At 71.5% G+C, this 88,743-nt stretch carries 77 protein-coding genes; 38 read left to right on the forward strand and 39 right to left on the reverse strand.

Translation table 11 applies throughout. The features are described from left to right. Window positions 1-741 precede the first annotated feature (741 nt). Window positions 742-1,245, reverse strand: a complete 504-nt coding sequence (locus tag ACIBQZ_RS01520; protein WP_396086483.1) for a metallophosphoesterase family protein — start codon at window positions 1,243-1,245, stop codon at window positions 742-744. A 489-nt stretch (window positions 1,246-1,734) separates the two neighbouring features. On the opposite strand from ACIBQZ_RS01520, the gene ACIBQZ_RS01525 reads away from it, so the two are divergent. Continuing rightward, window positions 1,735-3,954 carry a discoidin domain-containing protein gene (locus ACIBQZ_RS01525; protein ID WP_396086484.1) on the forward strand — a complete coding sequence of 740 codons (2,220 nt, stop codon included), beginning with the start codon at window positions 1,735-1,737 and terminating at the stop codon, window positions 3,952-3,954. Here ACIBQZ_RS01525 and ACIBQZ_RS01530 read toward each other — a convergent pair. Then, window positions 3,938-4,954, reverse strand: a complete 1,017-nt coding sequence (locus ACIBQZ_RS01530) for a LacI family DNA-binding transcriptional regulator (protein WP_396086485.1) — start codon at window positions 4,952-4,954, stop codon at window positions 3,938-3,940. The genes ACIBQZ_RS01525 and ACIBQZ_RS01530 overlap by 17 nt on opposite strands. Window positions 4,955-5,097: 143 nt before the next feature. On the opposite strand from ACIBQZ_RS01530, the gene ACIBQZ_RS01535 reads away from it, so the two are divergent. The 4 genes from ACIBQZ_RS01535 (at window position 5,098) to ACIBQZ_RS01550 (ending at window position 8,563) form a co-directional block, all read left to right on the forward strand. Then, on the forward strand, window positions 5,098-6,153 hold the full coding sequence (locus tag ACIBQZ_RS01535) for a sugar ABC transporter substrate-binding protein (protein ID WP_396086486.1): 1,056 nt from the start codon (window positions 5,098-5,100) through the stop codon (window positions 6,151-6,153). A gap of 2 nt (window positions 6,154-6,155) precedes the next feature. After that, a complete protein-coding gene (locus ACIBQZ_RS01540; RefSeq protein WP_396086487.1) occupies window positions 6,156-7,187 on the forward strand; it encodes an ABC transporter permease in 1,032 nt (343 codons plus the stop codon). Beyond that, entirely contained in the window at window positions 7,184-7,957 is a 774-nt protein-coding gene (locus ACIBQZ_RS01545; protein WP_396086488.1) for an ATP-binding cassette domain-containing protein, read from the forward strand. Before ACIBQZ_RS01540 ends, ACIBQZ_RS01545 begins: the two co-directional genes overlap by 4 nt. 78 nt (window positions 7,958-8,035) lie before the next feature. Beyond that, on the forward strand, window positions 8,036-8,563 hold the full coding sequence (locus tag ACIBQZ_RS01550) for a DM13 domain-containing protein (RefSeq protein WP_396086489.1): 528 nt from the start codon (window positions 8,036-8,038) through the stop codon (window positions 8,561-8,563). A gap of 15 nt (window positions 8,564-8,578) precedes the next feature. On the opposite strand, the gene ACIBQZ_RS01555 is transcribed toward ACIBQZ_RS01550, so the two are convergent. The 9 genes from ACIBQZ_RS01555 to ACIBQZ_RS01595 form a co-directional block, all read right to left on the reverse strand. Continuing rightward, a complete protein-coding gene (locus tag ACIBQZ_RS01555; protein WP_396086490.1) occupies window positions 8,579-9,550 on the reverse strand; it encodes an NAD(P)-dependent alcohol dehydrogenase in 972 nt (323 codons plus the stop codon). A gap of 2 nt (window positions 9,551-9,552) precedes the next feature. After that, on the reverse strand, window positions 9,553-9,780 hold the full coding sequence (locus tag ACIBQZ_RS01560; protein ID WP_396086491.1) for a helix-turn-helix transcriptional regulator: 228 nt from the start codon (window positions 9,778-9,780) through the stop codon (window positions 9,553-9,555). After that, window positions 9,774-10,202 carry a hypothetical protein gene (locus ACIBQZ_RS01565; protein ID WP_396086492.1) on the reverse strand — a complete coding sequence of 143 codons (429 nt, stop codon included), beginning with the start codon at window positions 10,200-10,202 and terminating at the stop codon, window positions 9,774-9,776. Before ACIBQZ_RS01565 ends, ACIBQZ_RS01560 begins: the two co-directional genes overlap by 7 nt. Window positions 10,203-10,339: 137 nt before the next feature. Beyond that, complete coding sequence (rhaI, locus tag ACIBQZ_RS01570; protein ID WP_396086493.1) at window positions 10,340-11,506, reverse strand: L-rhamnose isomerase; 1,167 nt, start codon at window positions 11,504-11,506, stop codon at window positions 10,340-10,342. Next, window positions 11,503-11,829: an L-rhamnose mutarotase gene (locus tag ACIBQZ_RS01575; RefSeq protein WP_396086494.1), complete on the reverse strand. Its 327-nt coding sequence runs from the start codon at window positions 11,827-11,829 to the stop codon at window positions 11,503-11,505. Before ACIBQZ_RS01575 ends, rhaI begins: the two co-directional genes overlap by 4 nt. 13 nt (window positions 11,830-11,842) lie before the next feature. Beyond that, a complete protein-coding gene (gene rhaS, locus ACIBQZ_RS01580) occupies window positions 11,843-12,916 on the reverse strand; it encodes a rhamnose ABC transporter substrate-binding protein (protein ID WP_396086495.1) in 1,074 nt (357 codons plus the stop codon). A gap of 25 nt (window positions 12,917-12,941) precedes the next feature. Further along, window positions 12,942-13,931, reverse strand: coding sequence for an ABC transporter permease (locus ACIBQZ_RS01585; RefSeq protein ID WP_396086496.1), 990 nt, complete (start codon window positions 13,929-13,931; stop codon window positions 12,942-12,944). Next, a complete protein-coding gene (locus ACIBQZ_RS01590) occupies window positions 13,924-14,934 on the reverse strand; it encodes an ABC transporter permease (protein ID WP_396086497.1) in 1,011 nt (336 codons plus the stop codon). Before ACIBQZ_RS01590 ends, ACIBQZ_RS01585 begins: the two co-directional genes overlap by 8 nt. Then, on the reverse strand, window positions 14,931-16,400 hold the full coding sequence (locus ACIBQZ_RS01595) for a sugar ABC transporter ATP-binding protein (protein WP_396086498.1): 1,470 nt from the start codon (window positions 16,398-16,400) through the stop codon (window positions 14,931-14,933). Before ACIBQZ_RS01595 ends, ACIBQZ_RS01590 begins: the two co-directional genes overlap by 4 nt. Window positions 16,401-16,596: 196 nt before the next feature. Between ACIBQZ_RS01595 and ACIBQZ_RS01600 the strand changes: the two genes are divergently transcribed. The 16 genes from ACIBQZ_RS01600 (at window position 16,597) to ACIBQZ_RS01675 (ending at window position 34,921) form a co-directional block, all read left to right on the forward strand. After that, the gene (locus ACIBQZ_RS01600) at window positions 16,597-17,634 is read left to right on the forward strand and encodes a LacI family DNA-binding transcriptional regulator (RefSeq protein WP_396086499.1); all 1,038 of its coding nucleotides are present in this window, start codon (window positions 16,597-16,599) and stop codon (window positions 17,632-17,634) included. 332 nt (window positions 17,635-17,966) lie between these two features. Continuing rightward, window positions 17,967-18,188, forward strand: a complete 222-nt coding sequence (locus ACIBQZ_RS01605; RefSeq protein ID WP_396086500.1) for a hypothetical protein — start codon at window positions 17,967-17,969, stop codon at window positions 18,186-18,188. A gap of 1,182 nt (window positions 18,189-19,370) precedes the next feature. Continuing rightward, window positions 19,371-21,401, forward strand: coding sequence for a bifunctional aldolase/short-chain dehydrogenase (locus tag ACIBQZ_RS01610; protein WP_396086501.1), 2,031 nt, complete (start codon window positions 19,371-19,373; stop codon window positions 21,399-21,401). Next, window positions 21,398-22,807 (forward strand): rhamnulokinase family protein, encoded by a 1,410-nt coding sequence (locus ACIBQZ_RS01615; protein ID WP_396086502.1) that lies wholly within the window; start codon window positions 21,398-21,400, stop codon window positions 22,805-22,807. Before ACIBQZ_RS01610 ends, ACIBQZ_RS01615 begins: the two co-directional genes overlap by 4 nt. A gap of 1 nt (window position 22,808) precedes the next feature. Next, window positions 22,809-23,546 (forward strand): (Fe-S)-binding protein, encoded by a 738-nt coding sequence (locus tag ACIBQZ_RS01620; protein ID WP_396086503.1) that lies wholly within the window; start codon window positions 22,809-22,811, stop codon window positions 23,544-23,546. Further along, window positions 23,543-24,961: a LutB/LldF family L-lactate oxidation iron-sulfur protein gene (locus tag ACIBQZ_RS01625; RefSeq protein ID WP_396086504.1), complete on the forward strand. Its 1,419-nt coding sequence runs from the start codon at window positions 23,543-23,545 to the stop codon at window positions 24,959-24,961. Before ACIBQZ_RS01620 ends, ACIBQZ_RS01625 begins: the two co-directional genes overlap by 4 nt. Continuing rightward, window positions 24,958-25,551, forward strand: coding sequence for a lactate utilization protein C (locus tag ACIBQZ_RS01630; RefSeq protein ID WP_396086505.1), 594 nt, complete (start codon window positions 24,958-24,960; stop codon window positions 25,549-25,551). The genes ACIBQZ_RS01625 and ACIBQZ_RS01630 overlap by 4 nt, the downstream gene beginning before the upstream one ends. Then, window positions 25,548-26,948 (forward strand): arabinose isomerase, encoded by a 1,401-nt coding sequence (locus ACIBQZ_RS01635; RefSeq protein ID WP_396086506.1) that lies wholly within the window; start codon window positions 25,548-25,550, stop codon window positions 26,946-26,948. The genes ACIBQZ_RS01630 and ACIBQZ_RS01635 overlap by 4 nt, the downstream gene beginning before the upstream one ends. A 162-nt stretch (window positions 26,949-27,110) precedes the next feature. Next, window positions 27,111-28,106: a hypothetical protein gene (locus ACIBQZ_RS01640; protein ID WP_396086507.1), complete on the forward strand. Its 996-nt coding sequence runs from the start codon at window positions 27,111-27,113 to the stop codon at window positions 28,104-28,106. Window positions 28,107-28,266: 160 nt separating this feature from the next. After that, window positions 28,267-28,443, forward strand: coding sequence for a hypothetical protein (locus ACIBQZ_RS01645; protein WP_396086508.1), 177 nt, complete (start codon window positions 28,267-28,269; stop codon window positions 28,441-28,443). Then, complete coding sequence (locus ACIBQZ_RS01650) at window positions 28,440-29,675, forward strand: FxsB family cyclophane-forming radical SAM/SPASM peptide maturase (RefSeq protein ID WP_396086509.1); 1,236 nt, start codon at window positions 28,440-28,442, stop codon at window positions 29,673-29,675. The genes ACIBQZ_RS01645 and ACIBQZ_RS01650 overlap by 4 nt, the downstream gene beginning before the upstream one ends. Beyond that, window positions 29,672-30,991 carry an HEXXH motif domain-containing protein gene (locus ACIBQZ_RS01655; RefSeq protein ID WP_396086510.1) on the forward strand — a complete coding sequence of 440 codons (1,320 nt, stop codon included), beginning with the start codon at window positions 29,672-29,674 and terminating at the stop codon, window positions 30,989-30,991. Before ACIBQZ_RS01650 ends, ACIBQZ_RS01655 begins: the two co-directional genes overlap by 4 nt. 134 nt (window positions 30,992-31,125) lie before the next feature. Continuing rightward, window positions 31,126-31,755, forward strand: a complete 630-nt coding sequence (locus ACIBQZ_RS01660) for an aspartate/glutamate racemase family protein (RefSeq protein WP_396086511.1) — start codon at window positions 31,126-31,128, stop codon at window positions 31,753-31,755. A gap of 53 nt (window positions 31,756-31,808) precedes the next feature. Next, entirely contained in the window at window positions 31,809-32,435 is a 627-nt protein-coding gene (locus tag ACIBQZ_RS01665) for a TetR/AcrR family transcriptional regulator (RefSeq protein WP_396086512.1), read from the forward strand. After that, window positions 32,436-33,329 carry an ATP-binding cassette domain-containing protein gene (locus tag ACIBQZ_RS01670; protein WP_396086513.1) on the forward strand — a complete coding sequence of 298 codons (894 nt, stop codon included), beginning with the start codon at window positions 32,436-32,438 and terminating at the stop codon, window positions 33,327-33,329. Further along, entirely contained in the window at window positions 33,326-34,921 is a 1,596-nt protein-coding gene (locus ACIBQZ_RS01675; protein WP_396086514.1) for an ABC transporter permease, read from the forward strand. Before ACIBQZ_RS01670 ends, ACIBQZ_RS01675 begins: the two co-directional genes overlap by 4 nt. An 87-nt stretch (window positions 34,922-35,008) precedes the next feature. Here ACIBQZ_RS01675 and ACIBQZ_RS01680 read toward each other — a convergent pair whose 3' ends face one another. The 3 genes from ACIBQZ_RS01680 to ACIBQZ_RS01690 all read right to left on the reverse strand — a co-directional run bounded on the left by ACIBQZ_RS01680 (window position 35,009) and on the right by ACIBQZ_RS01690 (window position 39,509). Next, window positions 35,009-36,700 carry a Na+/H+ antiporter gene (locus tag ACIBQZ_RS01680; protein ID WP_396086515.1) on the reverse strand — a complete coding sequence of 564 codons (1,692 nt, stop codon included), beginning with the start codon at window positions 36,698-36,700 and terminating at the stop codon, window positions 35,009-35,011. Between the two features lie 52 nt (window positions 36,701-36,752). Beyond that, complete coding sequence (gene ahcY, locus ACIBQZ_RS01685) at window positions 36,753-38,213, reverse strand: adenosylhomocysteinase (protein ID WP_396086516.1); 1,461 nt, start codon at window positions 38,211-38,213, stop codon at window positions 36,753-36,755. A 180-nt stretch (window positions 38,214-38,393) separates the two neighbouring features. Beyond that, window positions 38,394-39,509, reverse strand: a complete 1,116-nt coding sequence (locus ACIBQZ_RS01690; protein WP_396086517.1) for a phytanoyl-CoA dioxygenase family protein — start codon at window positions 39,507-39,509, stop codon at window positions 38,394-38,396. A 72-nt stretch (window positions 39,510-39,581) separates the two neighbouring features. On the opposite strand from ACIBQZ_RS01690, the gene ACIBQZ_RS01695 reads away from it, so the two are divergent. The 4 genes from ACIBQZ_RS01695 (at window position 39,582) to ACIBQZ_RS01710 (ending at window position 42,549) form a co-directional block, all read left to right on the forward strand. Further along, a complete protein-coding gene (locus ACIBQZ_RS01695) occupies window positions 39,582-40,619 on the forward strand; it encodes a LacI family DNA-binding transcriptional regulator (protein ID WP_396086518.1) in 1,038 nt (345 codons plus the stop codon). A gap of 79 nt (window positions 40,620-40,698) precedes the next feature. After that, complete coding sequence (locus ACIBQZ_RS01700; protein ID WP_396086519.1) at window positions 40,699-41,034, forward strand: YciI family protein; 336 nt, start codon at window positions 40,699-40,701, stop codon at window positions 41,032-41,034. After that, window positions 41,035-42,222, forward strand: coding sequence for an RNA polymerase sigma factor (locus ACIBQZ_RS01705; RefSeq protein ID WP_396086520.1), 1,188 nt, complete (start codon window positions 41,035-41,037; stop codon window positions 42,220-42,222). A gap of 6 nt (window positions 42,223-42,228) precedes the next feature. Further along, entirely contained in the window at window positions 42,229-42,549 is a 321-nt protein-coding gene (locus ACIBQZ_RS01710) for a hypothetical protein (protein ID WP_396086521.1), read from the forward strand. On the opposite strand, the gene ACIBQZ_RS01715 is transcribed toward ACIBQZ_RS01710, so the two are convergent. Then, window positions 42,546-43,553, reverse strand: coding sequence for a Gfo/Idh/MocA family oxidoreductase (locus ACIBQZ_RS01715; RefSeq protein ID WP_396086522.1), 1,008 nt, complete (start codon window positions 43,551-43,553; stop codon window positions 42,546-42,548). The two genes, ACIBQZ_RS01710 and ACIBQZ_RS01715, sit on opposite strands and share 4 nt — an antisense overlap. Window positions 43,554-43,764: 211 nt before the next feature. On the opposite strand from ACIBQZ_RS01715, the gene ACIBQZ_RS01720 reads away from it, so the two are divergent. Both ACIBQZ_RS01720 and def read left to right on the forward strand, forming a co-directional pair. After that, window positions 43,765-44,907 carry a M48 family metallopeptidase gene (locus ACIBQZ_RS01720; RefSeq protein WP_396086523.1) on the forward strand — a complete coding sequence of 381 codons (1,143 nt, stop codon included), beginning with the start codon at window positions 43,765-43,767 and terminating at the stop codon, window positions 44,905-44,907. A 77-nt stretch (window positions 44,908-44,984) separates the two neighbouring features. Next, window positions 44,985-45,521 (forward strand): peptide deformylase, encoded by a 537-nt coding sequence (gene def / locus ACIBQZ_RS01725; RefSeq protein WP_396086524.1) that lies wholly within the window; start codon window positions 44,985-44,987, stop codon window positions 45,519-45,521. Window positions 45,522-46,317: 796 nt separating this feature from the next. On the opposite strand, the gene ACIBQZ_RS01730 is transcribed toward def, so the two are convergent. Beyond that, window positions 46,318-47,520, reverse strand: coding sequence for a cytochrome P450 (locus ACIBQZ_RS01730; protein ID WP_396086793.1), 1,203 nt, complete (start codon window positions 47,518-47,520; stop codon window positions 46,318-46,320). A gap of 216 nt (window positions 47,521-47,736) precedes the next feature. Between ACIBQZ_RS01730 and ACIBQZ_RS01735 the strand changes: the two genes are divergently transcribed. Further along, complete coding sequence (locus ACIBQZ_RS01735) at window positions 47,737-48,186, forward strand: helix-turn-helix domain-containing protein (protein ID WP_396086525.1); 450 nt, start codon at window positions 47,737-47,739, stop codon at window positions 48,184-48,186. 1 nt (window position 48,187) lies between these two features. Here the strand turns inward: ACIBQZ_RS01735 and ACIBQZ_RS01740 are convergent, their stop codons facing one another. From ACIBQZ_RS01740 to ACIBQZ_RS01780, 9 genes are all read right to left on the reverse strand, one after another. Continuing rightward, complete coding sequence (locus tag ACIBQZ_RS01740) at window positions 48,188-49,354, reverse strand: MAB_1171c family putative transporter (RefSeq protein ID WP_396086526.1); 1,167 nt, start codon at window positions 49,352-49,354, stop codon at window positions 48,188-48,190. Further along, window positions 49,351-49,776, reverse strand: a complete 426-nt coding sequence (locus tag ACIBQZ_RS01745) for a hypothetical protein (RefSeq protein ID WP_396086527.1) — start codon at window positions 49,774-49,776, stop codon at window positions 49,351-49,353. Before ACIBQZ_RS01745 ends, ACIBQZ_RS01740 begins: the two co-directional genes overlap by 4 nt. A 101-nt stretch (window positions 49,777-49,877) precedes the next feature. Beyond that, the gene (locus ACIBQZ_RS01750; protein WP_396086528.1) at window positions 49,878-50,927 is read right to left on the reverse strand and encodes a sensor histidine kinase; all 1,050 of its coding nucleotides are present in this window, start codon (window positions 50,925-50,927) and stop codon (window positions 49,878-49,880) included. Further along, window positions 50,920-51,639, reverse strand: a complete 720-nt coding sequence (locus ACIBQZ_RS01755) for a response regulator transcription factor (RefSeq protein WP_396086529.1) — start codon at window positions 51,637-51,639, stop codon at window positions 50,920-50,922. Before ACIBQZ_RS01755 ends, ACIBQZ_RS01750 begins: the two co-directional genes overlap by 8 nt. 58 nt (window positions 51,640-51,697) lie before the next feature. Beyond that, window positions 51,698-52,162, reverse strand: coding sequence for a hypothetical protein (locus tag ACIBQZ_RS01760; RefSeq protein ID WP_396086530.1), 465 nt, complete (start codon window positions 52,160-52,162; stop codon window positions 51,698-51,700). Next, window positions 52,159-53,406, reverse strand: a complete 1,248-nt coding sequence (locus ACIBQZ_RS01765) for a molybdopterin-dependent oxidoreductase (RefSeq protein WP_396086531.1) — start codon at window positions 53,404-53,406, stop codon at window positions 52,159-52,161. Before ACIBQZ_RS01765 ends, ACIBQZ_RS01760 begins: the two co-directional genes overlap by 4 nt. After that, window positions 53,403-54,071 (reverse strand): methyltransferase domain-containing protein, encoded by a 669-nt coding sequence (locus ACIBQZ_RS01770; protein ID WP_396086532.1) that lies wholly within the window; start codon window positions 54,069-54,071, stop codon window positions 53,403-53,405. Before ACIBQZ_RS01770 ends, ACIBQZ_RS01765 begins: the two co-directional genes overlap by 4 nt. Next, window positions 54,068-54,682: a DUF2064 domain-containing protein gene (locus tag ACIBQZ_RS01775; RefSeq protein ID WP_396086533.1), complete on the reverse strand. Its 615-nt coding sequence runs from the start codon at window positions 54,680-54,682 to the stop codon at window positions 54,068-54,070. The genes ACIBQZ_RS01770 and ACIBQZ_RS01775 overlap by 4 nt, the downstream gene beginning before the upstream one ends. Then, a complete protein-coding gene (locus ACIBQZ_RS01780; protein ID WP_396086534.1) occupies window positions 54,679-55,338 on the reverse strand; it encodes a glycosyltransferase family 2 protein in 660 nt (219 codons plus the stop codon). Before ACIBQZ_RS01780 ends, ACIBQZ_RS01775 begins: the two co-directional genes overlap by 4 nt. Window positions 55,339-55,470: 132 nt before the next feature. On the opposite strand from ACIBQZ_RS01780, the gene ACIBQZ_RS01785 reads away from it, so the two are divergent. After that, complete coding sequence (locus ACIBQZ_RS01785) at window positions 55,471-56,517, forward strand: NAD-dependent epimerase/dehydratase family protein (protein WP_396086535.1); 1,047 nt, start codon at window positions 55,471-55,473, stop codon at window positions 56,515-56,517. Beyond that, complete coding sequence (locus ACIBQZ_RS01790) at window positions 56,514-57,884, forward strand: hypothetical protein (protein WP_396086536.1); 1,371 nt, start codon at window positions 56,514-56,516, stop codon at window positions 57,882-57,884. Before ACIBQZ_RS01785 ends, ACIBQZ_RS01790 begins: the two co-directional genes overlap by 4 nt. Window positions 57,885-57,989: 105 nt before the next feature. On the opposite strand, the gene ACIBQZ_RS01795 is transcribed toward ACIBQZ_RS01790, so the two are convergent. From ACIBQZ_RS01795 to ACIBQZ_RS01830, 8 genes are all read right to left on the reverse strand, one after another. After that, complete coding sequence (locus tag ACIBQZ_RS01795) at window positions 57,990-59,816, reverse strand: alpha/beta hydrolase (protein ID WP_396086537.1); 1,827 nt, start codon at window positions 59,814-59,816, stop codon at window positions 57,990-57,992. Window positions 59,817-59,975: 159 nt separating this feature from the next. After that, on the reverse strand, window positions 59,976-61,757 hold the full coding sequence (locus ACIBQZ_RS01800) for a carbohydrate-binding domain-containing protein (protein WP_396086538.1): 1,782 nt from the start codon (window positions 61,755-61,757) through the stop codon (window positions 59,976-59,978). After that, window positions 61,754-62,809, reverse strand: a complete 1,056-nt coding sequence (locus ACIBQZ_RS01805) for a polyphosphate polymerase domain-containing protein (protein ID WP_396086539.1) — start codon at window positions 62,807-62,809, stop codon at window positions 61,754-61,756. Before ACIBQZ_RS01805 ends, ACIBQZ_RS01800 begins: the two co-directional genes overlap by 4 nt. Beyond that, entirely contained in the window at window positions 62,806-63,432 is a 627-nt protein-coding gene (locus ACIBQZ_RS01810; RefSeq protein WP_396086540.1) for a DUF4956 domain-containing protein, read from the reverse strand. The genes ACIBQZ_RS01805 and ACIBQZ_RS01810 overlap by 4 nt, the downstream gene beginning before the upstream one ends. A gap of 440 nt (window positions 63,433-63,872) precedes the next feature. Then, window positions 63,873-65,099, reverse strand: a complete 1,227-nt coding sequence (gene nhaA / locus ACIBQZ_RS01815) for a Na+/H+ antiporter NhaA (protein ID WP_396086541.1) — start codon at window positions 65,097-65,099, stop codon at window positions 63,873-63,875. Window positions 65,100-65,196: 97 nt separating this feature from the next. Next, complete coding sequence (locus ACIBQZ_RS01820) at window positions 65,197-65,943, reverse strand: alanyl-tRNA editing protein (RefSeq protein WP_396086542.1); 747 nt, start codon at window positions 65,941-65,943, stop codon at window positions 65,197-65,199. 127 nt (window positions 65,944-66,070) lie between these two features. Then, window positions 66,071-66,886, reverse strand: a complete 816-nt coding sequence (locus ACIBQZ_RS01825) for an ABC transporter permease (RefSeq protein WP_396086543.1) — start codon at window positions 66,884-66,886, stop codon at window positions 66,071-66,073. Next, window positions 66,883-67,797, reverse strand: a complete 915-nt coding sequence (locus ACIBQZ_RS01830; protein ID WP_396086544.1) for an ATP-binding cassette domain-containing protein — start codon at window positions 67,795-67,797, stop codon at window positions 66,883-66,885. The genes ACIBQZ_RS01825 and ACIBQZ_RS01830 overlap by 4 nt, the downstream gene beginning before the upstream one ends. A gap of 145 nt (window positions 67,798-67,942) precedes the next feature. On the opposite strand from ACIBQZ_RS01830, the gene ACIBQZ_RS01835 reads away from it, so the two are divergent. From ACIBQZ_RS01835 to ACIBQZ_RS01850, 4 genes are all read left to right on the forward strand, one after another. Further along, the gene (locus ACIBQZ_RS01835) at window positions 67,943-69,160 is read left to right on the forward strand and encodes a sensor histidine kinase (protein ID WP_396086545.1); all 1,218 of its coding nucleotides are present in this window, start codon (window positions 67,943-67,945) and stop codon (window positions 69,158-69,160) included. Beyond that, window positions 69,157-69,831 (forward strand): response regulator, encoded by a 675-nt coding sequence (locus tag ACIBQZ_RS01840; RefSeq protein ID WP_396086546.1) that lies wholly within the window; start codon window positions 69,157-69,159, stop codon window positions 69,829-69,831. The genes ACIBQZ_RS01835 and ACIBQZ_RS01840 overlap by 4 nt, the downstream gene beginning before the upstream one ends. Next, complete coding sequence (locus ACIBQZ_RS01845; RefSeq protein ID WP_396086547.1) at window positions 69,828-70,730, forward strand: hypothetical protein; 903 nt, start codon at window positions 69,828-69,830, stop codon at window positions 70,728-70,730. The genes ACIBQZ_RS01840 and ACIBQZ_RS01845 overlap by 4 nt, the downstream gene beginning before the upstream one ends. A gap of 78 nt (window positions 70,731-70,808) precedes the next feature. After that, entirely contained in the window at window positions 70,809-72,389 is a 1,581-nt protein-coding gene (locus ACIBQZ_RS01850; RefSeq protein WP_396086548.1) for a methyl-accepting chemotaxis protein, read from the forward strand. A gap of 4 nt (window positions 72,390-72,393) precedes the next feature. On the opposite strand, the gene ACIBQZ_RS01855 is transcribed toward ACIBQZ_RS01850, so the two are convergent. The 5 genes from ACIBQZ_RS01855 to ACIBQZ_RS01875 all read right to left on the reverse strand — a co-directional run bounded on the left by ACIBQZ_RS01855 (window position 72,394) and on the right by ACIBQZ_RS01875 (window position 79,258). Beyond that, window positions 72,394-73,203 (reverse strand): sulfotransferase family protein, encoded by an 810-nt coding sequence (locus ACIBQZ_RS01855; RefSeq protein WP_396086549.1) that lies wholly within the window; start codon window positions 73,201-73,203, stop codon window positions 72,394-72,396. 64 nt (window positions 73,204-73,267) lie between these two features. Further along, the gene (locus ACIBQZ_RS01860) at window positions 73,268-74,392 is read right to left on the reverse strand and encodes a citrate synthase 2 (RefSeq protein WP_396086550.1); all 1,125 of its coding nucleotides are present in this window, start codon (window positions 74,390-74,392) and stop codon (window positions 73,268-73,270) included. A 73-nt stretch (window positions 74,393-74,465) separates the two neighbouring features. Then, window positions 74,466-75,491: a hypothetical protein gene (locus ACIBQZ_RS01865; protein WP_396086551.1), complete on the reverse strand. Its 1,026-nt coding sequence runs from the start codon at window positions 75,489-75,491 to the stop codon at window positions 74,466-74,468. A 1-nt stretch (window position 75,492) separates the two neighbouring features. Next, on the reverse strand, window positions 75,493-78,612 hold the full coding sequence (gene ileS, locus ACIBQZ_RS01870) for an isoleucine--tRNA ligase (RefSeq protein WP_396086552.1): 3,120 nt from the start codon (window positions 78,610-78,612) through the stop codon (window positions 75,493-75,495). 25 nt (window positions 78,613-78,637) lie between these two features. Then, window positions 78,638-79,258 (reverse strand): L-threonylcarbamoyladenylate synthase, encoded by a 621-nt coding sequence (locus ACIBQZ_RS01875; protein WP_396086553.1) that lies wholly within the window; start codon window positions 79,256-79,258, stop codon window positions 78,638-78,640. Window positions 79,259-79,385: 127 nt separating this feature from the next. Here ACIBQZ_RS01875 and ACIBQZ_RS01880 point away from each other — a divergent pair, with 127 nt between their 5' ends. Beyond that, window positions 79,386-81,308, forward strand: a complete 1,923-nt coding sequence (locus ACIBQZ_RS01880) for a hypothetical protein (RefSeq protein WP_396086554.1) — start codon at window positions 79,386-79,388, stop codon at window positions 81,306-81,308. An 80-nt stretch (window positions 81,309-81,388) separates the two neighbouring features. On the opposite strand, the gene ACIBQZ_RS01885 is transcribed toward ACIBQZ_RS01880, so the two are convergent. After that, on the reverse strand, window positions 81,389-81,814 hold the full coding sequence (locus tag ACIBQZ_RS01885; protein WP_396086555.1) for an NUDIX domain-containing protein: 426 nt from the start codon (window positions 81,812-81,814) through the stop codon (window positions 81,389-81,391). A 40-nt stretch (window positions 81,815-81,854) separates the two neighbouring features. On the opposite strand from ACIBQZ_RS01885, the gene ACIBQZ_RS01890 reads away from it, so the two are divergent. From ACIBQZ_RS01890 to ACIBQZ_RS01900, 3 genes are all read left to right on the forward strand, one after another. Next, window positions 81,855-85,466: a DUF4132 domain-containing protein gene (locus ACIBQZ_RS01890; RefSeq protein ID WP_396086556.1), complete on the forward strand. Its 3,612-nt coding sequence runs from the start codon at window positions 81,855-81,857 to the stop codon at window positions 85,464-85,466. Then, window positions 85,463-86,584 (forward strand): AAA family ATPase, encoded by a 1,122-nt coding sequence (locus ACIBQZ_RS01895; protein ID WP_396086557.1) that lies wholly within the window; start codon window positions 85,463-85,465, stop codon window positions 86,582-86,584. Before ACIBQZ_RS01890 ends, ACIBQZ_RS01895 begins: the two co-directional genes overlap by 4 nt. Before the next feature lie 3 nt (window positions 86,585-86,587). Beyond that, window positions 86,588-88,743: DUF5682 family protein (locus tag ACIBQZ_RS01900; protein WP_396086558.1), on the forward strand; the 2,156-nt coding region annotated here is incomplete at its 3' end.

The raw sequence follows: 88,743 nt of genomic DNA on the forward strand, positions 1-88,743 counted from the left end.
TGGTGCGGAGCTGACCCGAATTCCACAAGTTCGCCAGCAAACCGGCCGCGCTGGCGTTGCCTGGTCGATGTTGTAGCGCTGCGGCGCGGAGCGAGCCCGACCGCTACAAGGTCCGCCGGGACGCCGCCCCGCCCCGCCCCGCCTCGCCCCGCCTCGCCTCGCCTTTGTCTCGCGCCTCTGCCTCGCGCCTCGCGGCCCCTTGCCGGGGCGCCGGGCTGGATTCCAGGTAGATCTTGGATAGTGGTGGTGCGGAGCTGACCCGAACTCTTCAGAGTCCGCCGCCGAGCTGACGTCGCCTGGTCGATGCTGTGGCGCTGCGGCACGGAGTGAGCCCCACCACCACAAGGTCCATCGCAAGAAGGCCGCCCACAATGCCCCGAACCGACGCCGTCTCGCCACGCGGCTCCCGGCGGATCTTGACGCGAGGCCCCAGACCTCATCGCTCCAAGATCCACCAGCCGCATGCCACCTGAAGCACGGAACCGGCGACCGAGCCAACCTCGACTCTCCAAGATTGCCACTGTGGAGGATGCCCCTCGAGGCGATCAGCCCGGCCACAGCCCGGACCCAGGCGACCCGCCCACTTACGGACCGCTACCCGCGCACCCTGTCGCCATCAGCAACCCCACCTGACCCCGACAGCAACCCCGCCCGACCCCGACAGCAACCCCGCCCGACCCCGACAGCAACCCCGCCCGACCCCGACAGCAACCCCGCCCGACCCCGACAGCAAACCCACCCTCACCCTCGCCCGGCAACCCGATGCAACTCCACCTCCACAAGAACCCCCTCCAGCACCACAGCGGTCTGAAAAGTCGCATAAGGCTGCCGCCGTCGATCCGTAGGCGACCCCGGATTCAGCAACCGCAACCCAGTCTCGGCAGTGGTATTCCACGGAATATGAGAGTGCCCGAAAACCAGCACATCCGTCTCCGGAAACCGATCAGCGCAACGCCGCTCCCGCCCCGCAGCCGGCCCCGTCTCATGCACCACGGCCAGCCGCAACCCGTCAATCTCCACCCGCCCGATCTCCGGCAACCGGGCCCGTAATGCCGGCCCGTCGTTGTTGCCGTAGCAGCCGACCAGCCGTTTCGACCGGGCCGTCAGCTCGTCCAGCAGCGGTACGTCCACCCAGTCGCCGGCGTGCACCACCAGGTCGGCCGCCGCGACCGCCGACCACAGCTCGGCCGGGAGGTCGCGGGCCCGCTTCGGAAGGTGGGTGTCCGCCATCAGTACCAACCGCATGACGCCACCCTAGAGCCTCAGATTTGAGGAAGCGCTTCCTGCAAGAAGCACCACACCGTCCCCTTTGGGGTCTCTGCGGCTTTCGAGCCTCTTTCAAGAGCGGGCCCATTCGGGCACGGCGAGCCGCGCCGAAGAACCGTTATCGAGGCCGGTCCCGGCCGTCGTGGGCGGTGCTCGTGCCGACGGCCGCGGGGACCTGTCGCGGCGGCATCGGCGCACGTCGGAACCGGTTCCGGAACCGGTACAGGGGATTCTGGGTCGATCTTGCCGTCCCGCTCCGGCGCAGCTAGGGGCGCAAGTTCCGGGAAATCCGCGCGGCGAAACCTTTCCGCCGATCCTTTGACACATGGCCGTAACGAACTTAGCGTCCAGGAAGCGGTGGAGCGCTCTCTTCGATCGCTCCGCCAGCCATCCCCATCGGGCGCTTTCCCCGGCTCCCGCCCTCGGACGCGTACCCCCGCGCCCGTACCGCTGTGTCTAGGAGAAGCAATGGTCATCCCCGCTCCCTCCGTCGCCCCCGAAGGGCGATCGCGTCGCCGCTGGCGGCTCGCCGCCGGCGGCGCCCTGGTCGCCACCGTCGTCGCCGGCTTCGGCGCGATCACCGCGCTGAGCGCCGAGGCCGCCGAGACCCTGCTCTCGCAGGGCAAGCCGGTCACCGTCTCGTCCTCGGAGAACGCCGGCGCCTTCCCGCCGGCCGCCGCCGTCGACGGCAACACCGGCACCCGCTGGGCGTCCGCGTTCAGCGACCCGCAGTGGTTGCAGGTCGACCTCGGTGCCAGCTCGGCCATCACCCGGGTCGAGCTGAACTGGGAGGCCGCGTACGCCAAGACCTTCCGGATCCAGACCTCGGCGAACGGCTCCACCTGGGCCGACGCCACCGCGGCGACCGCCGGCAACGTCGGCGTGCAGAGCCTGCCGGTGACCGCCACCGCCCGCTACGTCCGGATGTACGGCACCGAGCGCGCCACCCAGTACGGCTACTCGCTCTGGGAGTTCAAGGTCTTCGGTGGCACCCCGACCACGCCGCCGACCACGACCCCGCCGACCGGGCCGACGCTGCCGGGCGGTGGCAGCCTCGGCGCCAACGTGACGGTCTTCGACCCGGGCATGTCGATGGCGTCCATCCAGGCCACCGCCGACACCATCTTCAAGCAGCAGGAGACGAACCAGTTCGGCCTGCAGCGCAACCTGCTGGCGTTCAAGCCGGGCACCTACAACGGCCTGAACATCCAGGTCGGCTTCAACACCTCGGTGATCGGCCTCGGCCAGAACCCGCAGGACGTGCGGATCAACGGTGACATCACCGTCGACGCCGGCTGGTTCCAGGGCAACGCGACCCAGAACTTCTGGCGGTCGGTGGAGAACATGTCGGTCTACCCGGTCTCGGGGGCGAACCGGTGGGCCGTCTCGCAGGCCGCGCCGTTCCGGCGGATGGACATCCACGGTGACCTGAACCTCGCCCCGAACGGCTACGGCTGGGCGTCCGGCGGCTACATCGCCGACTCGCGGATCAGCGGCGTCGAGGGTCAGTACTCGCAGCAGCAGTGGTTCACCCGCAACAGCACGATCGGCTCGAACTCCAACGCGGTGTGGAACCAGACCTTCGTCGGGGTGCAGGGCGCGCCGGCGGCCAGCTACCCGACCCCGCCGTACACGGTGATCGGCCAGACCCCGGTGATCCGGGAGAAGCCGTACCTGTACCAGGCCGGCGGCGCCTACCAGGTGTTCGTGCCGAACCTGCAGACCAACGCCGCGGGCGTGACCTGGGCGAACGGCAACACCCCGGGCACCAGCATCCCGCTGACCCAGTTCTACGTCGCCAAGCCGGGCGACTCCGCCGCGACGATCAACCAGGCACTGGCGCAGGGCCTGAACCTGATCTTCCAGCCCGGCGTCTATCACGTGAACCAGACCATCAACGTGACCCGGGCCAACACCGTGGTCATGGGCCTGGGCTACGCGACGATCATCCCGGACAACGGCGTCACCGCGATGCAGGTGGCGGACGTCGACGGGGTCAAGCTGGCCGGCCTGTTCTTCGACGCGGGCACCACCAACTCGGCGAACCTGCTGGTCGTCGGCCCGAACGGGTCCTCGGCGAGCCACGCCGGCAACCCGACCACGGTCCAGGACGTGTTCTTCCGGATCGGCGGCTCGATCGCCGGCAAGGCCACCAACAGCCTGCTGGTCAACAGCAACAACGTGATCATCGACCACATCTGGGCGTGGCGCGCCGACCACGGCAACGCCGGCACCTACGGCTGGACGGTCAACACCGCGGACCACGGCCTGATCGTCAACGGCCAGAACGTGACCGCGTACGGGCTGTTCGTCGAGCACTACCAGAAGACCGAGGTCATCTGGAACGGCAACGGCGGCCGCACGTACTTCCTGCAGAACGAGCAGCCGTACGACCCGCCGTCGAACGCGGCCTGGCGCAGTGACGGGGTCGGCTACCCGGCGTACAAGGTGGCCGACAGCGTCTCCACCCACGAGGCCTGGGCCATGGGCAGCTACGCCTTCTTCCAGAACAACCCGGCGGTGCACTCGGCGAACGGCTTCCAGGCGCCGGTCAACGGTGGCGTGAAGCTGCACAACATCTTCACCATCTCGCTGGCCTCCGGCACCATCGACCACGTCGTCAACAACATCGGCGAGGCGGCCACGGCCGACGCGGTCGTGCCGCGTACGGTCACGAACTTCCCGTAGGTCCACCGGATATCTCTCCGCTGCCGCGCGGGATCAGGGCCGTCGGAATCCTGATCTCGCGGGGCGGGTCGTCCCGGCCGTCGATACGCTCGAAGAGCGCGTCGGCGGCCGTTCGGCCGATCCGGGCCGGGTCCTGGGCGACCGCCGTGACCGCCGGGTCGAGCAGGTCGGCGAGCGGCAGATCATCGAGGCCGACCAGCGCCACCGACCGGTGCCGGCCGAGCCCGCGCAGCGCCCGGATCACGCCCACGGTGATCGGGCGCCGGCCGGTGACGATCGCCGTCGGGGGATCGGGCCCGTGCAGCAGCAGGATTGCCGCCCGTTCGGCCGCCGGCGGATCGGGCAGGTCGTGCACCACCGGGCCGGGCCGGTCGGCGAGCGCGCGCAGAAAACCGCGCTGCCGGTCGCGGCCGGTTGCCGACCGCCGGTCGCCGCCCAGGTACGCGATCCGCCGGTGGCCGTGCCGCAGGAGGTGCCGGACCGCCTCACCCGCCCCGGCCTCGTCGCCGGCCAGCACGGTGTCGCCGGCGAAGCCGCGGGCGGGCCGGTCCACGAAGACCACCGGGATGTCCGGCGGCAGGTCCAGCGCCAGGTAACCCTGGTCGGGGCCGACCGGCGCGAGGATCAGCCCGTCGGTGTGCCGGCGGGCGAAGGCCCGGGCCTGTTCCCGCTCCCGGTCGGCGTCCTCGTCCAGGCTGCCGGTGAGCAGGAGCAGCCCGCGTGATCGGGCCGCGTCCTCGACCGCCCGGTGCAGCACCGCGGAGAACGGGTCGCCGACGTCCTGGAGCAGCAGGCCGATGGTCCCGGTCCGGCGGTCGTTGCGGCGCAGCAGGCTGGCGCCGAGGTGCGGCCGGTAGTGCAGCGTGGCGACCGCGGCGCGGACCCGGGCGACCAGTTCGGGATCCACGGTGGTCTCGCCGTTGACCACCCGGGAGACGGTCTTCAGGCTGACGCCCGCGTGGCGGGCGACGTCGTTCATGGTGGGCCGCCCCTCCGTCATGGTCCCCCCATCGATCGGGTGTCGCCGATGTTGATCACGGAGCGCAACACTGTCGAAACTTATTGTTGACACCCGATGCGCCGAGTCGTCTACTGCAAGACAACGTTGTCTCTCGATTTCTGCTAAATCGATTTGGAGGGGACATGCGCCAATCAATGCTGATGCAGCGCGGGCGCCTCGGGCCGGCCCTGATCGCCGCGACGCTGGTGCTCGGCGCCGCGGCCTGCGGTGGCGACTCCGGGTCCGACGGCGACGCGATCGTCGGGCTCATCACCAAGACGGACACCAACCCCTTCTTCGTCAAGATGAAGGAGGGCGCGCAGCAGGCGGCCGACAAGGCCGGGCTGAAGCTGCAGAGCTTCGCCGGCAAGCAGGACGGGGACAACGAGGCCCAGGTGCAGGCGATCGAGAGCCTGATCTCGGCGGGCGCCAAGGGCATCCTGATCACCCCGAGCGACTCCAAGGCGATCGTCCCGTCGATCGACAAGGCCAAGCAGCAGGGCATGCTGGTCATCGCGTTGGACACCCCGACGGACCCGGCCAACGCCGTCGATGCGACGTTCGCGACCGACAACTACCAGGCCGGCAAGCTCATCGGGCAGTGGGCCAAGGCGAAGTTCGACAAGGAGAGCAAGCAGGCGAAGATCGCCATGCTAGACCTCAATGCCAACCAGGTCTCCGTGGACGTCAAGCGGGACCAGGGCTTCCTCGACGGCTTCGGCATCCCGGTGGGCGACGCCAACAAGATCGGTGACGAGTCCGACCCGCGCATCGTGGGGCACGACGTGACCGACGGCGCCGAGGACGGCGGCCGGACGGCGATGGAGAACCTGCTGCAGAAGGACCCGTCGATCAACCTGGTCTACACGATCAACGAGCCCGCGGCGGCCGGCGCGTACCAGGCGCTGAAGGCGGCGGGCAAGGACAAGGCGGTCACGATCGTCTCGATCGACGGCGGCTGCCCCGGCGTCGACAACGTCAAGGCCGGCGTCATCGGTGCCACCTCGATGCAGTTTCCGCTGAAGATGGCCTCGCTGGGCGTCGAGGCCGTCGCGGCCTTCGTCGACAACGGCACGAAGCCGCAGGCGACCCAGGGCAAGGACTTCGTGGACACCGGCGTCACCCTCATCACCGACCAGCCGCAGACCGGCATCCAGGCCGAGGACTCGGCCTGGGGCAAACAGAACTGCTGGGGCTGATCATGACGACCGTCACCAAGGAAACACCGCCGCCGCCGGACTTCGAGGTCCGCCGGCACGACTCCCTGGGGCTGCGGCTGCAGCACCTGCTGCACGGCAATCCGACGCTCGGCCCGCTGGCGGTGCTGATCGTCGCGATCATCGCCTTTTCCTTCGCGAACACCCGGTTCTTCTCCGCCGCGAACCTGTCGCTGGTGCTGGCCCAGGTCACCGTCATCGCGGTGCTGGCGCTGGGCCAGACGCTGATCATCCTGACCGCGGGCATCGACCTGTCGGTCGGCGCGGTGGCCGTCTTCTCGTCGATCCTGATGGCCAGCTTCGCCACCAAGATGGGCATGCCGGGCCTGCTGGCGCTGCTGCTCGGGCTCGTCGCGGGCACGGCGATGGGAGCGCTCAACGGCTTCCTGGTCACCCGGATCAAACTGCCGCCGTTCATCGTCACGCTGGGCACGCTGAGCATCTTCTTCTCGCTGAACTCGGTGGTGTCCAAGAGCGAGACGGTCCGCGGCTCGGACATGCCCGACCTGATGACCTGGACCGGCACCACGATCCCGATCGGCGGCTTCCGGCTCACCTACGGCTCGATCATCATGCTGCTGCTGTTCGCCGGGTTCTTCTACGCGCTGAGCTCCACCGCGTGGGGCAAGCACGTGTACGCGACCGGCGACGACATCGAATCGGCCCGGCTGGCCGGCATCAGGACCAACCGCGTGCTGTTCTCCGTCTACACGGTCGCGGGCCTGCTGTACGCGGTCGGCGCCTGGATCCTCATCGGCCGGCTGGCGTCGGCCAGCCCCAACGTCGGCGTCGACTACAACCTCGACTCCATCACGGCCGTGGTGCTCGGCGGCACCAGCCTCTTCGGCGGCCGCGGCGGGGTGCTCGGCACCCTCATCGGCGCCCTGATCGTCGGCGTCTTCCGCAACGGCCTGCAACTGGCCGGCGTGGAGGTCGTCTGGCAGGGCTTCGCCATCGGCCTGCTGGTGCTGGTGGCGGTCTCGCTCGACCAGTGGATCAGGAAGGTGAGGACGTGACCACGCCGGTACTGCAAGCCCGCGGCATCACCAAGCGGTACGGCCGAGTCACCGCGATCGAGAACAGCGACCTGGAGCTCTACCCGGGCGAGATCCTCGCGGTCATCGGCGACAACGGCGCCGGAAAATCGAGTCTGATCAAGGCGCTCTCGGGCGCGGTGGTACCGGACAGCGGCGAGATCTATCTCGACGGCACGCGGGTCCACTTCCGCACCCCGATGGACGCACGGGCCGCCGGGATCGAGACGGTGTACCAGACGCTGGCGGTCGCGCCGGGGCTGGACATCGCCGACAACCTGTTCCTGGGCCGCGAGGAACGCAAGCCGGGCATCCTCGGCTCGGTGTTCCGGATGCTCGACAAGGCGCACATGCGCTCGGAGGCCAAGCGCCACATGAACGAGCTGGGCGTGGCGACGCTGCAGAACATCGGCCAGGCGGTGGAGTCGCTCTCCGGCGGCCAGCGCCAGGCCGTGGCGGTGGCCCGGTCGGCGGCGTTCGGCAGCAAGGTGGTGATCCTGGACGAGCCGACGGCGGCGCTGGGCGTCAAGGAGGGCAACCGCGTCCTGCAACTCATCCGGGACGTCCGGGACAAGGGCCTGCCGGTGATCCTGATCAGCCACAACATGCCGCACGTCTTCGAGGTGGCGGACCGGATCCACATCCAGCGGCTGGGCCGGCGGGCGACCGTCATCACCCCGAAGAGCCACTCGATGTCCGAGGCCGTCGCCATCATGACGGGCGCGGCCGAGCCACCACCGCACGCGGCCTGACCGCAGGGCGGGGCCGTAAGGAACCGGTAATGAGCTGGATGGTTCCGCCGGCTCCGCCCGCGGTGTTGACTCGGGAACGTGCTGAAACGCGTGTTGTCCAAGCCCGTGACCTGGGTCGTGGTCGTCCTGCTCGGGGTGGCCGGCCTCTACTGGTTCCAGCCCTGGCGGCTGTTCACCGACACCACCGTCACCGAGACGCTGTCCACGGTTGCCACCCCGAGCCCCGGTGAGTCGTCCGCCGCCGGTCCGCCGGCCGAGGCGGTGGTCGTTCGCTCCGGCTCGTTCATCACCCACGAGCATGCGACGGCGGGCACCGCGCGGCTCGTCCGCAATCCCGACGGCAGTCACCAGGTGGAGCTGGTCGGCCTCGACACCTCGAACGGGCCGGATCTGCGGGTGTGGCTCACCGACCAGGAGGTCCGGGAGGGTTCGGCGGGCTGGCGCGTCTTCGACGACGGCAAGTGGTCCGAGCTGGGCCGCCTCAAGGGCAACCGCGGCGATCAGGTCTATCCGGTGCCGGCCTCGGTCGCGGTCGACGACTACCGCAGCATCAGCATCTGGTGCAAGCGCTTCGCCGTCTCCTTCGGAGCCGCGACTCTGCGGTAGGGCGGGCGGGTGCCGTCACACGGTGATGACGATCTTGCCGGCCGAGCGGCTCGCGGCGAGGTCGCGGATGGCCTCGGCCGCGTCGGCGAGGGCGTAGGTGTTCCCGACGTGCGGGGTGACCCGGCCCGACTCGATCAGGCCGGTCAGCTCTTCGAGCTCCGGGGTGCGCACGAGGGCGGTCACGCCGCACAGGCGCTGGCTCAGGAAGGGCGAGATCACCGGTGCGGCCATCTGGCGCTGGAAGCCACCCATGATCCGGCCCTTGGCGTGCCCACCGCCGACCAGCGCGATGGTCCCCTTGGGCGTGGCGGCGCGGCGCAGCAGCGACAGCGGCCGGTTTCCCGCCAGGTCGAGGATGACGTCGTACCGGCCGCCGTCGCGGTCGATCTCGTCCCGGGTGTAGTCGATGACCTCGTCGGCGCCGAGCGAGCGGACCAGCTCGACCTTCGAGGTGCTGCACACGCCGGTCACGCTCGCCCCGTGAGCCTTGGCGAGCTGGACGGCGAACGATCCGATGCCGCCGCCCGCGCCGGTGATCAGCACCCGCTGCCCCGCGCGCACCCGCCCGTCCCGGATGCTCTTGAGCGCCGTGACGCCGGAGACCGGGGTCGCCGCGGCCTGGACGAAGGAGATGTTCGCCGGCTTGACGGCGAGCCGGGTCTCCTTCGCCGCCGCATACTCGGCGAACGAGCCTGACTCGCAGACGCCGTACACCTCGTCGCCGGGCCGGAACCGGGTGACGCGGGTGCCCACCGCCGACACCACGCCGGCGACGTCCATCCCGCGCACCGGCACCCGGGGCCGGCGCAGCCCGAAGGCGAGGCGGGCGGCGTACGGCCGGCCGGTCATGACGATCCACACGCCGGGGTCGACCCCCGCGGCGCGGACCTCGACGAGCACCTCGTCGTCGCCGATCGACGGCCGGTCCATGGTGCGCGGCTTCAGCACTTCGGCCGGGCCGTAGGCGTTCTGAGCGATGACTTGCACGGTCACTCCTGGGAGGTGTCGGGATACTGGAACACGTCGTCGAGGGGGACGCCGAAGACCCGGGCGATCCGGAAGGCCACCTCCAGGGACGGCGAGTAGCGGCCCTGCTCGATCGCGATGAGGGTCTGCCGGGTCACGCCGACGCGTGCGGCGAGGTCGGCCTGGGTCATCTCGCCGTGCGCGAAACGCAGTGCTCGGATGCTGTTGGTGACCTGCGTCGCCTTCACCATTGCGGCAGGCTCCGGCGGTAGACGACGACCTTGGTGACGCCGGCGAGAATCGCGGACAGGACGAAGCAGAGGTAGACCACGTTGGCGATCCAGAAGTGGTCCCAGTCCGCCATCGCCATGAGCATCGCCGCGACCGCGCCGATCACCACGAACGACTGGCCGACGTGCTCACCGAGCCGGCCGATCTCGCGATCACGGTCGTCGGTCACCCGGGAGGCGCGCGGGTTGCCGGCCGCCATCGCGGCCTCGGCCAGGATCGCGGCGACGATGGCCGCACCGACCGTCCACAGCAGGATGCCCGCGTAGGGCACCGACGCCAGCGGGCGCCCGTTCCGCCCGGCCAGGATGACGGTCACGTACGCGGCGTAGCCGAGGACGGCGACCACCAGCCGGATCCAGGCGCGTTTCTCCTCGTGTGTCACGGTCGCCCCTCGCTGCGATGTACAGAATCTTTGACATCACGAAGGTAGCGAATTCTTGACACAATGTCTAGAAAATTTGACATGCCCCACCGGATGGGCGGGCGGGAGCCGCCTTCGGGCCGCCCCCGCCCGATGCGTCAGGCGCCCCAGCCGGCCTGTTCGCCGCCGACCCGGTCCTCGACGATCTTTTCCTGGTAGCCGCTGCGCCGGTACGCCTTCACCGGGTCCGGGTCCAGGCCCGCGTCCGCGCGCACCTCGGCCAGCAGTGGCCGGACGTCGGTGTTGTACGCGTCCATCAGCACCGCGTTCGCCTCCAGCACGTCGCCGTCGGTCTGTGCCTTGCTCAGCGCGTCCCGGTCGACCAGCAGGGCCTTGGCCGTGGCTTCCTGGATGTTGAGCACCGAGCGGATGATCGCCGGGATCTTCGCCTCGATGTTGTGGCACTGGTCCAGCATGAAGTTGATGCCGTAGGCCGGGTCCAGCGCGTCGCCACGGACGATCTCGTACATGATCCGGAAGAGCTGGAACGGGTCCGCGGCGCCGGCCATCAGGTCGTCGTCGGCGTAGAAGCGGCTGTTGAAGTCGAAGGCGCCGAGCTTCCGCTGCCGCAGCAGGAACGCCACGATGAACTCGATGTTGGTGCCGGGAGCGTGGTGGCCGGTGTCGATGCACACCGTCGCCTTCTCGCCCAGCTCGATGCAGTGCGCGTACGAGGTGCCCCAGTCCGGGATGTCGGTGGCGTAGAAGGCCGGCTCGAAGAGCTTGTACTCCAGCAGGATGCGCTGGTCGGGGCCGAGCCGGTCGTACGTCTCGCGCAGCGCCGCGGCCAGCCGGTCCTGGCGGTGGCGCAGGTCGTCCTGGCCCGGGTAGTTGAGGCCGTCGGCGAACCACAGCTTCAGGTCGCGCGAGCCGGTGGCGTCCATGATGCCGATCGCCTCGAGCAGGTGATCGGTGGCCTTGCGCCGTACCCCCGGATCGGGGTTGGTGACCGAGCCCAGCTTGTAGTCGTCGTCCTGGAAGACGTTGGTGTTGATGGCCCCGATCCCGACGCCGAGCGATGCGGCATAGGAACCGAGCGCGGCGTAGTCGTCCACCTTGTCCCACGGGATGTGCAGCGCGACGGTCGGCGCCACCCCGGTGAACTTGTGCACGACGGCCGCGTCGGCGATCTTCTCCCGCGGGTTGCGGGGGACGCCGGCCTGGGCGAAGACCTTGAACCGGGTGCCGGAGTTGCCGAAGGCCCACGACGGGGTCTCGATGCGCTGCGCGGTGAGGGCGCGTTTGACGGCGGCGAGGTCGATCATGGGTTCTCCCAAGGATCCGATAGGTGGAACACCTCGGTGAGCAGCGGGAACCCCTCGGTCGGCGCGGTGCCGACGAAGAAGGGCGCCATTTCCGCCTGCCACCGGGTGTTGACGTCCAGCGCTTCCATGGCCGCCCGGGACGCCTCGAGGTCGTCCGCCTCGACGTAGCCGATCAGCAGGCCGTCGGCGCGCAGGAAGAGCGAGTAGTTGCGCCAGCCGGTGGCCCGCAATGCGTCCTGCATCTCGGGCCACACGGCCTGGTGCCGCTCCACGTACTCCGCGATCCGGTCCGGGCGGACCTGGAGGTTGAAGCAGTAGCGCATCTCTGCCTCAGATCTAGAAGTTGAACTGGTCGATGTTCTCGGCGGTGAACTCGGTCGGCGGGCCGAGGACGATCTCACCGGCCGCGCCGACGGTGTACTCGCCGAGCTTGCCGGCCTTGAACTTCTCGCCTTCCTTACCGGTGATCTGGTTCGAGGCCAGCGCCGCACCCGCGTACGCGGCCAGGTAGCCGATGTCGGCCGGGTTCCACAGCGCGAACTTCTTCACGGTGCCGTCCTTGACGTACTCGCGCATCTGGTTCGGCAGGCCCAGGCCGGTGATCGCCACCTTGCCCTTGTAGTTCGAGGAGCTGACGTACCGCGAGGCCGCGGCGATGCCCACGGTGGTCGGCGAGACGATGACCTTCAGGTTCGGGTACGACTGGAGCAGACCCTGCGCCTCCTGGAAGGACTTCTGGTCGTCGTCGTTGCCGTACGCGGTCTTGACCAGCTTGAGCTTGGCGTTCTCCGGCTTGGCCAGCTCGGTCTTCATGACCTCGATCCAGGCGTTCTGGTTGGTCGCGTTCGGGGTCGCCGAGAGGATCGCGATCTCGCCCGCGCCGCCGGCCAGCTCGTTGGCCATCTTCACCAGGCTCTCGCCGATGCCCTGCGTGGTGGCCTGGTTGATGAAGACGTCGCGGCAGTCCTTGGACGCGTCCGAGTCGAACGCGACGATCTTGATGCCGGCCTGGCGGGCCTGGTTCAGCGACGGGCAGACCGCGTTGGGGTCGTTGGCCGCGATGCCGATCACGTCCTGCTGCTGCTGGATCAGCGTGTTGATGTAGCTGACCTGCGAGGAGGCGCTGGCGTCGTTCGGCCCGACGAGCTTGTACTCGCCCTTGAGCTCGCCCGCCGCGACCTTGCCGCCACCCACCTCGACGTCGGTGTACGGGTTGTTCAGCTGCTTCGGCAGGAAGGCGATCTTGAGGCCCTCCTTGAGCTTGGCGTTCGGGTCGGCGGCGCCGGACTGCGCGGCGGCCGGGCCGGAGTTGTCGGCGCTGTCCTTGGTGGTGCCGCCGCAGGCGGCGATGCCCAGGACAAGGAGTGAGGTGGCACCCGCGGAGAGTAGGCGTTGGTGGGAACGAAGCATGGCGGACTCCTAGGAAAGGGGGAGGTTAAACGGTGGCGGCGCGGCGGAGCTTCCGCCGTTGCCAGGTGGTGCGGATCGAGGTCGCGAGGTTGGGCAGCAGCACGGAGAGCACGAGCAGGGCGCCGGTGACGATGTTCAGCGCCTGCCCCGAGACGTCCTGCAGGCGCAGCGCGTTCTGCAGGGCGGCGAGCAGGACCACGCCGGCCAGGACCCCGGGAAGGCTGCCCTTGCCGCCGAAGATGGAGACGCCGCCGAGCAGGACCGCGGCGACCACGGCCAGCTCGAGGCCGGCGCCGTTGTCGGCCCGGGCGCTGGAGTACCGCAGCGTCCACAGCACGCCGACCAGGCCGGCGACCGCGCCGCTGACCACGTACAGCCAGAACTTGGTGCGGGCCACCCGGATGCCGGAGAAGTGCGCGGCCTGGGCGTTCGCGCCGATCGCGTACAGGGAACGGCCGAACGGGGTCGCGTGCAGGACCACCCCGAAGATCACCGCGAGCACGGCGATCAGGATGAGCACGTTGGGGATCGCGCCGCCGCCGATCGTCCCGGTGACCCAGCCGGTGTAGCTGAACGGGAAGTCGGCGACCGCGCCGTCGCCGAGCACCACGAGCGCGAGGCCGCGGTACAGGGCGAGCGTGCCGATCGTGACCGCCAGCGACGGCAGTCCCAGCCCGGTGACCAGGAAGCCGTTGACCGCCCCGAGGATCGCGCCGGCGACGACGCAGATCGGGATGATCGACTCGATGGACAGGCCCTGGTTCCACAGGTAACCCATGATCGAGCTGGCCAGGCCGAGCGTGCTCGCCACCGACAGGTCGATCTCGCCGGTGATGATGATGAACGTCATCGGCAGCGCGACCAGCATGATCGGCAGCAGGTCCAGGATCAGGAAGGTGAAGTTCCGGCTGGTGCCGAAGTTGGTCACCGAGAACGACGCCACGACCAGCACGAAGACGGTCAGGATTCCGATGATGCTGTCCCAGCTGGACAGTCTGCGCTTCAGCTCAGACATGGCTGTCCTTCTTCCGCAGCGACCGGGCGATCCGCACCGCGACCAGGCGGTCCGCGCAGATGGCCAGGATGATCAGGGCGCCGATGATGGCCTGCTGCCAGAACTGGTTGATGTCCAGGACGGTCAGCGCGCTGCCGATCACGGTCAGCAGCAGCGCGCCGAGGCCCGCGCCCCAGACCGTGCCGCTGCCGCCGAAGACCGCCACGCCGCCGACCACCACGGCCGCGACGACGTTCAGCTCCTGACCGGTGCCGGCGGCGGCGTCGACCGTGCCGAACCGGGCGGCGAAGAGCACGCCGGCCAGCCCGGCCAGCGCGCCGCTGAGGATGAACGCGCCGAGCAGGTTGCGGGCCACCTTGATGCCGGCCAGCTCGGCGGCCTGCGGGCTGGAGCCCATCGCGTACAGCTCGCGGCCGACCCGGTAGTTGCGCATCAGCAGCGAGACGCCGCCGACCACCACCAGCGCGATCAGCACCAGCCACGGGATGCCCAGGATCGAGTCGTTGGCGAAGGTCAGGAAGTGCCGCGGCAGCTCGTCGGCGTTGACCTGCTGGCCGCCGGCCCAGGAGTAGGTGATGCCGCGGAACATGTAGAGCGTGCCGAGCGTGACCACCAGCGCCGGCACCCGGCCGTACCGGACCAGAATGCCGTTGAGCAGGCCCGCCGCGCCGCCCACGGCGAGGCCCACCAGGATCGCGACCACCATCGGCAGGCCGGGGTTGTCGCTCATCAGGGTGGCCACGGTGAAGGCGCTCAGGCCCAGCACCGAGCCGACCGAGAGGTCGATGTTGCGGGTGATCACCACGACCGCCTGGCCGGCGGCCATCACCGCCAGGATCGCCGTGTTCAGCAGGATGTCGCGGATGCTCTGGCCGGACAGGAAGCGCGGGTTGCTCGCGGCCGTATAGCCGATCAGCAGCGCCAGAGCCAGGATGATGCCCAGCTCACGGGTCTTGACCAGGCCGGCGAAGATCCGCCCGGGCTGTGGCAGCGCGGCCGTCATGTGGTCACCTGCTGGCCCATTGCCGCGTACATGACGCTCTCCTCGGTGGCTTCGGCGCGGGTGAGCTGGGCGGCCACGTGGCCCTCGCGCAGGACGACGATCCGGTCCGCCATGCCCAGCACCTCGGGCAGCTCGGACGAGACCATGACGACGGCCAGCCCGCGGGCCGCCAGCGACGACATCAGCCGGTGCACCTCGGCCTTGGTGCCGACGTCGATGCCGCGGGTGGGCTCGTCGACGATGAGCAGCTTCGGGTTGGTGGCCAGCCACTTGGCCAGCACCACCTTCTGCTGGTTGCCGCCGGACAGCGTGCCCACCGGGTCGGAGAGCCGGCCCAGCTTGGTCTGCAGCTGACCGGTCCAGCTGGTCGCCTCGCGCCGCTCGGCGCCGCCGAACAGCAGGCCGAGCTTGGCCAGCGCCCGGCTGCGCGGCAGCGTCACGTTGCGCTCCACCGAGAGGTCCATGATCAGGCCCTGCTGGCGGCGGTCCTCGGGGACCAGCGCCATGCCGGCCGCCATCGCCGCCTGCGGTGAGCCCGCCTTGAGCGGCTTGCCGAGGAACCGGACCGAGCCGGTGTCGTACCGGTCGACGCCGAAGACCGCCTGCATGACCTCGGACCGGCCGGCGCCGACGAGGCCGGCCAGCGCCACGATCTCGCCCGCCCGGACGGTGAAACTGATGTCGCGGAAGACGCCCTCCCGGCCCAGCCCCTCGACCTCGAGCACGGTCTCGCCGATCTCGGTGTCCTGCTTGGGGAAGAGCGTGCTCAGATCGCGCCCGACCATCCGGCGGATCATGTCGTCGACGCTCAGGTCGGCGACCGGCTCGGTGCAGACGTGCTTGCCGTCGCGCATGATCGTGACCCGCTGGCAGAGCGCGGTGATCTCCTCGAAGCGGTGCGAGATGAACATGATCGCGGCGCCCTCGTCGCGCAGCGCCCGGGTCACCGCGAAGAGCCGGTCGACCTCGACGCCGCTGAGGGCGGCGGTCGGCTCATCCATGATCAGGACGCGGGCCTCGCTCGAGAGCGCCTTGGCGATCTCGACGAGCTGCTGGTCGGCGATCGACAGGCCGCGGGCCGGCCGGTCCGGGTCGATGTGCACGCCGAGCCGGGTGAAGAGCCTGGCGGCGTTGCTGTGCATCGCCTTGCGGTCGATCTGCCGCAGCCGGGTCAGCGGCTGGTTGCCCATCGCGATGTTCTCCGCGACGGACAGGTCCGGGAAGAGCGTCGGCTCCTGGTAGATCACCGCGATGCCGGCGGCCTTGGCGTCGGCCGGGCCGGTGAACTCGATCTCGGCGCCGTTGACGGCGAGTGTGCCGGTGTCCGGCCGGTGCACCCCGGCGAGCATCTTGACGATGGTGGACTTGCCCGCGCCGTTCTCGCCGACCAGGGCGTGCGCCTCGCCTCCGTGCAGCGCGAAGCTGACGCCCTGCACCGCCGCCACGGCACCGAAGGACTTGGTCACGTCACGCACTTCGAGCAATGCCGGGGGCGTTGCCGCCATGGGGCTACCTCCGCAGGTACGTTTGAAATGTTTCATAAGGCGTGTGACGAAGGTAGGTGGCCCCGATCACACGTGTCAAGCGTCTGGGTGAAACGTTCCGGAAACAGTGATACGAGTGGTGCCGTACGATGTCGCTTCTACGTTTCAAGGGGGCCCCGTGGTCAACGGCAGGACACCGTCCGTCAAGGACGTCGCCCGCTCAGCCGGCGTCTCCCTGGGCACCGTCTCGAACGTGATGAACCGGCCCGAGGTGGTCAGCCCCAGCACCCGCGAGCGGGTCGAGCGGGCGATGGCGGAGCTGGGCTTCGTCCGCAACGAGTCCGCCCGTCAGCTGCGCGCCGGCACCAGCCGCACGCTGGCGTACGTGATGCTGGACGGCAGCAACCCGTTCTTCCACGACGTCGCGCAGGGCATCGAGCTGGCCGCCGAGGACGCCGACCTGTCGCTGTTCATCTGCAACAGCAACGGCCGGGCCGAGCGCGAGGAGGTCCACCTCGACCGGCTCATGCAGCAGCGGGTGCAGGGCATCCTGATCACCCCGGTGAACCCGGAGGCGGCGTACCTGACCGAGATCGGCCGGCGCGGCGGCGTACCGATGGTCTTCGTGGACCGGGTCGGCGTCGGCGGGGTGTTCTGCTCGGTGGCCGTGGACGACGTGCTGGGCGGCCGGATCGCGGTCGAGCACCTGGCCGAGCAGGGCCACACCCGGGTCGCCGTGGTCGGCGGCCCGGAGTCGATCGGTCAGGTCCGCGAGCGACTGGAGGGCGCCCGGCAGATCTGGGCCGAACTGGGCCTGCCGCCGGAAGACCTGATCTACCTGCCGACGGCGGCGCTGACCGTCGCCGAGGGGCGCTCGGCGGGAGAGCGGCTGGCCGGCATCCCGGCCCGGCGCCGGCCGACCGCCGCGTTCTGCGCGAACGACCTGCTGGCGCTCGGCCTGCTACAACAGAGCATCGGCGCGGGCCTGCGGGTGCCGGAGGAACTGGCCATCGTGGGTTTCGACGACATCGAGTTCGCGGCGGCGGCCGCGGTGCCGCTGACCTCGGTGCGCCAGCCGCGGCAGGAACTGGGCCGGGCCGCGGCGGCGCTGGTGATCGACGAGGCGACCAACCCGGACCACGTCCACCAGCAGCCGCTGTTCGTCCCGGAGCTGGTCGCGCGGGCGTCGACGGTGGTCCGCTCCCGCGCCTACTGACCAACCATCCGGCAGCCGCCCCGCCGCTGCCCGCCCGCCAGGCTGCTGCCCGCCCGCTCGCCACGCTGCTGCCCTGCCCTGCCCGCTCGCTCGCTCGTTCGCCACGCTGCTGCCTGCCTGCCCGCCAGGCTGCTGCCCGCCCGCCCGCCCGCCCGCCCGCTCGCCACGCTGCTGCCCTGCCCTGCCCGCTCGCTCGCCACGCTGCTGCCTGCCCGCCCGGCTGCTGCCCGCCCGCCCGCTCGCCACGCTGCTGCCCGGCCCGGCCCGCTGCGGCTGATCCCTGACCCGATCGGCAAGATCAACTTCAAGAGCATGGTGTCGTGCCTGGTTGCATGGTGCTGACCGTCGCTCCCGCCGAACGCAGGCTGATTGCAGGGTTCTCCGCGCGCCTGCTTGCGGTGAGTGCTCCACGCACGTGGTTGGAACAAGCGGTCGTCGTGACGGCCGAGCTCCCACCGGAGAGGTGTCTCACCATCCGGGCCGCCGACAACCCGAAACGCCGCAAATGGTGCGTGGTGGTGGGCGTTTGCGGCGATCTTGTGGCGGTGGGGTGAGGTCAACCTTCGCCATTCAGCGCCGTCGCAGGCTCAGCGGCAGCCTTCCCGCAGATCTTGGTGAGCTAAAACGTTCCAGCCGAACCACACCGCTACAAGGTCCACCACTCGCGCCCCTTTCCTCCTGAGATGACCCCTCAACTTCTACGACCGCTAATCCCGCATACCGGACGAACCCGGCAACGGGCTGGATCCGGGGGGACCGCGATCCAGAAATGGCGAGGGTCGAGTGGTGAGGAGCTGACCGTGGTGCCACAAGATTGGCGCTCGCTCGGGCGCCGCCGGCGATGCGGGGTGACGGAGACGCGTGTCTCGGCGCTGTCCGAGCACCGCCGGCGAGAACAGCAGGAGCTGCCGCCGCCGGCGCGGCGGGCTGGGTGTGGCGGCCGGGCTGGGTGTGGCGGCCGGGCCAAGCGGGCGCGGCGGTGAGAGCGGCGAGGGTGGTGAGAGCGGCGAGGGTGCCGGGGGTGCCGGGGGTGCCGGGGGTGGTGAGGGTGGTGAGGGTGCCGGGGGTGGTGAGGGTGGTGAGGGTGCCGGGGGTGGTGAGGGTGGTGAGGGTGCCGGGGGTGGTGAGGGTGGTGAGGGTGCCGGGGGTGGTGAGGGTGGTGAGGGTGGTGAGGGTGGTGAGGGTGGTAGGAGTTGTCGTCAGCGGACCGGAGTCAGGTTCACCGATCCGCGGCAGGGCACGATCCGTACAGGTCAATGTGTCTGTGCGGCGACGGGTTGCTCCCTGCGCTCGTCACCCGTCCTGGCTCTCTGGCGGTCAACCCGCGAACCCACTGTGCGGAGACTCGGCAGGGGCCGCCCCGTGTGCTCGCGTTCTCATGCCGCTGAGATTTCGGTCCGCGAGTTGGGTGGTGATCGGTTGACACGGGGCCACTCCCGCCGATTGTGGCCGATTGCATGGTGCCCGGTAGACCGGGGTACGAATTGGCCGCCAGGGGGCCATCCGTTACCAAGGTCCAATTGCGGGCGACAGTGCCCGGGGCCGGATTCCCGGGGCTGCCTTCAGGGCCCCTGCGGGCCGTCGGTGGCCGGGCCGGACGGGTGTTTCGGTGGGGGGATTTGTTGTCGCGCGGCATTCGCTGGATCGGTCTTGAGGTATTGACCGGTCCTGCGGGCAGCCCGTAACCTGCACGCAACGTCTGAAACGTTTCACGGCCCCGCCTGCGAAGGATGCTCATGTTGAACCCCGCAGTCAGCGATCTCCTGGCCCGCAGCAACCGCCTCGGCGCCGACCCCCGCAACACCAACTACGCCGGCGGCAACACCTCGGCGAAGGGGACGGAGACCGACCCCGTCACCAACGCGCCGACCGAGCTGGTCTGGGTCAAGGGTTCCGGTGGTGACCTCGGCACCCTGCAGGAGTCCGGCCTCGCGGTGCTGCGGCTGGACCGGCTCCGGGCGCTGGCCGGGGTGTTCCCCGGGGTCGAGCGCGAGGACGAGATGGTCGCGGCGTTCGACTACTGCCTGCACGGCCGGGGCGGTGCCGCCCCCTCGATCGACACGGCCATGCACGGCCTGGTGGACGCGCCGCACGTCGACCACCTGCACCCGGACGCGGGCATCGCGCTGGCCACCGCCGCCGAGGGCCCGGCGCTGACCAAGGAGATCTTCGGCGACCGGGTGCTCTGGGTGCCCTGGCGCCGGCCCGGCTTCCAGCTCGGCCTGGACATCGCCGCCGTGCAGCGGGCCAACCCGCAGGCCATCGGTGTCATCCTCGGCGGGCACGGGATCACCGCGTGGGGCGCCACCAGCGCCGAGTGCGAGGCCAACTCGCTGGACATCATCAACACCGCCGCGGCCTGGATCGCCGCGCACGGCCGCGAGGCGCCGTTCGGCCCGCTGGTCCACGAGGCCCTGACCGATGAGGTACGGCGAGAGCGCGCCGCCGCCCTGTTCCCGGTCGTCCGTGGCCTCGCCTCCACCGACCGCCCGCAGGTCGGCCACTACACCGACAGCGAGGTCGTGCTCGACTTCGTCCGCCGCGAGCGGATGCCCGAGCTGGCCGCCCTCGGCACCTCCTGCCCGGACCACTTCCTGCGGACCAAGGTCAAGCCGCTGGTGCTCGACACCGCGCCGGACGCCCCGCTCGACGGGGTCGAGACCCGGCTCAGGGAGCTGCACGCGGCGTACCGGGAGGACTACCGCGCCTATTACGAGCGGCATGCCGGGCCGGACAGCCCGGCGATGCGCGGCGCCGATCCGGCGATCGTGCTCATCCCCGGCGTCGGCATGTTCAGCTTCGGCGCGAACAAGCAGACCGCGCGGGTGGCCGGCGAGTTCTACGTCAACGCCATCAACGTGATGCACGGCGCCGAGTCGGTCTCCGCCTACGCGCCGATCGACGAGGCGGAGAAGTTCCGGATCGAGTACTGGGCCCTGGAAGAGGCGAAGCTCCAGCGGATGCCGAAGCCGAAGCCGCTGGCCACCCGGGTCGCGTTCGTGACCGGCGGCGGCTCGGGCATCGGCCGGGCGATCGCGCTGCGGCTGGCCGCCGAGGGAGCCTGCGTTGTCGTCGCTGACCGTGACGCCGACGCGGCGCGCACGGTGGCGGCCCAGATCGGCGGCCCGGATGCTGCGGTGGCCGTCGCGGCAGACGTGACCTCCGAGGCAGAAGTGGAAAAAGCAGTCAAGGAGGCCGTGCTCGCGTTCGGCGGGGTGGACCTGGTGGTCAACAACGCCGGGCTGTCGATCTCCAAGCCGCTGCTGGAGACCACCGAGGCCGACTGGGATCTGCAGCACGACGTGATGGCCAAGGGCTCGTTCCTGGTCGCCAAGGCGGCCGCCGCGGTCATGATCGCGCAGGGCCTGGGCGGCGACGTGGTCTACATCTCCAGCAAGAACTCGCTGTTCGCGGGCCCGAACAACGTCGCGTACGGCGCCGCCAAGGCCGACCAGGCGCACCAGGTGCGGCTGCTCGCCGCCGAGCTGGGCGGGCACGGCATCCGGGTCAACGGCATCAACCCCGACGGCGTGGTCCGCGGCTCCGGCATCTTCGCCGGCGGCTGGGGCGCCAAGCGGGCCGCCGTGTACGGCGTAGAAGAATCCGAACTCGGCGCCTACTACGCCCAGCGCACGCTGCTCAAGCGCGAGGTGCTCCCGGAGCACGTGGCGAACGCGGTGTTCGTGCTGACCGGCGGCGAGCTGTCGCACACGACCGGCCTGCACATCCCGGTGGACGCCGGGGTGGCGGCGGCGTTCCTGCGGTGAAGACCTTCGCGGCGGTCGACCTGGGCGCGTCCAGCGGGCGCGTCATGGTCGGCCGGGCCGGCGCCGGGTCGCTGTCGCTGGCGCCCGTCAACCGGTTCCCCAACGAGCCCGTCCGCGCCGGCGGCACCCTGTACTGGGACATCCTCGCGCTGTACCGGGGCGTGCTCGACGGGCTGCGGCAGGCCGGACCGGTCGACGGCATCGGCATCGACTCCTGGGCGGTGGACTACGGGCTGCTCGACGCGACCGGGGCGCTGCTCGGCAACCCGGTGCACTACCGCGACTCGCGCACCGACGGGGTGGCCGCCAAGGTCGCGACGGCGATCAGCGAGGACAAGCTCTATGCGCTGACCGGCCTGCAGAAGCTGCCGTTCAACACGATCTACCAGCTCGTCGCGGCCGCCGGCACGCCGCAGCTCGAGGCGGCCCGGCAGCTCCTGCTGATTCCGGACCTGCTGGCGTACTGGCTGACCGGCGAGAAGGGGGCGGAGATCACGAACGCTTCCACCACCCAGCTGCTCGACCTAGGCTCGGGTGGGTGGGCCGGAGAACTGATGACCACGCTCGGGATCCGGCCCACTCTCTTCCCGCCGCTGCGGGCGCCCGGCTCGGTCATCGGCCCGGTGCTGCCGGCGCTCGGGATCGGCACGCCGGACGTCATCGCCGTGGGGTCGCACGACACCGCGTCGGCCGTGGTCGGGGTGCCGGCGGCGGGGGAGAACTTCGCCTACATCTCCTGCGGCACCTGGTCGCTGGTCGGGGTGGAGCTGGACGCGCCGGTGCTGACCGAGGCCTCGCGGCTGGCCAACTTCACCAACGAGGGCGGCGTCGACGGGACGGTCCGCTACCTGCGCAACGTCATGGGGCTCTGGCCGCTGCAGGAGTGCCTGCGGGAGTGGGGCTCGCCGGACCTGCCCGCGCTGCTCCGGCAGGCCGCCGCGGTGCCCGCCTTCCGGGCCGTCGTCGACCTGGACGACCCGGTCTTCCTGCCGCCGGGGGACATGGTCGGCCGGCTGACCCGGGCCGGCGGGGGCGCGCTGTCGGGGCCGGCGGAGATCATCCGGTGCATTCTGGACAGCCTGGCGCTGGCCCACCGGCGAGCCGTGCGCCAGGCCCAGGAGCTGTCCGGGCGGCAGGTCGACGCGGTGCACATCGTCGGCGGCGGCGCCCGCAACGAGCTGCTCTGCCGGCTCACCGCGGACGCCTGCGGGCTGCCCGTGCTGGCCGGCCCGGTCGAGGCCACCGCGCTCGGCAACGTCCTGGTCCAGGCCCGCGCGGCCGGCGCGATCAGCGGTGACCTCTCGGCACTGCGGGCCCTGTTGCGGGAGACTCAGCAGATCGTGCGCTACGAGCCGCGCGGCGACGCGGCCGCGTGGCGAGCGGTCGAGCGCCGACTGGAGGCCTGACATGCGCATCGCCTTGTTCGTGACCTGCCTGGCCGACACCATGTTCCCGGCGGCGGCCAAGGCGACCGTGCGGCTGCTGGAACGCCTCGGCCACGAGGTGGTCTTCCCGGCCGGGCAGACCTGCTGCGGCCAGATGCACATCAACACCGGCTACCAGCAGGACGCGTTGCCGCTGGTCCGGCGGCACGTCAAGACCTTCGCACCGTACGACGTGGTGGTGGCGCCCTCCGGGTCGTGTGTGGGATCGGTACGGCACCAGCACGCGATGGTGGCCCGGTCGGCGGGGGACGAGGGGCTGGCCGCCCGGGCCGAGGATGTCGGGTCGCGCACGTACGAGCTCTCCGAGCTGCTGATCGACGTGCTCGGGGTGCAGGACGTGGGCGCGTACTACCCGCACCGGGTGACGTACCACCCGACCTGCCACTCGCTGCGGATGCTCCGGGTCGGCGACAAGCCGCAGCGGCTGTTGCGGCACGTCCGCGGGCTGGAGCTGGTCGAGCTGCCCGCGGCCGACCAGTGCTGCGGCTTCGGTGGCACGTTCGCGCTGAAGAACGCCGACACTTCGGCCGCGATGCTGGGCGACAAGATGCGCCACGTGCTCGAGACCAAGGCGGAGGTCTGCACCGCCGGCGACTCGTCCTGCCTGATGCACATCGGCGGCGGCCTGTCCCGGATCGACGCGGGCGTCCGGACCGTGCACCTCGCCGAGATCCTCGCCGCGACGGAGGCCGACTCATGACCACCTTTTTAGGGATGCCGACGACCGCGCCCCGCGGGGTGGGCAACCTGCGCGGGGAGGAGCCGTTCCCGGCCGCCGCGCACAAGGCGCTCGGCAACGAACAGCTGCGCCGCAACCTGGGGCACGCCACCGCGACGATCCGCGCCAAGTCCGGCGCGGTCATCGCCGAGCTGCCCGACTGGCAGGAGTTGCGGACGGCCGGCTCGGCGCTCAAGGCCGACACCATGGCCCGGCTGCCGGAGCTGCTGGTGCAGCTGGAGGAGAAGGTCACCGCGGCCGGCGGGGTGGTGCACTGGGCGGCGGACGCGAACGAGGCCAACCGGATCGTCACCGAGCTGGTCCGGGCCACCGGCGAGGACCGGGTCATCAAGGTCAAGTCGATGGCCACCCAGGAGATCGGCCTGAACGAGGCGCTGGCGGCGGCCGGCATCGAAGCCGTCGAGACGGATCTGGCCGAGCTCATCGTCCAGCTCGGCCACGACAAGCCCAGCCACATCCTGGTGCCGGCGATCCACCGCAACCGCGCGGAGATCCGGGAGATCTTCCTGCGCGAGATGCCCGGGGTGGACCCCGCGCTGACCGACGAGCCGGTCATTCTGGCCGGCGCGGCGCGGCGCTATCTGCGCGAGACATTCCTGAGTACGAAGGTCGCGGTGTCCGGCGCCAACTTCGCCATCGCGGAGACCGGGACGCTGGTGGTGCTGGAGTCCGAGGGCAACGGCCGGATGTGCCTGACGCTGCCGGAGACCCTGATCACCGTGATGGGCGTCGAGAAGCTGGTGCCGACCTGGCAGGACCTGGAAGTGTTCCTGCAACTGCTGCCGCGGGCGTCGACCGGGGAGCGGATGAACCCGTACACGTCGATGTGGACCGGGGTGACGCCCGGCGACGGGCCACAGAGTTTCCACCTGGTGCTGCTCGACAACGGGCGCAGCGCGGTGCTGGCCGACGAGGTGGGCCGCCAGGCGCTGCACTGCATCCGCTGCTCGGCGTGCCTGAACGTGTGCCCGGTCTACGAGCGCACCGGCGGGCACGCGTACGGGTCGGTTTATCCGGGGCCGATCGGCGCGGTGCTGTCACCGCAGCTCACCGGGGTCGAGGACAATGCCTCGCTGCCGTACGCGTCGTCGCTCTGCGGCGCCTGCTTCGACGCCTGCCCGGTGAAGATCGATATCCCGTCGATCCTGGTGCATCTGCGCAACGAAGTGCCGCACCCACGCGCCGAACGGGCGGCGATGCGGGCGGCCGCGTACACGATGGACCACCCCAGGCTCTACGCGGCCGCGCAGCATGCCGCCAAGCTCAGCAAGCTGGCCGGCAACCGGCTGCCGCCGCCGCTCAGCGGCTGGACCGCCAGCCGGGACCTGCCGGAACCGCCGGCCGAGACCTTCCGTGATTGGTGGGCGAAGCGATGAGCAGCCGCGAGGTGATCCTGGGCCGGATCCGGGCCGCGCTCGGCGAGACCGCGGCGCCGGCCGAGATCCCCCGTGAGTACCGTCGCGGCGACCGGGTCGCCGACCTTGACCTGCTGGTGGAACGGCTCAAGGACTACAAGGCCGTGGTGCACCGTGGCGTCTCGATCGCCGAGACGGTCGCGGCGCTGTCGCCGGCGCCGCTGGTCGTGCCGCCCGGCATCAACCCGGCCTGGCTGCCGGAGGGCGTCGAGGTGCTGCGCGACGAGGGGCTGAGCCAGGACACGTTGGCCGTCGCCGGTGGCGTGCTCACCGCCGCGACGGTGGCCGTCGCGGAGACCGGGACGATCGTCCTGGACGGCTCCGCCGACCAGGGCCGGCGGGTCATCTCGCTGCTCCCGGACCTGCACATCTGCGTGGTACGGGCAGACCAGGTGGTGGCCTCGGTGCCCGAGGCGCTGACCCGGCTGGCGCCCGGCCGGCCGCTGACCTGGATCAGCGGCCCGTCCGCCACCAGCGACATCGAACTCAACCGCGTCGAGGGCGTCCACGGCCCCCGCCGCCTGCACGTCATCCTTCTGGAGGCATCGTGACTCATCGGCAGGCCAGGATAGGGCTGGTTGCGGGCGGGCTGGGCACGTACTGGCCGCAGTTCCCGAGCCTGCTGCCCCAACTGCAGGAATCTGCCCGATATGTCTCGCAGCGGTTCCAGGAGATGGACACCGAGGTCATCGACGTCGGCTTCATCTCCGACGCGCAGGAGGGTGCGGCTGCCGCGGAGAAGCTGCGCCGCGCCGATTGCGACCTGATCGTGCTGTTCCTGACGACGTACCTGACCGCCTCGATGGTGCTGCCGATCGCCCGGCGGTCGAACACTCCGGTCCTGGTCATCGACCTGCAGCCGACCGAGAAGATGGACCACGCGTCGTTCGACACCGGGGCCTGGCTGGCGTACTGCGGGCAGTGCCCGGTGCCGGAGATGGGCAACACGTTCCGCCGGGCCGGGATCCCGTTCCGGTCGGTCTCCGGCTGGCTGCGGCAGGAATCGGCCTGGCGGCGGATCGGCCAGTGGATCCGGGCGGCGCACGTGCGCGCGGCGTTGCGGCACGCCCGGCACGGCCTGATGGGCCACCTCTACCCCGGCATGCTGGACGTCTCGACCGACCTGACGCTGCTGCCGGCGACCTTCGGCTCGCACGTCGAGGTGCTCGAGTTCGACGACCTGCGCCAGCGCGTCGAGCAGGTGACCGAGGCCGAGACCAAGCAGCGGATGGACCTGGCCCGGGAGATCTTCACGCTGGACGACACGGTCCGCGAGGAGGACTTCGCCTGGGGCGCGACGGTGTCGGTCGCGCTGGACCGGCTGGTCGACGACTTCGCGCTGGACAGCCTCGCGTACTACCACCGCGGGCTCGACGGCGAGCAGCACGAACGGCTCGGCGCCGGCATGATCCTCGGCGCGTCCCTGCTCACCGCCCGCGGCATCCCGGCCACCGGCGAGTACGAGCTGCGCACCACGGTGGCGCAGCTGGCCACCCAGGCCGTCGGGGCCGGCGGCTCGTTCTGCGAGCTGCAGGCACTGAACTTCGAGGACAACGTCGTGGAGATGGGCCACGACGGCCCGGCGCACCTGGCGGTCAGCGCGCGCGACCCGCTGCTGCGCGGCCTCGGCGTCTACCACGGCAAGCGCGGCTGGGGCGTCAGCGTGGAGTTCGACGTCCGGCCCGGCCCGGTCACCCTGCTCGGGCTCGGCCAGGACCGGGACGGCTCGCTGTCGTTCATCGCCGCCGAGGGCACGGTTGTGCCCGGCCCGCTGCTGGCGATCGGCAACACGACCAGCCGGGTCGACTTCGGCCGCGACCCGGGCGAGTGGGTGGACGACTGGAGCGCCTCCGGCGTGGGCCACCACTGGTCGCTGTCGCTGGATCACCGGGCGGCCGACTACCGGGCCGCGGCGAGCCTGCTCGGCATCGAATTCCGCCAGGTCTAAGATAGGCTCCGATTCTTTACCCGCCGCCGTTTTCCGTAGCGCTTTCCTGACGGCTTTTTGCGCATTGATGAATACGTCCGGCCGGGGTCGCTCGTTGTGTCATCGTCGGCTATGCGATCCTCTGGGGTCGGCGATGACGTGACGGAAGCTGCGGTTCGGAGGGTGCTGAACTTGGCCATCAAGCTGCCCAATCTCGAACTGCTCCCGTCCGAACCGCACCGGGACCTCGTCAAGGCGCTGCACGAGCTCTACGACGAGGCCGGCCGGCCGCCGAGCCGGGAGATCAGCAAGTACACCTACCAGCGGAGACAGCCCGAGGGCGACCAGCTCGACACGGTCTCGCACGAGACGGTCAGCGCGGCTCTCGGCGGCAAGACCATTCCGGCCTGGGCCAAGGTGAAGTCCATCGTCACCGCGCTGGTCGCGAAGTCCGTCAAGGAACAGGACGTCGAGGAGTGGCTGCGGGAGATCCACCAACTGTGGATCAAGGCTCAGCCGGGCAGCCGGCCCCGGGAACCGGCAGGCCGGCCGGTGCTGCCGCTGCCGGAGCGCAATCCCCACTTCACCGGCCGGGAGATGCTGCTCGACGCGATGCACCGGCGGCTGAGCGAGGCGCCGAACGCACCTCTGCTCCTGTCCGGCGCCCCCGGCGTGGGCAAGACCCAGCTGGCCCTCGAGTACGCGCACCGACATGCCAAGCAGTACTCCGCGGTGTGGTGGTTGCCCGCCGACCAGTCCGAACGGGCCCGCGACACCCTGGCCCACGGCCGCTGTCTCCTGGTTCTGGACAATGCCGAGGCTGACGACCTCCACGGCGGCCTGCCCGCCACCCGCGGCGAGGTGATCGTGACCAGCCGCGACCCGGGGTGGGGCGGTCACACGGGCCTTGAGGTCCCGGACTTCGACCGCGCCGAGTCGATCCAGTTCCTGTGCCGACGGGACAGCGGGATCACCGGCGACCTGGCCGACGAGATCATCCGCAGGTTCGGCAGGCTCCCCTTGCGGCTCCACCAGATCACCGCCCTGCCGTCGGCGATCGACCTGTCCTGGACGGATCTGCTCGACGAACTGGACGGTCCCGGGCAGCCGGACACCGCGGTCGCGGCCCTGCACCAGGTGCTGGACCGCTTGCGGGCCGAGAACCGGCTGCGGCGCTGATCCGGGAACGCCGCCGGAGCCGCCTGACAACTCTTGACCGAGAGTGAGTGGAGACTCACCTCGCGGGGCGCTACGGTGCAGTCTGGCTTACGCAATCGACCGCTTTTGCGGACAAATCCTTACTCTGCTTGATCATTTCTGTATGGTGAAAGGGTACATTGTGGACAATAAGGAAAAGCTGCCGATCCAGCTGATCGACGTACGTCAGCTGCCGCTCGATCGGTTGCCGGTGGACGCCAACGACGTGGTGGCCCGGTCGCTGCGGCAGGTCTTCGAGAGCATCGACGACCCCAACGGCGTCATCTCGGCCTTCCAGTCGTTCGCCTCGGACACGTGACCTACGAGACGGTGCGGGCGGCGCAGCGTGCCGCCGCACCGTGGCCGTACGCGGAGCTGGACGTCCGCGCCCTGCACGCCGCGGGCTGGCGGCCGACCCCGTTCCACGATGTCGTCCTGAAGGTGCACCAGCGCTGCAATCTGGCCTGCGACTACTGCTACGTCTACGAACTCGCCGACCAGAGCTGGCGGGGCCGGCCCGTGTCCATGACGCCCGAGGTGTGGCGGGCCGCCCTGGCACGGCTCGGCGACCACGTCCGGCGGCACGAGCTGAGCGGCGTCCGCGTCGTCCTGCACGGCGGTGAGCCACTGCTGTACGGCGCCGACCGGCTGGGCGAGCTCGCGCAGGCCGTACGGGTGGCGCTGCCCGAATCGTGCCAGGTCGAGATCGGCCTGCAGACCAACGGCGTGCGCCTGGACGAGCCGACGGTGGCGACGCTGCGGCAGCACCGGATCCGCGTCGGCGTCAGCGTCGACGGCGTGCGGGCCGACCACGACCGGCACCGGCGGATGCCGAACGGCAGTGGCAGCTTCGCCGCGGTCGCGCACGGGCTGGAGATCCTGCGCCGCCCCGAGAACAGCCAGGTGTACGCCGGCATCCTGTGCACAGTGGCCCCGGACACCGACCCGATCGCCTGCTACGAGGAGCTGCTCGCCTTCCAGCCGCCGGCGCTGGACTTCCTGCTGCCGCACGCCAACTGGGACCAGCCGCCGTGGTCACCACCCGGCACCAGCACGCCGTACGCCCGGTGGCTCAGCGCTGTTTTCGACCGCTGGTTCAGCGCCGGGGGGCCGGTGCCGATCAAGCTCTTCGACGACATCGTCCGGCTGATCCTGTCCGGGGCCAGCCACAGCGAGCAGGTCGGCCTGAGCCCGTCCGGCGTGCTGGTGATCGAGTCCGACGGGACGATCGAGCAGGTCGACGCGCTCAAGTCCGCGTACGAGGGCGCCTGCGCCACCGGCCTCGACGTGCACCACGACGAGCTGGACGCCGCCCTCGCGGACCCGGGAATAGTGGCCCGGCAGATCGGCATCCACGCCCTCTCGCCGGCCTGCTTGGAGTGCGGCCTGCACCGGGTGTGCGGCGGCGGGCACTACGCCCACCGCTATCGGGCCGGCCGGGGATTCCGGCATCCGTCGGTGTACTGCGCAGACCTGACCGAACTCATCAAACACGTGCACACCCGCGTGGCGGACGACCTCGGGCCGGCGCGGACCTCGGGAGCCGGATGACCACGTTTCACCAGCTGAGCCCCGCACTGCGTACCGCTGTGGCGAGCGGTGGCGGCGGCCCGGCCGCCGTCCGGGAACTGCGAGCCGCGCAGCTCAGCAAGCACCTGCTGTTGATCAGGCACCTGCTGGCGCAGTGGCCGGATGCCGCGGGCGAGCCCTCCGCGATCATGGCGCTGCTCGACCGGGTCCGCGCCGAGGCCCCGGAGGTCTTCCGTGACGTCGTCGGCGCGCCGCTGGTCGGCGCCTGGGCGGCGATCGTCACCCGGGCCGTCCGCCGGGGCGGCGCCGACCCGGCCGACTTCCGGCACCTCGGCGCGCTCGCCGGGGTGGCCTGCGCCGCCGCCGGCCTGGACGGCCGCGTTGCGGTGGCGGTGCAGGACGGCCTGGTGGTGCTGCCCGGCCTCGGCGCCGCGGTGGTCCCGGCGGCCGGGACGGCCGAGATCGTCATTGCCGCAGGCCACGTCACGGTCAGATCCGGTACGGCGACCGTGTCCGTCCCCGATGACCCCACGGCCGCCGGGCGTGACTGGCTGCCGGTGCGGTGGCTGCGGGCTGAGGCCGCGGGGCTGGGTTTCGCCCCGGCGCTCGACGACCTGCACCCGTATCGGCACGGGCATCACGTGCCGCCGGCCAACCGGCTGAGCGCCGCGGAGATCAAGCTCTGGCAGGCGACGTTCGAGGAATCCTGGCGGCTGCTCGCCGACTGGCTGCCGGACCGGGCCGCGGAGCTGCAGGTGGGGCTCCGGACCCTGGTGCCGCTGGTGCGGGACGACAACACCGCTCGCAGCGCGACGCTCCGGCACGCCTTCGGCGTCTTCGGGCTGACCCGGCCGGCCACGGCGGCGGACTTCGCGGTCACGATGGTGCACGAGTTCCAGCACTCGAAGCTGAGCGCGGTGCTCGACCTGACCCGGCTGACCCGACCTGACGACACCGGCCGCTACTTCGCGCCGTGGCGCACCGACCCGCGTCCGCTGCCCGGCCTGTTGCAGGGCGTGTACGCGTTCGTCGCAGTGGCGGACACCTGGCGGGCCCTGCGGGCGGCGCCGGGCATCGAGCAGCTCGCCGAGAAACGCTTCGTGGCGGCGCGGTTGCAGGTCGACCGCGGTCTCACCGCGGTCGAGAGCTCGGGTGGGCTGACCGCCGAGGGCGAGCAGTTCGTGGCGGGGCTGCGGTCGGCCACCGATGTGCTGCTTTCCGAGCCCGCCGCCTCGGCGACTGTCCGGGCGGCCGAGGCGGCATTGGCGCATACCCATCGAATGTGGCAGGAGCAATTTCTGGCGCGCCAGACAATGGCGCAGACCGATGACGGTTAATTGTCGCGAAAGGGCTCCCGGGCGGCGGCCGGTCCGCCACGAATCGCAATTTGGCCGAACTGACCACCGCCCGGTCACTCGCATTGTCAGCCCGGGCCGGGCCCTTGGAGCGCGGGGCTTGGCATGCTGTAGGCATGCCCACGATCGGATTCCTGCACACCGCCGACGTCCACGTCGCGACCTTCGGCGCGCTGGCCGCCGAGCGCGGCCACCGGGACGTGCACGTGGTCGACCCCACGCTGCTGGCCGACGCCCGGGCGCACGGCGTGGACGCCGCGCTGACAGCCCGGCTCGGCGACCGGCTGCGGGAGCTGGCCGGGCAGGGGCTGGACGTCATCGTGTGCACCTGCTCGACCCTGAGCGGCTACGCGGAACGGGTTGAGCTGCCGGTGCCGGTGGTGCGGGTCGACCGGCCGATGGCCGAGGCGGCCGTGGCGATCGGGGGCCGGATCGCGGTGGTCGCCTCGGTGGCGTCGACCCTGGCGCCGACCCGCGAGCTGCTGCTGGAGTGCGCGGTCGACGCGCAGGTCGAGCCGGCGCCGTGCCTGGCGGCGTGGGCCTTCTTCGAGGCCGGTGACCTGGAGGGATACCGGCAGGCGGTGGCGGCGCACGTGCGCACCCTGGACGCCGACGTGATCGTGCTGGCCCAGGCCAGCTTGGTGCCGGCCGCGGAGCTGCTCGGCGACCTGACCGTGCCGGTGCTGACCAGCCCGCGCTCGGCCGTGGACCACGCGGTCGCCGTCGCTGCTGCCCGCCGTACCTGAAGATCCTGGTTTTCGGGCTAGGCGGCTACACGTGTGTGTAATAACCTACACATGTGAGTAGCGACAGTGACCTGACCGCTCGGGCCCGGATCCGCGATGCCGCCATCCGGCTCTTCGCCGACCGGGGCATCGGTCCCGCGACCATCCGCGACATCGCGCAGGCCGCGTCGGTGTCCTCGGGGCTGCTGCGCCACCACTTCGGGTCCAAGGACGGCCTGCGGGACGCCTGCGACGAGTTCGCGCTGGCCCGGATGGCCACCATCCGGACCCAGCTGGTGGCGCGCGGCGGCCTGGCCGATCCCGGCCTGGTCGCCACGACGCACCCCGAGTCGCTGCTGCTCCAGCGCTACCTGGTGCGGTCCATGATGGACGGATCGGCCGCGGCCACCGTCATGTTCGAGCGACTCGTCGAGGCCGGCGTGGAATGGTTCGCCGACCGGCCCATCCAGAGCAAGGACCCGCGCGCCTACGCGGCCGTGCTGGTCGCGATGCAGATGGGCATGTTCCTGATGCGCGACCGGATCTCCCAGGTGCTCGGCGCCGAGCTCGACCCGCCCGCCGAGAACGCGCGCCTGCTCCGGGCGTCCATCGAGATCTTCACGCAGCCGTTGCTGGATGCCACCCAGGCCGAGCAGGCGTACGCGGCGCTGGACCGGCTCGTCACCCCTGAGGAGTCATAGATGACCGAGGCGATCAGCGTCGCGGGGCTCAGCAAGAGCTTCGGGCGCACCCGGGCCCTGACCGGCCTGGATCTGCACGTGCGCACCGGCGAGGTGCACGGCTTCCTGGGGCCCAACGGCGCCGGCAAGACGACCACCATCCGGATCCTGCTGGGGCTGATGCGGGCCGACAGCGGCAGCGCCACCCTGCTCGGCGGCAACCCCTGGGCCGACGCGACCGCGCTGCACAAGCGGCTCGCGTACGTGCCCGGCGACGTCACGCTGTGGCCCAACCTCTCCGGCGGCGAGGTCATCGACCTGCTGGGCCGGCTGCGCGGCGGGCTCGACCCGCGACGCCGCGACGAGCTGCTGGAGCGCTTCGACCTGGACCCGCGCAAGAAGGGCCGCGCCTACTCCAAGGGCAACCGGCAGAAGGTCGCCCTGGTCGCCGCGCTCGCCTCCGATGTGGAGCTGCTGATCCTCGACGAGCCCACCTCGGGGCTGGACCCGCTGATGGAGGAGGCGTTCCGGGATCTCATCCTTCAGGAGCGCCGCAACGACCGGACCGTGCTGCTGTCCAGCCACATCCTCTCCGAGATCGAGGCGCTGTGCGACCGGGTCACCATCATCCGCGAGGGCCGGACCGTGGAGACCGGCACGCTCGCCGACCTGCGGCACCTGACCCGCACCTCGATCGAGGCCGAGCTGACCGGGCCGGTCGACGGGCTGGCCGACCTGCCGGGCGTGCACGGCCTGCGCGTCGAGGCCGGCCGGGTGCAGTTCGACGTGGACACCGAGGCGCTCGAACCGGCCCTGCGCAAGCTGGTCGGGGTGGGCGTGCGCAGCCTGGTCAGCCAGCCGCCGACGCTGGAGGAGCTGTTTCTGCGGCAGTACCGCAAGGAGACCGTGCGATGAAGGGGACCGGGCAGCTCATCCGCTTGATCCTGCGCCGCGACCGGGCGCTGCTGCCGCTCTGGGTGGTGCCGCTGGCGGTCATCCCGGCCGGCTTCTTCTCGTCGTTCGACGCGCTCTTCCCGACCGATGCGGAACGGCTCACCTACGCGCGGGTCAGCGCGGAGAACGCCGGCTTCGTGGCGCTCTACGGCCCGTTGCACGGCAGCAGCCTCGGTGAGCTGGTCGCCTGGCGCGCCGGGTTCATCCCGGTGATGATCGCGCTGTTCAGCGTTCTCACCATCATCCGGCACACCCGGGCCGACGAGGAGGCCGGCCGGACCGAGCTGGTCGGCGCCGCCGCCGTGTCCCGGCACGCCGGGCTCTTCGCGGCGGTGATCGTCACCTTCGCCGCCGACGCGGTGCTGGCCCTGATCCTGGCGCCGGTGATGATCGCGCAGGGGCTGCCGGTCACCGGCTCGGTGCTGCTGGCGCTGGAGTTCATGCTGGCCGGCTGGATGTTCGCCGCCGTCGCCGCGGTCGCCGCCCAGCTCGCCGGCGGGGCCCGGGCCGCCCGGTCCATCGCGCTCCTCGTGCTCGGGGTGGCCTACGTGCTGCGCCTGGCCGGCGACGTCAGCGGGATCGGCGACGGCGCGACCGGCTGGCTCTCCTGGCTCTCGCCGATCGGCTGGGTGCAGCGCCTGTTCCCGTACGGGGCGGACGTGTGGTGGCCGATCATCCCGGCCGTCGGGTTGAGCGCGCTGCTGGTCGGCGCCGCCGTGGTGCTGGCCGCGCACCGGGACATCGGCGTCGGAGTGCTGCCCACCCGGCCCGGCCCCGCGGTCGCCGCCTCTGGGCTGCGGTCCCCGTTGGCGCTGGCCTGGCGGCTGCACCGGGGCATGCTGGCCGGCTGGGTGAGCGGGTTCGCGCTGCTCGGGCTGGTCTTCGGCGGGGTCGCGGGGAGCATCGGCGACCTGGTCGCGGACAGCCCCGAGCTGGCCGAGATCTTCACGCGGCTCGGCGGCGCCGCCGCGGCGATCGACAGCTTCTTCGCCGGGGTGACCGGCATCCTCGGGCTCATCGCGGCGGGCTACGCGGTGCAGGCCGTGCTCCGGCTGCGCGACGAGGAGAGCGCCGGGCACGCCGAGATGCTGCTGACCACCGGCACGAGCAGGTGGCGCTGGCTGCTGAGCCATGCCGTGTTCGCGTTCCTCGGGCCGGCCGTCGCGCTCGCCGTGGCCGGCGCGGTCACCGGGCTGGTGCACGGGCTGGCGTCCGGCGACGTCGGCGGCCAGGTGCTGAGCGTGCTGGGCGGTGCGCTGGCGCAGGTGCCGGCGGTCTGGGTGCTGGCCGCGGTGGCGGCGGCGCTGTTCGGGCTGGTGCCGCGGCTGACCCCGGCCGCCTGGGGCGCGGTTGCCGGGTGTGTGCTGGTGCTGCTGTTCGGCGCCGCGATGCAACTGTCGCAGTGGGTGCTGGACATCTCGCCGTTCTCCCACGTGCCGCACCTGCCGGGCGGGCACGCCACCGCGACGCCGTTCGTCATCCTGACGCTGATCGCCGTGCTGCTGGCGGCGGCCGGGCTGGCCGGCTTCCGGCGCCGGGACCTTCCCACCTGAGCGGCCCGGCGGGAGCTGGTCCGGGCCGGTGAACTCCTCGAGGTGTGCGGTGCGCCGCTGTTCCTGACCCGGGTACGCGAGCAGCAGCTAACGAGGACGGTCCGGCAGCAGCCGTTCCTCGTGGTCGAGCTCCCGTTCCAGCACCCGCAGGCCCTCGTCGGAGAGCCGGTCCGCGTCCCGCCAGCGCAGCAGCTCATCACGCTGGGCGTCGATCACCGCGCGCCGCACGCGCAGCCCTGCCTCGTACTGCGGCGAGTGCGGCACCTCGTCCGAGTCGGACTTGTCGAGCAGGTCCAGCCGGCGCCGGTAGCGCTCCAGCCGGTGACCGAGCTGCTTGCGCATCGTCTCGATCGCGGCGTCCTCGATGTCGTCGTGCTTCTCGTGGTCGATCTCGTCGAGGCGGTCCAGGGCGGCCTGCACCGACGCCGAGCGGGCCTCGTTGCGCAGCCGCACCTTGTCGGCCTCGTTGGCGCGCAGGCCGAGCATCCGCACCAGCGGGGCGAACGTGACGCCCTGGCCGACCAGCGTCACCAGCACGACCACAAACGCGCAGAACAGCAGCAGGTCGCGGTCGGGGAACGGCGCGCCGCTGTCGGTCGTCAACGGCACGGTGAAGATCGCCGCCAGGGTGATGACCCCGCGGGTGCCGGCCCAGCTCAGCGCGGTGATCTCCTTGCCGTTCAGCCGGCGTTCCCGTTCCCGGCCGCGCTGCTCGCTCTCGTCGCTGGTGCCGCCGAGCCGGGTGTGCAGCGAGATCGGCAGCATCTGGGTCAGCACCAGGAACAACGGGCGCAGCAGCAGCACCACGCCGACGGAGACGGCGACCGCGATGACGATCGTGGAGGTGGCGTACTGCGACAGCCCGCGGACCACGGCCGGCAGCTGCTGGCCGATCATCAGGAAGACCAGCCCTTCCAGCAGGAAGTCGACCAGCCGCCAGACCGCGCTGACCTGCAGCCGGCTCGCGCCCGAGCCCAGCCTCGGCATGTCGTGCCCGACGATCAGGCCGGCCACCACCACGGCGAGCACGCCGGAGACGTGCACCCGCTCGGCCAGCAGGTACGCGATGAACGGCGTGGCCAGCGAGATCGCGTTGGCGATCAGCGGGTCCTGCATGATCGGCCGGGCGGCCCGGACCCCGTACGCGACCAGGATGCCGGCGATCACCCCGCCGGCCGCCATGATCACGAACTCGCCCACCGCGGAGGTGAACGAGAAGCTGCCCTTCGTGGCGGCGGCCACCGCGACGCTGAGCAGGGTCAGCGCGGTGGCGTCGTTGAGCAGGCCCTCACCCTGGATGAGCGTGACGATGTTGCGGGGCAGGCCGATCCGTTTGCCGATTGCGAGCGCGGCCACCGGGTCGGGCGGCGCCACCGCGGCACCCACCGCCACCCCGGCCGCAAGCGTGGCGCCGGCCACGAACAGGCTGAAGCCCCACCCGACGAGCAGGGCGGTGAGCAGCACCAGCACCACGGAGAGGCTGATCACGGTCCGCAGGTTGCGGCGGATGTCGACCAGCGAGGAGTCCAGCGCCGCGTTGTAGAGCAGCGGCGGCAGGATGAGCATCAGGACCAGATGCGGGTCGAGCTCGATGTTGGGGCCGGGCAGGACGGCGTAGAGGATGCCGGTGAGCGTCAGCAGGGCGGCCGCGGGCAGGCCGGTCTTGACACCGACCCAGCGCATGGCGACCACCACGCCGACACCGGCCAGGATGAACAGTAACGTCGTCTCCACATGCACCGGGACATTCTCCCGGACGGCGGCCGTTCCCGCGCTCATGATCGACGGTGGCCCGGGTCTCCCGGCGTGCGGAAGACCCGGGCCCGATCGATCAGTAGCGGTAGTGCTCAGGCTTGTACGGGCCCTCGATGTCGATGCCGAGGTATTCCGCCTGCTTCTTGGTCAGCGTGGTGAGCCGGACGCCGAGCGCGTCCAGGTGCAGCCGCGCGACCTTCTCGTCCAGGTGCTTGGGCAGCACGTAGACCTGCTTGTCGTACTCGTCGGGCTTGGTCCAGAGCTCGATCTGGGCCATCACCTGGTTGGTGAAGGAGTTCGACATCACGAAGCTGGGGTGCCCGGTGGCGTTGCCCAGGTTCATCAGCCGGCCCTCGGAGAGCACGATGATCGCGTGCCCGTCCGGGAAGCGCCACTCGTGCACCTGCGGCTTGATCTCGACCTTCTCGATGCCCGGGACCTTGGCCAGCCCGGCCATGTCGATCTCGTCGTCGAAGTGGCCGACGTTGCCGACGATCGCGTTGTGCTTCATCTGCGCCATGTGCTCCGGCGTGATGATGTCCTGCCCACCGGTGGTGGTGATGAACAGGTCGGCCTCGGCGACGACGTCCTCGAGCCGGACGACCTGCATGCCGTCCATGGCCGCCTGCAGCGCGCAGATCGGGTCGATCTCGGTCACCACGACCCGGGCGCCCTGGCCGCGCAGCGTCTCCGCGGAGCCCTTGCCGACGTCGCCGTAGCCGCAGACCACGGCGAGCTTGCCGCCGAGCATGACGTCCGTGGCCCGGTTGAGGCCGTCGACCAGCGAGTGCCGGATGCCGTACTTGTTGTCGAACTTGCTCTTGGTGACCGAGTCGTTGACGTTGATCGCCGGGAAGAGCAGATCGCCGGTCTTGGCGAACTTGTAGAGCCGGGCCACGCCGGTGGTGGTCTCCTCGGTGACGCCCTTGATCCCGGCGGCGATGTTGGTGAACCGCTGCGGGTCGGACGCCAGGCTGCGGCGCAGCGTGTCGAGGACAACCGTGTACTCGTGGGTGTCCTCGGGGGTGGTCGCGGGGACGGCACCGGCCAGCTCGAAATCGCGGCCCTTGTGCACGAGCAGGGTGGCGTCGCCGCCGTCGTCCAGGATCATGTTCGGGCCCTGGCCGTCAGCGAACTTGAACAGCTGCTCGGTGCACCACCAGTACTCCTCCAGCGTCTCGCCCTTCCAGGCGAAGACCGGGGTGCCGGTGGGCGCCTCGATCGTGCCCTCGGGGCCGACCACGATCGCCGCGGCGGCCTCGTCCTGGGTCGAGAAGATGTTGCAGGAGACCCAGCGGACATCCGCACCGAGCGCCACGAGGGTCTCGATGAGCACGGCGGTCTGGATGGTCATGTGCAGCGAGCCGGCGATGCGCGCGCCGCGCAGCGGCTTGGTGTCCGCGTATTCCGCGCGGATCGACATCAGGCCCGGCATCTCGTGCTCGGCCAGGCGCATCTGGTGGCGGCCGAACGCGGCCAGGGACAGGTCGGCTACGGCAAAGTCGAGGCCGTTGCGCTGCTGAAGACGATCGTTCATGAAGAAGGGCACCCCCCTCATCGGGAGGCGCCCTTGCGACGGTGACCCGGGGGCCGAGCGTGGCGGATCTCCGTGATGCACGGATTCCGTCGCAGCGCCTCTCGGCCGGGGCTCGCGCCGCTCTCGGCGCTCGTCCACCATAGCGAACGAAAACCAAGATCGCCTCCAGCAACCGGTTCCTCAACCCCGGCGTTCCTGCTGGTCATGCAGGGATTTTTCGAATTGTGGCGCGTCCCACTCTGCGGAAAGGGCCTGCTCCAGCAGCTCCGCCTGGGTCTGCGGGGCGAGGCCACCGATCGGCTGGTCGTGGTCGAGGTCGGTGGGAAAGGCGTAACCCTCCGCGGCGGCGGCGACCACGTTGGCCACGTTCCCGGTGAAGTCCCGCAGCACCGGATAGAGCGCCCGGCACATCGCCGTCCGGTCGACGGTCTCCATCGCGCGGCCGAACGCCGAGGACACCTGGAGCAGGTTCGCCATCCGCCGGACGTCCGCGCTGCGGTTGGTGCCGGCGCCGTGGAAGAGCGCCGGGTTGAAGAACGCCGCATCGCCCTTCTCCAGCGGCAGCTGCACGTGGTTGCCCTCGAAGTAGGCGGTGAACTCGTCGAGGTGGAAGGCCACATAGCCGGCCGGGTACTTCTGCGAGTGCGGCAGGTAGAGCGTCGGCCCGGTCTCGATCGGCATGTCGACGTGGGCGACCGCGCCCTGCAAGGTCAGCGCCGGGGAGAGCCGGTGGACGTGCGCGGGGTAGCTCTCGGCTTGCTCCTGGGACATGAAACCGAGGTGGTAGTCGCGGTGCGCCACCTGGGCCCGACCGCCCGGGTTGACCACGTTGATCTGCGAGGTGACCTGATAGCCGGGGCCCAGCCAGGCCGCGGAGATCAACGCGAGGAAATCGTTGGCGTAGTAGTCGGCGAACGCCGCCGGGTCACGCAGCGCGAACTTGTCCAGCGCGCCCCAGACCCGGTCGTTCGCGCCCGGCGGGGCGAAGTGGTCCCCGCCGGCCACCCCGGCCGCCTTCTGATCGTTGATCATGGCGGCGAAGACCGCGGTGGCGCGATCGACCACGGCCTGCTCGAACGCGCCCCGGAAGACCACGATGCCGGGGCCGTCCAGCAGCGCCCGGACCAGCTCGGACCGCACCTCGCGACGGTCCGCGGCGAGCACGTCCGGCTCGTAGATCAGCACATTGCGCCGCACCTCGGCGGCGTGCGGGTAGTCGGCCCGGTCCGTCTGCTGCTCGACCAGGGCCCGGAACTCCGTCAGGCGGCAGTCGGCCGCCGAGAACCAGGTAGTCATGCGGCCAGGCTAGGCCCGCAATCAACATCAAAGTGCCTTGATAACACCTCAAAAAGCCCTCATCGTGGACGTGTGAGGCACCCGTACCGGATTCGCGAGATCGCCGCACAGTCCGGCCTCAGCCCGGCCACTGTGGACCGGGTGCTGCACGCCCGCGGCGGCGTCCGGGCGAGCACGGTGCACGAGGTCGAGCAGGCCATCGCCGACCTGGACCGGCAACGGTCCCAGCTGCGGCTCGGCGGCCGCACCTTCATGGTCGACGTCGTGGTGCAGGCGCCGCCGCGGTTCTGCACCGCGGTGCGCGCCGCGCTGGAGGCCGAGCTGCCCGAGCTGCGGCCCGCGGTGATCCGGTCCCGCTTCCACTTCCTCGACAGCCCGGCGCTCGGCGACCTGGTCGGCGTGCTGGACCGGGTGAACCGCAAGGGTTCGCACGGCGTCATCCTCAAGGCGCCCGACCGGCCCGAGGTGGTCGCGGCGGTGACCCGGCTGACCGGGGGCGGCACGCCGGTGGTGACGCTGGTGACCGACCTGCCGACCAGCCCGCGCGCCGCGTACGTGGGCATCGACAACCGCGCGGCCGGTGCCACGGCGGCCTACCTGGTGCAGCAGTGGCTCGCGGGCCGGGCCGGTGACGTGCTGGTGGTCCGCGGTCACGGCTCGTACCGGGGTGAGGACGAGCGGGAGATGGGCTTCCGGGCCGAGATGCGGGCGCGGGACGCGGGGCGGCGGCTGGTGGAGGTCGTGGACGCGGAGGACCGGGCTGACGCCGTACACGTCGGCACCCGGGAGGTCCTCGCCGCCCACCCGGCGGTTCGCGCGGTGTATTCGCTCTATGCCGGCGCCGGCGGCAACGCCGCGGTGGTCGACGCCTTCGACCGGCAGCGGCGGCCCTACGACGTGTTCGTCGCGCACGACCTCGACGGGGAGAACACGGCGCTGCTGCGCGAGCGCCGGCTCTCCGCGGTGCTGCACCACGACCTGCGGCAGGACCTGCGCCGGGCCTGCCAGGTGGTGCTGCGGGTGCGGGGCGCGCTGCCCGGGCCGGTGCGCTCCAACCCGTCGGCGATCCAGGTGATCACGCCGCACAACACGCCGCCCATCGAGTTCTGAGATTCTTTTGGGAGGCTGTCCGGAACTGCCCGGCCCGTTCGTCACGGTGGTGAGATCACGAACAGAGGGAGTTCAGAAGATGAAGTACATGATGTTCGTCTGCACCGACACCGAGCCGGAGACCGACGAGTCGCGGATCCCCGACATCCACGCCTGGGTCGCGGACAACGACGCGGCCGGGCGGCGGGTGACGGGCAGCGTCCTCGGTGCGCCCGCGGCGGCCACGACGGTCCGGGTGCGCGGCGGTGACCTGCTCCTCTCCGACGGCCCGTTCGCCGAGACCAAGGAGGTCATCGTGGGTTTCGACATCATCGAGTGCGCCGACCTGGACGAGGCGATCGAGGTGGCCCGGGCGCACCCGATGGCCTGGAACGGCCGGATCGAGCTGCGGCCCCTCGTGGACCTGGACGACTGAGTGCCGGACGCGGGGCAAGCCGTCGCGGACGCGGGTGCGGACTCCTACGCGCGGATCGTGGCCGCGCTGATCCGGGTCACCGGCGACTGGACCCTGGCCGAGGACTGCGCCCAGGAGGCGCTGACGCTCGCCCTCGAGCGCTGGCCCGCGGACGGGGTCCCGGCGAACCCCGGCGGCTGGCTGATGACGGTGGCCCGCAACCGGGCCGTCGACGTGCTGCGGCGCGCGAGCGTCGAACGCCGCAAGCTGCAGGAGCTGGCCCTGCTGGCGGTGCCCGCGCAGGCGCACGGGGAGGAGGAGGTCGTGGACGACCGGCTGCGGCTCATCTTCACCTGCTGCCATCCGGCGCTGTCGCTGGAGGCCCGGGTCGCGCTGACCCTGCGGACCGTGGCCGGGGTGCCGACCGCCGACATCGCCCGCGCCTTCCTGGTCACCGAGTCGACCATGACCCGGCGGCTGACCCGGGCCAGGACCAGGATCACCACGGCCGGCATCCCGTACCGGGTGCCGGCCGGCCCGGCGCTGGCCGAGCGGCTGCCGGGGGTGCTGGCGGTGCTCTACCTGCTCTTCACCCGGGGGTACGACGCGGACGGCGAGCCGGCCTTCGCGGAGGAGGCGATCCGGCTGTCCCGGCTGCTGGCCCAGCTGATGCCGGGGGAGCCGGAGGTCGCCGGGCTGCTGGCGTTGTGCCTGCTCCAGCACTCCCGGCGGGCCGCGCGCCGGGACGACGAGGGCAACCTGCGCACCCTGGACCGGCAGGACCGGTCACGCTGGGACCACGCGGCGATCACCGAGGCGGTCGCGCTGCTGCCGGAGAGTGCCGGCCCGTACGCGCTCCAGGCCCGCATCGCCGCGTGCCACGTCGGCACGCCGACGGACTGGGCGGCCGTGGCGGAGCTCTACGACCGGCTGCTCCGGCTGCTGCCGACGCCGGTGGTCGCGCTCAACCGCGCGGTGGCCCACGGGTACGCGGACAGCCCCGCGGCCGGCCTGCGACTCCTGGCCGAGGCGCGCATCGGGGGTGCGCTGGACGGGTACCCGTACGCGGTGGCCGCCGAGGCCGACCTGACCGCCCGGGCCGGGGACCGCACCCGCGCGGTGGCCCTGTTCGAGCAGGCGGCCGCGGCGGCCCCGTCCGAGCCGGAGCGGCGGGCGCTGCTGGCCCGCGCCGAGGAACTCACGAAATGAGGAGCCGTGATCGCACCGACCGCCGAACTCCACGAGGCCTTCGGCCGCCCGCACGTGACGCCGCTGCCGGCGATCTGGGACGCGGGGCGGCTGCACGGCGGGCTGGACGTGGTGGTCGAGGGCGTCGCGGTGCGGGTCACCGAGCAGGCCCGGCTGGGTGAGCTGGCGGCGCTCTGGAAATCCAAGCTGGACTGGGACTTCGGGGTGGGCGACGACGCCTTCCGGGACGCGGACGGACGCACCGGACTGGTCTACGCGATCAGACCGGACAAGGTGCTCTCCTTCGGCAAGGGCCCGTACACGCAGAACCGCTACCGGTTCGCCTAAGCGAGCTCGGGTAGCCGCACGTCGCTCAGCCGCACCGGGCGGTGTTCCCGCAGCGACAGCGTGCAGGCCTCGGCGATCCAGCCCACCTCGACCGCGTCGGCGATCGTGCACGGGCTCTCCCGGGTCCCGGCGACCATCTCGGTGAAGGCGGTCAGCTCCCGCCGGTACGCCACGGCGAAGCGGTCCATGAAGAACGTGTGCGGCGGCCCGGCCGGGAAGGTGACGCCGGGCTCGACCGAGCGCAGCGGCAGCTTGTCCTCCAGCCCCACGGCGATGCTGTCGGCGCTGCCGTGCAGCTCCAGCCGCACGTCGTGGCCGCGGCCGTTGTAGCGGGTGTTCGACACGACGGCGAGGGTGTCGTCGTCCAGCGTGAGGATCGCGGCGGCGGTGGCGGCGTCGCCGAGCTCCGTGAACAGATCGTCGCCGCGGGCGCTGCCGGTCGCGTACACCTCGACCACCTCGCGGCCGGTCACGTACCGGATGATGTCGAAGTCGTGCACGGCACAGTCGTGGAAGATCCCGCCGGAAGCGGCGAGATACGCCGCCGGCGGCGGCGCCGGATCCAAGGTCGTCGACCGTACGGTGTGCAGCCGGCCCAGCTCGCCGCTCGCGACGGCGGCTCGCGCGGCCACAAAAGCGGGATCGAAGCGCCGGTTGTAGCCGATCTGCACCGCCGCACCCGCGCAGTGGCGCAACACCTCCGCCGCCGCGGCCGGGCCCCGGGCGACCGGCTTCTCGCAGAACACCGGCAGGCCCACCTCGACCGCGGCGAGGATGAGCTGCGGATGTGCGTCGGTGGCGGTGGCGACGACCACGCCGTCGACCCCGCTGTGCAGCAGTGCGTCGGCATCGGCGACCGGCTCGGCACCGTACTTGCGGGCGATCCGCTCCGTCACGGCCGGCACCGCATCGGTGACGACGAGCTCGGTGACCGCGGGCAGCCCGCTCAGCGTCTCGGCGTGGAACGCGCCGATCCGGCCGAGCCCGATGAGTCCGATCCGCATCCTCAGCACCACCTCTCTGAGAATGGGCGTGTAACAAGATCGTAACAAGCCGGGCGGTCCACAAATCCACCTCGGGTGTGCGGCCGGCGTCGCGGGTCGGCCGAAAGTCGGAGTCGGGCGGGAGGAAGTCCCGCTCCGAGCCGATGTGCCCCGGGTGCCGCACCGGCGAAGCTCATCTCGGATCAGGAGACCGAGGCGCGAGGGGACCACCATGACGATCGACGACGAGAATCGGCCGGCCCGGCAACGAGTCACGCTGACCGGCATCAGCTCCCGGGCGTGGGAGCACCCCGCCGACCGCGGCGCGCTCACCGCCCTGCGGGAGCTGCGCGGCTTCGACGACGTGGTGAAGGCGTTCTTCGGCATGTGGAACGAACGCGGCTTCCGCCTGCAGTACCTGGCCGGCTCGATCCGCGTCGACCACCGCCAGTACCCGCGGGTCTACCAGCGCTTCACCGAGGCCGCGACCACGCTCGACGTGGCCGAGCTGCCCGAACTGTACGTCTCCCAGTCACCGATGATCCACGGCCAGGCGATCGGCATGGACAAGCCGTTCATCGTCATCACCACTGCCGCGGTGGAGAAGCTGGACGACGACGAGCTGCGCGCGCTGCTGGGCCACGAGATCGGCCACGTCCGCAGCGGCCACGCCGTCTACAAGACGATCATGATGATCCTGACGAAGTGGGCGGCCAACGTCAGCTGGCTCCCGATCGGCGCGATCGCCCTGCGCGCCATCATCGCGGCGATGTACGAGTGGTGGCGCAAGGCCGAGTTGTCGGCGGACCGCGCCGGCCTGCTCGCCGGTCAGGACCCGGCCGGGTCGCTGCGGCTGCTGATGAAGCTGGCCGGCGGCGGCGACCTCTCCCAGATCGACACCGCGGCGTTCCTGGAGCAGGCCGCCGAGTACCAGGGCGGCGGCGACCTCCGCGACAGCATCCACAAGATCAGCATGACGGCCTGGAGCAGCCACCCGGTCCCGGTGGCCCGCGCGGCGGAACTGCGCCGCTGGATCGACTCAGGCGAATACGCCCGGATCATCGGCGGCGACTACCCCCGCCGCGACTCGGACGGCAACACCTCGGTGACCGGCGAGGTGAAGGCGGCGGCGAGCCACTACCGCGAGTCGTTCGAAACCTCCCAGGACCCGCTGGTGAGCCTGGCCCGCCGGGTGTCGGGCGGCGCGGCCGACCTGGGCGGCTGGGCGGGAACCCAGGCGGGCAAGGCGCGCGCGTGGGCCAGCACGGCGGCGGACGCGGCGGGACGTGCAGCCCGGCGCGAGAGCCGGCCGGACGACCGTACCGATGGCGACCAGCCGGGCGACGCACCGCCCGGAACCAACCCGCCGGCCTGACCGGATCGCCCGCGCGGCCGGTATGCCCCACCTGGCCGCGCGGGCGATCCCTGCCCACCGGGTCATAAAATCAAGCCGTGCAGACTCGTGCCGGAACTCCGCGACCCATCACCCGCTACGGGAACCCCGTCCTGCATCGCCGATGTGCCGAAGTCACAGTCTTCGACGAAGACCTCCACCAGCTGGTCGCCGACATGTTCGCGTCGATGGCTGCCGCCGAGGGAGTCGGGCTGGCGGCCAACCAGATCGGCGTCGACGCCCGGGTCTTCGTCGTCGACTGCCCGGACGCGACAGAGACGAACGTGGTGGCCCACGTGGTCAACCCGACGCTGCACCTGCCCGAAGGCCGCGAACTGGAAGTCGACAGCGAAGGTTGTCTGTCGGTGCCGGGAGTGCGAGCTGAGGTGGGCCGGCCGGCTTGGGCGGCTGTGACGGGGGTGGATGTGTTCGGCAAGCCGGTGCGGATTGAGGGAAGTGGGCTGTTGGCCCGGTGCCTGCAGCATGAGTCGGATCATCTGGATGGGCTGCTCTACGTGGATCGGCTGCCGGGTAAGCAGCGGAAGCGATTGCTGTCCGAGAGTGCGGAGGCGCCTGGGGTCGGCGTCCTCGAATAAGCCGGCCGGCTGATCCGGTCCTGGCTCGATTCCGGCGCTGCCCGCAGTAGGCCGGCGCGGCATCGAGGCTCGGACTGGTCGGCCCGCGAGCCGTTGCGATCTGGCTGGGCGGGGGGCGATCTGGCTGGGCGGGGGCGATCTGGCTGGGCGCGGGGCGAACTTGCCGGGCGTGGGGCGACCTGGCCCGGCCTCGCCCGGCCCGGGCGTGACCCGGTCCTGTCTGGCGCGGCGCGGCTTATGGCGGTGTGCGGTGCTGGGCGATGGTGGGTGCTCGTCCGGTTGCTGTCGGGGATGAGCGATTCGTCACTCCGTACCGATGGAAGTGAATGCCTTGGGTCGTGCGGATCGGGTTATTGCTGGTCCGCGCGGTGGGTCGGCCTTGGCCGACCGGCGGCGGTGGCCGTCGCGACGGCCCCTGCGGATCGCCGCTTTCGCCGAGGAGCGCCTGCTGACCGGGGAGTGGGGTATCGGCGGTTCGGCCGTTCGGTGATGATCGACGGTACGGATGGACAACAACCGCCGCGGTCGATACTCTTTCTTACGACGCCGTTGCGAGTTCTTCCCCCGTGGAATTCGCAGCGGCGCTCTTATTTCCCGGCTGTCGCAGTGGTTTCCGGCCGCCGCCCCGAGCGGCCGTCGTGCACCTTGGACACAAGATCATCGACCTGGCTCGGCATCGCGGAGCAAGGTTGCCCGCCCGGGCCGACGTTGCCCGCCCGGGCCGACGTTGCGCGCCCGGGCCGACGTTGCGCGCCCGGGACGGCCGCGATCGTGGGGCGGCGCCGGTTCGGTGGATTCAGCCGACCGAGATCGGCAGGTTGGTGTAGCCGCGGATCGCCAGGCTGTCGCGCCGGCCCGGTTCGCCGGCCAGTTCCAGTCGCGGGAAGTGGGCGAGCAGCGCCGGGATCGCGATCTGGGCCTCCAGCCGTGCCAGCGGCGCGCCCAGGCAGTAGTGGATTCCGCCGCCGAAGGACAGGGGCGCGTTGTCCGGGCGGGTGAGGTCGAGGCGGTCCGGGTCGGCGAAGCGCTCCGGGTCGCGGTTGCCCGCTCCCAGGTACGCCACGATCCGCTCGCCGCCTGACATCGACACGCCCGCGATCTTCACGTCGTCCCAGGCCACCCGGCTCAGCAGCTGCACCGGGGTGTCGAAGCGCAGCAGTTCTTCCACCGCCGAGGGTGCCAGGCCGGGCTGCCGGCGCAGCAGTTCCAGCTGGTCCGGGTGGCGCAGCAGCGTGACCATGCTGTTCGCCAGCAGGTTGGTCGTGGTCTCGAAGCCGGCCGCGAACAGCAGCGCCGCCATCGTCAGCAGTTCGTCCTCGGTGAGCTTCTCGCCGTCCTCCTCGACCGCCACCAGCGCGCTGATCAGGTCGTCGCTCGGCTTGCGGCGGCGTTCCGCGGTCAGGCCGGCCAGATATTCGCGGATCGTGGCCGCTGCCGGGTCGGCCGTCGTCAGCACCTCCGGTGTGATCACCTCGAGCACCTGGGTCCAGTCGCGGACCAGGTCCTGGAACTGGGCGCGGTCCGGCTCCGGGATGCCGAGCAACTCGCCGATGACGTTGACCGGCAACGGGAAGGCGAACGCGTCGATGAAGTCGACCTTGCCGTCCATCCGTACCAGAAGATCCTCGACCATCTGGGCGATCCTCGGCCGCAGCGCCTGCACCCGGCGGGCGGTGAACGACGAGCTCACCAGCCGGCGCAGCCGGGTGTGGTCCGGCGGATTCATCGCCAGGACGCTGGTGAAGAGCTGGTACAGCGCGGGGTGGTCGGCCCAGTCGGGCCGGACGAACTCGAACATGTGCGACGGCATGTGGCCGAGCTGCGGATGCCGGGTGACCGCGGCGCAATCCGCGTGCCGGGTCACCACGAGCGCGCCGTCGTCGGCGCGGACGACCGGGGAGATCTCACGGAGTCGGTGATAACGAGGGTACGGATCCTCGCGGCCGGCCAGGCGGGTCAGCTCGTCGAGCAGCGTCGACACTTCGGGACTCTCCACAATGTCCGTCACGCCGACCAGGATACCGGCGGGTTGAGTGCGAACGGCGCATCGTTTACGCTCTGCCCGAGCGTCATCAATCTGAGTTTACGGTCGTTGAGCGACGCCCCTACATCGGGGGATGTGCAGTTTCGGCTGCTCATGGGCGTCGATGCGACGACCGGTTTTCGTCGGTATGATCCGCATGTCCCATCTTGGCCCGGCGATGAGGGGAGTGCGGTGCCCAGCGAGTTCTCCATCGCCGAGAAACTGGACCGCCTCTTCACCCAGGTCCGGTCCGCCGGCCAGGGCGAGGCCAGCTACATGGCGGTGGCCGAGGCCATCCGGGCGCAGCAGGGCATCCAGATCTCCCACACGTACATCTGGCAGCTCCGCACCGGCCGGCGCACCAACCCGACCGTTCAGCACCTGAAGGGACTCGCGACGTTCTTCGGGGTGCCGGTCGCGTACTTCCTGGACGATGACGAAGCCCGCAAGATCGACAGTCAGCTGGCGCTGCTGGGCACGTTGCGTGACGCCAAGGTGCAGGAGATCGCGCTGCGTGCCGCGGACGTGTCGCCGAGCAGCAGGGACACGATCGGCGAGCTGGTCCGCAAGGTGTGGGAGCTGGAACGGGACCGCCGCAAGGTGTGGGAGCTGGAACGGGACCGCCGCAAGACCGACAGCTGAGTCAAGGTGGCGCGCCCTCGGGCTGGCGTGCGGCGAACGTGGCTGGCTCCTGGCGGCGGAAGGCGGCGCTGACGGCGCTGAGCCAAGCGACCTCGTCCTGGACGTTGCCGCCGATGGTCGCCCATCGGTCGCCGTGCTCCGTCGCCGCCGCTCCGGATCGATGTCGTGCCAGGGCGAGCGTGATGCCGCAGGCTTCGACCAGTGCCGGGTTGTCACCGACGTACCCCCGGGCCTCCGCGAGGGCGCCCGCGGGCAGGTAGTCGCGCAGCGTCAGCATGCCGTCCCGGATCTCGATCACCCGGCGGTAGAGCCGCAACTGCACCTCGTCGACCCCGGCCAGCTCCAGCAGCGCCCGCCGCCGCGGGAAGAGGATGACCTCAGGGAACGTCTTTCGCATCACCCGCCACAATGGACGAAGTGCCCACAGTGCGCGGTAGGCCCGTACGGCGGTGCGCACCTTGCCGCTCGCCGGCACCAGGGCGCCGATGAGCGCGACGATGGTGCCGATCGTGCGCAGGGCGTTGGCCGCGGGCTCGATCGAGTCGACCGGGAACGTGACACCGAAGCTGCTGTGCGCCACGATCGCGCCGGTCTTCACCACCGCGTACAGGGTGACCAGGAACGTGCCGGCTGCGATGGCGCGCAGGCTGTTGCGCAGCAGGCGGGCCGGCGCTGAGCGGCCGATCCGCCAGAACAACGCCGTGGCGATGGCCAGGACCGTGCCCAGGTAGCCGTTCAGCACCACCCAGTAGGCGGCTGCGGTCGGTGCCGTGGCCGTCGTGCTCATCAGTTCGCTACCGCCGGTTTTGATCCCACCCGGCGTCGCTAGCAGCAGGGTGATCAGCGCCACCAGCACGGAGGCGGCCAGCAGGAGCTGAAAGCGGGACGCCTGCGGATGAGCCCGGTCGTAGTGGGTGATCAAAGTGATGAAGCGCAACAGGAAGTACGCGGTGACCACGCCCAGCAGGTGCGGCAGAACCTGGGCTTCCGGGATCAGCTCGGCGACAGGCTTGTTCACGCCGGGCGTCGCCACCGTCTTGGCCAGCGCGAGGGTGCACAGCGTCGCCCAGATGGCTCGCTGCTGGGCGTCACGAAACAGCGTGGGCAAGCGGACCAGGACCATGCCCCAGAGCAGGACCAGGACCGTGCCGGTGAGCGCGCCGTTCACGACGGGAACCGCAGGACGTCGGCGACGCGGCCGAGGGTGTCGCCGGACCGGCGCTCCGGAGTCGGGCCGGCGGCCGAACGGGCCCGGATCAGCGATGCCAGCATCTCGGCCTCCCGCTCCTGGGCGGTGCTGTAGCTGGCCCTGCCGAGCATCGTGTCGATCGTCCGGGGATCAAGATCCGGTGCCAGCCGGTGGAGCGCACGTTCGCCGGCGTCCGAGCCGGACCGGATACCGGCGGTATGACCGCTGAGCATGTGGCTCAGCTCGTGCAGCACGATGTGCTCCGCGTGCAGTTGCGAGGTGCCCGGGTCGTAGAACACGTAGTCGGCGGTCGGCACCGAGATCCACAGCCCGCAGGGCGCTCCCGCGCTGAGCCCGCTTGTCGGCTGCAGGCTGAGGGGCCGGCCCCGGTGGACAGCCATGACGGCGCAGAACGTGTCCAGATCGAACGGGGTCGGAATCGGTATGTTCTCGAGGCGGCGCTCGCAGCGCCGACGCAGCCGGCTCACCTGTTCCCCCCGGTCTAGGTTCGGTTGCCCAGGCTACCTGCCGGTATCCGCACTTCGAACCGGCAGCCGTCAGCAGTGTTGTGCACGCCCACCTGCCCGCCGTGCGCCTCGACCAGGCCGCGGACGATGGCCAACCCGAGCCCGCCGCCGGCCGCCGAGCTGCCCGGGCCGTCGTTCTGGGGCTGAGGCGTCCGGGAGCGCTCGCCGCGAAAGGCCACGTCGAAGACCTTGGGCAGGTCGGCCTCCGGAATGCCGCCGCAGGTGTCGGAAACGGCCAGCCAGACCTCGCCCCGCTCGGAGCCGGCATCCACCACAACCGTGCCGTCCGGCGGCGTGTACCGCACGGAGTTGACCAGCAGGTTGGCCACGACACGGCTGAGCTCGGGCTCGCCGGCCATCACGATCGGCCAGCCGGACTCCCGGGCGAGCACCCGGACCCCACGGCTCGCGGCGAGCGGCGCGGTGGTGGCGATGGCGTCCGAGACGACGTCACCGAGCGGCACGCTGGAAAGGGCCAGGCGGAGGGCACCCGCGTTGATCCGGGACAGCTCGAACAAGTCGTCCACCAGATAGGCCATCCGGTCGGTCTCGATGCGAATCCGGCGGTGGTACTCGGCCACGGTGGCAGGGTCGACGACGACGTTGTCCTCGAGTGCCTCGGCCATGGCCCGCAACCCGGCCAGCGGGGTCCGCAGGTCGTGCGACACCCAGGCGACCAGATCGCGCCGGCCCGCTTCGAGTTGCCGTTCGCGCTCGCGGGCCTGGGTGGCCCAGACCGAGGCGGCGGCGAGCCGGTGGCCGAACGTGGCACCCACACCGAGGCTGACCGCCGCCGATGCGGCCACGGTGATCAGCACGACCTGAAGGTCGTGCGCGGACAGGAACATGGCGTGGGCGACGGCAGCGACGCCGGCGACGACGGAGGCCACGGTGATGGTCAGGAGCACGCAGACATGCAGGATGATCGACCGGTGCCGGAGCAGCCGGAGCGCGACCTCGCCGACCACCCCGACGACCGCGCCGGCGACCAGGGCGTAGAGCCCGATCAGCATCAGGTCACGCATTGCCGGATACCTGCTCGTAGCGATAGCCGACGCCCCACGCGGTGAGGATACGTCGCGGCTCGGCCGGGTTGACCTCGATCTTCTCCCGCAGCCGCCGCACGTGCACCGTCACCGTGGAGTGGTCGCCGAACTGCCAGCCCCAGACCTTGTCGAGCAGCTCGGCACGGGACCAGGCCCGGGCGGGATGGCGCATCAGAAACTCCAGCAGGTCGAACTCGCGGACGGTCAGCGCGAGGGCACTGCCGCCGAGCCATGCCGTCCGGCGCCCGGTGTCGGCGGTCAGGTCACCGTCGCTGAGGACCGCGTCGACCGGTGGGGCGACGGGCGCGACCGCCCTGCGCAGCACCGAGCGGATCCGCAGCACCAGCTCCCGCGGCGAGAACGGCTTGGTGACGTAATCGTCGGCGCCGACCTCGAGCCCCAGGACGCGGTCGGACTCCTCGCCGAGTGCCGTCAGCATCACGACGGGCAGATCCGGTGTCTGGTGGCGCAGGCGGCGGCAGACTTCGAGGCCGTCCATGCCGGGCATCATGAGATCGAGGACCACGATGTCGGGCAGCTCGGCCGCGACGGCGGCGAGCGCGGCCAGGCCGTCGCCGACCAGCCTGACCTGGCACCCCTCCTGTTCGAGGTAGCGGCGGACGACGTCGCTGACAGTGGGGTCGTCGTCGACGACGAGCACGCGGTGACTCACGGCTGCGACGCTACCCATGCGGGGGACCGGAAGACCTTGCGATCCGCTTACGTTCCTGCGCCGTTCCCGATCTTTTTCAACCATGGAGTTCTCCGCCGGGGCGGCTCGGCCGATCGGAGTCAGGTGGTGCGTCCGCGGGGCGCGGACGGCGGGCTCGGTGGCGAGCCAGGGCTACCGAGGCCAGGGCAACGGACCAGCTCAGCGCGAGGATCAGGAGCAGGCCCCGGCCATAGGCCAGCGGTAGGATCGACGGGTTGTCCGCCGTCCGGCCGACGCCCAGCACGAGGGGCAGAGCGATCACACCGAGGGTAAGGCTCACGATGGCCGCGGCGCGCATGCTGGGCAGCGCCCACCGAGGGGCGTAGCGAGCAAGGATCGCCCCCGCAGCTATGGTCATCGGCAGCAGCACGGCGTCGTGCGCGACCAGAGCCACGGCCAGGAACAACACGACACCGCCGGGCCTGAGATCCGGATCGGTGACGGCGCCGAGCACCGCATACCCCATCAGGACCGTGCCCATCACGATCAGTGCGGCCCTCATGACCCCTCGCGAACAACGATGCGGGCAACCCATTTGGTCTGCAGCACGCCGGGACGGTTCGGCGCGATGAGCCGCGCCGGGTATCCGTGATCCAGGTGCAGCGGCGCGCCGTTGAGCCGCAGGGCGATCAGCGTCCACGGGTCGCGCACGTGCGGCGGAGCAACGGTTGATCTTCGATAGCGACCGGCTGGTTGCATCGATTCCACGTCGGCCGACGAGGACCGGGGATCGCTGCCGACGAGCGTGACCAGATCGCGCAGCCGTACGCCCGTCCAGGTGCCGGTCGCACTCCAGCCCTCGACACAGGCGATCGGCAGGATCACGGTGTGCTGACTCAGGGCCGCCAGGTCGTCCGGCGCGAGGCTGACCTGGCCGCGGGGACCCGCGACGACCAGCCGAAAGGCCGGATCGAGCGCGAGGTCCCGTACGCCGGCGCCGGTGGCCGTCTTGTTCACCGGCAGCCGCTGGGGTCCTGAGGTGGGCCGACGCGGCGCGAGCACGGAGACCGGGGCCAATGGGGCGACCGTCTGTCCCGCCGTGGCAATCGTGATCAATCCAGCGGCCGCCCCCGTGGTGCCGAGCAGTTGCCGTCTGGTGAGTCGATGACCGGGCGCCGCCGGCAGCCGGCGGGTGAGAGCGTCGCGAACCACCGGGAGCTTGACGCCGATATGGACCAGCAGCGCGCCGATCGTCAGCCACGCCATCCAGTAGTGGGCGGTGGTGAAGAAGAACGGCAGGGCGCCGTACCAGCGGGTGATGTTGAACAGCCCACCGATCAGCTGGAACAGCGACGCCGCCACCAGCACCGCGATGCTCGCGCGCTCGACGGCGTGCGCGATGGTGCGTGCCGGTGGCCAGGCGAAGAGCCGGGGATAGACCGACCAGAGCTTGACGCCCAGCAGCGGGAAGGATGCCAGGCCGGTGATGACGTGGAGGCCCTGGGTCACGCGGTACAGGCCGGCGGGCCGCGACGGCCACCCGAACCACGAAGGCGGGTGCTGGACGAGATGGCTGATCAGCCCGGTCAGGAAGCACACGGCGAAGCAGACCCCGAGCGCGACTCCCACCTGGCTGGTGAGCCGTGCCGAGCGCAGCGGGGAGGGGAACGCGCCTTCCTTCAGCGGTCCTCGGCGGAGCGCCTGCGGCGGCTCGGGAAGCGGCCGCCGGAGAAGGTTGGGAAGCCTCACGAGGGACGCGTGGCGTCGACGTGCCGGTGGCGCAAGCGGCCCGCCCGAGGGCGTCATGCCGGAGTCAGTGTCGCGAACCATCGGCCCGCCTCCCGCCAGGTCTCGGTCACATGCAGCGACGAGTGAGCGGCAAGCGCGGCCAGATCCTCGGCCGCCACCTCCGCCCAGCGAAACGTCGAAGCCGCCGGCGCTTCGGCGGCACGGAGGCTCGCCTCGCCCGCCCAGCTCCGGGTGCCTGTGGGCGACACCTCGGCGTGGAGCAGGCCGCCGGCTTCGAGCAGTTCTCGGCAACGCCGGAGCAGGGCCGCCGGATCACCGCCGATGCCGATGTTCCCGTCGGCGAGCAGCAGATGCCGCCAGCGACCGTGTCCGGGCAGGTGCCCGAACACATCGCGCCGCAACACCGTCGCACCCCGCGAACGAGCGATGCGTACGGCTGCCGGACTGATGTCGACGCCGAGAGCAGGCCGGCCCCACCGGTTGAGGGCGTTGATGAGCCGGCCGGGGCCGCAGCCGATATCAAGAGTCGGCCCGGAACAGCGCCTGAGCAGGCCGGCGTCGCCCGGAATGCGCGCGCGGCACCAGGACGCCGCATCAATTGTGCGCTCGGTGCCGTGCGGGCTCCGGAGGACCAGCTCAGCGGCCTCGCCGGCCTCGGCGCGGCACAGCGCTGCGTCGTAGACACCGAGGACGCTCGAACTCCTGATCGTCGTGGTAGTCATGCCGAGAGCTCCGCATCGAGGGCGGTGACAGCACGCCTGAACTCGCTGCCCGCCGGGCACAAGGCGGCAACCGCGCGGGCGTCCGTGGCGGTGTCGACATCGCGAAGCGTGGGCAGCAGGCTGACTCGCAGACCCAGGCCGCGCAGTGCCTGCAAGGTGCGGACGCCGGTGTCGGGTCGAGAGGTGGCAACCGTCCGCAGCACCGTGGCATACGCGGGATCGCGCAGACCGAGCGCCCACCAGCCGCCGTCCTCGGCCGGCCCCAACACGGCGTCCGCCTCCCGGAGCCGCTCGGCGGCATCGGCCAGGAGAGCGCCCGTCACCTGCGGGGTGTCCATCCCGATCAGCACGGCAGGCTCCGATCCGGCGTCGGCGAAGGCGTTCGCCAGCCGAGCCGGAAGTTCGTCACCGCGCTGGGCAACACGGCTCCAGCCGGATGGCGCGGGATGGCTGCCGTCCACCACGAGCACCCCCGCGCCAACTGTCCGGAGTGTGTCGATCAGCGCGGCGCTCGCGACCGCTGCGGCCTGTTCCAAGGTCCATGGTGGGCAGAGCCGCGTCTTCACGCGTCCGGGAGTGGGCGTCTTCGCCAGCACGAGGAAGCGGGTCATCGGGCGAGCACCGCCCTCATGTCGTGGATCGCGCGGACGGTGCCGCGCAGACTTCCGCTCACCTTGGACCGGGTGCCGGCGGCTCGGGGGTGGTAGGCGACGTCGATCTCGATGACCCGCCAGCCGGCCCTGCCGGCCGCGATCAGCAGCTCGAGCGGGTAGCCGAAGCGCCGGTCGCGCAGACCGAGCGCCAGCAGGTCGGACCGGCGGGCGGCGCGGATGGGGCCGATGTCGTGGACAGGCAATCCGGTGGTGCGGCGCAACCGGTGGGAGAGGACCGCGTTGCCGACCCGGGCGTGCACCGGCCAAGCGCCCCGGGTGACCGGTCGTCGCCGTCCGACGACCAGTTCCGCCTCGCCCGCGTGCACCGGGCCGGTCAGTCGTGGCAGGTCGGCCGGATCGAAGGAGCCGTCGGCATCGAGCACGCACACGACCCCGTCCGCCGGGTCGGCCGCCATCAGACCGGCATGCACGGCAGCGCCGTAACCCGGCTGGGAGATCGACACCACCCGCGCGCCGTGGGCACGGGCGACATCCGCGGAACCGTCCGTCGAGCCGTTGTCGGCGACGATCGCCCGGTAGCCCGGCGGCAGCCGGCTGAGCAGCCAGGGCAGGGCGGGAGCCTCGTTCAGGCAGGGCAGCACCACATCGGTCATGTCCGGAAGCTATCGAGGGAACGGCCCCGGAAACCCTTACGAGATAGTGACGTCGGGGACGGTTCTTACGAAGTGCTGACGCCTCGCCGGGAACCGCCCCAAGGACGATCGCACCGGCCTACCGTGGCCGCCGTGACCCACGTACTCCTGACCGGCGGCGCCGGCTTCATCGGAACCCACGTGACCGCCGCGCTGCTCGCGGCGGGCCACTCCGTCGCGATCCTGGACAGCGGCCATCCGGCGGCGCACCGCCGGCCGCTGCCGGAGGCGATCGCCGGTGTCCCGATCCAGGTGGCGGATCTCCGCGACCGCGATGCCGTCGCCGGTGCGCTGCGGGGCGTGGACGTCGTCGTGCATCAGGCCGCGATGGTCGGCATGGGCGTGGATCTCACCGATCTCCCGGCGTACGTGGGCAGCAACGACCTGGCCACAGCCGTGCTGCTCGCCGAGATGACGCGCGCGAAGGTGCGCCGGCTCGTGCTCGCCAGCTCCATGGTCGTCTACGGCGAGGGCTCGTACGCGTGCCCGGAGCACGGTCCACAGCGCCCACCGGCCCGGGCTCGACGCGACCTCGAAGCAGCACACTTCGAGCCGCCATGCACCGTCTGCCGAGCGCCGCTGGTCTCGATCCCGATCGATGAGGACGGGAGCCTCGATCCCCGCAGCGTGTACGCGGTGACCAAACTCGCCCAGGAGCACCTCTCAGCGACCTGGGCCCGGCAGAGTGATGGATCGGTCGTCGCGTTGCGCTACCACAACGTCTACGGACCGGGGATGCCCCGCGACACCCCCTACAGCGGAGTGGCGGCGATCTTCCGCTCGGCCCTGGCAGCGGGCGAGGCGCCACGAGTCTTCGAGGACGGCCGGCAGCGGCGCGACTTCGTGCACGTGACCGACGTGGCCCAGGCGAATGTGGCGGCGCTGGAGGCGACCGAGCGGCCCGGCTTCTCGGCCTACAACATCGCGTCGGGACGCCCGGCGACAGTCGGCGACATGGCCCGGATATTGGCTTCGGTCATGGCCGGCCCCGCACCGGTGGTGACCGGTGAATTCCGGCTCGGCGACGTCCGTCACGTGGTCGCGTCGCCGAGGCGGGCGGCTGACGAACTGGGCTTCACGGCCGCCGTCGACCTGTCGGCGGGAATGGCCGACTTTGCCGTGGCGGAGCTGCGTGCATGACGACCTTGCTGCGGATCCGTGCGTCCCGGGCCCGGTCCGGGCTGTCCGGCGCGTCGCGAGCGGACATCGTGGCCGCCGTCGTGGCCCTGGCACTTCTCGGCGGCGCGGCCCTGGTGGGCGGCCTGCTCTACCTGGCCGACCGGCCGGTACGGGCGAGCGCAGCACCCTTCTACGCCCACTGGCTCCCGCACGCCGGCCCGGGGACGCCACTGGCACTGGTCGTGGCGGCTCTGGTGGTCTGGCAGGGGCAGCAGCTGGCCGCGCGACTGTCGTGGCGATCCCTGCTGGTCACGGGTTACGGCACCGCGGTGGCCTGGATTCTGAGCCTGGCGCTCGTGGACGGCTGGCAGCGAGGAATGGCCGGCCGCCTCACGACCGAGCCGGAGTATCTGCACGAGGTGGCCGGCGTGACGGACGTGTCGGCGATGGTCCGCGGCTTCACGGACCGGATCCTCGACTTCCAACCGGAGTCGTGGACCACGCATGTCGCGGGACATCCACCGGGAGCGCTACTCGTCTTCGACGGATTGGACCGCATCGGTCTCGCCGGTGGGGGATGGGCCGCCCTGGTGTGTGTCCTGGTCGGCGCGACGGCAGCCGTGGCGGTGCCGGAGACCGTGCGCCTGCTGAGTGCCGGCTCCTCACCCGACTCGGAGAGTGCTGCTCGAGCCGCCGTGCCGTTCGCGGTGCTGTTTCCCGGGGCGGTCTGGGTGGGCGCATCCGCGGACGGCTTGTTCACGGGAGTGGCCGCGTCGGCGGTGATGCTGGTGGCGCGCGGGCTGACCCGTCCCTCCGGCCGCGCACCGGTTTCGGCCTTCTTCGGCGGGGTGCTGTTGGCCTCCGCGCTCTACCTCTCGTACGGGCTGACGCTGTTGGCGCCGCTTGTGCTTGCCGTCGTCGTCCTGGCGCGCCGCTGGCGTCCACTCCTGCTCACCGGGCTCGGCGCCGGTGTGGTCATCGCCGGATTCACGGCAGCCGGATTCTGGTGGTGGGACGGCTATCAGCTCGTGGTGGAGCGGTATTACCAAGGGGTGGCCAGCGAGCGCGCCTACGGCTACTGGGTCTGGGCGAATCTCGCCGCGCTGGTGGCGCCGGCCGGTCTGGCGGTCGCGCCTGTCCTGCGACGGGCAGTCCTGGGCCGGCCGGTGACGCCGGAGCGTTTGCTCCCGCTCGCTGCTCTCGTCGCCGTCGTCGCTGCCGACCTCTCCGGTCTCAGCAAGGCCGAGGTGGAGCGGATCTGGTTGCCGTTCTCGGTCTGGTTCGTCGCCGGCGCCGTGCTGCTACCGCTGCGGAGCCGCCGCGGCTGGCTGGTGGTCCAGGCGCTGATGGCGTTGCTGGTCAATCATCTGCTCCTCACAAGCTGGTAGGTGAGGGTGATGATGTTCCTCGACTGGGCCGTCACCGCGGTGCGGCGCTGCCGCTCGGCTTGCGGCTCCGGGGAGCCTGGGCCGGCGACAGCGCCGCGTGCGGTGTTACCTGGTGCCGTTGAGGACCGACGTCGGGATCTGGTCGGCGACCGGCGGCAGTTGCTTGGACTGGTCCGCGCGCATCGTCGACATCTCCTCCGGCTTGTCCGGGGACTCCAGCGGCTCGGTGAACGGCTGTACCTCACCCTGGCAGACCTTGCCCTTGGCGGGCAGCGTGGCCTTCAGGAGGTAGGTGTCGATCGCTGTCGTCGCACACGCCGACGTGCCGTAGGCGGTGTGACCCCAGTTCGTGCTCGCCAGCAGGCGGCTGTTCGGCAGGAGCTTCGCCGAGGAGACGGCCTCCTCGTAGTTGGTGGCGGGGTCCCAGTAACTACCCACGACCAGCACCGGCGCAGCCGTACGGCGGTTGAACGGGCCGGTGTAGGAGTCCTCGTCCCGGACCGTCCACGAGTTGCGGGCGCACTGCACGCTGCCCCAGGCCCAGGCCCGGCCGAAGTACGGGGCACGCTTGTCGGCCTTGGCCGTCGCGGCCGGCCACGATGCTGCGTCCTTCGGGTGCAGGCCGTCGGTGCACATGACGCCGCTGAACGCCTCGAAGTCGTTGTAGTACGGGAAGTCACGGGCCGGCTTGCGGCTCCGGGCGTCCTTGATGCGCTCGATGACGGCCTTCTTCGCGACTGCCTTGTCCGCGCTGGTCGCGGCCGGCGCCGCCAGCAGCGTCCACAGCTGGGACGACAGGTCGGCCACGATGTCGCCGGCGTACATGTCGTAGAGCGAGCCCAGGATGCCGCCGACAAAATCGGCGTAGGTGATGGTGTAGGTGCCGTACTCGTCGGTGATCACCAGCGGCTTGGCCCGCAGCTTCTGGGCGATCGTCTCGAAGTTCTTGACCGGGTCGCCGGCCGCGAAGCTGCAGTACTTCTCGCCCGCCTTGTCGCAGCGCTTGAGAATCTCGCGCAACGCCTTGTAGGCGCCGTCGGCGGAGTGCATCCGCTCGTCCTGGATCTGGTTTTTCGTCTTGCTGGTGCCCGTCCACGAGACCGGGTCGATGACGCCGTCGACGACCAGCGCCCGGAAGCGGTCCGGGAACATGTTGGCGTAGTACTGGCCGATCGCGGTGCCGTAGCTGAAGCCCAGGTAGGTCAGCTTCTTGTCACCGACGGCGCGGCGCAGCACGTCCATGTCCCGGACGACCTCGGCGGTCGACATCGCGCCGGCGATCTTCTTGCCGGTGGTCGAGCACGCCTTCGCCACCGCCTTCGCCGACTTGATGTAGGCGTTCTCCTGCGTCTTGCCGTACGGGAAGGCGACGTTCAGGCCCGCGTACGCCTGGGTCTGCGCCTTGGTGGACTTGAAGCACTTGACGTTCTCGCTGTTGGCGATGCCGCGCGGGTCGACGCCGACGATGTCGAAGCGGTCGAGCACCGAGTCGCTCAGGAAGTACGGGGCGTTGAGCGCGATGGACGTGCCCGAGCCGCCGGGTCCGCCCGGGTTCAGGAACAGGCTGCCGATCTTGCGCTTCTGGTCGCGGGCCTTGACCCGCAACACCGCGATCTCGGTCGTGGCGCCCTTCGGCTTGTCATAGTCGAGCGGCAGGCGCACGGTGGCGCATTCCGCGGTCTCGTAGCACTTGTACCAGCCCAGTTTGGGCGTCTTGACGCTGTCGACCCGCTTGCGTTCCTTGGCGCTGGTGGTCGCGCTCTTCTTCGCGCTGAGCGACGGGACGCCGATCGACGGGAGCGAGGCAGCCGGTACGGCGGACGCGGGATTGCCGGTTGGCGGGGACGCGGCCGCGGCGGGCACGGCCGCGCCGGCGGCGAGGACAACGCCGGTGATCGCGGTGATCACCAGACGACTGGCGGAAGAGGGCATACGAACTGCCTTTCGGACGCTGACCGCAGCGAGGGTGCTGCGGTCGGGTGGATCGTAGAAAGTCGATGCCACCCGTCCGCCCGTGCGATTGCCTCCTATTTCTCGGCAGTTATCTATTCAGCCTTGGTAATGGCCCTGAACGCCGCCGAATTACCGATTTCAGCGGCCGCCCCGCCCGAATCCGCCGCCGGCCGGTGCTTCGCCCGCCGTCACCGTGGCCACCGACGAGGCCGAGCCGAGCGATCCCGACTGGGTCAGCCCGCCGACGCTGTCACCGGAGGCCGTGCCGCCGGTGTAGATCTGATACTTCGAACCTGTCGAGATGCCGGACGCCGAATAGACGATGTTCTGTGTCTGCTTCGAGGTGACGAACGAGGCCACCACTTTGTCATCGGCGTTGACGATCTGCACGGTCGTGCCGGCCGGCAGCGCCGAGTCCAACGTGGCGGACAGCCAGCCCTGCGGCGAATCGGTGGCCGGGGCCACCACCATGCCCGCGCTTCCGGACGCGAGCAGGACACCGCCGCTGATCGTGAAGGAGCCGTTGACGTCCAGGGCGCCGTTGCCGTTCTGTTCGGGACCGTTGACCACGACAGTCCCGCCCGTGATGGACGCCGTGCCGTTGGAGTCGAGCCCGTCGCCGTCGGCGTTGATGACGAGGGTGCCGCCCGTGACCGTCACCGAGACGTCCTCAACCGACTGGCCGCCTCCGCCTCCGCCACCACCGGCGTCCGAGTCGGTGTCCCCGCCGGCTGCGTTGACGCCGTCGTCGCTGGAGACCAGCTGCACCGACCCGTCATTGATCACGATGTCCTTGCCCTCCAGGCCCTCGACCGACGCCGTGATGTCGACCGTGCCGCCGTCCACCTGGAGCGTCTGCTCCGCGTGCACGGCGTCGTCCCCACTGGCCGCGGTCAACGCCGTCGACACCAGGTGCACCGTGCCGTCGCTGTGCACCGCGTCGTCCGAGGAGTCCACTGTGGCCGCGCCACCCTCGAGCACTGTGATGACGCCCGACTTGAGGCCCTTGGTCGACGTCGTGTCCACCGGGGCGGTGGTGTGCCCGCCGCCGCTGGCCACGGTCACCGTGCCACCGGTCATGACCAGATCCGTGTACGCGTCGAGGCCGTCGCCGCCCGACTCGACCGCGACGGTGCCGCCGGCGATCGCGATGAAGCCCGCGTCCGAGTCCTCCTCGTTGTCGGCCTTCACACCGTCGCCACCGGAGGTGATGGTGAGCTTGCCGTCCTTGACCACCACATAGTCCTTGCCGCGGACGCCGTCGTCCGCCGCATCGACCGTGATCGTCCCGGACTCGATCACCAGGCCGTCCTTGCTCGCGATCGCGTCGTTGCCCTTGCCGTGCACGGTGAGGGCGCCGGCGCCGGTGATCGTCAAGTCGCCGGCGCTGAAGAGGGCCGCGTTGACGTCAGCGTCGTCGGCATAGCTGGCCGTGTCGGTCAGGGTGTTCGTGCTGCCGTCGGCGAGGACCACGGTGAGGGTGCCGATCTCAGTGGCGGCGATTGCGGCGCTGCTCGTGCTGGTGATGGTGGCGCCGTCCAGGATCAGCTGCACCTCGGCGTCTGGTGCGTTGACGACGATCTGACCCGCGTTCAGGGTGCCGGACAAGCGGTAGGTGCCGGCTGCGGTGATCGTCACTGTGGCGCCGTCCACCTTGACGCCGTCACCCTCGACGGTGGCCGAGGCACCGGTCAGCTTGATGTCGACGGCGTCCGACTCGGTGACTGCCGAGGTGGTGTGGACATCGGTGTTCGCGTCCAGCACCGCGGCGGCGGAGAGCGCGGCCGTGCTGGTGGTCTGTGCGGCGGCCGTGGCGCCGGTGGCGGTGGAGGTGGTGATGCCGTCGCTGCAGGCTGCCAGCGCGGCAGTCGCGAGGATGGCGGAAGTGATCGCTGCGGCAAAACGCCTGCGGAGTCTCATCGGGAAGCCTTTCCGGCGGGGGACATCCGCGGTGCCGGATGCCAGCGGTCTGCGGGGAGGTGGTTGGGCGACGTGTCCGTCGCCGGATGCCAACGGTCGGCGGGGGACGTGTCAGTCGTCGAGTGCCAGCGATCGGTGCGAGCCGGCTGCGGCGTCGGACGTCGACGGTCGGTGGCGAGGTCGGCGGGAAACATCCGTAGTGCCGGACGCCAGCGGTTGGCCGGGAGGTCGGGGCGGAGGGCGGCCAGGCCGGTGCCGTATTTGGAGACGACGCGTGGACGATGGCGCAGAGACCAGAGCAGGCGATCGGCTGTCGATGCGCCCGCGGCGGATTTCGTTTCCACGATCGCCCAATCGGGGGCACTGACACTCGAGCCATCCGGGAGTTCCCACACCAGCCGCGTGTCGATGGTGAGCCGGGCGCCACCCGCCGCCGCCGGGGAGCCTGCCGCCGGGGAGCCCGCAGCCGGGGAGCCCGCCGGCAGCGATCCTGCTGGCGAGAGCCCCACCGGCAGCGAGCCTGCGGCCGGGGAGCCCGCCGCTGGGGAGCCGGTCGGCAGGGAGCCTGCCGGGAGAGAGCCCGCAGGCAGGAAGAATGTCTGGCGGTGGTACCGCGTGGTCAGCACGTGTGCCAGGTCCAGCCGCGTGCCGAGAACCTCGGCCGCGTAGGCCAGCGCGCTCGGGGAGAGCGTCGGCTCGTCGTCGTATGGGATGCGTTGTTTGGTGGTCGTGCCCCTGATCCCTCGGGTCTTGACCTCGAAGAAGTGCAGATCGGAGTCGAGATAGCTGCGGATCCGGAGCTTGAAGCGGTGGCGGCGACCGCGGGCCGCAGCCAGGTAGCTGTGCAGGGCGGGGGTGTCGAAGTACGCCGATCGGTAGGCGAAGTCGCGCCGGCCGTTGATCTCGAGGACCCGGGTGCCGGCCGGGAGACCGGCCAGGACGGCCGGTAGGTCGGTGCGCGGCACGAGGTACTTGCGGTCGACCCGGGTGAGCAGTTCGGCCTCTTGGACCAGCTCGGCCAGCGAGATCGGTGGGCAGTCGGTGTCGATCATGCCGGGATCCGTTCGATCAGCGGGCCGCTCTCCTGCCGCGCCGCGGACGGCTCCTGCCGTGCCGGCCCGGCCGGTGCGGACGGCGCCGCCACGTAGCGGACCTCGACCAGCGTCGTGTCGTTCACCAGGTCGACGTGTTTGACGAGGAGGTTCACGATCCGGGCGTTGAGCAGCACGGCCAGGTGCGCGCGCAGGGCCTGCTCGTCGGTGTACGCGACGTCCAGCTGCATGGTCTGCTGTCGGTAGCGCCGGAACAGGCCCGGGTGGTCCGCGACGAACAGCGTCGCCAGGATCAGCGCCATCAGCGTCAGTGCCAGGACCGACGGGGTGCTGCTCAGCCCCGCCAGCAGGCCGAGCGCCAGGGCCGCGAAGTAGTAGGCGATCTCGTGCTGGGTGATCTCGTCGGAACGGAGCCGGATGATCGACAACACGCCGAACAAGCCCAGTCCCAGGCCCGCGCCCACGGCGGAGGAGCCGAGCACCATCGAGACGGCGAGCACGCCGATGTTCACGCCGAGAAAGGCCACCACGAGGTCCCGCCGGTGGTGGCGCGGGAAGTAGATGCCGAACGCCAGGATGGCGATGGCGGTGACATCGGCGGCAACGACCAGCAATTCGTTCACGGAGATCCTTCACCCTTCAAGTGGTCGGATCTCCATTGAGCCTGGCGCTGCTATGCATCAGCTGTGCCCGCCCTGTGCCGCCGGAGTCAATCCGCGGCCATGCCAGGGCGCGTGGCGAGGTGTCTGGGCCAGGCTTGGTCGGAGAGCGGTGGCGGGCCTCGCGGCCCTGCCCGGGCGCCTGGTGAGGTGTCTGGGTCGGGCTCGGTCGGAGAGCGGTGGCGGGCCTCGCGGCCCTGCCCGGGCGCCTGGGTCGGGCTCGGTCGTAGAGCGGTGGCGGGCCTCGCGGCTCCGCCCGGGTGCGTGGTGAGGTGTCCGGGCCGGGCTCGGTCGGAGAGCGTGGCAGACCTCGCGCCGCTGCCAGGCTGCGTGGTGAAGCGCGGCCCGGAGCGCAGCGGGCCTCCGGAGGCGAGGCCGCCGAGAGTGCCCCGAATAGCAGACCGTCAGCGCTGGTACACGTCCGGAATGCCGTCGTCGTCCGCGTCCATGGCCTCTTCCGCCGCGAGCAGGCGGTAGTGCCTGTTCCGCAGCCGCAGCACTACCGCCGCCAGCACCGCCGCCAGCAGTGAGCCGGCCAGCACGCCGATCTTCGCGTGGCCGTCGCGGACCGTGCCTGAGCCGTACGCCAGTTCGCCGATCAGGAGCGACACCGTGAAGCCGACCCCGCCGAGCAGCGCCAGGCCGATCACGTCCCACCAGCTCAGGCCCGGGTCGAGGTGGGCTCGGGTGAAGCGTTGCACCAGCCAGGTCGCGCCCGTGATGCCGATCGCCTTGCCTGCCACCAGGCCGGCGATGACGCCGAGGGTCACCGAGTCGCGCATGCTCGCCCCGAAGCCGCCGGCCGCGGTGATCGAGACCCCTGCGGCGAAGAAGGCGAACACGGGCACGGCCAGGCCGGCCGACAGCGGCCGGAAGCGGTGCTCGAAGTGTTCGGCGAGGCCCTGCTTGCGCACCGGCACCGTGAAGGCGAGCAGCACCCCGGCCACGGTCGCGTGGACGCCGGACTCGTGGACCAGCGTCCAGGTCGCCGCCGCCAGCGGCAGCAGCAGCCACCATGCTCGGACGCCGCGCTGCACCAGCACGCCGAAGATCGCCAGTGGGATCAGGGCCAGCAGCAGCGGCAGCGGGTGCAGCGAGGACGTGTAGAAGATCGCGATGATGGTGATCGCCAGCAGGTCGTCGACCACGGCCAGGGTCAGCAGGAACGTGCGCAGCGCGTTCGGCAGGTGGGTGCCGATCACGGCCAGCACGGCCAGCGCGAATGCGATGTCCGTCGCGGTCGGGACGGCCCAGCCGGCCAGCCCGCCGCCGGCCAGGTTGAACAGTGTGAAGATGGCCGCGGGCGCGATCATGCCGCCGACCGCGGCGAGCACCGGCAGGGCCGCCCGGCGCGGGTCGCGGAGGTCGCCGGCGACGAACTCCCTCTTGAGCTCGAGCCCGGCGACGAAGAAGAAGATCGCGAGCAGGCCGTCGGCGGCCCAGCCGGCCAGGCTCAGCGGTCCGATCTCCCAGGCCGAGAACGACCGGTACGTGTCGCCCCACGGCGAGTTGGCCCAGGCGAGCCCCACGAGCGCGGCCACCAGCAGCAGCACCCCGCCGACGGTCTCGGCACGGAGCAGCTCGGCGATTCGGCGGGCTTCCGGCCAGCTACCGCGGCTGAAGAGGGACATATCGGGCCTCCGAAGGGGTCGGCAGATCCATCGCCGACCAGACTTCCCGGCACACCTGACCCGACCCTATCCGCTCCGCCCGCGGCCCATCCGGTGCTCAGCCGGCCAGTTTGATCCGGACGCGGCGGTTCTGCCGGCCCTTGCTCTCCACCTTCACCACCTCGACCCGCCCCACCTGCGCCGTCGACGCCACGTGCGTACCCCCGTCGGCCTGGACGTCCAGTCCCACGATGTCCACCACCCGGATCTCCGGGTTCTCCAGCGGGGGCAGCGCGTCCTGCGTGCGGACCAGGTCCGGGATCGCCAGCGCCTCCGCGCGCGGCAGCACCCGCGCCACGATCTTGCGGTCGGCGGCGATCTCCGCGTTCACCGCGTCCTCGAGGGCCTGTTTGAAGCCCGGCGGCACCTCCGGCAGGTTGAAGTCCATCCGCGCTTCGCCCGGCTGCATGTTCCCGCCGGTGACCAGCGCGCCGAAGTCGCGGAACACCGTGCCGCAGAGGATGTGCAGCCCGGAGTGGGTCCGCATCAGAGTGGTGCGCCGGTCGTCGTCGACCGCGCCGCGGACCGTCGCGCCGGCCGGTGGCACCGGGTCGCCCGGCGCCGGGATCAGGTAGTGCTCGTCGGCCTTGCGGGTGTCCACGATCCGGGTCTGCACGCCCTGCCAGATGAGCACGCCGTGGTCGGGTGGCTGACCGCCGCCGCCCGGGTAGAACGCCGACCGGTCGAGCACGATCCCGGCTTCGGGGTCGGCCGGATCGGACCAGACGACGGTGCAGTCCCACTCCCGGATGGTCGGATCGACCCAGTCCAGGCGGTGCGTGTGTCCATGCTGCTCGAACGCCATCGCCCGAGCGTAAACCGCGACGCGGCGGCACGGCAGCGACCGGCCGGCTCCCCACCGGGATCCCCCGCGGAGCGGCCGGAATCCGCGGAGCCGGCCTGCCAGGAAACCCACCCGGCCCCGGACCGACTCACGCGTCGGAGCGCTTCAACCGCCAAGCCCCGCCCGCGACCACCGCCACGACATACCCCACGAACACCCCGAGTCCCGCCCACGGCCCCAGCGCATCCGCCCCCTGCGTCACCGACGTGAAGGCGCTGCCCGCGTTCGACGGCAGGTACTGCACGACGCTGTCGCGGACCGATTCCGGCAACAGCAGCTGCGCGACCCCGCTCAGCAGGAACATCGCCCCGAACAGCGTGCTGATCGCGGCCGGTGTCGAGCGCAGCAGCGCGCCCAGCGCCAGGCCCAGTACCCCCGAGCCGGCCAGGATGACCGCCGAGCCGATCACCGCGCGGGCCACGCCCGGGTCCGACCAGCCGGCCGCGCCGTCGCCGAGCAGGGCCTGGCCGCCGGTGAAGGCGATGGCCGATGCCGCCAGCCCGATCACGAAGACCACCGCCGCGAAGACGGTGATCTTGCCCCAGAGCACCGGGAGGCGCTTCGGTACGGCGGACAGCGACGACCGGATCATCCCGGTGCTGTACTCGCTCGCCATGAACAGCACGCCCAAGGTGCCGAAGGCCAGCTGGGCGAACGTGAGGCCGGCCAGGCTGGCGCCGACCGGGCCCAGCTCACCCGGCCCTTCGCCCGGTCCGGCGGCGCCTGAGTCCAGCATCGACGCCGCCAGCAGGCCGATGCCGATCAGCAGGGTGACCGCGGTGGCCAGCGTGACCACCGTCGAGCGCAGCGACCAGAACTTGATCCATTCCGAGCGGATGACCCGGGCCTGGGTCACCTTGAGCCGCACCGGTGCTGCCGGGGGCTGGACGGCGAGGGTGCTCATGCGGCTGCTCCTACGGTCTGGTACTCCACGGCGTCCTTGGTCAGTTCCATGAACGCCTCCTCCAGCGACGGCCGCCGCACGGTCAGCTCGTGCAGGGCGATGCCGGCCCCGGCCGCCCGGTCGCCGATCTGGTTCGCGGTCAGGCCGGTCACCTCGAAGGCGCCGCGTTCGACGCTGAGCACCGTGACGCCCGGGCCGGTCAGCAGGTCGTGCAGGTCCACCGCGCGCGGCGAGCGGACCAGCACCGAGTCGCTGGCCGCGCGTTCGATGAAGTCCGCCACCGAGACGTCCGCGATCAGCTTGCCGCGGCCGACGACGACCAGGTGTTCGGCGGTCAGCGCCATCTCGCTCATCAGGTGCGAGGAGACGAAGACCGTCCGGCCCTGCGCGGCCAGGCCCTGCATGAGGCGCCGGATCCAGAGGATGCCCTCCGGGTCGAGGCCGTTCACCGGCTCGTCGAGGATCAGCACCTCCGGGTCGGCGAGCAGCGCCGAGGCGATGCCCAGGCGCTGGCCCATGCCGAGCGAGAAGGCGCCGGCCCGCTTGCGGGCGACCTCGTGCAGACCGACGATGTCGATCACCTCGTCGACCCGGGTGCGCGACACCCCGGTGGTCGCGGCCATGGCCAGGAGATGGTGGTACGCGGACCGCCCGGTGTGCACGGCCTTGGCGTCCAGCAGCGCGCCGACCTGCTTGAGCGGCGCGCTGTGCTCCGCGTACGGGCGTCCGTTGATGGACGCCGTGCCCGACGTGGGCCGGTCCAGTCCCAGGATCATCCGCATCGTGGTGGACTTGCCGGCGCCGTTGGGCCCCAGGAAGCCCGTGACGATGCCCGGCCGGACGGTGAACGTCAGTGAGTCGACGGCGGTCTTGGTGCCGTACCGCTTGGTGAGTTCGTGGACCTCGATCATGGGAACCAGCGTGGCGGGCCCGCCGGGTGATCCGCGTCGTCCACCGGTGGGCAGATCCGCCTACTACAACGGCGGTATCCGAGGTCACGTGGTTACCGTGCGAGGACGACGCTTTGCAGGCGCCGCCACGCGTACGGTGATCGTCATGGAGCTGGGCGGGGTGCGCGAGACGCGGTGGTGGCAGGCGGCAGGCCGGCACCCGCAGCTCTGCGACGCCGTCCTGGGGCTGGCCCTGGTGCTGCCGGCGGTCATCGCCGTCCGGGTCGGCGGGCACGGCGAGGCGCCTCGCATGCTCGGCGTCACGGACGCGCTCGGCATCGCCGCCGCAGTCCTCGCGGTGACCTTCCGCCGCCGGCACATCCGGGCCGGCCTGATCCTCGCCTCGCTCGCCTGGATCTTCGTCATCATCGTGCAGCACGACCGGCAGCCGATCCTGATGGTCGCCCTGGTCCTGCTCTTCTTCACCCACGCCACCCGCAGCGACCGGCGGACGGCCTGGGCCACCGCCGGCGGCCTCGCCACGCTGATCTACGTCTCCGGGGTCACCTGGGGCGGCGGCAGTTGGTGGGGCCCGGAGAACCTCGGCGCGCTGGCCTGGATCGGCATGGCCACCGCGGTCGGCGACGCCACCCGCAGCCGCCGGGCGTACGTGGCCGAGGTCGAGGAGCGCGCCCGCCGCGCCGAGCAGAGCCGCGACGAGGAGGCCCGGCGCCGCGTCGTCGAGGAACGGGTGCGCATCGCCCGCGAGCTGCACGACGTCGTCGCCCACCACATCGCCGTCATCAAGGTGCAGGCCACCGGCGCGAAGCACATCCTGCAGCACCGCCCGGAGCAGGTCGCCCCGGCGCTGGACCACATCAGCCGCTCCTCGGACGCGGTGCTGAAGGAGATCGCCTCGGTGGTCGGCCTGCTGCGCAGCTCGGACGACCTGGACGGGTCCGCGTCGCCGGCGACCGAGCCGACCCGGGGGCTGGCCCGGCTCTCCGGCCTGCTGGACGACCTCGCCGCCGCCGGCCTGCGGGTGGATCACCGCCAGCTCGGCACGGCCCGCGAGCTGCCCGCGCTGGTCGACCTCGCGGCGTTCCGGATCGCCCAGGAGGCGCTGACCAACGCGCAGAAGTACGGCGAAGGCACGGCCCGGCTCACCGTGGCGTACACCGCGGGCGGGGTGACGCTGGAGGTCACCAACCAGGTCCGGCCGGACGTGCCGCGGTCGGGCTCGGGCTCGGGCTACGGCATCGTCGGCATGCGCGAGCGGGCCACCTCGACCGGCGGCCGGCTCACCGCGGGGCCCGCGGTCGGCGGCCGGTTCACGGTGCACGCCGACCTGCCCAGTGCGGTCCCGGCCGGGGTGCTGTCATGACGATCCGCGTGCTGCTGGCCGACGACCAGCCGTTGATCCGGGCCGGGTTCCGGATGTTCGTCGAGCCCGACCCCGAGGTCGAGGTGGTCGGCGAGGCCGGCACCGGGCGCGAGGCGGTGGAGCTGGCCCGCTCGGCGCGCGCCGACGTGGTGCTCATGGACATCCGGATGCCGGACATGGACGGCATCGAGGCCACCCGGCGGATCGCCGCCGCCGAGGACCTGGCCGGGGTCAGGGTGCTGGTGCTGACCACGTTCGAGAACGACGACAACGTGGTGCTGGCGCTGCGCGCCGGGGCGAGCGGCTTCCTCGGCAAGCACGTCGACCCGGTGGACCTGCTGCACGCCATCCGGGTCGTCGCCGCCGGGGAGGCGCTGCTCTCGCCGGCCGCCACCCGCGGGCTGGTCAGCCGCTTCCTGAGCCAGCCGGTGCCGAGCGCGCTGCCGGCCGCGCTGGAGCTGGGCTCGCTCACCGAACGCGAACGCGAGGTGCTGGCGCTGGTGGCGTACGGGCTGTCGAACGACGAGATCGCCGAGCGGCTGCACCTGTCGCCGCTGACGGTGAAGACGCATATCAACCGGGCGATGACCAAGCTCGGGGTACGGGACCGCGCGCAGCTGGTCGTGATCGCGTACCAGAGCGGTCTGGTCCGTCCCGGGGAGCAGCCGTGAGCATGGTCGTCATCGCGGTGCTCCTCTGCGTCGCGTCGGCGGCGGGCTATGCGGCCGGGGCGGTGCTGCAGGAACGCCTGGCGCAGCGGCCGCTCGGGGTGCTGGTCCGGATGCCGCTGTGGTGGGCGGCCATCGCGCTCAACGGCGTCGGCGCGGCCCTGCACGTGGTCGCCCTGCGGTACGGACCGTTGTCGCTGGTCCAGCCGTTCGGTGTGCTGACCCTGGTGCTGGCGGTGCCGCTCGCGGCGCTGCTGGCCCGGCGGGCGGTCACGGCGGTCGAGGGCCGGGGCATCGGCCTGACGGTGGCCGGCCTGATCGGCATCCTGCTGCTTGCCGGCACGACCACCGGCATCGGGGTGCTCACCACCGCGCAACTCGTCGGCCTGGTGCTGGTCACCGCCGCGCTGCTGACCGCGCTGGGCGGCTGGAGCGCGGTGCCCGGCGCCTCCGGTCTGTGGGCGGCGGTCGCCGCGGGGGTGTCGTTCGGGGTCTCGTCCGCGCTGACCCAGACGGTCGCGGTGCACGTCACGGCCGACGGGTTCGGAGCCCTGCGGTATCCGGCGGTGACCGTCGCGGTCCTCGCGATCGCGGCCCTGTCGACCGCCGGCATGCTGTTCACCCAGCGTTCCTACCGCGCCGGGCTGGGCGCGCCGCTGGCGGTGAGCACGCTGGCCAACCCGGTGGCCGCGGCGGCGATCGGCCTGGCGCTGCTCGGCGAGCAGATCACCGGCGGCTCGCTCGGCGCGGCGGTCGCCCTGGCCGGCGCGGTCGTCGCGGGGGCCGGCGTCACGCTGCTCACCCGGGCACAGACGCGCGGCGCGGCGAAGCCGGCGGCCGAGCGGCCGGTGGTCACGGTCGGCGTCGCGTCCGCGGGTCTCGGCAACCTTTCCGCACCCTGACGGTCAGCGATCGGCAATCGGGGCCGATAGGGCAGTTGACCGACAAGGCGCGCACAAGGGGTGGAAACAGTGGCTGGTGTGACCACGTGGGCCCGGAACCGGCGGGTATCGACCAAGGTTCTGGCGGTCGCGGGGGTGGCCATCGCGGGCATGGTCGTCACCGGGTACATGAGCCTGGCCGGCATCGCGGACCTCAAGACCACCCGCAACGACGAGATCAAGAGCGGCGTCCCGTACATCACCAGCCTGAACAGTGCCGCGCTGGCGGCGAAGGCTGCCGCGAACGACGAGCGTGGTTATCTGATCGCGGGCGACGCCGAGTTCCGGGATGAGGCGCTGGGCCGGCAGGAGTCGGTCGACGGCCACCTGGCCGGCGCCCGGGGCCTGGGCGAGCCCGCGCAGCAGGCCACGATCGACAAGATCAAGACGGCCACCGACGCCTGGTTCACGGCCCTGGACGCCGAGTTCACCACCTTCGCCACCGACCGTCCGGCCGCCGTCGCGGTCGCCCTGGGTGCGAACCGCGACCTGCGGAAGGCGTACGAGGGGCAGCTGGCCGAGGAGATCACCCGGGCGGAGGAGGCGCTGATCGCCGGCGAGGACTTCGACGCGACCGTCGGCAGCACCCGGCTGAGCCTGATCTGGACCATCGTGCTCGCGCTGGCCCTGGCGATCTTCCTGGCGCTCTGGGTGGCGCGGATGATCGTCACGCCGCTGCGCCGGGTGTCCTCGGTGCTGGAGGCGGTCGCCGAGGGTGACCTGTCCCAGGAGCTCGACGTGCACCAGAAGGACGAGGTGGGACACATGGCCTCGTCGCTGCGAAGGGCCACCGTCACCCTGCGGCAGACCGTCACCGACCTCGCCACGCATTCCCGGACCCTCGGTGTCGCCGCCGGGGAGCTGGCCGCCACCAGCAGGAACAGCGCGACCAGCGCGGAGACCGGGGCGCGGCAGGCGAGCGCCGTCGCGGAGTCCGCCGCGGTCATGTCGTCGAACATTCAGACGGTCGCCGCGGGCGCCGAGGAGATGGGCGCCTCCATCCGCGAGATCAGCCAGAGCGCGACCCAGGCGGCCGGCGTCGCCGCCCGCGCGGTGGACGTCACCGCCACGACCACCACGGTGATGGCGAAGCTGGGTGACAGCTCGGCCGAGATCGGCAACGTGATCAAGGTGATCACCTCGATCGCCGGGCAGACCAACCTGCTGGCGCTCAACGCCACGATCGAGGCGGCCCGGGCCGGCGAGATGGGCAAGGGCTTCGCCGTGGTGGCCAGCGAGGTCAAGGATCTCGCCCAGGAGACGGCCCGGGCGACCGAGGACATCGGCAAGCGGGTGGCCGCGATCCAGGCCGACACCGGCGGCGCGGTCACCGCGATCGGGGAGATCAGCGAGATCATCGGGCGGATCAGCGAGTTCCAGACCACGATCGCCTCGGCGGTCGAGGAGCAGACGGTGACCACCAACGAGATGAGCCGGAACGTGACCGAGGCCGCCGCCGCCGGCGGCCGGGTGGCCGACACGATCACCGACGTCGCGACGTCGGTCCAGCTCACCACCGTCGGGGTCGCCGAGGCGACCCGGGCCGCCGGCCGGCTCGCGGCGATGTCCGACGACCTTCAGGTGATCGTCAACCGGTTCCGGCTGGAGCCGGCCCGCTAGACCGTCAGTAACCGAGGTCCGCGGCGAGCGCCCGCAGGTCGGCCGGCAGCTCGATCCGCGGCACCGGACGGGCGCTCTGCACCGCACCCGACCTGATCTTCTCGTGCCAGTCGCCGAGCCCGGCCACCAGCGGGCCGTGGTCGGCCCGGCCGTACTCGACCATCGCCGGTTCGAAACCGACTCCCAGGAACGCGCACAGCCGCCGCGCCTCGCGGACCGGGTCTGCGGTCAGCTCCTCGTACCGCACGGTGATCCCGGGCGCCGCGGCCCGGGCCTCGCGCAGCTTGCGGAGGTACCGGGTCACACCGGCGATCGCCTCCTGCTCCGTCTGGGTGGTCCGGGCCCGCTGCCACGAGTCGAGAATCGCGGCCGGGTGCCGCAGCAGGTAGATGAACCGGGCGTCCGGCCACGCCCGCGCGACCTGCTCCCAGTGGAAGACCAGGTTCGGCGTCTTCTCCACCAGGACCGTCTTGCCGCTGCGCCGCAGAACGGTGGTCAGCAGCCGGTCCCAGGTCATCGCGGTGAGCTCCCGCTCGTCCAGGCCGAGGGCGGCCATCGCCTGGCCGGCCGCCGGGATCTCGAAGGAGACCCGGATGTGGCGCAGGTGCAGCTCGTGCGGGGCGTAGATCTGCGAGTGACTGTTCAGGATCATCCGGAGCAGGGTGGAGCCGGAGCGCACCGAGGAGAAGATGAACCCCGGTGCGCTCAGTTCCCGCCGCGGATCACGGACGACCCGGTAGCGGCCGTCCCGCTGCACCACCCGCATGCCGGTGCTCCGGGCCAGCCGCATGTTGATCTGCCTACGCCACGCCATGGCTCCGCACGCTAGCCGCGAAGATTATGGCTGACCTGGGGAGAAGCTGGGAATTCCGCCAAGATCAGAGGTAGGTGCGGCCCGCGTTGCGCTTGAGCGCGTCCTCCCAGCCGACCAGTTCCGCCGGCTCCCGGTCGGTCACCCCGACGTAGGACGCGGACGGTCGGATGATCTTGGCGAGCCGCTTCTGCTCAAGGATGTGGCTCGCCCAGCCGGCCGTGCGCGCGCAGGTGAACATCGAGGTGAACAGCGGCGCGGGCACCTCGGCGAAGTCCAGGATGATCGCCGCCCAGAACTCGACGTTGGTCTCCAGCACCCGGTCGGGCTTGCGCTCGCGCAGCTCGGCCAGCGCCGCGTCCTCCAGCGCCTTGGCCACCTCGTAGCGCGGCGCGCCCAGCTCCTTGGCGGTGGCGCGCAGCAGGCGGGCCCGGGGGTCCTCGGCGCGGTAGATCGCGTGACCGAAACCCATCAGCCGCTGACCGCTGTCCAGGATGTGCTTCACGTATGCCCGCGCGTCGCCGGAACGCTCCACGGCCTCGACCATGTGCAAGGCCCGCGAGGGCGCCCCGCCGTGCAGCGGGCCGGACATGGCCCCGACCGCCGCGGAGATCGCCGCCGGGACGTCGGCGCCGGTGCTGGCCACCACCCGGGCGGTGAAGGTGGACGCGTTCATGCCGTGCTCGGCGGCCGAGATCCAGTACCGGTCGATCGCGCTCACGTGCCGCGGATCGGGCTCGCCGCGCCAGCGCACCATGAACCGCTCGACGATGCTGCCGGCCGCCTCGACCCGGCTGGTCGGCACCGCCGGCAGCTCGCTGCCCCGGGCGCCCTGGGCGACGAAGTCGAGCAGCGTCGCCGAGGTCCGCGCGAGGTCCGCGCGGGCCTGTGGATCGTCGATGTCGATCAGCGGGCCGAGGCCCCACTGCGGCGCCATCGTGGCGATGGCTGCCTGCGCGTCGGCGCGGATGTCGCCGGAGTGCACGGTCAGCGGTACGGGCTTCGCCGCGGTCAGCGGGGCGCCGAAGTCCCCGTCGACCAGCAGGCCCCAGACGTCGGCATAGGACACCTTGCCGACCAGCTTCTCGATGTCGATGCCGCGGTAGCGCAGGGCGCCACCGTCGCGGTCAGGCTCCGCGATCTCCGTCTCGAACGCGACGACGCCGGCCAGGCCAGGGGGAACGGTCAGCATGGTGACTCCCGGATACACATCGGTGGACGTCGAACATTACCGGCGAGTAGCACAGCCGGGTGTGGGGAAAATGTCACACCCCGTGAGCCAGCCAGACCCGGTCGCCGGCGAGCAGCAGGAGGTCGCCGTTGGTCCCCGCGACCGCCGACAGCGGGGTCGCGGCGCGCGGGGTCGTGACGGTGAGCCAGGACCGGCCGCCGTCGTCGGAGCGCCACAGGCCTTGCGCCGCCGCTGTGTACAACCGTCCACGTGAGACGGTCAGGGATCGGATGCCGGTCGCGTCCGGCTTGCCGAAGCGACCGACCGCCACCCAGTCCGGGCCGCGCCAGGCCCCGAAGGTGTCCCCGCGCGGCCCCACCGCGATCAGCGCCGGGCCCGCTCGGACCACCCGTTGCGCCTCCGCGTAGCCGCCCTCGACCGGCATGCCGACGCGCCGCCACGACGTGCCGTCGGTGGAACGCCACGCGGCGGCGGCGTCGCCCAGGCCACCGACGAGCACGAACGATCCGTCCAGCACGGCGCCGTCGCGGGCGAAGGCGCCGGCCAGCCCGGGTGCGTTCTCGAAGAGCCGGAAGCCGGCGCCGTCCGGGGACAGCCAGGCGGCGGCGCCGCCGGTTCGATTGCCGGCGATGAGGAAACCGGCCGGCCCGCCCGAGATCCGGCCCACGTCCACCGCGGTGTCCCCGCCGTAGGTCTCGAAGGCGGCCGCGACCTCGGCGAGAGAGCCGTCCGGGCGCTGCTGCCAGGTGCTGATCCGCGGGTTGCCGTGCGCGCCGCCGCCGACGGCGCCGATCGCGGCGATCCGATCGTTCGCGCAGGCCACGGCGTACAGGACGCTGCGCGGGCCGTAGTAGCTGCCGGGCCGGGCGGCCAGGGTGAGGCGGTGCCAGGTGCGGCCGTCGGCGCTGCTCCACGCGGCCGGGCCGGTGCCGCCGGACCGGCCCCCGACGACATACCAGTGGCCGCCGCAGGAGACCGCGTCCCGCAGCGGGCCGCTGCCCGGCAGCGACAGCTCCGCCCAGGCGTTGCGAGGCCCCGCCGCACACGCCCCGAACAGGACCAGCCCAGCCAACGCGAGCGCCGCCCGGAGCGGGCGCACGTCAGGCCTTCCGGAGCCAGAACGTGAGCCCGATCGCCTCCTCATGGAACGGCTCGGCCCCGGCCCAGGACGGCTCCCCGGGCGCGTAGTCGGTGGCCAGCACCTCGTCCGCGACCAGCTCGGCGTGCTCCTCGAGCGCCGCCGCGGTGTCGTCCCGGGACGTCGCGTACCGCAGCGCGATCCGGTCGGAGATCTCCAGGCCGCTGGTCTTGCGGGCCTCCTGGATCAGCCGGATCGCGTCCCGGGCCAGCCCGGCCCGGCGCAGCTCGGGCGTCAGGTGCAGGTCCAGGGCGAGCGTCGCGCCCGCCTCGGCCGCGACGGCCCAGCCCTCGCGCGGCGTCTCGGTGACGATCACCTCGTCCGGGCCGAGCGTGACCGTCTCGTCGCCCACGACCACCGTGGCGTTGCCGGTGGACCGCAGCGACTCCTTCAGCGCCGTCGCGTCCGCGCCGGCGACCGAGGCCGCCACCTGCTGCACCGCCTTGCCGAACCGCTTGCCCAGCGGCCGGAAGTTGGCCTTCGCCGTGGTGTCCACCAGCGAGTCGCCCGCGGAGCCCACCGGGAGCACCACGCCCACGTTCAGCTCGGCCGCGATCTCGGCCAGCAGGTCGGCGGGCAGCTCGGCGAAGCCCGGCGCCGACGCCAGCGCCCGGGACAGCGGCTGGCGGGTCTTCATGCCCGAGTCGGCCCGGGCGGCCCGGCCCAGCTCGACCAGCCGGCGGGCGGTCGCCATCTGCGCCGAGAGCGCCGGGTCGATCAGCGCCGGGTCGGCGACCGGGTACGCGGCCAGGTGCACCGACCCGGCCGCGGTCGGCGTCACCGGCACGACCAGGTGCTGCCAGACCTTCTCGGTGATGAACGGCGTGATCGGGGCCATCAGCAGCGTGACCGTGGTCAGCACCTCGTGCAGGGTGGCCAGCGCGGCCGGGTCACCCCGCCAGAACCGGCGGCGGCTGCGGCGCACGTACCAGTTGGACAGGTCGTCGACGAACGCCGCCAGCAGCTTGCCGGCCTCCTGGGTGTCGAACGCCGCCAGCGCCGCGTCCACGCCCCGGGTCAGGGTGTGCAGCTCGGACAGGACCCAGCGGTCCAGCAGCGGGCGGGCGGCCGGCGCCGGGTCCGCCGCCGACGGGGTCCAGCCCGCGGTGCGGCCGTACAGGGCCTGGAAGGCGGCGGTGTTCCAGTACGTCAGCAGGGTCTTGCGGACCACGTCCTGCAGGGTGGTGGGCCCGATCCGGCGCGCGGACCAGGGTGAGCCGACCGCGGCCATGAACCAGCGCACCGCGTCGGCGCCGTGCCGGTCCATCAGCGGCAGCGGCTCGAGGATGTTGCCCAGGTGCTTGGACATCTTGCGGCCGTCCTCGGCCACGATGTGGCCCAGCACGACCACGTTCTGGTATGCCGACCGGTCGAACACCAGCGTGCCGATCGCCATCAGCGTGTAGAACCAGCCGCGCGTCTGGTCGATCGCCTCGCAGATGAACTGCGCGGGATAGGTGCGCTCGAACTGCTCCTTGTTGCGGTACGGGTAGCCGAACTGGGCGAACGGCATCGCGCCGGAGTCGTACCAGGCGTCGATGACGTCGGGCACCCGGGTGGCGGTGGCGCCGCAGTCGCAGGCGAAGGTGACCTCGTCGATGAACGGCCGGTGCGGGTCCAGCCCGGACAGGTCCGCGCCGGTGCGCTCGCTCAGCTGGGCCAGCGAGCCGACGCAGGTCAGGTGGCCCTCGGGGCAGCGCCAGATGGGCAGCGGGGTGCCCCAGTAGCGCTGCCGGGACAGCGCCCAGTCGACGTTGTTGGTGAGCCAGTCGCCGTACCGGCCGTGCTTGATCGTGGGCGGTTGCCAGTTGGTCTGCTCGTTCTCGTCGAGCATCCGGTCGCGGACCGCGGTGGTGCGGACGTACCAGGACGGCTGCGCGTAGTAGATGAGCGGCGTGTGGCAGCGCCAGCAGTGCGGGTAGCTGTGCTCGTACGCCTCCTCGCGGAACAGCAGGCCGCGGCTCTGCAGGTCGGTGACCAGCGCGGCGTCCGCGGTCTTGAAGAACACGCCGCCGACCAGCGGCACCTCGGGCGCGAACGTGCCGTCCGGGCGTACCGGATTGACCATCGGCAGCCCGTAGGCCCGGCAGGTGGTCAGGTCGTCCGCGCCGAAGGCGGGGGCCTGGTGCACCAGGCCGGTGCCGCTGTCGGTGGTGACGTAGGACGCGAGCACCACGATGTGCGCCTCCGGCACCTCGACCAGGTCGAACGGCGCGCGGTAGGTCCACCGCTCCAGCTCCTTGCCCGGCAGCGACGACACGACCCGCCAGGACGGGCCGAGCACCTCCGCGAGCAGCGGCTCCGCGACCACCAGCCGCTCCCGGCCGTCGGTGGCCACCACGTAGGTGACCTCCGGGTTGACCGCGACGGCGGTGTTGGAGACCAGCGTCCACGGCGTCGTGGTCCAGACCAGCAGCGACGCCTGCCCGGCGAGCGGGCCGGAGGTCAGCGGGAAGCGCACGTAGACCGACGGGTCGACGTCCTGCTCGTAGCCCTGGGCCAGCTCGTGGTCGGACAGCGCGGTCTGGTCCCGCGGGCACCACGGCGCGACCCGGAAGTCCTCGACCAGCAGCCCCTTGTCGAAGATCCGCTGGAGCGACCACCACACCGACTCGATGTAGGCCGGGTCCATGGTCCGGTACGCGCCGTCCAGGTCGACCCAGTAGCCCATCCGCTGGGTGAGCTCGGCGAACGCGTCCGTGTGCCGGGTGACGGACTCCCGGCACCTGGCGTTGAACTCGGCGATGCCGTACGCCTCGATGTCCTGCTTGCCGGTGAAGCCCAGCTCCTTCTCGACGGCGAGCTCAACCGGCAGGCCGTGGCAGTCCCAGCCGGCCTTGCGGTCGACGTGGAAGCCCTTCATGGTCCGGTAGCGCGGGAACAGGTCCTTGAAGACCCGGCTCTCGATGTGGTGCGTGCCGGGCATGCCGTTCGCGGTCGGCGGGCCCTCGTAGAAGATCCACTCCGGGCGGCCCGCGGACTGCTCGAGGCTGCGGTGGAACACGCTGTTGGCGTGCCAGAAGTGCAACACCTCGTGATCCAGCGCACCCAGATCAACCTGGGCCGGCACGGGCAGGTACATGGCTGAACTCCTCGGGAGACGCGGGCTAAGCGAAGCGTGCCGGATCGCCGGCGCCGACGCGAAGGATTTCCGGCTCGCCGCCGGACAGGTCGATCACCGTGGTCGGCACGGTGCCGCACTCACCCGAGTCGATCACCCCGTCCAGCGCGTGGTCGAGCCGTTCCTTGATCTCCCAGCCCTGGGTGAGCGGCTCCTCCTCGCCGGGCAGCAGCAGCGTGCTGGAGAGCAGCGGCTCACCCAGTTCCGCGATGATCGCCTGGGTGACGGCGTGCTCCGGGATGCGTACCCCGACGGTTTTCTTCTTGGGGTGCAGCAGCCGGCGCGGCACCTCCCGGGTGGCCGGCAGGATGAAGGTGTAACTGCCCGGGGTCGCGGCCTTGACCATCCGGAAGACCGCGTTGTTGATCTGCACGAACTGCCCGAGCTGGGCGAAATCGCTGCAGACCAGGGTGAAGTGGTGGTCGCCGCTCAGGTGCCGGATCTCCCGGATCCGGTCCAGGCCCTTGGCGTTGCCGATCCGGCAGCCCAGGGCGTAGCAGGAATCGGTCGGATATGCGATCAGGCCGTCGTCCTGCAGGATGCGGACCACCTGCGAGACGGCGCGTGTTTGCGGATTGTCCGGATGTACGTCGAAATACTTCGCCACCCTGAGAGCGTAGAACGCCCGGTGCCGCCCGGTGCGGTATTCCGTATCCGCCGGGCCCGGCGCGGAGAACCATGCTTTTACCTGCGTGAATCTTTACTGGGCGGCCGACGGATGGCAGCGTGGCCACATGAGACGGAGAGCCGCGCTCGTCGTTGCGCTGATTACGGCAATGGTGGGTGCGTCCGCGGGAGCAGCGGGCGCCGCACCGAGATCCTCCTACACCTACCTGCACCCCGGCGGCCAGCCCCGGCTGACCGAAAAGGTGCCGGTCAATGTGGTGTTCCTCGGCTACGAGCCGAACCAGGTCGGTAAGGCCGCCTACCTGTCCGGCCTGCCGAAGAAATACGAACCGCTCGTCCGCTACCGGCTGGTCTACGGCCAGACCGAGAAGCTCGGCATCACCTACACCTACGACTACCAGGTCAGCTACGGCAGCAAGTCCTACGAGGACAAGTTCTTCTCCCAGCTCGGCAAGCTGGCCAAGCCGGCGCCGCTGACCGCGTACCAGACCGCCTACAACGAGCAGGCGGGCAACGTCAAGGACATCACCTCCAACAACGTCATCGACGCGCCCAGCGTGGAGAAGTGGCTGGCATACCACCCGCCCGCCGGCGTCGACACCCGGCGCAACACGATCTTCTTCATCAACTGGTACGGCCGCTCCGACTTCAAGTTCCACGTCTACACCAAGATCGGCGAGCCCGACCCCGACACCGGGTACGACTTCGGCAAGGAGCGGGACAGCCGCAAGGTCATCGCCTGGGGCGGCACCACCGCCGACGACGAGGAGACCGGTCTCGGCAGCACCCGGCGGGTCTGGTTCCACGACCTGTCGGCCGGCCCCGAGTCCTGGACCAGCAACTACGACGTGGACAACCCGGACCTCGACGGCGACGGCGTCGTGGACTACCGGATGCCACCGACCTGGGAGTACACCGCGGGGGGCTTCCGGGCGCCGGGTGCGCTGGCCGGCGACCTCGGGCTGATCACCCGGTACGTCGCGCTGAACCTGCTGATGACCACGTCGCCGCTCTACCCGGTGGAGCTGCCCACGCCCGAGCCGCCCAAGTCGCTCAACCTGGACAGCAACACCTACGAGGGCTGGCCCGGCGTCGACGCGTCGACCGAGTACATCACCCCGGGCCTGCTCGTCGACGAGCTGTCCGAGCTGCGCTGGCGCAACCGGCTGGACTTCGACAACCAGGACCTGCCGTACGACGCCAAGGCGGAGGAGTGCTACCTCGGGGTGCTGACCGACGAGAGCTGCTACCCCGGCTCCGGCTACCCGGCGTTCGCCAACCTGTACCTCTACAACTGGGCGAACCTCGAGCGCACCAAGGACGACGTCGGCCGGGTCGACTACGAGATCCCGCTGTTCAACTACGCCGTGGCCGAGGGCGTGGGCGTGCCGGCGCTGGGCTTCGCCGACGACAACTACGTCGACGGCACCCAGACCGGGGTGTTCAGCTTCATCTCGCCCGAGGTGGTCGCCTCCGGCTACGGCCTGACCACCACCCAGATCCACGAGGTCGGCCACCACTTGGGCATGAGCCACCCGCACGACGGCTACGACAGCGAGACCGGGGTGGACTACGGCCCGGAGGGTGAGTTCCTCTTCGCCAACGCCGGCGACGAGAGCAACTCGATGATGAGCTACATCGACGTCAACTGGGACTTCAGCCAGTTCGACCGGGACAACAGCGACCGGTTCCTGACCGCGGCGTACCACGAGGCCGCGAACCGGCTGGCTGCCGACGTGCTGGCCGCCCCGAAGGCGTCGAAGGTGCGCGCCCAGCTGCGCGCCGCCGACGTCCTGCTGGGCCTGTCCACCAAGGCGTTCGCGCGGCACGAGTACCGGGCCGCGTACGCGTTCGCCGAGGGCGCCTACAACGCGGTCGTCGCCGCCGCCAAGAAGGCCGGGGTCGACCCGGCCGGCGCGGCGAAGGCGCTGAAGGCCGAGGCCGACGCCGCGCGCCGGACCACCGAGGTGCACGACCCGCACGAGTTCATCGACACGCTGGCGCCGGACAGCCCGCGCAGTCAGCCGTAGTTGTTCCGGCGCGGCCCGGCTCCCGTGCGCTTCAGGGGAGCCGGGCCGCGCCCCTGGGTGCCCGCGGCCGAGCGCGGCGCTCAGCCGACGGGATAGACCCGCCAGCCGTCCGGCGGGGGCAGGCCGCGCCAGACCGTGAGGCTCATCGCCGACGGTGGGTACAGCGGCTCCGGCAGGGCGTCCGGGGCGTACCAGCCCCAGTCGTTCAGGACCTCCGGTTCCAGGGCGCGCGGCGGGGTGCCGGGCCAGGTCGCCACGGCCGCGGCGGTCACCCCGCTGCCGGCCGTGCGCACGCCGATGGCGATGACGTCGGGTCGCGTCCCGTCGATGCCCGCCTCCTCGGCCGCCTCCCGCGCCGCCGCCTGCTCGATCGTCTCGCCGCCCTCGACGTGCCCGCCGGGCAGGCACCAGGTCGGTTCCTCGCCCGCCGCCGTGCGGCGGCCGAGCAGCACCCGCCCGCTCGGATCGACCAGGATCAACCCCACACCCAGCACCGGTCTCGTCATGGCGTGATTTTGTCGTACCGGATCGCTAACGTGCCTCGCCATGCGGAGCTTTGAGTTCGTCGACGGCGCCTCGGCGAAATTCTGGGAGATCGGTCAGGACGGCACCGAGGTCACGGTCCGGTGGGGGCGCGTCGGCACGACCGGTCAGACCAAGGTCAAAACCTTCGGCTCGGTGGCCGAGGCCGAGGCGCACGAGCTCAAGCTGATCGCGGAGAAAACCCGCAAGGGGTACGGCGAGACGGCCGCGACAACCGCACCGGCGTCCCCCTCCCGCACACCGGCCCCGGCAGCCGCGCCTCCCGCGTCACCTCCTCCTGATGAGGATGTGTTCGTGTTCCCGGCTGCCTGGCACCGGCATCGTCATGTCCGCCGGGGGAGCAGCGAGGTCGGCCGGTTCGTGGCCAACCCCAAGGCGCGCACGCTCGCCGACGAGCAGGTGGGCCGGCGTCCCGGCATCGTCACCAACAGTCTCCAGGCGCCGACCACCGACCCGGCCGTGGCCCAGGCGGCCGAGGCCTGGCGCGCCGGCGATCCGCGGGCCGCCCCGGTCGGCGCCGCCGCCGTCGCCAAGGCCTCGACGCTCGGCAACTGGGACATCACCGACAAGATCGCCGTCTTCGCCGACCTCTGGATCGTCGAGCGGGGCCTGCGTTTCGCCGCCGAGGCCGCCGTCGAGATGGTGCGCCTGAAGTTCGACGACGGCCTCCCGCCCGGCGCGTATTCCAGCCGCGACCAGCGGTTCGGCCTGCGGTTCATCCGCGCCGGGGAGACCCATCACGGCCGGCAGTCCGACCCGGCGGTGCTCATCGCCCTGCGGGTCCGCGCCGCCCTCGCGGCCGCCTCCGACGACGAGCACGCCGAGGTCGTCGAGGCGCTCACCTCGTACCGGGCGGCCGGCGCCTACGCCCGCGCCGCGACCGCCGTGCTGGTGCCCGGCCGGTCCGACTGGGTCGCCGAGGACGTCGACGCCGCGGTCGCCGACCACGACGAATGGCGGGCGTCGATGCTGCTGACCGCCGCCGGCACCGAGGCCCAGGTGACCGCGCTCGGGCAGATCGTCAGCGGCTATGCCGCGGCCGGGGCCCTCGGGATACCGGCCACCGTCTGCGACGGCGTGGGCGTCGGCGCGGCGCCGGCCCTGTTCCACTGGTTCGACGACATCGGTTACGCCGACGGCCAGCGCCGGCTGCTGTCCGTGCTGTCCGCCCTGCCCAGCGACGACGTGCTGCGCGGGCTGGTGCAGCGCATCGACGTCAAGTACGTCGCGCCCGCCCTGCTCGAGGCCGCCGGCCGGTTCCCGGCGCGGGCGCTGCGGATCCTCGCCGAGAGTGCGGCCAAGCCCGCGCTCGCCGCGTTGCTGCGCGCCCACGCGCTCGCCCATCCGGCGGTGGTCGAGCAGGTGCTGCCCACGCTCGGCGCCGAGGCCCGGCAACGGGTGCAGACGATCCGCGACCAGGCCGCGGCGGTCGTGCCGGCGCCGCTCTCGGCCGTGCCGCCGCTGCTGGTCGACCCGCCGTGGCTGCGCGCCAAGCAGGCCGCCAAGCCCGTGGTCATCCCGGGACTCGCCTGCACCGACCCGCCGTCGGTCAGCTGGCTCGACGGGGAACGCGAGGCCTGGCAGCAGACCGCATACGTCAAGTACGGCGAGGGCGCCCAGGACTGGCGGAAGACCGCCAAGCGGATCGCCTCCGGCAAGGCCTCCTGGTACGAGCCCGCCGAATTCTTCGCCGAGGCGCCCGAGGAGGTCGCCCGCCCGGTGCTGGCGACCTGGCGGATCCAGGAGACCTGGCAGGCCGGTTCGTGGCTGCGGGTGGTCGCCGCCCGGTTCGGCACCGACGCGCTCCCGACGGTGCTCGACCTGGCCCGGCGCCAGCCTGCGGAGATCACCCAGGTGCTGCTGCCGTTCGCCGCGCCGGAGATCGCGGTGCTGATGGCCGACGCGTACGCCCGCCTCAAGAAAGTCCGCGAAATCGCGCTCAGCTGGCTGCTACGGCATGCCGCCGCGGCCGCCCGGGCGCTGGTGCCGCCCGCGCTCGACAAGCCCGGCGTCCCGCGCCGCCAGGCCGAGCAGGCGCTGCTCGCCCTGCACGCCGGCGGGCACACCGACGCGGTGCGGGCCGCCGCGCAGAGCTACGGCCCCGCCGCGGCGGAAGCCATCCAGGCGTTGCTCGACACCGATCCGCTGTCCGTGCTGCCGGTGAAGCTGCCGGTGCTGCCCGTCTGGATCACGCCGGGGCTGCTGCCGCCGGTGCTGCTGCGCGACGGCGCCGGCGCCCTGCCCGCCGAGACGATCGGCAACCTGGTGCTGGTGCTCGCGCTGGGCCGCACCAGCGCCCCGTACGCCGGCGTGGACGTGATCCGGCAGGCCTGCGAGCCGGAAAGTCTCGCCGAGTTCGCCTGGGGGCTGTTCCAGGGCTGGCAGCACTCGGGCGGCGACAGCAAGGAGGGCTGGATCCTCGACGTCCTCGGCGTGGCCGGCGACGACGAGACCGTCCGCCGGCTGACCCCGCTGATCCTGGCCTGGCCCGGCGAGGGCGGTCACGCCAAGGCGGTCACCGGCGTGCAGGTCCTGGCCCGGATCGGCACCGACGTCGCCCTGATGCACCTGCACGGCATCGCCCAGCGCGCGAAGTTCAAGGGGCTCAAGGCGGCCGCCGGTCAGAAGATGGACGAGGTGGCGGCGACGCTGGGGCTCACCGCCGACCAGCTCGCCGACCGGCTGGTGCCCCAGTTCGGGCTGGACGCGGCCGGCAGCATGGTGCTGGATTACGGGAGCCGTCAGTTCACGGTCGGCTTCGACGAGCAGCTCCGCCCGTACGTGGCGGACGGTGCGGGCAAGCGCCTCAAGGCCCTGCCGAAGCCGGGCACCCGCGACGACGCCGACCTGGCCCCGGCGGCCTTCAAGCAGTTCGCGGCGCTCAAGAAGGACGTCCGCACGGTCGCCGCCGACCAGATCCGCCGCCTCGAACGCGCGATGGTCACCGGCCGGCGCTGGAGCGGCACGGAGTTCCGGCAGCTCTTCGTGGCCCACCCGCTGCTCTGGCACATCGTGCGCCGCCTGGTCTGGGCGACCTACGACAAGACCGGCAAGCCGACCGGCGCGCTCCGGGTGGCCGAGGACAGGTCGTTCTCCGACGTGCACGACGACGAGGCGCCGCTGGCCGACGACGTGACCGTCGGGGTGGCTCACCCGCTGCACCTGGGCGACAGCCTGGCCGGCTGGGTCGAGGTCTTCGCCGACTACGAGATCCTGCAACCGTTCGCCCAGCTCGGCCGGGAAACCTTCACCCTGACCGCCGAGGAGGCCACCACCGCCCGGCTGACCCGCTTCGAGGGCATGACGGTGCCGACCGGCCGGGTGATCGGCCTGGAACGCAAGGGCTGGCGCCGCGAGACCCCGCAGGATGCCGGTATGCAGAGCCGCATCGAACTGGACCTCGGCCCGCAGCAACAGGTCATGATCGAGCTGGACCCGGGCATCGCGGTCGGCGCGATGGACGTCTTCCCCGAACAGAAACTGGAGGCGATCATCGTGACCGACGGCACCGCAAGCCGCTGGCAGCGCACCACGGAAGGCCACCTGCCCCTGGGCCGGCTGGACCCGGTGGCAGCCTCGGAAATCATCCGCGACCTGACGGAGCTGACCGCATGAGCCGCCCCCGATCGGTTGTTGAGGTCACCGAGCCGGCCGACCGGGTGCAGCGGCCCCCGGCCGAGGTCCGCTATGCCGACGAGCTCGCCCGGCTGCACGCGGCCGACACCGCCGAGCGGCCGCCGGGCTGGGCGCTCAGCGTGCAGGCCGCCCGCCGCTTCGTGGTCGGCGACAGCAAACTGGGCATCAGCCGCAAGTTCGTCGGGGACCCGTCGCTGATCGACCGCGCCCTCATCACCCTCGCGACCAGTCGCGGGCTGATGCTGGTCGGCGAGCCCGGCACGGCGAAGTCGCTGCTGTCCGAGCTGCTGGCCGCCGCGGTCAGCGGCGACTCCACCCTCACCATCCAGGGCGGCGCCGCCACCACCGAGGACCAGATCCGCTACTCGTGGAACTACGCGCTGCTCGTCGCCGACGGGCCGTCCCCGCGTTCGCTGGTGCCCGCACCGATGCTGCGCGGCATGGCCGAGGGCCGGACGGTCCGCTTCGAGGAGATCACCCGCTGCCCGCTCGAGGTCCAGGACTGCCTGCTGTCCCAGCTGTCCGATCGCGTCCTGGCGATCCCGGAGCTGACCGGCCCGGAGGCGATGGTCTTCGCCCGCGACGGCTTCAACATCATCGCCACGGCCAACACCCGCGACCGTGGTGTCAACGACATGAGCTCGGCGCTCAAGCGGCGCTTCAACTTCGAGACGGTCTTCCCGATCGCCGACTTCGGCACGGAACTGGCGCTGGTCGAGGCCGAGGCGTCCGCTCTGCTGCGGCGTTCCGGGGTCACCGCCGAACCGCGGCGCGACGTCCTCGAGGTGCTGGTCACCACGTTCCGCGAGCTGCGCACCGGCGAGACCGCGCGCGGTGACTCGATGGACCGGCTGTCCGCGGTGATGAGCACCGCGGAAGCGGTCTCCGTCGCGCACGCGATCGGCCTGCGCGGCTGGTTCCTGCGCGGCGAGCCCGGCACCGCCGAGGACCTGGTGTCCTGCCTGGCCGGCACGGCGGCCAAGGACAACCCGGAAGACCTGGCGAAGCTCCGCCGCTATCTGGCCCAGCAGGTCACGTGGCGCGGCGGCGACCAGTGGCAGGCCCTGCACAACGCCCGCCACCTGCTGCCGGGCTGAGCTGTGACGGTCACGTTCATCGGGGTCCGCCACCACAGCCCGGCCTGCGCCCGCCTCGTCGCGGCCACGATCGACACCCTGCGGCCGGCCTACGTCCTGATCGAGGGGCCGGCAGACCTCAACGACCGGATCGGCGAACTCCTGCTCGGCCACGAACTCCCGATCGCGGTGTTCAGCAGCTACCGCGACGGCGAACGCCGGCACGGGTCCTGGGCGCCGTTCTGCGCGTACTCGCCGGAGTGGGTGGCGCTCACCCACGGCCGAGCGGCGGGCGCGGAGCTGAAGTTCATCGACCTGCCCGCCTGGCACCCGGCCTTCGCCGGCCGCAGCAACCGCTACGCGGACGCCGAACTGCGCTACGCCGAGGTGATGGAAAGGCTGTGCGGCAGCTTCGACGTGGACAACGTGGACGTGCTGTGGGACCACCTCTTCGAGATCGCCCCGGAGCAAGACCTGGCGGAGCGTCTCGCGCTCTACTTCGATCTGGTACGCGGAGAGTCAGCAGCCGGCGAATCGGACACCGCCCGCGAAACGTACATGGCGTCATGGGTCCACGCCGCGGCGAAGGCGGCGGGCGACCAACCGGTGGTGGTGGTGACCGGCGGCTTCCACCGCGCCGCCCTGGTGTCCGCCCTCGCCGCCGCTCCCGCGACCATCGGGTGGCCCGAGGTGCCGGCCCTGCCGCCGGACGCGGTCGGGGGCAGTTTCCTCGTGCCGTATTCGTTCCGGCGGCTGGACGCCTTCGACGGCTACCAGTCCGGCATGCCGTCGCCCGGCTACTACCAGGAGTTGTGGGAGTCGGGACCGCAGGCGGCGGCGCGGCATCTCACCGAGTCGGTGGCGGGCCGGCTGCGCAACCGCAAGCAGCCGGTGTCCACCGCAGACCTCATCGCCGCCCGTGCCACCGCCGAGGGGCTGGCCACCGTGCGCGGCCACCGGCACCCGTCCCGGACGGACGTGCTCGACGGACTGGCAGCTGCGCTGGTCAACGAGGCTTTGGACGTGCCCCTGCCGTGGGCGGCCCGGGGCACGCTCCGGACCGGAAGCCACCCGGTCGTGGTCGAGATGGTCGCCGCGCTCAGCGGCACGCGCGTCGGCCGCCTGCACCCCGGCACGCCCGCGCCGCCCCTGGTGCATCACGCCGACGCCGAGCTCGAACGACTCGGCCTGGACGTCCCGACCGACCTCGACCTGGACCTGACCGTCGCGGCCGACCGGACCCGCAGCCAGGTGCTGCACCAGGTCCGCATCCTGGCCGTGCCCGGTTTCCACCGCGACTCCGGCCCCACCACGGGCCTCGACCCGGTCCTCCGCGAACGCTGGACGCTCCGGCCCGACCCCGCCCGGCTCACCGCGTTCATCGAAGCCGGTGCATACGGCACGACCCTCGGCGACGCCTGCACCGCGGCCCTCGCCGAACGGGCAACCCAGGCCGGCCGCGACGTGGACCTGCTCGCGGCGGTGCTGTTCGACGCCGCGCTGTCCGGCACGAGCGACGTGTCCGAGCAGGCTCTCTCCGCTATCGAGGCGACCGTCGCGGCGGCCCCCGACCTCGGCGCACTCGGCCGGATGCTCGCGGTGGTGCTCACCATGTGGCGGCACGACCGGATCCTGGGCACGGCCCACAGCGCAACCCTCGGGGTGGTGATCGTCGCATCGGTCCGGCGCGTCCTGTGGCTGGCCGAGGGCGTGCACGGCCGATCCGCATCGGCCGACCTGGGCCGGATCGGCGCCCTCGCGGCATGCCGCGACGCCCTGCGGTACACCCGCCCGGCTCTCGAGTTGGATCTCGCGGCCGCGCTCGAAGTGGCCGCACGCCTGTCGGCCGACAGCGAGGCGCCACCCGACCTGCGCGGGGCCGCGTTCGGCTTGCGCTGGGCGCTGCAGCCGCCGGACCCGGCAGCGGCCGACCAGGTAGTGACCGATTCCCCGGACCCGGCGGACCCCGACGCGGTGCGCGGGGCCGTGCAGCTGCGGGACCCGGCTCCCGATGCTGTGCGTGGGGCCCTGCAGCTGCCGGACCCGGCTCCCGACGCGGTGCGCGGGGCCGTGCAGCTGCCGGACCCGGCTCCCGATGCTGTGCGTGGGGCCCTGCAGCTGCCGGACCCGGCTCCCGACGCGGTGCGCGGGGCCGTGCAGCTGCCGGACCCGGCTCCCGA

The organism is Actinoplanes sp. NPDC049599 (assembly GCF_044465625.1).
Classification (GTDB): Bacteria; Actinomycetota; Actinomycetes; order Mycobacteriales; family Micromonosporaceae; genus Actinoplanes.

Excerpts from the sequence above, each read along its gene's own strand:
- ACIBQZ_RS01855 (WP_396086549.1), bottom strand. The coding sequence starts at position 73,203 with ATGGCGTGGCGTAGGCAGATCAACATGCGGCTGGCCCGGAGCACCGGC.
- ACIBQZ_RS01765 (WP_396086531.1), bottom strand. The coding sequence starts at position 53,406 with ATGACGCCCTCGGGCGGGCCGCTTGCGCCACCGGCACGTCGACGCCAC.
- ACIBQZ_RS01760 (WP_396086530.1), bottom strand. The coding sequence starts at position 52,162 with ATGAGGGCCGCACTGATCGTGATGGGCACGGTCCTGATGGGGTATGCG.
- ACIBQZ_RS01720 (WP_396086523.1), top strand. The coding sequence starts at position 43,765 with ATGACGATCGACGACGAGAATCGGCCGGCCCGGCAACGAGTCACGCTG.
- ACIBQZ_RS01540 (WP_396086487.1), top strand. The coding sequence starts at position 6,156 with ATGACGACCGTCACCAAGGAAACACCGCCGCCGCCGGACTTCGAGGTC.
- ACIBQZ_RS01885 (WP_396086555.1), bottom strand. The coding sequence starts at position 81,814 with ATGACGAGACCGGTGCTGGGTGTGGGGTTGATCCTGGTCGATCCGAGC.
- ACIBQZ_RS01590 (WP_396086497.1), bottom strand. The coding sequence starts at position 14,934 with ATGACGGCCGCGCTGCCACAGCCCGGGCGGATCTTCGCCGGCCTGGTC.
- ACIBQZ_RS01775 (WP_396086533.1), bottom strand. The coding sequence starts at position 54,682 with ATGACCCGCTTCCTCGTGCTGGCGAAGACGCCCACTCCCGGACGCGTG.
- ACIBQZ_RS01895 (WP_396086557.1), top strand. The coding sequence starts at position 85,463 with ATGAGCCGCCCCCGATCGGTTGTTGAGGTCACCGAGCCGGCCGACCGG.
- ACIBQZ_RS01660 (WP_396086511.1), top strand. The coding sequence starts at position 31,126 with ATGCCCACGATCGGATTCCTGCACACCGCCGACGTCCACGTCGCGACC.
- ACIBQZ_RS01860 (WP_396086550.1), bottom strand. The coding sequence starts at position 74,392 with ATGCTGACCGTTCCCCCTGGCCTGGCCGGCGTCGTCGCGTTCGAGACG.
- ACIBQZ_RS01525 (WP_396086484.1), top strand. The coding sequence starts at position 1,735 with ATGGTCATCCCCGCTCCCTCCGTCGCCCCCGAAGGGCGATCGCGTCGC.
- rhaI (WP_396086493.1), bottom strand. The coding sequence starts at position 11,506 with ATGATCGACCTCGCCGCCGTCAAACGCGCCCTCACCGCGCAGCGCATC.
- ACIBQZ_RS01675 (WP_396086514.1), top strand. The coding sequence starts at position 33,326 with ATGAAGGGGACCGGGCAGCTCATCCGCTTGATCCTGCGCCGCGACCGG.
- ACIBQZ_RS01630 (WP_396086505.1), top strand. The coding sequence starts at position 24,958 with ATGAGCAGCCGCGAGGTGATCCTGGGCCGGATCCGGGCCGCGCTCGGC.
- ACIBQZ_RS01585 (WP_396086496.1), bottom strand. The coding sequence starts at position 13,931 with ATGTCTGAGCTGAAGCGCAGACTGTCCAGCTGGGACAGCATCATCGGA.
- ACIBQZ_RS01830 (WP_396086544.1), bottom strand. The coding sequence starts at position 67,797 with ATGATCGAGGTCCACGAACTCACCAAGCGGTACGGCACCAAGACCGCC.
- ACIBQZ_RS01795 (WP_396086537.1), bottom strand. The coding sequence starts at position 59,816 with ATGCCCTCTTCCGCCAGTCGTCTGGTGATCACCGCGATCACCGGCGTT.
- ACIBQZ_RS01880 (WP_396086554.1), top strand. The coding sequence starts at position 79,386 with ATGAGACGGAGAGCCGCGCTCGTCGTTGCGCTGATTACGGCAATGGTG.
- ACIBQZ_RS01715 (WP_396086522.1), bottom strand. The coding sequence starts at position 43,553 with ATGCGGATCGGACTCATCGGGCTCGGCCGGATCGGCGCGTTCCACGCC.
- ACIBQZ_RS01800 (WP_396086538.1), bottom strand. The coding sequence starts at position 61,757 with ATGAGACTCCGCAGGCGTTTTGCCGCAGCGATCACTTCCGCCATCCTC.
- ACIBQZ_RS01560 (WP_396086491.1), bottom strand. The coding sequence starts at position 9,780 with ATGGTGAAGGCGACGCAGGTCACCAACAGCATCCGAGCACTGCGTTTC.
- ACIBQZ_RS01605 (WP_396086500.1), top strand. The coding sequence starts at position 17,967 with ATGGTGCTGACCGTCGCTCCCGCCGAACGCAGGCTGATTGCAGGGTTC.
- ACIBQZ_RS01890 (WP_396086556.1), top strand. The coding sequence starts at position 81,855 with ATGCGGAGCTTTGAGTTCGTCGACGGCGCCTCGGCGAAATTCTGGGAG.
- ACIBQZ_RS01655 (WP_396086510.1), top strand. The coding sequence starts at position 29,672 with ATGACCACGTTTCACCAGCTGAGCCCCGCACTGCGTACCGCTGTGGCG.
- ACIBQZ_RS01835 (WP_396086545.1), top strand. The coding sequence starts at position 67,943 with ATGGAGCTGGGCGGGGTGCGCGAGACGCGGTGGTGGCAGGCGGCAGGC.
- ACIBQZ_RS01805 (WP_396086539.1), bottom strand. The coding sequence starts at position 62,809 with ATGATCGACACCGACTGCCCACCGATCTCGCTGGCCGAGCTGGTCCAA.
- ACIBQZ_RS01780 (WP_396086534.1), bottom strand. The coding sequence starts at position 55,338 with ATGACCGATGTGGTGCTGCCCTGCCTGAACGAGGCTCCCGCCCTGCCC.
- ACIBQZ_RS01520 (WP_396086483.1), bottom strand. The coding sequence starts at position 1,245 with ATGCGGTTGGTACTGATGGCGGACACCCACCTTCCGAAGCGGGCCCGC.
- ileS (WP_396086552.1), bottom strand. The coding sequence starts at position 78,612 with ATGTACCTGCCCGTGCCGGCCCAGGTTGATCTGGGTGCGCTGGATCAC.
- ACIBQZ_RS01690 (WP_396086517.1), bottom strand. The coding sequence starts at position 39,509 with ATGACTACCTGGTTCTCGGCGGCCGACTGCCGCCTGACGGAGTTCCGG.
- ACIBQZ_RS01530 (WP_396086485.1), bottom strand. The coding sequence starts at position 4,954 with ATGACGGAGGGGCGGCCCACCATGAACGACGTCGCCCGCCACGCGGGC.
- ahcY (WP_396086516.1), bottom strand. The coding sequence starts at position 38,213 with ATGAACGATCGTCTTCAGCAGCGCAACGGCCTCGACTTTGCCGTAGCC.
- ACIBQZ_RS01625 (WP_396086504.1), top strand. The coding sequence starts at position 23,543 with ATGACCACCTTTTTAGGGATGCCGACGACCGCGCCCCGCGGGGTGGGC.
- ACIBQZ_RS01610 (WP_396086501.1), top strand. The coding sequence starts at position 19,371 with ATGTTGAACCCCGCAGTCAGCGATCTCCTGGCCCGCAGCAACCGCCTC.
- ACIBQZ_RS01820 (WP_396086542.1), bottom strand. The coding sequence starts at position 65,943 with ATGGCGTTCGAGCAGCATGGACACACGCACCGCCTGGACTGGGTCGAT.
- ACIBQZ_RS01700 (WP_396086519.1), top strand. The coding sequence starts at position 40,699 with ATGAAGTACATGATGTTCGTCTGCACCGACACCGAGCCGGAGACCGAC.
- ACIBQZ_RS01755 (WP_396086529.1), bottom strand. The coding sequence starts at position 51,639 with ATGGGTAGCGTCGCAGCCGTGAGTCACCGCGTGCTCGTCGTCGACGAC.
- ACIBQZ_RS01825 (WP_396086543.1), bottom strand. The coding sequence starts at position 66,886 with ATGAGCACCCTCGCCGTCCAGCCCCCGGCAGCACCGGTGCGGCTCAAG.
- ACIBQZ_RS01745 (WP_396086527.1), bottom strand. The coding sequence starts at position 49,776 with ATGGCTGTCCACCGGGGCCGGCCCCTCAGCCTGCAGCCGACAAGCGGG.
- ACIBQZ_RS01670 (WP_396086513.1), top strand. The coding sequence starts at position 32,436 with ATGACCGAGGCGATCAGCGTCGCGGGGCTCAGCAAGAGCTTCGGGCGC.
- ACIBQZ_RS01770 (WP_396086532.1), bottom strand. The coding sequence starts at position 54,071 with ATGACTACCACGACGATCAGGAGTTCGAGCGTCCTCGGTGTCTACGAC.
- rhaS (WP_396086495.1), bottom strand. The coding sequence starts at position 12,916 with ATGCTTCGTTCCCACCAACGCCTACTCTCCGCGGGTGCCACCTCACTC.
- ACIBQZ_RS01750 (WP_396086528.1), bottom strand. The coding sequence starts at position 50,927 with ATGCGTGACCTGATGCTGATCGGGCTCTACGCCCTGGTCGCCGGCGCG.
- nhaA (WP_396086541.1), bottom strand. The coding sequence starts at position 65,099 with ATGTCCCTCTTCAGCCGCGGTAGCTGGCCGGAAGCCCGCCGAATCGCC.
- ACIBQZ_RS01680 (WP_396086515.1), bottom strand. The coding sequence starts at position 36,700 with ATGAGCGCGGGAACGGCCGCCGTCCGGGAGAATGTCCCGGTGCATGTG.
- ACIBQZ_RS01575 (WP_396086494.1), bottom strand. The coding sequence starts at position 11,829 with ATGCGCTACTGCTTCAACCTCCAGGTCCGCCCGGACCGGATCGCGGAG.
- ACIBQZ_RS01535 (WP_396086486.1), top strand. The coding sequence starts at position 5,098 with ATGCGCCAATCAATGCTGATGCAGCGCGGGCGCCTCGGGCCGGCCCTG.
- ACIBQZ_RS01620 (WP_396086503.1), top strand. The coding sequence starts at position 22,809 with ATGCGCATCGCCTTGTTCGTGACCTGCCTGGCCGACACCATGTTCCCG.
- ACIBQZ_RS01840 (WP_396086546.1), top strand. The coding sequence starts at position 69,157 with ATGACGATCCGCGTGCTGCTGGCCGACGACCAGCCGTTGATCCGGGCC.
- ACIBQZ_RS01790 (WP_396086536.1), top strand. The coding sequence starts at position 56,514 with ATGACGACCTTGCTGCGGATCCGTGCGTCCCGGGCCCGGTCCGGGCTG.